Here is a 108,744-nt window from a genome sequence, read left to right as displayed (position 1 = left end):
CGCCTCGTCGGTTTCTGCGCGCGTGCTTTCATGGACGAGGCGGCCGCCTTCGATGACGAAGAGGCGGTCGGCCACGTCCATGGCGAAGGACAGCACCTGCTCCGAGACCACGATGGTGATCTGGCGCAGCTTGCGGATTTCGTTCAGGGCCCTGGCGATGTCCTTGATGATCGAGGGCTGGATGCCTTCGGTGGGCTCGTCGAGCAGCAGCACCTTGGGCTCGGTGACCAGCGCCCGGGCGATGGCGAGCTGCTGCTGCTGGCCGCCGGAGAGGTTGCCGCCCTTCCTGCGGCGCATGTCCCACAGCACCGGGAAGAGGGCGAAGATTTCCTCCGGGATGCGCTTCTGCTTCGCGTTCTCCAGGCCGGTCTGGATGTTTTCCTCCACCGTCAGGGTGGGGAAGATCATCCGGCCCTGGGGCACGTAGGCGATGCCCTTGGCCACGCGACGGTAGCTTTCGTCGCCGCCCACTTCCTGGCCGTCCACCTGCACGCTGCCCGCGCGCAGCGGCAGCACGCCGATGAGCGACTTGAACAGCGTGGTCTTGCCCATGCCGTTGCGCCCCATGATGGCGACGGCCTCGTTGCGCCGGGCGGAGAACGAGACGCCGTGCAGGGCCTCGCTCTGGCCGTAGTTCACGACCACATTCGATACGTTCAGCATGATTTCCCCCTGTCGGCGCGTTAGTGGCCCAGATAGACGTCGATGACCTTCGGGTCGGCCTGCACCTTTTCCATGGGGCCTTCCGCGAGGATCTTTCCCTGGTGCATCACGGTGACCTTGTGGGCGATGCGCGAGACGAACTCCATGTCGTGCTCGATGACGATCACGGAGCGGTTCCGGCAGATGCGCAGCAGCAGTTCGGCGGTCAGTTCGCGCTCCTTCGCGCTCATGCCGGCGATGGGTTCGTCCAGCATCAGCAGCTCCGGGTCCTGCATCAGCAGCATGCCGATCTCCAGCCACTGCTTCTGGCCGTGGGAGAGCAGCCCGGCCTCCATGTCCAGGCGGTCGGCCAGGCCGATCATGCCGGCCACCTCGTCCACCTTGGCGCGCACCTCGTCGTCGCAGCGAAAGCCCAGCGCGCCGAACACGCCGCGCCCGCGGGGGAAGGAGACTTCCAGGTTCTTGAACACGGAGAGGTTTTCGTAGATGGACGGGGTCTGGAACTTGCGCCCGATGCCGGCGCGCACCCGGATGTGCTCGGGCAGGCGCGTCATCTCCTCGTTCTTGAACTTGATGCTGCCGGCCGAGGCGCGCGTCTTGCCGCAGATGAGGTCCAGCAGGGTGGTCTTGCCGGCGCCGTTGGGGCCGATCACCACGCGCAGCTCGCCGCGGTCCAGGTAGAGGTTGAGGTTGTCGATGGCCTTGAAGCCGTCGAAGGACACGGTCAGATCCTCGATGGCGAGGACGAAGTCGGTATTGCTCATGGTCTCGGCTCCTCGGAATCAGGCGGTCTGGCCGCTGACGCGGGCGGACAGGGCCGGCTCGGCTTTCACCGGCGCGGCATGGCCGGCGGGCGCGGGCGGCACCGGCAGCGTGGCTGGCGCGCCGGCCGACCTGCGGCGCGCCAGCCAGGGCTTGACGTGGCTCTCGTAGAGGCCGGCGAGGCCGTTGGGGAAGGCCATCACCACGCCGATGAAGAGCGCGGCCATCAGGAACAGCCACAGGTCGGGGAAGCTTTCGGAGAAGTAGGTCTTGCCGAAATTGACCAGCAGCGTCCCGTACACCGCGCCCACCAGGCTCATGCGCCCGCCGATGGCGGCGAAGATCACCATCTCGATGGAGGGCACGATGCCGACGAAGGACGGCGACATGAAGCCCACCTGCAGCGTGAACATGGCGCCGCCGATCGCCGACAGGCCGGCGGCCAGGCAGAAGGCGAAGACCTTGAACATGGACACGTCGTAGCCGGAGAAGCGCACCCGGTCTTCCTTGTCGCGCATGGCCAGCAGCAGGGTGCCGAGCTTGGAGAGCTGGATCCAGCGGCACAGCAGGATGGCGCCCAGCAGCAGGCCCGCATTGACGAAGTAGAGGACGTACTTGGCGCCGTCGGTGCGGATGTCCCAGCCCAGCAGGGTCTTCAGGTCGGTCATGCCGTTGACGCCGCCGGTGTAGCCCTGCTGGCCGATGATGAGCACGGTGAGGATCAGCGCCACCGCCTGGGTGATGATGGCGAAATACACCCCGCCCACGCGGCGCTTGAACATGGCGAAGCTGACGACGAAGGCGAGCAGCACCGGCACCGCGACCACGGCGAACAGGGCGAAGGGCAGGGACTTGAACGGCTCCCACCACAGCGGCAGCGCGGTGAGCTGGTTCCAGTCCATGAAGTCCGGGATGCCCGGCGTGCTCTGGATCTTGGTGCTCTCCGGGTCGGACGCCTCCAGCTTCAGGAACATCGCCATGGCGTAGCCGCCGAGGCCGAAGAACACCCCCTGGCCCAGGCTCAGCACACCGCCGTAGCCCCACAGCATCACCAGGCCGATGGCGACGAAGCCGTAGGTGAGGTACTTGCCGACCAGGTTGAGGCGGAAGATGTCCATGGCGAGGGGGAACACCACCACCAGGATCAGGGCCAGGATCACGAAGCTGCCGTAGCCGCCGCGCATCAGCCAGTTCTTGATTGCGTTCATGTCGGATTCTCCGTTGGGGCCGGGGGGCTTCAGCGGCGCACCTTGGCCGCGAACAGGCCTTGCGGGCGCATCATCAGGATGGTCACGATGAGCAGCAGGGTCAGCACCTTGGCCATCGAGCCGGACAGGAAGAACTCCGAGATGGACTGGGTCTGGGCGATGCCGAAGGCCGACACCACCGTGCCCCACAGGCTCGCGGCGCCGCCGAAGGTGACCACCAGGAAGGCGTCCACGATGTAGAGCGAACCGCTGGTGGGGCCGGTGGAGCCGATGGTGGTGAAGGCCGCGCCCGCCACCCCGGCGATGCCGCAGCCGATGGCGAAGGTGAGCCGGTCCGTGCGCCGGGTGTTGATGCCGGTGGCGTTGGCCATGGCCCGGTTGGACACCGTGGCGCGCACCCGCAGGCCCCAGCGCGAGCGGTAGAGGGCGATGAGCACGCTGCCGGTCACGACCACCGTGAGGGCGAGCACGAACATGCCGTTGATGGGGATGTCCAGCCCTTCGGCCGGCGACCAGGAGCCCATCAGCCAGTCCGGCAGCGTGGGGCTCACTTCCTTGGGGCCGAAGGTGGAGCGGAACACCTGCTGCATGCCCAGGGACAGGCCCCAGGTGGCCAGCAGGGTGTCCAGCGGGCGCTTGTAGAGATGGCGGATCAGCGCCCATTCGGTCAGCCAGCCGATGCCGAAGGCGACCAGGAAGGCACACACGATGGCGAAGGGGAAATAGGCCTGCACCAGGCCGGGGGCGAGGGATTCGGTGAGGCTGGAGAACAGGAAGATGGTGTACGCACCGATCGTCATGAACTCGCCGTGGGCCATGTTGATGACGCCCATCTGGCCGAAGATGATCGCCAGCCCGAGGCCCATCAGCAGCAGCACCGCGAACAGGCTCAGGCCGGCGAAACCCTGCATGAGGGTGATGTTGTAGATTTCGTCGAACGACATGACGGACCTCCGGATCGGAACGCGGGGCGCGGCCGCGCACCGGCGCGGCCACGGCACGCCGCCACGGCCGAAGCCGCGACGGACAGCGAAGCGGTTACTGGTAGCCCTTGGGGAAGGGGTCCGGCACGATCAGGTCGCTGGATTCGGCGACCACGGTGAAGGTGCCGTCGGCCTGGCCCTGGGCGATGCGCGCCTTGCTGTAGAGGTGGTGGTTGTCGTGGACCTTCACGTAGCCTTCCGGCGCGGTCTTGAGCTCGATGCCCGGGGAGGCCGCGACCACCTTGTCCACGTCGAAGCTGCCGGCCTTCTCCACCGCCGCCTTCCACAGCCACGGCCCGAGGTAGGCCGCCTGGGTCACGTCGCCGATGACCGCCTTGGGTCCGTAGGCCTTCTTGAACGATTCCACGAAGACCTTGTTGTTCTCGTTGTCCAGGGACTGGAAGTACTTCATCGAGGAATAGAAGCCGGCGAAGTTCTCGCCGCCGATGCCCAGCATCTCGTCCTCGGTGACCGACAGGGTGAGCAGGAACTGCTTGGCGCCGGTGATGCCCGCGGCCTTGAGCTGCTTGTAGAAGGCCACGTTGGAGCCGCCCACCACCGCGGCGAAGATGCAGTCCGGCTTGGCGACCTTGATCTTGTTGATCAGGGAGTTGAAGTTGGTGTTGCCGAGCGGGTAGTACTCCTCGCCGACGACGCGGCCCTTCTGGAAGTTCTCGATGTGCTTGCGGGCGATCTTCATGGAGGTGCGCGGCCAGATGTAGTCCGAGCCCACCAGGAAGAACTTCTTCGCACCCTTTTCCTTCTGCGCCCAGTCCAGGCCCCAGATGATCTGCTGGGTGGCTTCCTGGCCCGTGTAGATGACGTTCTTGGACTGCTCCAGGCCTTCGTAGAAGGTGGGGTAGTAGAGCAGGCCGTTCTCCTTTTCGAAGATGGGCAGCACCGCCTTGCGCGAGGCCGAAGTCCAGCAGCCGAACACGGTGGCGACCTTGTCGTTGACCAGCAGCTTGCGGGACTTCTCGGCGAAGGTCGGCCAGTCGGAGGCGCCGTCTTCCTTGATCACCTTGATCTTGCGGCCGAGGATGCCGCCCAGGGCGTTGATCTGGTCGATGGCGAGCTGCTCGGCCTGGATCGAACCGGTTTCCGAGATCGCCATGGTGCCGGTGGCCGAGTGCAACTGGCCGACGGTGACTTCGGTATCGGTGATGGCGAGGCCGGTGGTGTTGACCTGCGCGGTCGGGAGCGAAGCCCCGAAGCCCAGTTTCGAGACACCGAACAGCGGCAGCGCCGCGAGGCCCTGCAGCAGGCGGCGGCGTTCGGGGGAAAGGGGAACGTTGTCGTACTTCGAAGACATGGCGCGACTCCTTGCTCTGCGGATGGGGTTGGCATGCGAGCCACCGGGGGGCGGCGTCTTTTGCGGTGCACAAGCTACCGAGCAGGGCGGAATCGGCGAATACGTCGTTTAACGTAGTCCCCTGCGGGTTCTCTTGGTGCAGGATGCGCACCATTGCGGTGCACCATTCGTCCGTCCACAGGCAAGGGCTGCGCGCGCGGGTCGACCCTGGACGACGTCGCGGCGCGGCCTGCGGGCGCTGCGCGGACCAATGGATCGCTCCTTGCTTGCCCCGACCCGTCGTTCCCGAGCAGCCCGACCACCATGACCACGTCCACGCAGCGCATCTTCCGGGTCCGCCGCGACTACAACACCTGGGTCGCCAACGAGACGCTGGAGGACTACTCCCTGCGCTACACGCCGCGCGCGTTCCGCAAGTGGTCCGAGTTCCGCGTCGCCAACACCGCCTTCGGCGCCGTCTCCTTCCTCGCCATGGAAGCCATCGGCGGCACCATGGTGGTGAACTACGGCTTCGCCAACGCGCTGCTCGCCATCCTCGTGGTGGGCCTGCTGACCTTCCTCACCGGCCTGCCCATCAGCTACTACGCCGCGCGCTACGGCGTGGACATGGATCTGCTCACCCGCGGCGCGGGTTTCGGCTACCTGGGCTCCACGATCACCTCGCTGATCTACGCCAGCTTCACCTTCATCTTCTTCGCCCTCGAAGCCGCGATCATGGCGCTGGCGCTGCAGCTCGCCTTCGGCTGGCCCATCGAGTGGTGCTACATCTTCTCGGCACTGGTGATCCTGCCCCTGGTCACCTACGGCATCACGCTGATCTCGCACCTGCAGTGGTGGACCCAGCCCCTGTGGCTGGTGCTGTGGCTGTGCCCCTTCGCGTTCATCCTGTTCGAGAACCCGGGTGCGTTCCGCGATTTCGTCGGCATGGCCGGGCAGGTGTCGGGCGACAGCGGCTTCGATTGGAAGATGTTCGGGCTGGCCGCGGCGGTGGCCTTCTCGCTGATCGTGCAGGTCGGCGAGCAGGTGGACTTCCTGCGCTTCCTGCCCGAGCGCACCGCGCGCAACCGCAAGCGCTGGTGGGCCGCGGTGCTGATCGCCGGGCCGGGCTGGATCGTGCCCGGCATGCTGAAGATGCTCGGCGGCGCCTTCCTCGCCTTCCTCGCGCTGCAGCACGAGATCCGGCCGGCCAACGCCACCGAGCCCACGCAGATGTATCTGGCGGGCTTCGGCTACGTGTTCTCCGATCCGGCCTGGGTGATGCTCGCGACCACCGTGTTCGTCATCGTCTCCCAGGTCAAGATCAACGTCACCAACGCCTACGCCGGGTCGCTGGCCTGGTCCAACTTCTTCGCCCGCGCCACCCACAGCCATCCGGGCCGGGTCGTGTGGCTGGTGTTCAACGTGCTGATCGCCACGCTGCTGATGCTGTTCGGCGTGTTCCACGCCCTCGAACCGGTGCTCGGGCTGTACGCCAACGTGGCGGTGGCCTGGGTCGGCGCGCTGGTGGCGGACCTGGTGATCAACAAGCCCCTGGGCCTGTCGCCGCCCCACATCGAGTTCAAGCGCGCCCACCTGTACGACATCAACCCGGTCGGGCCGGGGGCGATGCTGGTCGCCGCGGTGATCGCCATCGTCGCCTATTCCGGCCACCTGGGCGAAACCGCCCGCGCCTACTCGCCCTTCATCGCGCTCTTCGTCGCCTTCGTCACCGCGCCCCTGATCGCGTGGGCGACGAAGGGGCGCTTCTACCTGGCGCGCTCCGGCACTCCCCTGGGGAAACCGGGCGAGATGGTGGAATGCGTGGTCTGCGAGAACCACTTCGAAGCGGACGACATGGCCCGCTGTCCCGCCTATGCCGCGCCCATCTGTTCCCTGTGCTGCACGCTCGAATCGCGCTGCCACGACCGCTGCAAGACCGGCGCGCGCGCCGCCGAGCAGGCAGGTCGCGCGCTGGCCCGCGTCCTGCCCCGGGCGATCTCGCGGCGGATCAACTTCCGCGTGGGCCACTACGCGCTGCTGCTGGCCGGCCTGAGCCTGGTGATCGGCACCGTGCTCGGCCTCAATTACTACCAGGCGAGCGTCTCGGCCGGTTTCAACGCCGAGGTGGACGGCTTCCTGCGCGACGGTTTCGGCAGGAGCTTCGCCATGCTGGCGCTGCTGTGCGCGGTCGGTGCCTGGTGGATGGTGCTCGCCAGCGAAAGCCGGCGGCTCGCCGAGGACGAATCCAACCGCCAGAACCAGTTGCTGTCGCGGGAGATCGAGGCCCACCTGCTCACCGACGCCCAGTTGCAGCTCGCCAAGGAAGCCGCCGAATCGGCCAACCGCGCCAAGACCCGCTACGTGAGCGGCGTGAGCCACGAACTGCGCACGCCGCTCAACAGCATCCTCGGCTACGCCCAGGTGCTGCTGCACGACGACCGGCTGGACCCGGAGCAGCGCCGCGCCATCTCCACCATCCACCGCAGCGGCGAACACCTCACCAGCCTCATCGACGGCCTGCTCGACCTCGCCCGCATCGAGGCCGGCCGGCTCAGGCTCGATCCGTCGGTGATCGACCTGCCCGAGTTCATCGACGATCTGCAGCGCATGGTCGCCCCCCTCGCCATCGCCAAGCAGCTCGAATTCCGCGTCGAGGTGGAAGGTTCCCTCCCCGGCCTGGTGCGCGCGGACCTCAAGCGCCTGCGCCAGATCCTGATCAACCTGCTGATCAACGCGGTGAAGTTCACCGCGGAAGGCAGCGTCGTGCTGCGCGTGGACTACCGCATGGACGTCGCCCGCTTCGAGGTCATCGACACCGGCGTCGGCATCGAGAAGGAAGACCTGGAACGCATCTTCCTGCCCTTCGAGCGCGCCGGCAGCGGGCGGCGCGGCGTCGAGCCCGGCACCGGCCTGGGGCTCACCATCACGCAACTGCTCACCGAACTGATGGGCGGCGAGATCCGCGTCGACAGCACGCCGGGCACCGGCAGCCGCTTCACGGTGCGGCTCTACCTGCCGGCGCAGACCGTGGACGAGGCCGGCACCGAGGTGGCGACGATGATCACCGGCTACGCCGGCGGCCCCTACCGGGTGCTGATCGTGGACGACCAGGTGGTGCACCGCCAGCTGATCGCCGGCATGCTGTCGCGCCTGGGCTTCGTCTGCGCCGAGGCCGCGAGCGGGCGCGAATGCCTTGCCGCGATGGCGGTGGAAGCCCCCCATGCGGTGCTGCTCGACATCAGCATGGACGACCTGGACGGCTGGGAGACCGCGCGCCGGCTGCGCGCCGCCGGCCACACGCAGCCCATCGTGATGGTGTCCGCCAACGTGTTCGACAACCGCGGCGAACTGCTCGAAGCCTGCGGCTGCCAGGGCTTCGTCAGCAAGCCGGTGCTCGAATCCGAGCTGCTCGCGCTGCTCGGCCGCCATCTGCAGATCCACTGGATCCGCGCCAGGCTGCCGCCGCGCCTGCCGCTGCCCGCGGCGCCGCCGCCCAACGCCTTCGACGAGGAACAGCGCCTCGCCCTGAACCGCCTGCTGCGCCTCGGCCACGTCCAGGGCCTGCGGCGCGAGATTCAGCTTCTCGCCGCGGACCACCCCCCGCTCGCGGCGGCCTGCCGCCACCTCGCCGAACTGGTGGACCGCTACGACCTGCAGGCCTGCCAGCTTTATCTCGAGGGCGCCACCCCATGAATCTCTCCGCCCCTTCCGACCAGGAACGCGTCGTCCTGCTGGTGGACGACATGCCCGCCAGCCTCGACTTTCTCGTCCAGGCGCTGGACCGGGCCGGCTACACCGTGCTCGTCGCCGACAGCGGCGAACGGGCCCTGCGCCTGCTCGAACTCGGCGTGCCCGACGCCATCCTGCTCGACGCCGCGATGCCCGGCATGGACGGCTTCGCCACCTGCCGGCGGATCAAGGCGGTGGACGCCTATGCCCACGTGCCGGTGATCTTCATGACCGGGCTGGCCGAGACCGAGCACGTGCTCGCCGGCTTCGACGCGGGCGGCGTGGACTACGTCGTCAAGCCGGTGCGCATCCCCGAAGTGCTTGCGCGCCTCGCCACCCACGCGCGCAATGCCCGCATCGCCCGCCTCGCGCGCGAGGCGGTGGACATCGGCGGCCACGGCGTCGTGCTGGTGGATAGCCACGGCCGCATCGCCTGGCAGTCGCCCCAGGCCGCGCGCTGGCTCGGCGAAGCCTTCGCCGAACAGAACGGCCATCCGCCCGCGGACTGGCTGCTCGCCCTGTGCACTGCCTCCCTGCCGGGCGGCGGCGAGACGCTGGCCCTGCGCGACGGCCGCAGCCTGAACCTCAGCCCCCTCGGCCCGGCCGGCCTCGGCGAGTCCCTGCTGCTGCTGTCGCCCCGCCAGCCCGGCGGTTCGCCGAGCGGCCGGCTCGCGCTGGCGACCCTGACCCGGCGCGAAACCGAGGTGCTGTCGTGGATCGCCAAGGGCAAGACCAATCGCGACATCGGCGAAATCCTCGGCATGAGCCCGCGCACCGTGAACAAGCATCTGGAGCACGTGTTCGAGAAGCTGGGTGTCGAAACCCGCGCCGCGGCGGCGGCACTGGCGACGCGCGGACTCGATCCGGCGGAATGATCCGCCGGCCGCTCAGTCCTCCGCCGGCTCCGCCGGATGCAGGCGGTGCCACAGGGCGGTCAGCGCATCGGCCGCGCCCAGGCGCAGGCGGTGGGTCACGAGCTGGCTGACTTCCGTTTCGCCGGGGTTGATCTCGACGGTGGGGATGTTCTGCTGGCTTGCCCACCACACCGGGCCGGCGATGTAGGGGAAGACGCTGGTGGTGCCGATGGACACCACCAGGTCGACGCCTGTGTACAGCACTGCTTCCAGGCGGTCGATGCCGGCTTGCGGCAGCATCTCGCCGAACAGCACCACGTCCGGGCGCAGCAGCCCGCCGCATACCGGGCAGGGCGGCGGGATCTGCAGGCCGGTGAAGTCGGGCACGTCGCGCTCGTGGGGGCATTCGGTGCAGCGCAGGTGGTGCACGGTGCCGTGGATTTCGATCAGCTTGCGCGAACCGGCGGTGCGGTGCAGGCCGTCCACGTTCTGGGTGAGCACCCACACCGCCGGTTTCTCGCGCTCCAGCGCGGCGATCAGGCGGTGGGCGGCGTTGGGCTGGGCGCCGCGGCAGTTGGCTTCGATTTCGGCGATGTAGCGCCAGCAAATGTCGGGGCGCTGGGTCATCATCGCGCCCGACAGGGCTTCCTCGATGGTGAGGCCCTCGGTGGTCAGGCGCTCGTGGTAGAGGCCGCCGATACCGCGGTAGGTGGGCAGGCCGGAATCGGCCGAGATGCCGGCGCCGGTGATGAACAGGATGCGCTGCGCGTGGCCGACCAGCGCGGCGACCGCATCGAGCGTCTGTTCCGTATTCATGGGCGGGCCACCTCCACCAGGCAGTCGTAGAAACAGGCGCCGCCCCCGAGGTCCGTGAGCGCGTCGCTGGTCACCGCGTTGGCGTTCTGCCCGTCCGGGGAGAGCTTGCGCCACCAGATGGACGGGCTGACGACGACGCCCGGGCGCACCCGGTCGGTGACCACCGCGGTGGCGCGGAACTCGCCGCGGGCGTTGTGGATGCGTACCTCGTCGCCGTCGGCCAGGGCGCGTGGAGCGGCGTCCTGCGGATGAATCTCCAGCTTGGGGCTGCCTTCCCCGGCGAGGAAGCGTGGCAGGTTGGCGAAGCTGGTGTTGAGGAAGTGGCGCGCCGGCGGCGTGATCAGCGCGAGCGGGTAGCGGGCGGCCAGTGCGGGGTTGGTGGGGGCGGATTCCCGCGGCGGATGCCAGGCCGGCAGCGGGTCGAGGTCCGCATCGGCGAGGCGCCGGGAATGGAACTCGCACTTGCCCGACGGGGTGCGGAAGCCGCCCTCGGCGAAAGGGGCGAAGGGGCGCGGCAGGTTCAGGCGCGCCCAGCCGCGTTCGGCCAGCGCCGGGGCGAGGCCGTGGGCACGCGGGTCGTTCCCGCGGAAGGCTGCGGCGGCCATCGCCTCGTCGCTGTCGAACAGGGACTCGTCGGCGAAACCCAGCCGCCGGGCGAGCAGGCGGAACACCTCGCTGTTGGGCTTGGCTTCGCCCAGGGGGGTGATCGCCGGACGGTTGGCGACAGCGTACACGTGGCCGTAGGTGGTGTGGACGTCGTGGTGTTCGAGCTGGCTGGTGGCTGGCAGCAGGATGTCGGCGTAGTCGGCGGTGTCGGTCTGGAACAGCTCGTGCACCACGCAGAACAGGTCCTCGCGCGCGAAGCCGTCGCGTACGCGGTTGCCGTCCGGCGCCACGGCGACCGGGTTGGAGTTGTACACGTAGATCGCGCGGATGGGCGGATCGGCCGCTTCCAGCAGGTCCCGGCCGATGGTGCTCATGTTGATGGTGCGGGGCGGAAAGCGCACCGGATCGGGGTAGAGGTCCGGGCGTTCGAGGGTGTGCGCGTCCACCGGAAAGTTGCCCGAGGTGGACAGCAGCGCGCCGCAGCCGGGCTTGCGCCAGGCGCCGGTGAGCGCCGGCAGGCAGGCGATGTTGCGCACGGCCATGCCGCCGCCGGCGTGGCGGTTGAGGCCGTAGTTGAGGCGGATCAGGCTGTCCTGGCCGGCCGTGCCGTAGTCGCGTGCGAGCTGGCGGATGGCGTCGGCGGGGAGGCCGGTGAGGGGCGCTGCCCACTCCGGCGTGAATGCGCCCACGCGCTCGCGCAGTTCGGAAAAACCCACGGTGTGGCGGGCGATGTAGTCGTGGTCGAGGAGGTTCTCGGCGACCAGCACCTGCATCATGGCCAGCGCCAGCGCGCCGTCGCTGCTGGGCAGGGGCGCCAGGTGCAGGTCGCATTTCTCCGCGGTCTGCGTGCGCCAGGGGTCGATGCACACCAGGCGGGCCCCGCGCCGCTTCGCTTCCATCAGGTGGCGCCAGCCGTGCAGGTTGGAGACCACCGGGTTGGCGCCCCAGATGAGGATCAGGCGGGCGTTGGCGGCGCTTTCCGGGTCCGCGCCCACGGTGGTGCCGACGGTGACTTTCCAGCCGTAGCCGCCGGCCGAGGAGCAGATCGTGCGGTCCAGCAAGGAGGCGCCCAGGCGGTGGAAGAAGCGCCGGTCCATGCCGGAACTCTGCACTAGGCCCATGGTGCCGGCATAGGAGTAGGGCAGGATGGCGCGGGGGTCGTCGGCGGCGATGGCGCGGAATTTCTCCGCGATGGTGTCCAGCGCCTCGTCCCAGGTGATGCGCGCGAAGCGGCCTTCGCCCTTGCGCCCGACGCGCTTCATGGGATGGAGCAGGCGCTGGTCGGAATACACGCGCTCCAGGTAGTGCGCCACCTTGGTGCACAGGGCGCCGTTGGTGAAGGGCATGTCGGCCGCGCCGCGCACCTTCACCGCGCGGCCGCCTTCCACGGTGATTTCCATGGCGCAGGTGTCGGGGCAGTCGTGCGGGCAGGCAGCGCGCACGATGCGGCGCTCCTCGCCGGCCATCAGCGTCTCTGCTGGCCGTCGACGGTCAGTTCGAGGTAGCGCCGCCGGTCTTCGTCGAAGCGGGCCTGCACGGCGTTCATCTCCCGCGTCTTGGCGTCGATCACCATGCGCTGCGCGGAGATTTCGGCTTCGGTGACGCGCAGGTTGTTGATCAGGTCGCGCGGCGCCTCGCCGTCGCGGTAGAACTCCCGTTCTTCCTCGAAGCGCTTGCGCTGGGCTTCCAGTTCGGCCAGGCGCAGGTTCAGCGTGTCCAGGCTGTTCTGCAGATCGCCCACCGCGCGGTCGCGCCGGGTGTCGAGGTCTTCCAGGTTGGCGTAGGTTTCCAGCAGCGCCTGGTCGAGCCGGTGCTGGCGCAGGGAGCGTGCCTTTTCGGCCTCGCGCCGGCGTTCCTCGGCCTTCTGGCGCGCGAGTTCCTCGGGAGAGGCGACGTGGCGCCGTATCGTGCCTTGCGGGGTGATCTCGCGGTAGGCCTTGCCGTAGCAGATGGCGGGCAGCGTGTCGCCGCACACCGGCCGCCCGCTGTCGTCGTCGCAGCAATAGAAGGTGTTGCTGCGCCCGCCGCTTTGCGCCTGGACGGCGAGCGGCAGGGCGAGCACGGCGGCCAGCAGCAGTTCAGCGCGGCGTGGAAGTCCCATAGCGTTCACGATAAGCCATCACGGCATCGAGGTTGGCGGCGAGTTGCGGGCTGTCCGCAAGATAAGCGATGAGATCTTCCAGCGTGGCCACGGCGACCACCGGAATGCCAAAGTTGTTGCGCACTTCCTGGACCGCGGACAACTCGCCCTTGCCGCGTTCCATGCGGTCCAGCGCGATCACCACGCCGGCCGGCTCGGCGCCGGCGGCGCGGATGATGTCCACCGATTCGCGCACCGAGGTGCCGGCGGAAATCACGTCGTCCAGGATCAGCACGCGGCCGGCCAGCGGCGCGCCGATCAGCGTGCCGCCTTCTCCGTGGTCCTTGGCTTCCTTGCGGTTGAAGGCGAAGGGCAGGTTGCGGCCGTCCTCGGCGAGGCGGATCGCGGTGCCGGCCACCAGCGGGATGCCCTTGTAGGCCGGGCCGAAAAGCATGTCGAAACTGACGCTCGACGCCTGGATGGCACGCGCGTAGAAGCCGCACAGTTCACGGAAGGAGGCGCCGTCGTCGAACAGGCCGGCATTGAAGAAGTAGGGCGAATTGCGTCCCGCCTTGGTGACGAAGGACCCGAAGCGGAGCACGCCCTTGCCGCAGGCCAGCGCGATGAATTCACGGCTAAAATCCACTGATTCCCTTTCGCAGTGCTGATTTTCGAAGAGTTCGCCCATGTTACGCATCATCTCCGCCAACCTCAACGGCATCCGTTCCGCCTCCAGCAAGGGTTTTCTCGACTGGCTCACGCAGCAGGAAGCCGACTTCGTCTGCGTGCAGGAACTCAAGGCGCAGGCCGACGACCTTTCCGCGGCGATGCGCGCCCCGGCGGGCCATGCGGGGCATTTCCACTACGCGGAAAAGAAGGGCTACAGCGGCGTGGGCATCTACACCCGCCATGCCCCCGAACGCGTGGTCGAAGGGCTGGGCATCGCCGACATCGATGCCGAAGGCCGCTACCTGCAGCTCGACTATCCCGGCCTGTCGGTGATCTCGCTCTACCTGCCCTCCGGATCGAGTTCCGAGGAGCGCCAGCAGGCCAAGTTCAGCTTCATGGAGCGTTTCTTCCCCCATCTGGCCGCGCTGCGCGCCGCCGGGCGGGAAGTGGTGATCTGCGGCGACTGGAACATCGCCCACCGGGAAATCGACCTGAAGAACTGGAAGAGCAACCAGAAGAATTCCGGCTTCCTGCCCGAGGAGCGCGCCTGGCTCACCCGCGTGCTGGACGAGCAGGACTGGGTGGACGTCTACCGCCGCCTGCATCCCGAAGCCACCGGCGAGAGCTACACCTGGTGGTCCAACCGCGGCCAGGCGTGGGCGAAGAACGTCGGCTGGCGCATCGACTACCACCTCGCCACGCCGGGCATCGCCACGCGGGCGGCCACGGCCGCCGTCTACAAGGAACAGCGCTTCAGCGACCACGCGCCGCTCACGGTGGATTACGACTGGCAGGTGGACGGCCGCTGAAGCGGCTGCGAATCCGCTTCCCCATGCATACGGGTTGGCGATTTGCCTTCCCGGGAGAAGGGGTATAGCCTTTCGATGAGCTTCCCAGAAGGCACGCAGGACGGGCGACGCACTCGCGTTCCCGCTTCGTGCCGCCGTCTCCAGAGCCCGGTCTCCGGGCATCATCATCGAAGGGAGTCCATCATGCCGTTCGCAGCCGAACAGAATCATGCTTCCCGGGAAAAACTCGTCGCCGACCTGAAGTCGGTCGTTGCCGACGCCGACGAACTGCTCAAGCTCACCGCCGGCCAGGCGGGTGAAAAGCTGACCGACGTGCGGGCGCGCCTCGCCGACCGCCTCGCCGTGGCCAAGGAGCGCATCGAGGACGCCGAGGCGGCCGTGCGCGAACGCACCCGCCAGGTGGCCCATGCCACCGACGACTACGTGCACTCGCATCCCTGGCAGTCGGTGGGCGTTGCCGCCGGCGTCGCCTTCCTGCTCGGCCTGCTCGCCGGCCGGCGCTGACGCGCAGCAATGTCCGAGACGCGGAAACCGCGCCTGGCCGACAGCCTGCGCGGCTTCCTCGACAGCGGGCTGGCCACTGCCCAGACCCGGCTGGAGTTGCTCGCGGTCGAGGTGCAGGAGGAAAAGCTGCGCCTCTCCGCACTGCTCCTGAACGTGGTGCTGTGCGCGCTGATGCTGGGCTTCGGCGTCGTGTTCCTGGTGCTCTTCCTCACCGTGCTGTACTGGGAGGAGCATCGCCTGCTCGCGCTGGGCCTGGCCACGGCGGTCTTCATCGGCGCCGGCCTGCTCACCGCCAGCAATGCGGCCCGGGAACTGAAGCGCGGCAGCCGCCTGTTCGGTGCCAGCCTGGCCGAACTCGCGCGTGACCGCGACGCGCTGCGGCGCGGGGAATGATCGTCCGGCGATGAATCCACGCCTGGTGGAATTCGCGCTGCGCAAGCAGCGCCTGCAGATCCGCGCCGAAGGCCAGCGCGAGGACATGCTGCACCGGCTCGAAGGCTTCGAATCCGTACTCCACGTCGCCGACGGCGTGCGCGACAACCTGCGCTGGGCGCGCGAGCACGCTCCCATCCTGTCCGGCGCGGCGCTGCTGGTGGTGGCGTGGAAGCCGCGCCTCGTGCTGCGCCTGGCGCGGCGTGCCTGGCTGGGCTGGGTGCTCTACCGGCGGCTGGCACGTCCTGCCGCGCCGGTGGCCGGGGTGCTGGGGCTGCTGATCGACCGTCTGCGCCCCCGCCGGTAGCGGGCGGCGCTAGAATCGGCGCACTTCGAAGGACGAGGACAGGCTGATGGCCGTCGATCTGCAGGAAATCATCCGTGCCCGCGAGGAGGCCGACTGCCTCGCCGACGAGGCCGCGGTGGAGGCCGCGCTGGCGCGCCTCGCGGTGGACGTCACGGCGCGGCTGCAGCACAGCAACCCACTGGTGTACGTGGTGATGAACGGTGGGCTGATCTTCGCCGGGCGCCTCCTGCCCCGCCTGCCGTTTCCGCTGGAAGTGGCCTACCTGCATGCCACCCGCTACGGCCTGGCGACCCACGGCACCCTGCTCGACTGGCGCGTGCGCCCCACCCAGGACCTGCGCGGGCGCAGCGTGCTGGTGCTCGACGACATCCTCGACGAGGGCTATACGCTGGCGGCCATCGTCGAGCACCTGCGCGCCGAGGGCGCGCGGGAGGTGCTGACCGCGGTGCTGGTGCACAAGGAGCACGAGCGCAAGGCCTATCCGGGCATGCGCGCCGACTTCACCGGGCTCGACATCGCCGACCGCTTCCTGTTCGGCTGCGGCATGGACTACCAGGGCTACTGGCGCAACGCGCCCGCCATCTACGCGGTGAAGGGCCTGTAGGCCGATAGGGAGAAAGGCATGCTGATCGTTTTCAAGTCCGACGCCGCCGCCGACGTGATCATGTTCGGCGACGTGGCGAAGAAGCTGATCGCGGCCATGGGCAAGGACCCGGCCGACGCCAAGGGCATCGTCACCGTGGAACAGCTTCCGGCTGCCGTCGCCAGCCTGCGTGCGCTGATCGAGCAGGAGAAGGCGCGCGCCGCCGCCCAGGGTGAGGAGGACGAGGAGGAGGCGCGCGAAGCCGGGCGCGCCGGCATGGCCGCGCCGGTCAACCTCGCCCAGCGCGCCTGGCCGCTGCTGGAGATGCTGGAATACTCGATCAAGGAAGGCGCGCCGGTGGTGTGGGGCGTTTGAGCGCCCGCCGGGAGATCAGCCCGCCTTGGCGAGCGCCGGCCGGATCCACACTATTAACCCGGCAATGAAATAAGTAACACCGTTCGCCCTGAGCTTGTCGAAGGGCGTTGGTCTCAACCGGGCTTCGACAAGCTCAGCCCGAACGGTATTTGATTGCCGGGTTAATAGGTGGGCGGCCAGCACCCCCGTGCTGCACGCGGCAACCGCCAGCGCCATGGGCAGGGCCGAATCGCCCAGCGCATGGCCCACCGCGGCGCCTACCGCCGCGGCGATGGCCGGCAGCGCCGGCAGGTAGAAGTCGGTGGACAGGGGGCCGAGCGCGACCAGCGTGGTGATCAGCGCCGCGACGGCGAGGCCGGGCGCGGACTTATTCGGCATCCGGCTGGCGGGTCGGAGCGGCCAGGCGGAAGGCTTCCAGCGTCTCGCAGGCTCCGGCGATGCGCATCACGGTGGGGATGTGGTCGGTACGGCACTCGAAGCGGCGCGCGTTGAACACCTGGGGCACCAGGCACACGTCGGCCAGCGTGGGCGTGTCGCCGACGCAGAAGCGTCCGTCGCGCGGCGCCTGGGCGAGCATGGCTTCCACGGTGGCGAGGCCCCGTTCCACCCAGTGGCGGTACCAGGTGTTCTTCTGCTCCTCGCTCGCGCCCAGCTCGCGGGTCAGGTACTGCAGCACGCGCAGGTTGTTGATGGGATGGATGTCGCAGGCGATGGCCTGGGCCAGCGCGCGGATGCGTGCGCGGGTCAGGGCGTCCCCGGGCAGCAGCGCGGGCTGGGGGTGGGTTTCTTCCAGGTACTCGATGATGGCCAGGGACTGGGTCAGCACCGCGCCGCCGTCCTCCAGCGCGGGCACCAGCCCGGCCGGGTTGATGGCGAGGTATTCCGGCCGGCGCTGCTCGCCGCCGCCGCGCGCGAGATGCACCGGCACGCTGTCGTAGGGCAGGCCCTTGAGATTGAGCGCGATGCGCACGCGGTAGGCGGCGGAACTGCGGAAGTAGGTGTAGAGCTTCATGGGGCAGTCGGGCACGGCGGTTCAAGGCAGGAGTTGTACCACCTTCTGCTCGATGGTGCCGAAGATGCTGTGGCCCGCCTCGTCGCGCATGTCGATCCTCACCCGGTCGCCGAAGCGCATGAAAGGCGTGGCCGGTTTGCCCGTTTCGATGGTCTCGTACATGCGCACCTCGGCGAGGCAGCAGTAGCCCACGCCGCCGTTGGCGATACTGGAACCGTACAGCCCGCCCTGCTTGTTGGAGACCGTGCCGGAGCCGACGATGGAGCCGGCTTCCAGCTCCCGCGTCTTCGCCGCATGGGCGATCAGTCGGGGGAAGGAGAAGGTCATGTCCGTGCCCGCGTCCGGGCGGCCGAAGGGCTGGCCGTTGAGTTCCACTTCCAGCGGGCGGTGCAGCTTGCCGTCGCGCCAGGCCGCGCCCAGTTCGTCGGGCGTGACCGCCACCGGGCTGAAGGCGGAGGCCGGCTTGGACTGGAAGAAGCCGAAGCCCTTGGCGAGCTCGGCCGGGATCAGGTTGCGCAGGCTGACGTCGTTCACCAGCATCAGCAGGCGGACGGCGGCGGCGCATTCGTCCACGCCCGCGCCCATCCCCACGTCGCCGGTGACCGCCGCCACCTCGGCCTCGAAGTCGATGCCCCAGTCCTCGCTGGCGGCGACGATGTCGTCGCGGGGGCCGACGAAGCTGTCGGAGCCGCCCTGGTACATCAGCGGGTCGGTGTGGAATTCCGGCGGCAGCTCGGCACCCCGGGCGCGGCGCACCAGCTCCACGTGGTTGATGTAGGCCGAGCCGTCCGCCCACTGGTAGGCGCGGGGCAGCGGCGAATGGCAGCGCGTGGGGTCGAAGGGCATGGCGTGCCGCGTAGCCAACGCAGATGAGCCGCCATTGAGCATGTCGTAGACCAGTTCCAACTCCGGCGCCGTGCTGTCCCAGTCATCCAGCGCGGCCTGCAGCGTGCGGGCGATGCCGCTCACGGCCTGGCAGCGCGTGAGGTCGCGGCTGACCACGACCAGGGTGCCGTCGCGGCCGCCGTGCTTGATGGTGGCGAGCTTCAATTGAACATCTCCTTGTAGCGTCCGTCATGCATCCAGGCGGCATGCTTCGGCGCCTTCTTCGTCTGCGACCATTCTTCCAGCATCTCCCACTTGACCTGATCCAGCGCCTCCAGCATGCCCGGGCGCAGCGTGTTGGCGGCGAGTTCCAGGCGGTGGCCGCTGGGGTCGAAGAAGTAGATGGACTGGAACAGGGCGTGGTCCGTGGGGCCGACCACGTCGATGCCCGCGGCTTCCAGGCGCGCCTTGGTGTCGAGCAACTCCTGCATGGAGCCGACTTCCAGCGCCAGATGCTGGGTCCACGCCGGGGTGTTGGGGTCGCGCCCCATGGGCGTGCGGGTGGGCAGTTCGAAGAAGGCGAGGATGTTGCCGCCGCCGGCGTCGAGGAAGATGTGCATGTAGGGGTCGGGTTCCTTGGTGGACGGCACGGCGTCTTCCGCGATGGACAGCACCAGCTTCATGCCCAGGTGCTTCTCGTACCAGCGCGCGGTCTCCAGCGCGTCCTTGCAGCGGTAGGCGACGTGGTGGATTTTCTTGACCAGCATGAGGTTACCTCCGGGTCGATGGGGGCATCCGTTCGGGCTGAGCCTGTCGAAGCCCGGTTTCGGGCGCCCTTCGACAGGCTCAGGGCGAACGGACTTTGGTCTACACGCCCTCGCGGGCGATCGTCAGTGCCTCGCGCAGCACCGCGATGTCGCCGATGTGGTTGGCGAGCAGCAGGATCAGGCGGGCGTTCACCTGGGCGCTCCGTTCGTCGGAGAGGTCCCGGTGGGTGTCGATGAGCAGTTCGTAGAAATCGTCGCCGGGGCTGAAGCTGCGGAAGTAGTGCTTGCCCGGCTCGAAGAAGTTGGGTTGGGTGTTCAGTGCCATGGGTCGGGCTCCTTCAGGCGTTGCAGGTGGCGCGGGCGACGGCCGCACGAACCCGGGTGGCGTCCAGCGTGCGCCAGCGTGCGGCCACGTGTTGGTCGGGGCGGGCGAGGTAGCAGGTGCCCGGCTGCAGGTCGTAGCGTTCGCGGATGCGGCCCTTGCCGTCGATGACCGTTCTCAGTCCCATGGGCGCGTTGCCGCGGGCGGCCACCACCAGGGCCTGCACGGGGATGGCGCCATCGGCGAGCCCCGTCAGCGCGCCGGCGGTGGCGGCGTCCAGCGCGGCGGCGTCTTCCACGTAGTAGAGCAACTGGAAGCGGTTGCCCAGCACCTGCAGCAGCCAGTCGGCGCCGTCGGTGTGCACCGGGGCGCCTTCCATGGGCGCGCCGGGCACCATGTGGCCGGCGAAGGTGTCGGCATCCGGCGTGTTCAGGCGCGATTCGGTGAGGAAGCAGGGCACCGACAGCCGCCCTGAGTTCACCAGGGCGCGGGCGAACGGGTACCGCTGCGCCAGATCCAGCACCGCGTTGCGGAAGGTCTTGCTGACCGCGCTCTTGGGGGTGATGAAGTCCGTGGAGCGGGTCGAGTTCATGATGTTCTCGTCCGCGCCGAAGGTGCGCTCCGCCGAATAGGTGTCGAGCAGCGCGGACGGCGCCTTGCCGTCCATCACCAGCCGGAGCTTCCACACCAGGTTGTCCGTGTCCTGGATGCCGGAATTCGCTCCCCGCGCGCCGAAGGGCGAGACCTGGTGCGCGGCGTCGCCGACGAAGAGCACGCGGCCGTGGCGGAAGTCGTTCATGCGGCGGCACTGGAAGGTGTAGATGCTCACCCATTCCAGCTCGAACTCCCGTTCGTCCCCCAGCATGGCGCGGATGCGCGGGATCACCTTCTCCGGCCTCTTCTCCTCTTCCGGGTCCACGTTCCAGCCGAGCTGGAAGTCGATGCGCCACACGTTGTCCGCCTGCTTGTGCAGCAGCACGGACTGGCCGGGGTGGAAGGGCGGGTCGAACCAGAACCAGCGCTCGGCGGGGTAGTCCGCCTTCATCACCACGTCGGCGATCAGGAAGCGGTCCATGAAGATCTTGCCTTCCACCTCCAGGCCCAGCATGTGGCGGATGGGCGAGCGCGCGCCGTCGCCCACGATGAGCCAGTCGCAGGTCAAGGTGTAGGCGCCGTCCGGCGTTTCCACCCGCAGGCCGACCTTGTCCGCGCCGGGCGTGACCGCGATGACCTCGTTCTTCCAGCGCAGGTCGACGTTGCCCAGCTCCTCAGCGCGGCGCACCAGGTACTCTTCCAGGTAGTACTGCTGCAGGTTGATCATGCCCGGGCGGTGGTGGTCCGGCTCCGGGCACAGGTTGAAGTTGAACACCTCGCGCTCGCGGAAGAAGGTGCGGCCCACGTTCCAGGACACGCCCTTGGCCACCATTTCCTCGCCGCAGCCCAGGCGGTCCAGCACTTCCAGCGCACGCTTGGCGTAACACACGCCGCGGGAGCCGATGGACACGGTGTCGTCGTTGTCCAGCACCAGCACCGGCGTGCCCTGCATGGCCAGATCGATGGCCGCCGCCAGCCCCACCGGGCCGGCGCCCACCACCACCACCGGGTAATGCCCGTCGCGGGCTTCCGCCACTTCCAGCGGGCGCCGGTAGGCGTACTTCGGGTATTGATACGTGCTCAGCACGGTGTCTCCTCCTTTTGCTCGTCTCGCCGGGCGGCCTTCTATGGGCCGTCACCGGTTCCGTCTATAAACCCTGTTGGGCAAATACCGTTCGGGCTGAGCCTGTCGAAGCCCGATTGCCGGCACCGCCCTTCGACAAAGCCTGTCCTGAGCTTGCCGAAGGGCTCAGGGCGAGCGGTGTCGCTATTCCTACTCCTGCAGCGCGTGCCACATCTGCTGGTCCCGTTCCGCGGTCCAGATGCGCGGGTCGCGGATGCCGCTCGCCTCGTCGAAGGCGCGCGTCACGTCGAAGGGCAGGCAGTGTTCGTAGATGAAGACCTGGCCGAACTTCGGGTCCATGTTCTTGCGGGCGTGGGCCATCGCGGCTTTCAGGTCACAGCCCTGCGCCACCGCTTCCTGGGCGCTGCGGTACAGCGTGGACACGAAGTCGCGCGTGTAGGCTAGCCCCGCCTTCACCGCCTCGGGCGTGGTCAGGGCCGGGCCGCGGCCGGGCACCAGCTTCTGGAAGTCCAGCGCCGCCAGGTTGTCCAGGGTCTGCGGCCAGTCGGCCAGATAGGCGTCGCCGGTGTAACAGGCCGCGTCCGCCTCCACCAGGTCGCCGGAGAAGCAGATGGACTGGGAAGGCAGATACACGATGGTGTCGCCTTTGGTATGGCCGCGGCCCAGTTGCTTGATCTTCACTTCCAGCTTGCCCAGCCACAGGGTCATCTCGCCTTGGAAGGTGAGCGTCGGCCAGGTCAGCCCCGGCACGCTTTCCACGGCGTTGAAGAGGCGCGGGAAGCGGCCGATCTCGGAATCCATGTCCTGCTGGCCGCGCTCCACGATCAGGTCCCGGGTGTCCTGGCTGGCGATGACCTGCTGCAGGCCTTCGTCCTTGTAGCCGGAAGCGCCCAGCACGCGCACCGCGTGGTAGTGGGTCAGCACCACGTACTTGATCGGCTTGTCGGTGATTTCGCGCACCTTGGCGATCACCGCCTGCGCCATCACCGGCGTGGCGGTGGCGTCCACGATCATCACCGCGTCGTCGCCGACGATGATGCCGGTGTTGGGGTCGCCTTCCGCCGTGTAGGCCCAGGCGTTGTCCGACAGCTTGTCGAAGCTGATCTTCTTCTCTTCCAGGTCCGCCTGCGAGGCAAAGGCCTTGGTGTTCATCGGGTGTCTCCTCTCTGGTGATGCGGGGTATGGCCGAATCCTAGTCGACGGTTTGTTAATGGTCAATACGTTCGCTATTGTCAAATTACGGCGGCGCGAATAGTATGCTCCCCAACTGCTAAGATGCCGCCCACCAAGGGCACGAGGGGGAAGGCTTGGAAGAAGAACGGGAAGAAGGCAGGGGCAGCCGCGGCACGGACCGGCGCGGCATCCAGTCCATCGAGGTGGGCGGCGCGCTGCTGCAGGCCCTGGTGCGCACCGGCGCGCCGATGATGCTCAAGGACCTCGCCCGCGAAGCCGGCATGCCGCCGGCCAAGGCCCATCCCTACCTGGTGAGCTTCGGCAAGCTCGGCCTCATCGAGCAGGACCCCCTCACCGGCCGCTACGGCCTGGGGCCGTTCTCGCTGCAGATGGGCCTCTCCGCACTGCACGGCCTGGATCCGCTGCGGGCGGCCACCATCGAGGCCGCGCGGCTCGCCGACGACATCGAGCTCAACGTCGCCATCGCCGTGTGGGGCAACCACGGCCCCACCATCGTGCGCATCGAGGAAAGCAGCAAGCAGATCCACGTGAACATGCGTCCCGGCACGGTCATGACGCCGCTGCTGCTGTCCGCCACCGGCCGCGTCTTCGCCGCCCTGCTGCCGGCGCGCATCACCCGCCCCATCCTGGAGAAAGAACTGGCCCAGTTCGCCGCCTCGCCCCAATCCGCCCTGCGCCTGTCCCGCCGCCACGTGGACGAGATCGTCGCCGAAGTCCGCCAGCACGGCATGGCCCGCGCCGTCGGCAACCCCATCCCCGGCATCAACGCTTTCTCCGCCCCGGTCTTTGACAGCAGCGGCAACCTGGCCCTGGCCATCACCGCCATGGGTCCGGCGGATGCCTTCGACCCGGACTGGGAGGGAGTGACGGCGCAGAAGGTGCGGGCGTGCGCGGAGGCGGTCTCCACACGGCTGGGGAGTCGAGGAGGTTAAGGGTGTTTTCGCCGCCGATGCCGCAAGGATCGGCGTAATCCGCGAGCGAGCGCACAGGAGGCCAGCTTCGCCGGGTTCGTGATGCGGGCCTATCGCTGTGGAATAATGCCGTGTCACCTCAAGGGGAGTCGAACGGCATGGACGTGCTCACGCCAACGGATCTGAAGACGATCCTCCACTCCAAGCGTGCCAACCTCTACTACCTCGAACACTGCCGGGTACTGGTGAATGGGGGGCGTGTCGAGTACGTCACCGACGAGGGCAAGCACTCCCTGTACTGGAACATCCCGATCGCCAACACCACCACCATCCTGTTGGGTACGGGCACGTCGATCACCCAGGCGGCGATGCGCGAACTGGCGAAGGCCGGTGTGCTGGTGGGATTCTGCGGCGGCGGGGGAACGCCTCTGTTCACCGCCAACGAGGTCGACTTCGAGGTCGCCTGGTTCTCGCCGCAAAGCGAGTACCGTCCCACCGAATACCTGCAGTCCTGGGTGCGTTTCTGGTTCGACGACTCCCTGCGGCTGAATGCGGCCAAGGCGATCCAGCAAGCCCGCCTCACGCGCATCGCGGCACACTGGATCGGCAACCGGGCACTTGCCGAAGCGGACTTCATCGTTCCTCGCGAACGCCTGGAAGCCGCGCTTGAGGCCTCGCGGCGGGCGATCCTCGCGGTACCCGACAACACCGCCCTGCTCACCGAAGAGGCGCGCCTCACCAAGACACTGTTCAAGCTCGCCTGCGACGCCACCGACTACGGCGAGTTCACGCGCGCCAAGGGCGGCACCGGCAGCGACCCGGCCAACCGCTTTCTCGACCACGGCAACTATCTCGCCTACGGTCTGGGGGCGACGGCCACCTGGGTGCTGGGCCTGCCCCACGGCCTGGCGGTGCTGCACGGCAAGACGCGGCGCGGCGGACTGGTGTTCGACGCCGCCGACCTGGTCAAGGATGCGGTGATCCTGCCGCAAGCCTTCATCTCCGCCATGCGCGGCGACAGCGAACAGGCATTCCGCGAAAGCTGCATCGAGGCGCTGGTGCAGACCGAATCGCTGGACTTCATGATCGACACGCTCAAAGCCATCGCCGCGGAGACCGGGAAGCGCACCGCATGAACGTGCTGCTCATCTCCCAGTGCACCAAGAACGCCCTCACCGAGACCCGGCGCATCCTCGACCAGTTCGCCGAACGGCGCGGCGACCGCACTTGGCAGACGCCGATCACCCAGGCCGGTCTGGACACCCTGCGCCGCCTGCTGCGCAAGACCGCGCGCAAGAATACCGCCGTGGCCTGCCACTGGATACGCGGCAAGGACCACAGCGAATTGCTGTGGATCGTGGGCGATGCACGGCAGTTCAACGGCCAGGGCGCCACGCCGACCAACTCCACCCGCCGCAACGTGCTGCGCGCCGAATCGGAGAACGACTGGCATACGGGGGAAGACATCCGCCTGCTCGCGCAACTGGCGGCGCTGCTGCACGATCTGGGCAAGGCCGGCATTGCGTTCCAGAACCGCCTGCGCGGCCGCTTGGTAGAGAGGAACCTGTACCGCCATGAATGGGTGTCGCTGCGGCTGTTCCTGGCCTTCGTCGGCGAAGGTGACGACGAAGACTGGCTGCAGCGCTTGGCCAATCCGGAGGACTGCGACGAACAGGTCTGGCTCGCCGCCGGACGCTACCAGCGTGATGGACTGGACGCCACGACACCCTATCCATTCCGCAACCTGCCGCCTTTGGCCGCCGCGGTGGCGTGGTTGGTAGTCACCCATCACCGCCTGCCACTGGTTCCGGTGGACAAGGGGGACGGCAGCCAGGACTGGCTCGGCAAGCGTGCCGGGCGCTTCAGCCTGGACTGGCTGGAAACGCCCTTGGCCCAGGTCGCGCACGACTGGAACGAAATCCGCCAGCCGGCCGAACCGCCACGGATAGCGCCGTACTGGCAATCCGCCGGCCCGCTGCCGGTGGCCGAGCCGAAATGGCGCGCGCAGGCCGCACGCCTCGCAAGACGCCTGCTGGAACTGCGCCGGCGCCGCGATGGCGACTGGCTCGGCAACCCCTACGTGATGCACTTGGCCCGATTGAGCCTGATGCTGGCCGATCACCATTACTCCAGCCTCGGTCTGGATAAAGAGGATCGTCCGGCGCAGGCACGGAAGCCCTTCTTGCAGGAAGGGCAAACCGTTTTCGCCAACACCACGAAGAATCGTCGGGGCCAAACGGTTACGAATCAATCCCTGCTGGAACATCTGCTTGGCGTGGAACATACGGCCGGCCTGATCGCCCACGCCCTGCCCGCCTTCGAGCGCCACCTGCCGCGGCTGGCCCACCATCGCGGCCTGCGCAAGCGCAGCGCCGACCCGCGCTTCGCCTGGCAGGACAAGGCCGCCGATGCCGCCACGGCGCTGCGCGAAGCGGCGCGCGAGCATGGTGCCTTCATCGTCAACATGGCCTCCACCGGCTGCGGCAAGACGCTCGCCAACGCCCGCATCCTCTACGCCCTGGCCGACTCCCGGCAGGGCCTGCGCGCCACCTACGCCCTGGGCCTGCGCACGCTGACCTTGCAGACCGGCCGCAGCTACCGCACCGACCTGCATCTGGGCGAGGACGAGCTGGCCATCCGCGTCGGCGGCTCGGCCAGCCGCGCCCTGTTCGAGTATTACGAGCAGGAGGCCGAGGCGCACGGCTCGGCCTCGGTACAGGAGCTGATCGAGGAAGACAGCCACGTCCTCTACGAAGGCGTGGTCGCCGACCACCCGCTGCTGTCGCGGGCGATGCACGACGCCGACATCCGCAAGCTGTTGTCGGCGCCGATGCTGGTCTGCACCGTGGACCACATGGTCCCCGCCACCGAGGCGCTGCGCGCCGGCCGCCAGATCGCGCCGATGCTGCGGCTGATGAGCGCCGACCTGGTGCTGGACGAACTGGACGACTACGACCTCGAAGACCTGCCCGCGCTGACCCGCCTGGTGCACTGGGCAGGGATGCTGGGCACGCGCGTGGTGCTGTCCTCCGCGACCCTGCCGCCGGCGCTGGTCGAAGGCATGTTCATGGCCTACCGCGCCGGCCGCGTCCAGTACCGGCGCAACCGCGGCATCGGCGGCGGGCAAGCTGCCGAACAGGTCGAGATCCCCTGCCTGTGGACCGACGAGTTCGGCGCGCAGGCCGCGACCTGCGCCGATGCGCCGGCCTTCGCCGCCCAGCACGCGCAGTTCGTCGGCAAGCGCGCGGCGAAGCTGGAAAAGGCCGAGCCGCTGCGGCGGGCCGAACTGGTGCCGCTGGACATCGCCAAGGGGCTTGCCAAGGAGCAGCTTCGCGCCGCATTCGCCCGGTACGTGCGCGATGCCTGCCTGCGCCTGCACGGCGACCATGCCGAAACCGATCCCGTCAGCGGCAAGCGCGCGAGCTTCGGCATCGTGCGCATGGCCAACATCGACCCGCTGTTCGACGTGGCGCGCGAACTGTTCGCGCTCGGCGCGCCGGAAGACGTCCGCATCCATCTGTGCGTCTACCACGCCCGCTTCCCACTCGTGCAGCGCTCGGCCATCGAGCATCAACTCGACAGCGCGTTCAACCGGCGCGGCGACGGGCAGGGCGTCTACCGCCTGCCAAGCATTCGCGCCGCGCTCGACGCCCATCCGGAACGCAACCACCTGTTCGTCGTGCTCGCGTCTCCTGTTTGCGAAGTCGGCCGCGACTGGGATGCCGACTGGGCGGTGGCGGAGCCTTCGTCGATGCGCTCGCTGATCCAGCTCGCCGGGCGCGTGCAGCGGCATCGGCGCAAGCCGCCAGCGCGCGCCAACGTGCTGGTATTCGACACCAATCTGAAGGCGCTGGAAGCCGGCGACGGCCAGCGCCCAGCCTTCGTTCGTCCGGGTTTCGAGGACGAGGACCGTTTCCTGCTCGCCTCGCACCGGCTGCGAGCGATCTGGCCGGAATCCGGCGAGCGGTGCATCGACGCCCGGCCGCGCATCCAGCCACGACCTGCCGGTGAAATGGACCCGCGCCACAACTGGATAGACCTGGAACAGGTACGCCTGCACGTCGCGATGCTGCCGCAAACCGAATCCGCATCGACCCCCAGCCGCCGCCGCGGATCTTCCACGCCCAGGCTGGAACGCGACCAGGCCGCGCCTTCATGGCAACATCGGCAGGCGCTGCTGACCGGCATGCTGCCGCAACAGCAGCCCTTTCGCGCGGATGACCGCCCCGATGCCACGCTGGTGTTCCTGCCCGACGAAGAGGAAGAACACCTGCTCCCGCACCGGATCGAAGATGATCCGCATCATCGCGGCAAGCCGCTCTACATCTCGGCCCCGGAAATGCTGCATCCGGTCGAACTGCAACCCGCATCCGGCATCGTGCCGTGGGACGCTTTCGACCTGGCGCGACTGCGGGCGGGCCTGGGCGATCTGGCCGAGGCCGAGGACATCCCGCTGGACATGGCCGCGCGCAAGTTCACCGTGGTCGAAGTGCCACGCAGCGAGCATGGCCAGGGCTGGCGCTGGCATCCGTGGCTGGGCTTCAGCCCCGCACGCTGAGAAGGCGCCTCAATGCCAGGGATCGACCACCTCGATGCCGCAGTCCTCGAAATCCCGTACGTTGCGGGTCGCCAGCCTGGCCCCATGCGAATGCACGATGCCGGCGATCATCATGTCCGACTGGCTGGCCGGCCGCCCCTGCGCACGCCGCGCGGCGGCGATCCGCGCATACGCGTCGGCTGCGGCTTCGTCGTAGGGCAGCACGCGGCCAGCCATGTCCGTGGAGAAGATCGCTCCCACTTCCTGCAACAGATCCTCCCGGCGCTTGCCTCCCGGCAGGATGCGGCCACCGTAGAGCATCTCGCCACGGGAAATCGCCGTCGTGAACAGCGCATCCAACGCCTGCGCCTCCAGCCATGCCAGCACCTTCGGTTCCGGCACCGGGCGGATCAATTCGGACAGCACATTGGTATCGAGGACGATCATGCGCCGGATTCACCCTCGCCGAAGTCGGGCGGCTCCGGCACCGGCGTGCGCGGCGGCAGTTCCAGTTCGACGCCGCCGAACCGTTCCACCCGCGCCCGGACGGCCTTGACCAGCGCGGCCCCGGTATGGGCTTCCGGGCTGGTATTGAGCGCCGCCCGCAAGATGCTGCGGGCCTCCTCTTCCATCGAGCGCCCATGCTGCGCCGCCCGCACGCGCAGGCGCGCCTTCACGTCGTCATCGAGATTGCGGATGGTCATGGTGGCCATGGGGAAGCCCTCCGGGAGTGACTGCAATGATTGCATTGTAGTCACTCCCGGAGGGGGAGCAATCTGCCTGTTCGGCAGTAATGTGGCTCCGAAAGGGGGAGCACAGTTTTCTGAGCTGCTTTTCCAGCAGTTGTAGGCATCTCCGCCACAGTTGCGGAAGATAGCAAGAGAGAGAACAGTGGTCAAGAAAGAGAGAGTACAGTGGTATTGACCGGAAGAAAAAACGGTGTAACCATAAAAACGCCCAAGTCCGGTGCGAACGGCTTGGGCGTCAGTGCAACTTGCCGGTTGGCCCCGGCCCAACGCACGAACGGTAGTCGTGCAGGAGGATATTGGTGTGTGGAAAAACCCGCACATGACATCATCAGTCGTCTGAGCGGACCATCCGCGCCCCACGGTAGCGGCTAGCTGCCGTGGGGATTCTACATGCACGCCTCGTGAGAGGCACATGAAAGGACGCCCATGAACGAAGAAACAGAATCCGGGGCTCGTTCCAATCGCTTCCGTACCACCATCGCCGCCTTCATCGAAGCCCGGCGCGAAGCCAAGCTGAAGGGCAAGGACGACGATGCCGGGGCCGCCTCGAAATACGAGTACGCCACCTGGCTGGCCGATGCTGCGCGCCGCGTGGGACAGATTCAGGCGGTCACGCACGTGCTCAAGGCCACGCATCCGGACGCCCGCGGCAGCAGCCTGCACGTTGATCCGGCCACGCTGCCCCGGCATCGCGAAATCGGCAGCCACTTGCTCGGCGAGGACTACGCCGAGGATGTGGTTGGCAATGCCGCGGCGCTGGACGTGTTCAAGTTCCTCAAGCTCGACGTGGACGGCAAGCGCCTGCTCGACTGGATGCAGGCCGGCGATGCGGATCTGATGGCCGCCTTGTCGCCGGATTCAAAGCTGGCGAAGGCGTGGATGGAGGCGTTCGCCTCGCTGGTGCGCGAAGGCGCCAAGCCTGCCACGCATCCGATGGCCAAGCAGGTCTACTGGCTGGTCGGCGAAGAGCCCCAGGACGACAGCCAATACCACCTGTTGCAACCAATGTTCTCCAGTTCGCTGGCCCATGCCGTGCATGCGGACATCCAGGATGCACGCTTCGGCGATGCCAACAAGGAAGCGCGGCAGGCGTTCAGGGACAAGCGGCCTTCCGATGCTCCGTACCGCGATTACCGCAACCTGGTTGCCCGCAAGCTGGGCGGTACCAAGCCGCAGAACATCAGCCAGTTGAACAGCGAACGCGGCGGCATCAACTACCTGCTGCCTTCCCTGCCGCCGCCGGCATGGCAAGCAGACGGACGCTCCAGCGTATCGAAACGGGAATCGGTGCTTGAAGTGTTCCTGTGGTTTGAAGATGTGCGCAGGCTCACTCGCGCACTATCGGACTATCTGCTGTCGGTGCAGGACAAGACGGGCAACAAGGACATCCGCGATGCGCGCGATGATCTGATCAAAAAAATAGCGGAACAACTGGCATTGTTTGGTGTAGCTATCCGCGGCCGCTATCCGGCCGGCTGGACGCGTGACGGTGATTGCCGCCTGACACGCTGCGAACGGCTCTGGCTGGATCCCGAGCGAACGGAACTGCCGCTGCGCGACGACCCGGAGCATCCGGAATGGAAGGCTGGCGACGAAGCCTTCAATGCGGAGTACGACCACGGCGACTGGGCTGACGAAGTCGCTACGCGCTTTGGCCTGTGGCTCAACGCACAAATACGCAAGGCCGGCCTGGTGACGATGGCGCTGCCCGAACTCAACCATTGGGTGAGCCACGCCATTGTCGACGTGGCCTGGCCCACGCCGCTGCGACGCCGCGCCAAGGTGGAGGAGATCGCATGAACGACGACTTCCCGCGCTTCACGCACCTGCTGGTGCTGCCGCACCTGCGCATTCAGAACGCCAATGCTGTTTCCAGCCCCTTGACCCACGGCTTTCCGTCCATGACGGCATTCCTGGGCCTGATCTGGGCACTGGAACGCAAGGCACGCCGGGCCGGTCTCGTGCTGGAGTTCAACGCGGTCGGCGTGGTCAGCCACGACTGGCAGGAACAGGTGAACGATGGTGGTTTCGTCAAATCGTTCCGCCTGACCCGCAATCCCGTGGACAAGGATGGCAGTACCGCCGCCATCGTCGAGGAAGGCCGCATCCATCTCGACCTAAGCCTGGTCATTGCCGTGCATGCCGAGCGCTGGGATGCGGAGGCACAGGCCGCCGACCTTGCAGCCATTGCTGACCTGCTGGCGGGCATGCGCGTGGCCGGCGGCACCGTGCTGCCGGCCACACGCCCGTGGTCGCGGCGCCACCAGCCGTGGCTGGCCGATTTCACCGGTGACAGCAGTGACAGGCGGAAAGCCTTCCGTGAAGTCTGCGTGCGTCTGCTGCCCGGTTCGGCTTTGGTGGCGCGCGACGACCTGATCGACCAGCGGCTGGCACAGATGCAGACCGAAATCCCGCAGGCCACCCGGCTTGATGCCTGGCTGTCGCTGTCGCGCATCAACTGGCGCTACCAGCCGGGCGAGAAGGACGGCAAGGGCGAGTGGCTCAACGACCGCAAGGGCCAGGGCTGGATCGTGCCCATCCCAGTCGGGTATGGCGCGCTCGGCGAAGTGCACGCGCCGGGCAGCGTCGCCAACGCGCGCGATGCGACCACGCCGTTCCGCTTCGTCGAGAGCCTCTACTCGGTCGGCGAATGGGTCAGTCCGCACCGTCTGCAATCGCCCCAGCAACTGCTTTGGTACGCCGACAGCCGGCCCGACGACGGCCTCTACCGCTGCCGCAACGACTACCGCCCCGCTGCCGACGCGTTCGAGCAGCTCTACGACTTCGACTGACCGTCCACCACGACAAGGAATCCCATCATGTCCAAAGACCTCAAGACCGCCTCCGTCCTCGCCTTCGAGCGCAAGCTCGATCCTTCCGATGCGCTGTTCTTCGCCGGCGACTGGACCGCACGCGGCGATTCGGCGAACTGGCAGCCGGTGAAGCTCCGCGCGAAATCGGTACGCGGCACCATTTCCAACCGGCTCAAGACCAAGGACCAGGACCCGGCCAAGCTCGACGCCGCCATCGAGAACCCCAACCTGCAGACCGTGGACGTGGCCGCCCTGCCACTGGAGGCCGACACGCTGAAAGTCCGATTCACCCTGCGCGTGCTCGGCGGCACCGGCGAGCCGTCGGCCTGCAACGATGCGGACTACCGCAAGAAGCTGGTCGCCACCGTCGGCGGCTACGTGCAGCAGCATGGCTTCGGCGAACTGGCGCGCCGCTACGCCGCAAATCTCGCCAACGGCCGCTTCCTGTGGCGCAACCGCATCGGCGCCGAGCAGGTGGAAGTGCAGGTCGCACACCTGAAGGACGGCAAGCCGGCCACGCAGTGGACGTTCCAGGCGCATGACCACTCTCTGCGCGAACTCTCCGCGCCGACCACCGAAGCGGCCGACGTATCGGCACTGGCCGCGCTGATCGAATCCGGCCTGGCCGGGGCTTCGCATGTCCTGCTGCAAGTCACTGCATTCGTGCGCGTGGGTGCCGGGCAGGAAGTGTTCCCCTCGCAGGAACTGATCCTCGACCGCGGCCGCAGCGACAAGAGCAAGACGCTCTACGAGGTGGGTGAAGGCGACAAGGCCGTGGCCGCCATCCACTCGCAGAAGATCGGCAACGCCCTGCGCACCATCGACACCTGGTATCCCGGCGCCGACGACAACGGCCCCATCGCGGTGGAGCCCTACGGCTCGGTGACCACCCAGGGCAAGGCGTACCGCCAGCCCAAGGACAAGCTGGACTTCTACAACCTGCTCGACCACTGGATCATCAAGGATCAAGCCCCGCCCTTGGAACAGCAGCACTTCGTCATCGCCACCTTGGTGCGGGGTGGCGTCTTCGGTGAGGCGGGCTGAGCATGGACTACTACATCGACATCAAACTGCTGCCAGACCCAGAGTTTCCGGCACCGACGCTGATGAGTGCGCTATTTGCAAAGCTCCATCGGGGGTTGGTCGACTACGGCGGGCGTGATATCGGCGTGAGCTTTCCGGAAGTCGATCAGGACAGGCGGACGCTCGGCAGGCGGCTTCGCCTGCATGGGACAGCGGAGAGCCTGGAGCGCCTGATGCGGATTGCCTGGCTGCAAGGCATGCGGGATCACATCGCAGTCACGACACTTGCCCCGGTGCCCGAAGAGGTTGCACATCGTATCGTGCGTAGGGTCCAAGCAAAGAGCAACCCTGAACGCATACGGCGTCGGTTGATGGCACGCAAGCATATGGGGGCCGATGAAGCGCGAGCGACGATCCCCGACTGCGCCGCACAACGGCTTGATCTTCCATACGTCGAAATTGCCAGCCGCACGACCGGCCAGCGCTTCAAGCTTTTCATAGAGCATCAGGCACTGCGACAGACTGCCGTACGCGGTCCGTTCGGAACGTATGGCCTTAGTGCCATTGCCACCGTACCGTGGTTTTGACCCTTTTTTCGGTGGGTTCTTTAAGTACTAAAAAAACAAAGGGTTATGAGAATGGTGGTTAGTTGGGGCAGCGGGCGCATTTGCGCCCGTTTTCCTTAGCAATTAAGGTATTAGCGGCTCGAATGTCTAGATCACTGCCGTACAGGCAGCTCAGAAAATTCGGGCAGGCGCCCGACGTAGCCGATGAACGATCACTGCCGTACAGGCAGCTCAGAAATGACTATCGGCCCGCCCCGTCTGTCCCTGTCGGATCACTGCCGTACAGGCAGCTCAGAAAACCCGGGAAACGAGGAAGAACGCGGCCAGCCAGATCACTGCCGTACAGGCAGCTCAGAAAGCCCGCAAGGTGTTCGCCACCAAGGGCGACCCGATCACTGCCGTACAGGCAGCTCAGAAATCCGACAGCAGGTAGTGGACGCGAGTTTCGTCGATCACTGCCGTACAGGCAGCTCAGAAATGAGCGAGGTCTTCGCATGATCGAGACCACCCGATCACTGCCGTACAGGCAGCTCAGAAAGAGTGCAGCGCCGGTCCGGGATCATGGGGATTGATCACTGCCGTACAGGCAGCTCAGAAAATCCCGGTGCGTCGCGGTGGCGGACTCCAGATGATCACTGCCGTACAGGCAGCTCAGAAACGGAGAAAGATTGCATCTGTTACTACGGCTTCGATCACTGCCGTACAGGCAGCTCAGAAAAAGAAGGCTGCTTCGGCCCCGTCCTCGTAGCCGATCACTGCCGTACAGGCAGCTCAGAAAATTAGCGGATTAACGCTGTTGCCGCACATCCGCGATCACTGCCGTACAGGCAGCTCAGAAAAAGCCAGAAGAGTGACCGCCAGAGTGAAGAACTGATCACTGCCGTACAGGCAGCTCAGAAAGCCGTCCGCGTCCAGATCGGAGACGCCCTCGAGATCACTGCCGTACAGGCAGCTCAGAAATCGCCACTGGCGGCATCGTCATCGCCCCCAAGGATCACTGCCGTACAGGCAGCTCAGAAATCTACCTGGGCGACTGCATCGAGGGTATGCAGCGATCACTGCCGTACAGGCAGCTCAGAAATCGATCCTGGCCAGCGGGGGCCCCTGTCATAAGATCACTGCCGTACAGGCAGCTCAGAAAATGACGATAGCGGCCCGGTATATCTAGAAGACGATCACTGCCGTACAGGCAGCTCAGAAAACCAGGTGCTCGGTCTCAATGAGCGCCGGCAGGATCACTGCCGTACAGGCAGCTCAGAAACGTCGGCCAGGCCCTGCGCAAGAAGTACAGGCGATCACTGCCGTACAGGCAGCTCAGAAAACTAGCCGCCGCCAGTACCCGGCATCTCCGCAGATCACTGCCGTACAGGCAGCTCAGAAATCGCCGGTGGCCCGGCTGTTGCGCACCACGCCCGATCACTGCCGTACAGGCAGCTCAGAAAAGAACGAGACCGGTTCGGCATCGTTGATCGCGGATCACTGCCGTACAGGCAGCTCAGAAATTGCCCGTGTTGTGCGCGTAGCCAGCGGCGATGATCACTGCCGTACAGGCAGCTCAGAAAACTCAGTTTGATCTGGGCGGTGGGGCGAAACTGATCACTGCCGTACAGGCAGCTCAGAAAACATCCTGACGCTTGCGGCCGGCGGGGAAAGCGATCACTGCCGTACAGGCAGCTCAGAAAGGGGCGCCACAAGCGGGGTGATGTCCTTGCCGGATCACTGCCGTACAGGCAGCTCAGAAACGCCGGACACCCAAGCCGCATCGCTGTGGTTGGATCACTGCCGTACAGGCAGCTCAGAAACGGTGGAGAAGGCCCGCCGCACCGCCGTGCGCGATCACTGCCGTACAGGCAGCTCAGAAAATCCCCGGCCGGCGCATCCGCGGCTACCACATGATCACTGCCGTACAGGCAGTTCAGAAAGAGAAGGTCGGCAAGAGCCGCGCCTACATCTAGATCACTGCCGTACAGGCAGCTCAGAAAGCCGAAGTCATCGGCCGGCGGCGCGTTGAAGCGATCACTGCCGTACAGGCAGCTCAGAAATCTCGAACACCTGCCGCTTCGGCGGCCAGACGGATCACTGCCTGTACGGCAGTGATCAATGCCAGCTTCAGCGCCACCGTGCGCTGACATTTCTGAGCTGCCTGTACGGTAGTGATCCCGGTCGTGCTCGATGCTGGCCGGCGTGATGCTTTCTGAGCTGCCTGTACGGCAGCTCAGAAATGCCTAACTGCCTGGATACCTTGATTTGCTCCGATCACTGCCGTACAGGCAGCTCAGAAAGTAGAGCCAGCCCTGCCACATGGGGCCCCTGTGATCACTGCCGTACAGGCAGCTCAGAAAGGCCTGCTGCAGCAGCTCGCGCTGATCACCTCCGATCACTGCCGTACAGGCAGCTCAAAAAATCAGCGTGACCACATCGGCGAGCAAGATGGAAGCACTCACCGCCAGTCAAATGGAACTGATAACGTGTTGGCGACTTGGTCTTCCCGGCAGCCTGTTGCACGTCTCGTGTGCTGGAACTGTCTATCCAGACCAGAGTCTTTCAGCTTTGTGGGACTTGTTCTTCCTGTTGATCGATGTGCCACCCAGGAGCCTGTAATGAAGAAGTCAAAACTCAAACCCCGCAACCCCCTCGTGGCGCAGGTGCGTCGGCGTGGCGGTGGCGGGGTGCATGAAGAATCGTTCAAGGCGCGGCGCAGCCGCGAGAAGGCGGCGCTGCGGCGCGAGGTGATGGGTGGGCGCGGCGGGGAAGGGCGGGAGGCCGGACGAAAGCGGATCGCGGTGGTGGCGGTGGGCTTTCGTCCGGTTTTCCGTTCTGCGGTTCAGGAGCCGTACTTGACGGTGCAGCCGTAGGCGCGGGTGACCGGGTTGGGGACGGGCTGGCCGGCCTGCAGGGCGGTGAGGGTGGCGCGGACGTAGTTGGTGGCGTTGGCCAGGTCGCCGTCGTTCGCGGAGGGGATGCTGTCGATGCCGCCCATGTAGACCAGGGTGCCTGCGGCGTCGATGACGTACATGTGCGGCGTGACCTGGGCGCCGTAGAGGCGGCCGACCTTGCCGTCCGGGTCGAGGACGACATGGCTGATCCTGTCGGCCCGGCGTTCGCTGTTCAGGCGCAGCGCGGTGGCGCCGTCCACGTGGCCCTGGGTGCCGGGCGCGGAGGAAATGATCTGCAGCCATACCGCGCCCTGGCTGGTCGCTGCGAGCTGGGTGGCCTGCATGTTGCCCGTGCGGTAGTGTTTGCGCACGAAGGGGCAGTCGTGGTTGGTCCATTCCAGCACCACGGTGCGGCCGCGCAGGGACTGCAGGTCCAGCGTGTTGCCGTCGGCGGTGGTGGCGCTGAAGGTGGGGGCGGGCTGGCCGACTTGCGGGGCGGCCAAGGCGGCGCCGGTGAGAAGGCCGGCGGCCAGGATGGCCGCGGTGGTGAGTCGGGACACGAACGGGGACGGTTTCATCGATGGCTCCTCTGGTGTTGGCGGCGCGCGGCGGCGGGCAGGGTTTCGCCGCCGGCGGGGATGATGGTCCCGACCCTATCCGGGCGGCGGGGCGATGGCCTGCAGCACGATGTCCGCGGTGAGCAGTTGCGGCAGCACCACGGGTGTGGCGCCTGCCCCGGCCGGGTAGTACAGGTAGAGCGGCACGCCGCTGCGTCCGTGGGCGTTGAGCACGGCGGTGATCCCGGCGTCCTGGTTGGTCCAGTCGCCCTTCAGGTAGGCGACTTCCCGTGCCGCGAAGGCGGCGGCCACTTCCGGGCGTTCCAGCGCGACGCGTTCGTTGACCAGGCAGGTGATGCACCACGCGGCGGTGAAGTTCACGAATACCGGCCGCCCTTCGGCGCGCAGCGCGGCCAGGCGAGTACCGGAATAGGTTTCCAGCGGCAGCAGCGAGGCGGGCGCGGCCGTTGCGCTGTGCGTCTGCGGCACGGCGGCCGGTTGCAGGCTGCTGGCCGCAACCAGGGTGGCGGCCAGCAGTGCCGTGCCGCCCAGGCGGGCAGTGCGGCGGATGCGGGGGGCGGCATGGCGGGCGGCCTCGTGGAGCCAGGCGGCCAGTGCGATGGCGACCATGCCGCCGAGGGCCAGCGGCAGGCCGTCGGCGCCGGTCTGCAGCGCCAGCACCCATACCAGCCATGCCGCGGCGGCGTACATGGGGAAGGCCAGCGCCTGCTTGAGGCGCAGCATCCACAGCCCCGGCTTGGGCAGGCGGCCGAGCAGGGCCGGCTGCAGCGTCAGCACGACGAAGGGCAGGGCCAGACCCAGGCCCAGGGCGAGGAACACCGATAGTAGCGAGGCCGGCGGCTGGGTCATGGCGAAGCCGATGGCCACCCCCATGAAGGGCGCGGTGCAGGGCGTGGCGACCAGCGCGGCGAGCACGCCGGTGAAGAAGCTGCCGGCGTAGCCGCCCCGTTCGGTAAGCGACTGCCCGACGCCGGCCAGGCTGCCGCCCACCATGAACACGCCGGACAGGTTGAGCCCCACCGCGAACAGCAGCCAGGCTGCGAACAGCACGAAGAGCGGCGACTGGAACTGGAAGCCCCAGCCCAGCCGGGCACCGCCGGCCTGCAGTGCGAGCACGACCGCGGCCAGGGCGGCGAAGCTCGCCAGCACGCCGCCCAGATAGGCCAGGCCGTGGCGCGCCGCGTGGTCCCGGCCGCCGTGGCCGTGGCGCACCAGGGCGATGACCTTCATCGCCAGCACCGGGAAGACGCAGGGCATCAGGTTGAGGATCAGGCCGCCGAGCAGGGCGAAACCCAGCGCAGTGGCGAGGCCGACGGCCGGCGGCGCGGGGGTGGCGGCGGAGGCGGCGGTGCCCAGCGGCGCATGGAGTTCGTAGGCCCGCGTCGCGCCGCTGCCGTCGCCGATCACCAGCACGCCTTCCAGCACCGCCGGCCCGGCGTCGCCGCCAAGCGGCCCGGGCGCCAGCGTGAGCCGCAGGCCGTCGCTGCCGGTTTGCGCGGGCTGCGCCGCGGCGTGGTCGATGACGCCCCATTCGTAGGGGAAGAACCATGCCTCGCCCCTGCCGGCGGGCAAAGCGCCGCTATCCACCGCGAGCTGCAGGCCGTGCGCGTCCCGGCTGTAGCGTGCCGGCCACGGTGCGGGCTGCGGCAGGCGGGCGCGCGCCGCGGTAATGGCCGAGTGGGCGGTGGTGCGGGTGGTTTCGGCCACCGGCAGGCTCAGGTTCAGGTCGAGCTGTTCGGGGATGCAGACCTCGCTGCACACCAGCCATTCGGCACGGGCCGCGATGTCGAGCACGTCGCCGGGGCGGGCGTCGGCCGGCGCGGTGAATTCCGCCAGCAGGGTCACTTCGCCAGCGTAGCCGTAATTGACCACCGGGCCCAGTGCCTGGCGCTCGGGGGCCGGCCATTGCAGCGGGCCGGCTGCGGCGCCGGCGGGCAGTTGCCAGTGCACCTGGGTAGCGAGGCCGGAGTCGCCGGGGTTGCGCCAGTAGGTGTGCCAGCCGGGTGTGATGCGCTTGGCCAGTCCCACGGTGACCCGTTCGCCCGGCGCTACGGCGTCGGCCGCCGCGACCAGGCGTGCGGATACGTGCGGGGTGCGTCCTTCCGTGCCTTCGGCGGCGCCGTGGGCGTTGCCGCCCAGCAGTGCGCCACCGGCCAGCAGCGCGAGGCCGGCCAGGTGCCGGAGCGGGAAGAGCACGGAGGAGGAAGTGCGGGAGCGCGCCATGCGGGACCTGTCGCGGTAAAGGACCAACATCCGATGGAGTGTTGCTGCGGGGCGCAGGTTCCGGCAGATGCGGGCGGCGCCTACTGCAGGTCGAAGAACACCAGGTCGCGTTCGATGTCGCCGGCGGAAAAGCCGCAGCCCAGGCGGCCCGGGCCGTTGAGCAGGATTTCGGCCTGCTTGATCATCCTCTCGCCGTGGCCGTCGATGGCGACGAAGCTGCCGTTGCTGCTCTGGTCCACCAGGAAGAAGCCGCCGTTGCGCCGCTCGATGCGGGCGTGCTGGCGCGAGGCGCGCGGGTCGATGATGACCACGTCGTTGCCCTGCTCGCGTCCGATCAGCAGCACCGGGTGCTGCTCGTCCACCACCAGGTCGTCCTGCTGGTGGCGGATGCGCAACTGCTGCGACAGCTTGCTGGTCGGCGGCAGCGGCGTGATGCCGCTGATGCGGTGGCCGATCTCGTATACCGGCCAGTCCATGCCTTCCACGGTCAGGCTGCGCGTGCCTTCGGTGCCGGCGAAGTGGCGCGCGGGGGTGGACAGCAGCATCACCGCAGCGCCGCTGGCCAGCGCCTGGCCGGGCTGGGCGTTGGCCGCCAGATGCCGGGCTACCGTCAGGCCTTCGCCATGGGGTGGGCGGGTCGGTTCGATGGCGCCGTAGTGCACCCCGATGCGGGCGGACAACTGCACGCCGCTGGTCGGCGGCAGGCTCACGACCCGTTCCAGCATTTCGCAGGCCGCCAGCACGGCGGCGTCGCAGCGTTCGAAGCTCGCTGCCAGGCCCTGCGGCTCGCGGGTGAGCCGTTCGCCGCCGTTCGATTCCACGACGCGATCGATGCGGTTGAGGCAGCGGTCCACCGAATGCTGGGCTTCTTCCGCCGTCAGGCGGCCGATGAGCCGGTCGCCGCCGGTGACTTCGGCTACCAAGATGCAGAGATTCTTGCGTTCGGTCATGTCACGTGGATAGAAGGCTCGCTGCCGGTGCAACGGTTCGGGGGCTCATGATGGGGAAATGCCTTGGGCGACGCAAGTGCCCGTATTGGCGGTGGGGGTTTCTCAGTCCAGTGGCGTGATGCGGATCACGTCGCCGCCGCTGCGCGGCAGTTCGGGCGGATCGAAGGCGGTGTCGCCCTCGGCCACCACGGTGTGGCGGTCGAGGCCCTGGAAGTCGAACAGGCGCTGGTCCGCCAGGTGGGAGGGCACCACGTTTTGCAGCGCGGTAGCCAGCGATTCGATGCGCCCCGGGTAGTCCCGCGCCCAGCCGGCCAGCATGGCCTTGATCTGCTTGCGCTGGGCGTTCTCCTGCGAGCCGCACAGGTTGCACGGGATGATGGGGAAGTCCATTGCGCGGGCGAAGCGCGCGATGTCGTTCTCGGTGCAGTAGGCGAGCGGGCGGATCACCACGTGCTGGCCGTCGTCGCTGACCAGCTTGGGCGGCATGGCCTTGATCTTGCCGCCGAAGAACATGTTGAGGAAGAGCGTTTCCAGCATGTCGTCCCGGTGGTGGCCCAGGGCGATCTTGGTGGCACCGATCTCCCGCGCCACGCGGTAGATGATGCCGCGGCGCAGGCGCGAGCACAGGGAACAGGTGGTCTTGCCCTCGGGGATCTTGTCCTTGACGATGGAGTAGGTGTCCTCGGTGACGATGCGGTACTCCACGCCGATGGATTCGAAGTAGGCCGGCAGCACCTCGGCCGGGAAGCCCGGCTGCTTCTGGTCCAGGTTCATCGCCACGATGCGGAAATCCACCGGGGCGCGCTCCCGCAGCGCGAGCAGGATGGACAGTAGCGAGTACGAATCCTTGCCGCCCGACACGCACACCATCACCGTGTCGCCGTCCTCGATCATGTTGAAGTCGGCGATGGCCTCGCCCACGCCGCGCTCGAGCTTCTTCTTGAGGCGCAGGAAGGTGTTGGAAAAGCGGGTTTCGGCGGATTGGGGGGAAGGCGTGCTCACGGCGGCGGCCCGGACGGTGGAAACCTGCCGATTTTACCTGTCACCGGCCTCCCGCAGGTCGCGCTCGATGATCTTGGCCGCCCGGGCGCCGCCCGCCAGGGCGCTGACCACGCAGGGGAAATCCACCTCGCACACGTCGCCGGCCGCGTATACGCCCGCGATGCCGGTGCGCCCCCAGGCGTCTACGCGCACGTAGCCGGCATCGTCGGTCTGCAGCCGCTCGCCGGTGCCCGCCAGCAGCAGGGCGGCCGGTTCGGTGCTGTTGGGCTGGTAGCCGGCCAGCACGTGGATGCGATCGACGACGACCTCGCGCTCACCGCCGGGTGTGGCCAGCCGGGCCGCGATGCGTTCACCGGCCGCCGCCAGGCGCAGCGGACGGCTGTCTGCGAGCACCTCGGCCTGCCCGTGGGCGAGCACCGGCCCCATGAACGCGGCCTGGGCGCGCGGCTGCGAGCGTGTCGCGACGATCACCGTGGCGCCAACTGCGAGCAGCAGGCTGGCGTTCTCGAACGCGTTGTCGCCGCCGCCGACGATGAGTACCGACTTGCCGCGCAGTGCTTCCAGCCCGACGAAGGCGAACGGCCCGCAGGCCACCCGTTCCGCGGCCAGTTCCGCGAAACCCGGAACCCCGGCCAGCACCTCGGTGCCGCGGTAGGCCGTACCGGTGGCGATCACCAGCGCTGCGCAGGGCATGGCCGCATCCGCCCCGCCGTGGGCCGGGTACAGCACGAAGCCGCCGCCCCCCTCGCCGCGGGCGATGCGTTCGAGGTGCACGCCGGTGCGGATGTCGACGCCGCTCGCGCGGGCATGGGCATGGAAGCGCCGGGCGAGTTCCGGGCCGGTGGGGCCGTCCTGGCCGAGTACCGACTTGTTGGGCAGGAAGTTCAGGTTCTGGTTGCCGCCCGTGCGCTCCGTGCGCTCCAGCACCAGCGGGAGCAGACCCAGGTTGTGGGCCCACAGCGCGGCCGACAGGCCGGCCGGACCCGCCCCCAGGATGGCGACGCGCGCTTTCATGGCTGCGCCTGCGGCGGCGCGGGCGGGGGGCGGAGCAGTTCCCACCCCTCGCCGGCGAGCGAGAACAGGAAGTAGCGCAGATCCTGCGCGAAATAGAGCTTGGCGGCCGGGTCCCAGAGAAAGTCCGCGGCCAGGCGGCGGCGCGCGCAAACGGTCACGAAGCGCCGTTCGGCGTCGTCGATGAGGCCGATGCTGCTGTCCACCGTGTAGCCCTCGTGCCGTGCGCCCTCGAAGCTGACCGGAAAAAACCGCTCCAGCCATTCGCGCGCCTCCTGCGCCGGGCGGGGCGCCTCCCACGGGATGAAGACGGTGACGTTCACCTTGGAGACGTTCAGATCCACCTGGAACCACAGTTCCGCCGCCGAATCCGCGCGTGCCAGTTCCAGGCGGTAGCGTGCGCTCGGCACGCCGTCGTTGTGGAAGGTCTGTACCGTGCTGCGCAGGATGTCGTGGCGCGACCCGATCGCGGCGGCGTCGCCGCCCCGCGCGGCCAGCACCGTGGGAATGGTTTCGGCCAGCAGGGCGCGGCTCTTGCGGGCCAGCGCCGCCACGCCGGTCTGGGCGAAGGCGAGATAGATCAGCACGAGCACGGGCAGGAAGGCGACGGCGACGATGCGCGAGCCCGTTTCGAGCAGACGCTCGTCGCACTCGGCGGTGTGGCAGGCGATGATGCCCGCGCCCAGCAGCCACAGCCCCACGGCGAAGGTGGCCAGCGCCAGGGCCAGCGCGCCGTACCGCACCCACGCCGGAATGGACAACTGGCGGACCTGCTGCAGCAGGCCCAGCGGCGTAGCCTGGCTCAACGGCGAATTGTCGTGGGCATCCATGCGTCGATCCCTGCTGCGGGGGGCGTGGCAGCGATTATGTCATAGGCGCCGGCGGTGGCGCCCTTGCGCGGGGCGGCCGCTCGCCCCATCATCGCGCGTTGTTCCGCATCTCCCGGCCCGCCATGAACCTGCCCCGACCTTCCGCCGACGCGCTCGCCCAGAGCGCGCGCCTGCTCGACCTGCTGCGCGCCGAGATTCATGCCGGCGGCGGCTGGATCGACTTCGCGCGCTACATGGAGCTCGCCCTGTACGCCCCGGGCCTGGGCTACTACAGCGGCGGTGCGAGGAAGTTCGGTCCGGGCGGAGACTTCATCACCGCGCCGGAACTCACGCCGCTCTTCGGCCAGGCGCTGGCGGCCCAGGTGGAGCAGGTGATGCGCGCCTCCGCGCCCCACGTGATCGAGGCCGGCGCCGGCACCGGCCTGCTGGCCGCCGACCTGCTGCTGGAACTGGAACGCCGCGGCTGCCTGCCCGAGCGCTACGACATCCTGGAACTCTCCGGCGAACTGCGGGAGCGCCAGTTCGACACTCTGGCGGAGAAGGCGTCCCACCTCGCTTCGCGCGTGCGCTGGCTGGACACGCTGCCGGACACCTTCTCCGGCGCGCTGGTGGCCAACGAGGTGCTGGACGTGATGCCGGTGCATCTGGTGGCGCTGCGGGCCGAGGGCGTCTTCGAGCGCGGCGTGGCCCTGGACGACGCCGGCACGCTGCGCTGGGCCGACCGCCCCGCCGCCGGCGCGGCGCTGGCCGCCGCCCGGGCGCTGGACCTGCCCCACCCGGCGGAAGGCGAATACGTCACCGAGATCTGCCTGGCCGCGCGCGCCTGGGTGGCCGAATGGGCGCCCCGCCTGCAGGCCGGCGCGCTGCTGCTGGTGGATTACGGCTATCCGCGCCCGGAGTACTACCTGCCGTCGCGTTCTTCCGGCACGCTGCTGTGCTACTACCGCCACCACGCCCACGGCGACCCCTTCCTGTGGCCGGGCCTGAACGACATCACCAGCTTCGTGGATTTCACCGTCGCGGCCGAGGCGGCCTTCGACGCCGGGCTGGAGGTGTACGGCTACACCACCCAGGCCCAGTTCCTGTTCAACTGCGGCGTGCTGGACTGCCTGGCGCGGCGCGGGCCGCAGGAAAGCGCGGACTACATCCGCGCGGCGCGGGCGGTGCAGCGCCTCACCGCACCGCAGGAGATGGGGGAGCTGTTCAAGGTGCTGGCGGTGGGGCGGGGCATGATGGGGCCGCTGCTGGGCTTCGTGCGCGGCGACCGGCTGCACGCGCTGTAGCCGGCACCCCGTTCAGGCCGCGGCCACCTCGCGCAGGCTGCACTTGGCCAGGCCGAAGCGCGTGTCCACCAGCAGCGGGTAGCGCGCGCCGCCGTAGCGGCCGTAGGCGCCGATGTTGTAGCCGACGATGCGCCCGGCGACGCGGCCGATGCGCACCCGCAGGCCCACGTGGAAACCCGCGCGGATGGCCTTGTTCACTGCCTGTTGGATGCCTCCGTGCCGGGCGTGGCCGGCGCCGGGGGTGCGGAGGTCGCCCTCCACGAGATCCAGACTTATCCTGTCCATGATGCTGCTCTCCGTCCGGTGCGGGCGGCGCGCATCCCGTGCTGCCTGGATGGGGCCGCCGGCGCCCGGAACCCTTGATCGCGCCGGCCGTGGAGATGCGGAAAACCCTGCAGGCGCCGAAAACACCCGCACTTCCCGCCCGCGCCGGCCGCGGCGCGGCGCGGCCTATTCCTGGTAGCGGTACACCGCCTTCAGGAAGGCCTCGACGTCCTCCGGCGGCGGCATGCGCCTCACCTCCGCCGTCGGATGCTCCTGCAGTTGCGGCGCCACTTCGGGCTGCGGCAGCCAACTCGCGTTGAGCACTTCGTCGTCGTAGGCCGGCGCTTCGATGGCAGCCGGCTTGCCCGAGCTCATGTCCATGACGATCACCATGATGACCTCCGCAATGCTTGCCGAAACGAGTGCTTCCTGAGTCCTTTTACGGCCGCGACGGGCCGGACTTGAGCGGCAGGCACTGGCGGTGAAGCACCCGCAGCGGGTGCCCCTGATTCGATCATGGGGCCGCGGCGCGCCATCTTCCAGTAGGGGGGAACCCTGATGCGGCAGTATTTCACGCCGCTGCCGCGGCCTGTGCGCTCAGAGTTCGCGTTCGATCAGCCACTCGGCGACGTGCCGGGCCGCCCGCTCCCAGTCGCGCTCCAGCATCATGCCGTGGCCCAGGCCCGGAAGGATCTCCGCGCGCCGGCCATAGGTGGCGGCGGTCATCTCCACCTGGTCGGGCGGGATCAACTGGTCGTGCTCGGCTCCCAGCACCAGCATGGGCGGACGGTGCATCAGCGCAGGGCGCGGCAGGTTGAACAGCGTCATGTCCCAGATCGCGCGGTGGGATTCGGGCTGGCACAAATGGTAGTAGCGCAGCAGGGTGTCGTCGTCCACGGGCTGGTGGAACAGCGCTTCCAGCAGGCTTTCGAGCTGCGGCTGGCCGCCGCCCATGATGCGGTTCAGATCCACCAGCAGGTTGGGCTTCTTGAACATCAGTCCCACGGCCGAGCTCATCAGGCCCTGGGGCGGCACCGCGGACATCAGCACCACGCCCGGCGCGTCGCCTTGTTCCAGGTATTTCTGCACCACCATGCCGCCCATGGAATGCCCGACCAGCACCGGCATTTCGGGCAGCTTGGCGACCACCTCGGCCAGATCGGCCACGTAGTCGTCCAGGGAAAAGGAATCCAGCGGCGCGCGGCGCCGGCTGGCGCCGTGGCCGGACAGCGACACCGCGTAGCTGGTCCACCCTTGCGCGGCGAACCAGGGCAGGAAGTGCTCGTCCCAGCACCAGGCGCCGGTGTAGGCGCCGTGCACGAAGAGCAGCGGCGTGGGGCGGATGTGCCGGCCGGCCGGCGCGCGACAGAGGACTTCGAGGTCGCCGAAGCGGTTGGTGTTCATCGTGGGATCTCCATGCCGCGCTGGACGGCGGGGCGCGTGGCGATCGTGTCGAACCAGCGCCTCAGGTTGGGGAAGTCGACCAGGTCCATGCCCTGCCACTCGTGCCGCGCGATCCACGGCCAGGTGGCGATGTCGGCAATCGAATACTGTTCGCCGGCCAGCCATTCGCGGCCGGCCAGGTGCTTGTCCAGCACGCCGTAGATGCGTGCCGTCTCCTTCGTGTAGCGCTCGATGGCGTAGGGAATCTTCTCCGGCGCGAAGCGGCGGAAGTGGTGGGCCTGGCCCAGCATCGGCCCCACGCTGCCCATCTGCATCATCAGCCACTGCAGCGTCTCGTAGCGCGACCGCGGTCCGGCCGGCAGCAGGCGGCCGGCCTTTTCGGCCAGGTAGATCAGGATGGCGCCGGATTCGAACAGGGCGATGGGTTCGCCGCCCGGGCCGTCGCTGTCCACGATGGCCGGAATCTTGTTGTTGGGGCTGATGGCGAGGAAGGCCGGGTCGAACTGCTCGCCGCGGGTGATATCCACCGGGCGGACTTCGTAGGGCAATTGCAGTTCTTCGAGGGCGATGGAGATCTTCTGGCCGTTGGGGGTGCCCCAGGTGTACAGGGTGATCATGCGTCGGTCGTTCTCTCTGCCGGCGGTGGCCGGTGGCGGTGCCTGGCACGTGGTCTAATGCCGGTTTTGCCGGCAAAAGACAACGCAATGCTCAAGTGGTTGGTGGTGATCCTGGTCGTCGTGTTGCTGGCCGGCCTGATGGGCCCGCGCAGCGCCGGCGGCCTGCGCCTGGGGCGCCTGCCCGGCGACCTGGCTTTCCGTTTCCGGGGCAGAGCCTACCATTTTCCGTTCGCCAGCACCGTGCTGCTTTCCCTGCTGGCGTGGCTGTTGTTGCGCATGCTGTGACCGGCGACTACGCGCCCTGCCAATATCCGGCCAGTTCGGCGTCGCGGATGTCGTTCTCCCGCTCGGTGAATTGCGCCGCATCGGCGTCGAACAGCAGCCAGCAGAAGAAGCGCGCCACCGTGTCCGGCGTGGCGAGTTGGCCGTTCTCCTTGAGCTGGCGGAAGGCTTCCACGTCCGGGAAGCTCGCCTCGTCCAGGGCGCGGATCTGGGCCTGCATGGGCGTATCCACCACGCCGGGGCGGGCGCTGCCCACCAGGATGCCGCGCTCGCGCACTTCCTCGCGCCAGCACTGGTAGAGCATGTGCAGCGCGCTCTTGGAGATGCAGTACGGCCCCCAGCCCGCCAGCGCACGGTGGGCCGTGCCCGAGGACACGTGCAGGATGCGTGCGCCCCTGGCCAGCACGGGCAGCAGCGCCTGGGTGAGGAAAAGGGGAGCGAGCAGGTTGGTCTGCAGGTGGGCGGAGAACGCTTCCCGCCGCAGATCGGCCAGCGGACCGGCGGGGGCGAGCACGGCGGCGTTGTGGACGACGTAGCCGGGCGCCCGCCCGCCGAGGGCGGCGACGAGCCGTGCCGGGGCATCCTCCGTGCCCACGTCCAGCGCCAGCGGCTCCACTTTGCCCGCATGGCGTTCGGCCAGCGCTTCCAGCAGGGCCGCGCGCCGGCCGACGGCGAGTACCGCGCAGCCGCGTTCGACCAGGCGGCCGGTCAGCGCGGCACCGATGCCGCTGCCGGCGCCGGTGACGATGGCGAGTTTCGTGCCGGTGCTCATGCCCGTCCTCCTTCGCCCAGGGACTGCAGGATGGCCGCGCCCAGCACGGCGGCGGACTGGGCGCCGGAAATGCCCAGGCTGCGGTTGAGGATGAAGAAGGGCACGCTGTGCACGCCCTGCTGCTGGATGCCGGCGGCCATGCGGCGCACCGCGGCGGCGTCCTCGTGGCCGTTGAGGTAATCCAGCACCTCGTCGCGGCGCTCGCCACCCGCGGCCACCGCCAGGTCGGCCAGCACCGCGCTGCTGCCGATGTCCAGGCCCTGCTGGAAGTGGGCGGCGAAGAGCGCGTCGGTGAGGGCCTTGACGTGGGCCGGGCTGTTGCCCAGGCGCTGGGCGCGGTAGCACAGGCGGTGCGCCTTGAGGGTGTTCGGGCGCACCGCGATGCGGTCGAAGGCGAACACCAGGCCGTCCTCCGCGGCGGCCTCGGCCACCTGGCGCTGCACCGCGTCCGCGCCTTGCGGGCCGCCGAACTTGGTTTCCAGGAAGGGCCGGTAGGGCTCGCCGGCAGCCGGGGCGTCCGGGTCGAGGAAGAAGGGCAGCCAGTTGATCTGCACCTCCAGCCCCGGGCGTTCGGCGCGCAGTTCGGCCAGGGCCCTGTCCAGGCGCACCTTACCCAGGAAGCACCAGGGGCAGACGAAGTCGGAAACGAGATCGATGGTCAGGGGCATGCGAAGGACCGCAGGTAAGGGGGTGGGGGGACGTCAGTCCGGGTTGCGCAGCCAGTCCAGCAGGCGCCGTCCGGCGCGGCCGTCGGGTTCCTGGCCGAGTTGGCGCTGCAGGTCGGCGATGGCGCGCCGGGTCCTGGCTCCGAGCACGCCGTCGGGCTCGCCGATGTCGTGGCCGCGCGCGATGAGCAACTGCTGCACCTCGCGCCGCTCGGCGCGGGACAGGCCGGGGTCGTCGGTGGGCCACGGGGTGTGGAAGCCGGCGGGCGCCCCGCGCAAGCGGTCGGCGAGGTGGGCGATGGCCAGCGCGTAGCTTTCCGCCGCGTTGTAGCCGAACAGGGCGTCGAAGTTCTTCAGGGTCAGGAAGGCCGGGCCCGCGGGGCCGGCGGGCAGGATCAGGCCGGCCGTCTCCTCTCCGCCCGGCAAGGGGCTGCCGTCGGCGCGGGCCAGTCCCGCAGCCTGCCACTCGTCCAGCGTGCGGCGCTTGCGCCGACCGGCCTGGGCAGGGTCGAAGCCTTCCGGCAGGCGCACCTCGATGCCCCACGGCCGGCCGGCTTGCCAGCCGGCATCGGCGAGGAAGTTGGCGGTGGAGGCCAGCGCGTCCGGCACACTGTCCACCAGGTCGCGGCGGCCGTCGCCGTCGAAGTCCACCGCCAGGCGCATGAAGGTAGAGGGCATGAACTGGGTGTGGCCGAAGGCGCCCGCCCAGGAGCCGGTAAGGCGGTCCGGGGCCACGTGGCCCAGTTTCAGGATCTGCAGTGTGGTGAAGAACTCGCCGCGGAAGAAGGGCTGGCGCCGCCCGAAGCAGGACAGGGTGGCCAGCGACTGCAGCAGCGGGCGCTTGCCGAAGTTGCGCCCGTAGTTGCTCTCGACGCCCCACACCGCCACCACGGTGGCCGCATCCACGCCGTAGCGCGCCTCGACGGCGGCCAGCACCTCAGCCCATTTCCGCAGCATCGCCTGGCCGTCCGCCACGCGCTCCTCGTCCACCAGGCCGGCCATGTAGTCCCAGATCGCGGTGGTGAATTCCGGCTGGGCATCGAGGAAGCCGACCACGGCCATGTCCGGCGCGAGCCCCTGGGTGAGGGTGTCGAAGGCGGCGGTGTTCACGCCGCGGGACGGTGCCTCGCCGCGCAGTTCGGTCAGGCAGGCGGCAAAGACCGCGTCGTCGGCGACGGCGGGCGCAGCAGCGGCTGCGCTGGCGGCGAGGAGGAGGCGGAGCGGTCGTTTCATGGGGGGCATTCTAAGCCGAACCCGCTACCGGCCGGACGACCGGCACAGTTTTCCGGATTGTGTGCGCAACTGTACCGGTACGCATGGGTTTGTTCGTCCTAGGCTCGGGGCTTCCCTGTCCAGAACGGTATCGCAGCCATGAACATCGCCTTCTCGCGCCGCGCCGAGGCGCTGACCAGTTCCGCCATCCGCGAGATTCTCAAGGTCACCGAGCGGCCGGAGGTCATCTCCTTCGCCGGCGGCCTGCCCTCGCCGGCGAGCTTTCCGGTGGAGGCGCTGGCGCGCGCGGGCGAGCGCCTGTTTGCGCAGCACGCGCACACGGCGCTGCAGTACGGCCCCACCGAAGGCTACGCGCCGCTGCGTGAATGGGTGGCGGCGCGCCAGGGCGTGGACCCGGCGCGGGTCGTCATGACCACGGGCTCGCAGCAGGCGCTGGATCTGCTGGGCAAGGTGCTCATCGACCCCGGCAGCGCGGTGCTGGTGGAGACGCCCACCTATCTCGGCGCGCTGCAGGCCTTCTCGCTCTACGAGCCGGTGTTCCGCGCCCTGTCCTCGGACGACGACGGCCCGCTGCCCGCGGCGCTGGACGCCGCCGCCGTGGGCGATGCGCGCTTCCTCTACGCCCAGCCCAACTTCCAGAACCCCACCGGGCGGCGCATGCCGGTCGCGCGCCGGGCAGCACTGGTGGAGCGTGCGCGGGAGCTGGGCCTGCTGCTGGTGGAGGACGACCCCTACGGCGAACTCGCTTACGACGGCACCCGCCTGCCCTCGCTGCTGTCCCTGAACCCGGACGGCGTGGCCCATCTGGGCAGCTTCTCCAAGGTGCTCTCCCCCGGCCTGCGCCTGGGCTACCTGATCGCGCCGCCCGCGCTGGTCCGCAAGGTGGTTCAGGCCAAGCAGGCCGCGGATCTGCACACCCCCAGTCTGGTGCAGGTGCTGGCTCATGAGGCCGTGCGCGACGGCCTGCTCGACCGCCACCTGGAGGGCGTGCGCGCCCTCTATGCGGCCCAGTGCCGGGCCATGCTCGACGCGCTGGCGCGCCACATGCCGGCCGGCGTGCGCTGGAACCGGCCCCAGGGCGGCATGTTCGTCTGGCTGACCCTGCCGCAGGCGCTGGACGCGGGCGAACTGCTGCAGCGCGCGGTGGCGCGCAACGTGGCCTTCGTGCCCGGCGCCGCCTTCCATGCCGGCGAGCCGGGCGCCAACACCTTGCGCCTGGCCTTCGTCACCGTGCCGGCCGAGCGCATCGAGCGCGGCGTGGCGATCCTCGGCGAGGTCCTGGCCGAAGCCCTCAACGCAGTCCCGAGCGGTGCCGTGGCCGCCTGAAGCGGCAGGGTCGGGCGGGAGGCCCCCGGAGTTCATCGCTGCCGTTACAATGCCGGGACGGGGCGATACGTACGCAAGCCTTTTGCTATGCTGCCGGCCTTGCGTAGAACAACTCACGGAAATACGAAGGGAGCCAGGATGAACGCCATCGCCAACACCCTGCCGACCGAGCAGGAACTGCTCGCGGCCTCGCCCGACGACTACATGTCGCCGGAACAGCTCGCCTTCTTCCGCCACCGGCTGGAAGAGGAGATGCGCCAATTGCTGGACAACGCGCAGGAAACCACTTCGCACCTGCAGGAGAACGAGGCCACGCCCGACCCCTCCGACCGCGCCAGCGTGGAAGAGGAGCACACCCTGGAACTGCGCGTGCGCGACCGGGAACGCAAGCTGCTGAAGAAGATCGAGGAAGCCATCGCCCGCATCGATACCGGCGACTACGGCTGGTGCGAGGAAACCGGCGAGCCCATCGGCATCGGCCGCCTGCTCGCCCGTCCCACCGCCACCCTCAGCCTGGAAGCCCAGGAGCGGCGCGAGAAGCTGAAGAAGATGCATGGCGGCTGAGGGTCCCGCCGGGGGCGCGCCGGAACGGCGCATCCCCGTCACCGTCCTGACCGGCTTTCTCGGCGCCGGCAAGACCACGCTGCTGAACTGGCTGCTCGCGCAGCCCGGCGCGGACGGCGCCGCAGTGCTGATCAACGAGTTCGGCGAAGTCGGCGTCGACCACCTGCTGGTCGAGAAGGTCGACGAAACCCTGGTGCTGCTCGATTCCGGCTGCCTGTGCTGCAGCGTGCAGGGCGATCTGGTGCGCGCGCTGAAGGACCTCTTCATGCGCGCGCTGCGCCGCGAGATCCGCCCGTTCTCCCGCGTGCTGATCGAAACCACCGGCCTGGCCGACCCGGCCCCGGTGATCCACACGCTGATGGAAGAGCCCTTCATCGCCGAACGCTACCGCTGCGACGGCGTGGTCACGGCGGTGGACGCCACCCACGCCCTCGACCAGCTCGGCGCCCAGCGCGAGGCGGTGCGCCAGGTGGCCATGGCCGACCGCCTGCTGCTCACCAAGTGCGACCTGGCCGATGCGGACGCGCGCGCCGCGCTGGCTGCGCGGCTCGCCGAACTCAACCCGGCCGCGCCGCAGATCGAGGTGCATGGGGGCGTGCCGGCCGCGGGCGGCGTGGATGCCCTGTTCGGCTGCGGGCTGTACGACGCCGCCGGCAAGCTGCCGGATGTGGCGGCCTGGCTGGGCGAGGAGAAGGTGCGCCGGCAGGAGGCCGAGCGCGCGGCCCGTGCGGCGCCCATGGCGTGGCGCAAGGGTGGCGCCGTGGTGCGTCCGGCGGCCCCGCCTTCGCGCCACGACGACAGCGTGACGAGCTACGTGATCCGCTTCGACGAGCCGCTGCAATGGTACGGCTTCGCCGATGCGCTGGGGCTCATCCTGCAGGTCTATGGCGAACGCATCCTGCGCGTGAAGGGCCTGCTCGACGTGGCCGGCGATCCGCTGCCGCGCGTCGTGCAGTGCGTGCAGCACGTGGCCTATCCGCCTTCCAGCCTGCCCGCCTGGCCCCGCAGCGGCCCGTGTAGCGATCGCAGGAGCCGGCTGGTGTTCATCGTGCGCGAGCTGCCGAAGAGCGAGGTGGAAGTCATCCTCGCCAGCCTCACCGGCCAGGCCCCCGCGGCCGAGGCCGCCTGATGAACCCGGTGCGCACCCTGCTGCGCGGGCTGATCCGCGCCTACCAGCTCTTCATCAGCCCGCTGCTGGGGCCGCGCTGCCGCTTCTACCCCACCTGCTCGCACTATGCGCTGGAAGCGCTGGACACCCACGGCGTGCTCAAGGGCTCCTGGCTCGCCCTGCGCCGCATCCTGCGCTGCCACCCGTGGAACCCGGGCGGCTTCGACCCGGTGCCGCCGCGGGCGGACGGTGGCGGCCACGGCTGTGATTGCGGCCATGACCACGGGCCGCGCTAGTTTCAGTCGGCGTACATGGGCTTGTTGTCGTTGAGGCGCAGGAAGCCCTTGACGATGCGGTAGATGAACCACACCAGGTTGGCGATCAGCACGATGGCGCCGAGGCCCCACAGGGGAAGCGTGATCGCGCCCAGGACCCCCCACAGCAGGCCGAACCAGAAGGTGCGAATCTGCCAGCGGAAGTGGCTTTCCAGCCAGGTGCCGGCCACGTCGCCGCGCTTCACGTAGTTCATGATGATCGCCACCAGCCACGTGATGCCGATGATCAGCGAGGCAGCATACAGCGCGTAGATGATGGTGGTGATGGTCTTGTTGGCCTTCTCGCGTTCGTCGACGACGGTGATTTCGGTCATGCGTGTTCTCCTTTTGCGGATGGATTCTTATTGCCGAAGTGCTGCATAGCGCCACGGCATTCAACCCCATCCTCCCGCAGCGCACAAGGGGCGCTTCACAGCAGCGCGCCCATCGGGGATCATCCCCCCCATGTTCGCCGTCGCCTTCTCCAACCGCCTCGAGGCCCTGCTCGACCTGCTGCTCGAACGCCTCGCCGGCGAGCGCCCCGGCCCCTTCGGCCGGCGCGAGCTGGTGGTGCCCAGCAGCGCCATCGGCCGCCGCATCGAACTGGCGGTGGCGGAGCGCGAAGGCGTGGCCGCGGATCTCCACTTCGACTACCTCGCCCAGTGGCTGTGGCGGCAGATCGGCCGCGTGGTGCCGCAGATCGAGGAACGTTCGCCCTATGCGCCGGCCCTGCTCGCGTGGCGCATCTACGGCCTGCTGGAGGCAGGCGGCGGCGGCTGGACGGCGGCGCATCCGCGCCTGGCGGGCTATCTGGCCGCAGCCGATGCGCCCATGCGCTTCGAACTGGCGACGCGCGTTGCGCGGGTGTTCGACCACTACCTCACCTACCGCCCGCGCTGGCTGGCGGCCTGGTCCGAAGGGCGCAGCGCCTTCGGCGGGCGTGAGGCGAACGACGCGCAGCGCGCCGACGAGGCCTGGCAGGCCGAGCTGTGGCGCCGGCTGCAGGCGGGCATGCCGCGGCGCCGCGAACATCCGGCGGCGGCCTTCCTGCGCGCGCTGGACGGAATGGACGCGGAACGGCTCGCCGGCCTCGGCCTGCCGCAGCGGGTGCACGTGTTCGGCCTGCCGGCGTTGCCGCCGCTCTACCTCGAACTGCTGCGCGGGCTGGGCCGCGTCGTGGACGTGCAGCTCTATACGCTCAACCCCTGCCGCGAATACTGGTTCGACGTGGTGGACGCGCGCCGCCTGTCCTGGCTCGCCGCGCGCCAGGCGGACCTGTTCCTGGACACCGGCAACCGTCTGCTGGCCGCCTGGGGGCGGCAGACCCAGGCCCACATCGACCTGTTGTTCGAGGGCGAGCACGAGGTGGCCGAAGAGGCGGCCTTCGTCGAGCACCCCGGCGGCCATCTGCTCGCCCGCCTGCACAACGCCATCCTCGATCTCGCCGAGCTGGAGCCGGGCAGCATCGAATTGGCCGGAACCGACCGCAGCATCGAGGTGCACGTCTGCCATTCCCGCACCCGCGAGCTGGAGGTGCTGCACGACCGCCTGCTGGGGCTGTTCGATGCGGACCCGGCGCTGCGCCCCGCGGACGTGCTGGTGCTCACGCCGGACCTGGAAGGCACGGCGCCGCTGATCGAGGCGGTGTTCGGCACCGCGCCCGCGACCCGCCGCATTCCGTGGCGCGTCACCGGCCTGGGCGGCACGCGGGAGAACGCCGTGGCGCAGGCGCTGGACGGGTTGCTGGCCCTGGCGATGGGTGGGCGCTTTGCCGCCAGCGAGGTGTTCGACCTGCTGCAGCAGCCGGCGGTGGCGGCGCGCTTCGGACTCGACGTGGATGGGCTGGAGACCGTGCATGAATGGATGCGCGGGGCCGGCATGCACTGGGGGCTGCGTGCCGGGGAAGCCGGCCATGCCGCCGCCTGGACGCTGGAAGAGGGCCTGCACCGCCTCTACCTGGGGTGGGCCGCGGGTGAGGCCGCGGTGGCCGCGCCCTTCGCCGGCCGGATCGGCGCCGGCCTGCCGGAAGGCAACGAGGCCCTCGCCCTGGGCCGCCTGTGGCGCTATGTGGACACCCTGCGCAGCCTGCGCGACGCGCTGCTGCGCCCGCAGGACGCCGGCGCCTGGCGGCGCAGCCTCAACGACGCGCTGGACCGCCTGGTCAGCGACGACATGCGCTGGGCCGACGAACTGCGCGAGGTGCGTGCCGCCATTGCCGCGCTGACGGCCGACATGGTTGCCGCCGGCCTGGGCGAGGCGCTGCCGCCGGAGGTGGTGCGCGCCGCGCTCGCCGCCCGCCTGGACGACCCCGCCCGCGGCGGCGTGCCGGGCGGCTCCGTCACCTTCTCCGCCATGCCGGCGCTGCGCGGCCTGCCCTACGAGGTGGTGGCCATCGTCGGCCTGGACCAGGGCGCCTTCCCCGGCAGCGACCGCGCCGACGAATTCGACCTGATGGCGGCCTTCCCCCACAAGGGCGACCGCCAGCGCCGCCTCGACGACCGCAACCTCTTCCTCGACCTGCTGCTCGCCGCACGCGAGGTGCTGCACCTGTCCTACACCGGGCGCAGCGTGCGCGACGGCGCCGAACTGCCGCCTGCGGTGCTGGTGGACGAACTGCTGGACGTGCTCGCCGCCGCCTGCGCCGCCGATCCCGCCGAGCCGGCCGTGCTCGCCGCCGCGCGCCGCCGGCTGACGGTGGAACACCCGCTGCAGCCCTTCTCGGTGGATTACTTCGTGCCCGGCGCGGCGGGTGATCCCCGCCTGGCGAGCTACCACGACGAGTACGCCGCCGCGCTCGCCGCCCGCCTGAGCGCGGTGAATGCGGCGCCGCCCGCGGCCGCCCCCGAAAGCGGCGAAGGCGGCGAGGACGGCGACGAAGAGCACGACGAAGGCGGCGCGGACGCATCCGCCGCCGTCCCCTTCTTCACCGCCCCGCTGCCGCCGCCGGAGGCGGCCTGGCGCAGCGTGTCGCTGGCGCAGCTCGGGCGCTTCTACCGCCATCCCTGCCGCTACCTGCTGCGGGAGCGCCTGGGCCTGGAACTGCCGGAAGGGGAGGAGGAACTGGCCGACGTGGAACCCTTCCTGCCCGACTGGTCCGCCCTCCGCGTGCTGGCCGCACGTCTGGTGCCGGTGCTGGTGCAGGACGGGCCGCCGGACGCGGACGCCCTGTTCGCCCTCGCCCGCGCCGGTGCGGAATACCCTGCCGGTGCCATCGGCGAGGAGGCGCTGCGCGCCGAGATCGCCGCGCTGCAGGACTACGCGGCCCGGCTGCGGGCGGCGGGCATGGGCGAACCCCTGCCGGCACACGAACTGCGGCTGGCGCTGGAACTGGACGGCGAAGCCTGGGAATTCGCCGCCACCTTCGCCGACCTGCGCACGGGCGGGCGCGTACACGCGCGCTACGACGACAGCCGCGCCGGCGATTACCTCGCCGCCTGGCTGGCGCATCTGGCCTTGTGCGCGGGGCCGCCGTCCGGGGCCGAGTGCGTGACCCGCGGCGTGGCGCGGGACGGCGACTTCGTGCTGCGCCCCGTGGCGCCGCAGGAAGCACGCGCGCGGCTGGCGGAACTGGTCGCCCGCTACCGCGCCGGGCTGGTCCGGCCCCTGCACTTCTATCCGAAATCGGCGTGGGCCTACGTGAGCGAGGGGGCAAGCATCAAGGCCGCGCTGCGGAAATGGAGCGGCGGACAGCGCGCGGAGTTCGGCGAGGCGCACGACCCGGCCTACCGCCTCGCGCTGCGCGGCGAGGCGCAGCCGCTGGACGAGGCGTTCTTCGCACTGGCGGAAACGGTGTTCGGGCCGCTGAGGGAATACCTGGAAGACGGGCGCGAGGTCTCATCGACCCGGCAGGCGGATGAATAGAAATGTCATGGCGGTATAATGCCGATCGGTACTTCGATAATCATGCAGTACCCATACAAGGCGCAATGCCATATTTGGAGACGCAACTGATGAAAATCCTACGCCACCTGCTGTCCGGCCTCGCTCTGGCAGCCCTCGCCTGTAGCCCTGCGTTCGCCCAGGGCATCACCGCCACCACCGTCACCGTCGGCCAGTCCGCCGCATTGAGCGGCCCGGCGAGCGAACTGGGCATCGAAATGCGCCAGGGCCTGCTCGCCTACTTCGCCACGGTGAACGCCGGCGGCGGCATTCATGGACGCCAGATCGAGCTGGTGTCGCTGGACGACGGCTACGAGCCGGAGCGGGCCGCCGCCAACACCCGCGAGCTGATCGAGCGGCGCAACGTCTTCGCCCTGATCGGTTATGTGGGCACCCCCACCAGCCAGGCGGCGGTCCCGATCTTCACCGACGCGAAAGTCCCCTTCATCGGTCCCTTCACCGGCGCCGAACTGCTGCGCGAGCCGTTCAACCGCTACGTCTTCAACGTGCGCGCGAGCTACTTCCAGGAGACCGAGCGCATCGTCGACCACCTGGTCGCCGCCGGCACCACCAGGATCGCGGTTTTCCACCAGAACGACGCCTACGGCCGCGCCGGCCTGGCCGGCGTCGAGCGCGCCATGGCCAAGCGCGGGCTGCCGATCGCCGCCATCGCCACGGTGGAGCGCAACAGCACCGACGTGGCCGGGGCCGCCCGCGCCCTCGCCGCCGCCAAGCCCGCGGCGGTCATCCAGATCAGCGCCTATGCCTCCTGTGCCGCGCTGGTCAAGGCGATGAAGAACGACGACGCCCCCGTCCAGTTCTTCAACGTGTCCTTCGTCGGCAGCCGTCCGCTGGCGGCCGCGCTGGGCGAAGACGGCCACGGGGTGATGGTGTCCCAGGTCGTGCCCTATCCCTTCTCCGGCGTGGAACCGGTGGTGCGCGAATACCGCAGCGCGATGACGGCGGCCGGCCACGAAGCGCTCTCCTTCACCAGCATGGAGGGTTTCCTGGCCGCCAAGGTGTTCGTGGAGGGCCTGCGCCGCGCCGGCCCCAACCTGAGCCGCAAGGCGCTGATCGACGCGCTCGAATCGATCCGCCGCCACGACTTCGGCGGCTTCGTGGTGAACTTCACCGACAGCGACCACAACGGCTCGGACTTCGTCGAACTGACCATCGTCGGCCGCGGGGGCCGCTTCATGCGCTGATTCAGCTCGTTGCCGCGCCCGCCATCAACTGCTGCAGCCAGGCCTTGGTTTCCTTGCGCGCCCGCTCCTCGGTGAGGCGGGTGCGCAGGGTGTCGGCCACTTCCGTCCAGGGCACGGTGCGTTCGGGGCGGACCTTTTCGCACAGCAGCAGGTGGAAGCCCAGTTCGGATTCCACCGGCGCGCCGATCCCGCCCTCCGGCAGCGCGAACAGGGCGGCTTCCAGTTCCGGGTAGAGCTGGCCGCGCGGCACGTCGCCGAGCAGGCCGCCGTTGAGCGCGGTGGGGCATTCGGAGTGCTTCATGGCCTGCTCGGCGAAGCGTTCCGGCTTGGCGGCGAGGCGGCGGGCGATCTCGCCGATGCGGCGGGTGGCGGCTTCCCGGCCGCTGTCCGGCAGGTCGTCGTTGATGGTGATCAGGATGTGGCGCGCGGTGCGCGTCTCGGGACTGCGGAAGCGCTCCAGGTGGGTGTAGTAGAAGATTTCCGCCTCGGTCTCGCCCACCGGCTCCACGCGCGCGCCGACGCGGGCCATCACCGCCTCCACCAGCAGGCTGCGCTGCAGCGCGGCGTGCAGGCTTCCCCGGTTCAGGCCGGCGTCGTCCAGCGCGCCGTCGAAGGCGGTGTCGTCCGCGTAGCGGGCGTGGATCTCGGCTTCCGCGTCGGCCACCGCTTCGGGCTGCAGACAGACGCCGCGCGCTTCCTCGCTGGCCAGCACGGCGGCCTCGATCTCGGCATAGCGTTCGGCCACCGCGCGCACCTTGCGTGTCTCGCGCTCGTCCAGCGCGCCGGCCGGCTTGCCGAACAGGCTGTGGGCGGCCTGCAGCTCGTAGTAGGCCAGGGCGTTCATGCGGGGGATTCCTCGTCCTCGGCCGGAGTGAGGGAGGACAGGGAGGCTTCCGGCACGCACAGCACGCGGCCGCCGAAGATGACGTGGTAGTGCACGCCGCCCGGCAGGTCGCGCATGACCTTGAGCACTTCGCCCACGGTGCCGCGCGGGGTGACCACCTCGCCCTGGATGGCGAAGTCGCGTTCGGCGCGCACCCTCTCGCGGGATTCGAAACGGCTCGGGTTCCACGGCTCGTCGGCGCCGATCAGCTCTTCCTCGCGGCAGCCGACGATGCGTCCGGCGTCGAGGAAGTGCACGGTGTAGATGATCTGGTCCTGCAGGAAGGTGCCGATCTCGATCACCGTGCCGATGCTGCCGCGGCGCATCAGCAGCTCGCCGATCTCCAGGCCGGGGAAGGTGCCGTCGTTGCGCACGTTGCGGGTCACCCGCACGGCGTCGCCGTAGTCGAACTGGTGGATCATGGCCGCGTCTTCCGTCGCCGGTGCCCTAGCGCTGGATGGAATCGATGGACACGAAGGCGGTGCCGCTGGCCTTGCGGAACACCGCGAAGACCTTCTCGGTGACCGCGTCCGAGACCGTGAAGTCGCTGTAGGCGCGTTCCAGGAAGGCGCGGTAGTGGGCGCGGGCGGCGTCCTCGTCGCCCTCCGGGGCCGGGTTGTGGGCGAGGTAGTCGTGGTAGCGCTGCAGGATGTGCAGGCGGTTCACATGCACCACCTTGGGGTCGTACTCCACGCCGAAGAAGTCGAGGAAGTCCTCGGCGGAGGAGAGTTCTTCCAGGGCTTCGTCCAGGGTCAGCTCGTCCATGATGCTTGGCTCCGTAAGGGGGTTCAGTGGTCCAGTTCGGCCAGCTCGCCGGCCTCTTCCGACTGGCGGTTGTGGGCGATGTGGAGCAGGGCCTGGCCGCCGAGGCGGTCGGCCTGGTCCACCCGCACCAGGGTTTCCAGCAGGCGCACCGCGCCGGCGGTCTCGCCGCGGCGCAGGCGCACGTAGGCGGCGGCCTTGAGCGCGGAGAGGTAGAAGCGGGTGAGCGTCATCGAGCGTTGCGCGGCGGCGGCGATGCGCTCCTCGTCCAGCCCGCGGCCATCCGCCGGCAGGCCGAGGCGGGCGGCGACGACGGCCACCGCCTGCCACACCACCGCGTCGGCTTCGGCCAGGCGGTGGCGGTAGAAGAAGTAGCGGTAGCGCGCCACCAGCACCATCAGATGGTCCGGCGCGGCGGCGTGGGCCTGCTCCAGCAGGGTTTCGGCTTCCGCTTCGCCGTAACGCTCGCCGGCCGCTTCCAGCAGCGCCAGCACGCCTTCGGGCAGCGGATCGTCGAAGTACAGCGGCTCCGGATCGAAGTGCAGCAGGTCCATCAGTGCGCCTCGCTCGTCTCGGGCTGGCAGGCGCATTGGGGACAGGCGTCGTCGGTGTGGGCCTGGCAGTCCGGTGCGGCGATGGGGATCGCCGTGCGCGCGGCCGGGGCGGTGCCCTGGCGCAGTTGCGCGAGTTCGTTTTCCAGCATGGCGATGCGGTCCACCAGGCAGTTCAGCGTGTGGCCCACCGGGTCGGGCAGCAGGTGGTGGTCCAGGTTGAGCTCCTCGCCCGCGGTGAGGATGGGCGCCTCGCGCCGCACCACGCGGGCCGGGATGCCGACCACGGTGCGGTCGGCGGGCACGTTCTTGACCACCACCGAGTTGGCGCCCACCCGCACCCGCGCGCCGATGGTGATGGCGCCCAGGATCTTGGCGCCGGCGCCCACCACCACGTGGTCGCCCAGGGTGGGGTGGCGCTTGCCGGGGTTCCAGGTGGTGCCGCCCAGGGTGACGCCGTGGTAGAGGGTGACGTCGTTGCCCACCTCGGCGGTCTCGCCGATCACCACGCCGGCGCCGTGGTCGATGAAGAAACGCCGGCCGATGCGCGCGCCGGGGTGGATGTCCACGTTGCTCGCGACGCGGGCGAGGAAGCCCAGCAGGCGCGCCGGGTAGCGCCAGCCGCGGCGCCACAGGGCGTGGGCGAGGCGGTGGGCCATGACCGCATGCACGCCGGGGTAGGTGGTGAGCACTTCCCAGGCGGTGCGCGCGGCCGGGTCGCGGCCGAACACGCAGCGCACGTCCTCGCGCAGCAGGGCCAGCAGGCCGGGGGTGGCGGCGGCGTCGGTCATGGGCAGGGCGTCGCTCTTCATGGCGGGATCAGGCGTGGTCAGGCATACGTGGGGGCGAAGGCCTTGTCCGGGTCGGTGACCGGGCCGTTTTCGCCCCAGTAGGGCGAGAGCTTGCGCAACTGGGCGATGATGAGCGGCACCGCGGCGATGACGCGGTCGATCTCGGCCTCGGTGTTCTCCCGCGACAGGGAGAAGCGGATGGTGCCGTGGGCGGCGGTGTAGGGGATGCCCATGGCGCGCATCACGTGGGAGGGCTCCAGGGAGCCGGAGGTGCAGGCCGAGCCGGAGGAGGCGGCGATGCCCTGCTTGTTGAGCAGCATCAGGATGGCCTCGCCCTCCACGTACTCGAAGGCGATGTTGAGCGTGTTGGGCAGGCGGTTGTCCAGGTCGCCGGTGGCGAAGGCATTGGGCACCGCGGCCAGGATGCCGGCCTGCAGCTTGTCGCGCAGCGCGCGCACCTGGGTGTTCTCGTAGGCCATGTGCTCGCGGGCAAGGCGGGCGGCGACGCCGAGGCCGATGATGCCGGGCACGTTCTCGGTGCCGGCGCGGCGTCCGCGTTCCTGGCCGCCGCCGCGCAGCAGCGGGCGGAAGCGCGAGCCGCGGCGCAGGTAGAGGGCGCCGATGCCCTTGGGGCCGTGCAGCTTGTGGCCGGAGAGCGAAAGCATGTCGATGGCCGAGTCGGCCATGTTGAGCTCCACCTTGCCCACGGCCTGGACCGCATCGGTGTGGAACAGGATGTTGGCGTCGTGGGCCAGGCGCGCCATCTCCTCCACCGGGAACAGGGTGCCGGTCTCGTTGTTGGCCCACATCACCGAGACGATGGCGACCTTGTCGGTGAGCAGCTTGCGGTATTCGTCCAGGTCCAGGCGGCCCTTGCCGTCCACCTTGAGGCGGTGGATGGTGTAGCCGTCCTTCTCGAGCTGGTCACAGAGGTGCAGCACGGCGTGGTGCTCCACGGAGGTGGTGATGATTTCCTTGCGGTCCGGCGAGGCCTTGAGCGCCGACAGGATGGCGGTGTTGTCCGCTTCCGTGCCGCCCGCGGTATAGACGATTTCGGAGTCGTACTCGGCGCCGAGCAGCTTCTGCAGGGCCGCCCGCGCCGCCTTGACCTCGTGCCCGACCTTGGAGCCGAAGCTGTGCATCGACGAGGGGTTGCCGAACTGCTCGGTGAAGTAGGGCAGCATGGCGGCCACGGCTTCGGGCGCGCAGCGCGTGGTGGCGTTGTTGTCGAGGTAGATCGGGGGCAGGGAATTCGGGATGCTCATGGTGCTCTCCGCGGGAGCGCCGGCCGGATCGGTCGGGCGGTTTTCGGGCGGCCCGCCGGGGTGGGGCGGGCCGCGTGGCGAGTGAGATCGGTTCGGGGGTCAGCTCGGGTTCACCAGCGGCGGCGGGGTCTTGAGCTTCACCGGCACCACCTTCACCAGTTCGCCCAGGGCCTCGATCATCTGCTGCTGCACGCCGCCCAGGGTCAGGGCTTCCATCTGGCAGCCGGAGCAGGCGCCCTTCATGGCCACGTAGATGGTCTTGCCTTCCACGTCCACCAGCTCGATGTCGCCGTGGTCGCGCTGCAGGTTGGGGCGGGCCTTCTCGATGACCTGTTCGATGCGGCGGATGCGTTCCAGCGTGGACAGCTTGCCCGGCCGGGTCTTCTCCGGCGGGGGCGCGGGCTGGAAGGTCTCGCCGCGTTCGGCCATGACCTTGGCGAGGATTTCCTCGATGCCCTCGTGGCAGGACGAGCAGCCGCCGCCGGCCTTGGTGTAGTTGGTGACCTGCTCCACGCTGCACAGGTTGTTGGCGCGGATGGTCTCCTCGATCATCACCGAGTCCACGGCGAAGCACTTGCAGATCAGTGCGCCTTCCTCGTGGTCGTCGGCCCATTCCTCGCCGCGGTAGTTGGCGATGGCGCTCTGCAGCGCCTCGCGGCCCATCACCGAGCAGTGCATCTTTTCCGGCGGCAGGCCGCCGAGGAAGTCGGCGATGTCCTGGTTGCTGACCTTGAGCGCCTCATCCAGGGTCTTGCCCTTGATCATCTCGGTGAGCGCCGAGCTGGAGGCGATGGCCGAGCCGCAGCCGAAGGTCTGGAAGCTGGCGTCGAGGATCTTTTCGCTGTCCGGCTCCACCTTGAGCATCAGGCGCAGCGCGTCGCCACAGGAGATGGAACCCACCTCGCCGATGGCGTTGGCGTCGGCCATGGGGCCGGCGTTGCGCGGGTTGTAGAAGTGTTCCTTGACGGTTTCGGAGTAGTCCCACATGGCGGCGTCTCCCTTGTCAGGCGGAGAAGGACTGCCCACAGGCGCAGCCGCCCGTGGCATTGGGGTTTTCGAACTTGAAGCCGGAACCGGTGAGCGATTCGACGTAGTCCACGGTCACGCCCGAGAGCAGCGGGGCGGAAAACGGATCGACCAGGATGGTCACGCCGTCCAGTTCGAGCGTGACGTCGTCGTCGGCCTTCTCGGCTTCCAGCTTCATGCCGTACTGCAGCCCGGAACATCCGCCGCCCTGCACGTGGATGCGCAGCCCGGCCACGGGGTCGGCGGAACCGGTGATGAAGCGGCTGACGGCCTTCAGCGCGGTGGGGGTCAGGGTGATCATGATCTTGTCTCTCCAGGGGGAAGGGGGTCTCGCCTGATCCGCTGCAAATGGTGTGCCACCGTGATGAATGACACAACATCTTGAATTTGATGCATTATTCCGTCCGGTGCGTTGTCGTGTCCGGGACGAGACGGGATGGTTGTAGGATTTGCGACAACGCGCTCGCGGCCGGGACGCAGGATGGCCGCGAGGGAGCGAACGGGAGCGGGCCCATGCCCGCCGCATTCGTGGCTTGCTTCGAGTGGAACAAGCACTGGGCGCCGCCGGATCACGACCTCGTCATCCGGGGCGGCCCCGAAAGTGCGGAACGAGAAAAGGGGAAATGCATGACTGCATGGCTGGTTCGCATGACCATGGCCGTTTGTACGGTCCTTCTGCCCGCCGTCGCCGCGGCGGACTTCGTGGTGGCCCAGATTGCGCCGCTCAGCGGGCCGCTGGCGCCCACCGGCGAGCACATGCGCGCGGGCGCGCAGCTCTATTTCGACCGCGTCAACGCGGCCGGCGGCGTACACGGCCAGAAGATACGCATGGTGGTGCGCGACGACGGCTACCGCATCGAGGACACGGTGAAGCTGGCCCGCGAGGCCATCGCCAAGGACGATCCCATCGTGCTGTACGGCATCGTCGGCACCGGCAACATCGCGGCGCTGGTCAAGGAAGGCGTGCTCGACAAGGCCGGCATCGCCGCGGTGGGCTTGCGCACCGGCGCCGCTTCGCTGCTGAACCCCCCGCATCCCTACCTGTTCACCGCGCGGGCGAGCTATGCCACCGAGGTCGAGCGCATGATCGAACAGATGACGACCATGGGCATGAACCGCATCGGCGTGTTCTTCCAGGACGACGCCTTCGGCCGCGACGGTCTGGTCGCAGCCGAGGCCGCGCTGCGCGGCAAGGGCCTGGAGATCGCCGCGCAGGGCGCCTACGAACGCAACACCACCAAGGTCGAGGCGGCGGCCGCGGCGATCGCCGCGGTCAATCCCCAGGGGGTGGTGATGGTGTCCAATACCGCCGCCAGCACCGCCTTCGTCACCGAATACCGCAAGCGCGGAGGGGACGGCATGCTGCTGGTGCTGTCCACCACCGACGGCCCGCAGGTGGTGGAGCGCCTCGGCCGCGAAGCCGCGCATGGCCTCGCCATCGCCCAGATCGTGCCGCACCCGCAAAGCCGCACCATGCCGCTGGTGCGCGAGTTCCAGGAAACCTACGCGCGCGGCGTGCCGGCGGGCATCGAGATGAACCACACCCTGCTGCAGGGCTACGTGGGCGGCAAGATCATCGTCGAGGCCCTGCGCCGCGCCGGCCCGAACGCCACCCGGGCGACGCTGCGCGATGCCCTGGAGGGCATCCGCAACTACGATCTGGGCGGCATCCGCGCCGACTTCTCGCCCACGCGCCACACCGGGGTCGATTTCGTGGACATCACCATCATCGGCCGCGACGGCCGCCTGCTGCAGTAGCCGGGCGACACGGGCGCGTCACGCCGGCGGCGTGTCGCGCCAGCAGCGGATCGCGCGCTGGAAGAACAGGCTGTTGGGCAGCCGCAGCACGGTGTTCGAACCGTCCGGCAGGCGTTCCTGCAGCGTGGTGTAGACCAGGTTGATGTCGATCACCTCGCCCTTGAGGCCGGGCTTCTCGCCGTTCTCCAGCAGTTCCACCTGGTCGTGCAGGCGGAACGGGCGGGTGGTGAAGATCAGCAGCGCGCAGAAGATGTTGGAGAGCACGCTCCAGGCGGCGAAGAAGGCCACCGCCGCTACGGTGGCGAAGCCCGTGAACGCGGTCCATAGCACCGTGCCGGAGACGCCGAAGCGGTCCAGCAGCAGCACCAGCGCACCGCTGTAGATCACGATCCCGCTCAGGCGGCGGGCGATGGCCGCCATGCCCGGCGGCAGGCCGTAGTGCTCCGCGAGGCGGCGCACCAGACGCCGCAGCAGGCCGTGCAGCAGCCCCGCGCAGAGCAGGATCAGCGCCACCTGCGCGCCGAGGGTGATGAGGTCCAGCCAGGGGTGGGCCCATTCGGGCAGCAGTGACTTCATGGGGTGCGCGGGCAGATGCGCTGCCGTGTCCAGCGGGAGAGGACGGCATTGTAAGCCACGCCGCGGACGCCCGCCGCTTGCGCGGCCGGCCCGGGGGCGCGTCAGCCCAGCACGTGTTCGTACACCAGCCGCAGCACGTCCCGCTCGGTGTCCGGGATGCCGCGGATTTCGGTGAGGGTGACGAAGCGGCCCTCGGCCGCGGTGACGGCGTCGAAGGGCGGGTCGATGGTGGTGAATTCGCCCAGGCGCACGTCCAGCGTGCCGCCGGGGGCGAGCATGTCTGCGCGGAATTCGCCGTCCACGCGCACGGCGCCGGCGGGCAGGCCGAGGCGGTCGGCGGCGCGGGAGAGCAGCGGGCCGGGATGGGGCAGCACGTCGGTGCCGATGGACTCCAGGCGGGCGGCGAGCACCGTGTCGCCGAAGCGGGCGAAGCGCACCATGCCGCTGGTGGATTGCTTGTGGTAGAGGATCAGGGCCATGGAGTTCATGGGGCGGGTGTCCTGGATGTGAGGCGGCCCGGCGGGTTGGCACCCCGCCGGGCCGGCCCTGCGACCTGCGGTGCGGTCAGGCTTCTTCGGCGACGGGCAGGTGCTCTTCCAGCGCCGCCAGCCAGACGTCGATGCGCCCGTCGGTCTTGTCGGCTTCATTCACGTCGTCGAAGCCCAGGCCGATGAACTTGCCGTCGCGCTCGGCGAAGGAGTACTTGTACGTATAGCCGTCGGTGGGGATGCTGCCCACCAGCGTGGCGCCGCGCGCCTTGAACTTGTCGTGCAGGATGCCCAGCGCGCTGATGAACTGTTCGCCGTGGGAGACGTAGTCGCCGGCGCCGAACACCGCGATGGTCTTGCCGGAGAAGTCGGGCTTGTCGTTGTCCAGATCCAGCAGCGGGTCGCGCCAGTCGTTCTGCACCTCGCCGGAACCCCAGGTGGAGCAGCCCAGCAGCAGGTAATCGTAGTCCAGCATCTCGTCGAAATCGACGAAATCCTCTTCCATGCTGAAGAGGTCGCAACGATCCTCGCCGAGCCGTTGCGCGATTTTTTCGGCCACGGCCTTGGTGACCCCGGAGCTGCTGCCGTAGAAGATGCCGATGCGTGACATGGATGAATGTTCCTCGTGTGTCGGTGGAAACTCGCCGGGCAGGATCAGCCGGCCGAGCTCAGTTCGTTGAAACGCTTGTTGGCGTCCGCCCACGCCTTGCAGGCGTCGTAGGTGGACTGGGCGATGGTGGGGATTTCCTCGTAGCCCGCGGGCAGGCGGTCTTCCACCAGGTCGTGCAGTTGGGAGGCCCATTCGCTGGAAATGCGCTTGAGCTTCTTGACCTCCTTCTCCAGCGCCTTGAGTTCTTCCTCGGTCATGATCGTCCTCCTTACAGGCCGGCGACTTCCGGGTACTTGCCGATGACTTCCAGTGCGACGGCCAGGTGCTTGTCGCAGTCGTCCTTCATTTTCGAATAGCTGTCGAAGCCGAAGCGGTGCACGTCGCGCAGGGTGCGGTCCAGCACCACCAGCTTGCCCACGGTGATCAGTGCGCGGCCGAAGCCTTCGTGGGTGATGTTGATCAGCGGCACGGCCATCAGCCCGCATTCCTTCTCGATCAGCGCGGCGATGGCGTTGTGGTAGGCCTTGACGCGGGCCAGCACCACGTCGTCGGGGTCGCCGATGACGGGGATCTCGCGGCGCTGTTCCTTGGTGACGATGTAGGGGGCGAGCAGGCGGTCGACGGGCCAGCCGTCGTAGCTGCCGTAGCTGTCCACGGCGCGGGTCTGGCGCGACATTTCCTTGATGAAGTCGGTGCCGGCCAGATCGGGGCTGATTTCGGGAACGACGGTTGCGGTGCTCATGGGTGGATCTCCTCGTGAAGGTGGGGTTCGCCTGCGTCGAGCAGGGCGGGCTGAAGCTGGAGTGCGGGGCGGCGGGCGATGCGGCGCAGCGCGAGCAGGCCGGCACCGAGGCCGGCGAGGCTGGCGGCGAGCACCGCCCCGTCCGGCAGGCCGAAGGCGGCGGCGGCCAGCATGGCGAGCACGAAGCCGGCCAGCGGCACCAGGTAGGCGGCGGCCGTGGCGCGCAGCGCGGCGTCCTCGGCCACGCCTACCTGCACCGTGTCGCCGGTGCGGTAGTCGCGGCCGGGCGGGCGCGCCAGCACCAGTTCGTTGGCCGGGGTGTTGCCGGCACAGACGTTGGCGGAACGGCAGGAGCCGCAGGCGGACGGGCGCTCGAAGCGCACGGTGAGGCGGTCCTCGCCCACCTGCACGATGCGCCCGCTGCGCGCGATCATGGGTGCGGCGCTCATTCCTGCCAGCCCTCCGCTTCCATCTCGTCGAAGCGGGCGTCGTCCACCGGCGCCCTGCTCTTCAAGGCCTTGGCGAGCCAGCCGGAGGGGCCGGAAACGAGTTCGGCCTGGATGTCGGCGATCAGCGCGTCGATGGAGGAGCCTTCCTCCACCCGGATCGGCTGCACGCCGGCGGCGAGCAACTGCTTGACCGCCGAGGCCCCTGCCGCCAGGCAGTACACCGCGGCGCAGCCGGCCAGCGTGGCGATCTTGCCGGGCAGCTTGTTGTCGTTGCCGTCCTGGGAGGCGGTGTCGATGAACTCGCACACCTCCACCAGTTGGGAGGATTCCGCGCCGACCTCGAAGATGGCGAAGGCCTCGGCCGCGCCGAAGTGCTGGTTCACCGTGCTGCGGTCGGTGCTGGCGAAGGCGATGCGTACGCTGTCCATGGCGCGGTCCGTGCCGTCAGTGCCGGCCACCAGCCGCAGCCTGCGGCTGCGAGGCTTCGCGGTCGTCACGCACGAGAAGGCGCGCGCGGTATGGGGCGATGTGCTCATGGTTGTGCACCACCAGATTGGCCAGATCGAACAGGGCCTGCCGGGTGCCCCGGTAGCCCACCCAGGTCTTACAGTGGCCGCCGATGTAGTCGTATTGCGGCATGCCGGCGCGCAGCAGGGGCACGCCCAGGCGCTCGGCGGTGGCGGCGGCGTGGGAACTGCCCAGCACCAGCTCGGCGGCGCCGGCGCGGGCCAGGTCTTCCAGGTCTTCCAGGTCGCCCACATGCACGCTGGCAGCGGGCACGTCGGCCAGCACCGCGCTCTTGGCGGGGGCCACGGCGGCGACGATTTCGCTGCCCATGCCCGCGAGCCAGGTCGCGAGCTGGTGCAGCAGGTCGGGATCGGCGGCGATGCCCACCCGGCGCAGGCCGGTCATGAAGTGGGTATCCACCATGGTGTCCTGCAACTGGGCGCGCTGGCGCTCGATCTTTTCGGGCACCTTCTGCCCGGACAATTCGGCCAGCAGCGCGGTGAAGCGGTCGCAGGCGTCCAGGCCCATGAGGCCGTCGAAGCGCCAGTCGGGTACGCCGGTGCGCTCGGCGAGCAGGTCGGCGGCGGGGTGCAGCGAGCGCCCCAAGACGATGGTGGCGGCCGCTTCGCCCAGGGTGGCGAGTTCGCCCACCGGGGTGCCGCCCAGGGTCACGGGCAGGAAATCTTCGGAAATCAGGTGGCCGTCCAGGGAATCGGCCAGGTCCGGCACCGCCAGCGGGCGCAGGCCGAAGGCTTCCACCCAGTCCTTGATCGCTTCCACGTCGCCGGAGGTGAGGTGGCTGCCCAGCAGCAGGTTCACCTGCTTCTTGCGCTTGCCCGCGTGGCGGGTCTCCGGCACGGCGGCGTCCAGGATGCCCTTCACTGCGGCGGCATAGCCGCTTTCCAGACAGCCGGTGAAGTCCGGCGTATTCACCGCGGCCACGGGGATGTGGTCGAACTCCGGGTGCTGGGCGCGGAATTCCTTGAGCAGGCGGGCGATGTCCGTGCCCTGGGTCTCGGCCAGGGCGGTGGTGGCCAGGGTCACCAGGGCCGGCTTGCTCTTGCCGCACACGGTGGCGAGCGCCTGGACCACGTTCTCGTCCGCGCTCATGACCGTGGCCACCTGGTCCATGGCCGTGGTCTGCAGCGGGATGGGCTCGCGGAAGTGGCGCACGAAGAACACCTTGGCGAAGGCCGTGCAGCCCTGCGAGCCGTGGAACAGCGGCATGCCCCGGTTGATGCCCAGGCAGGCCAGCGCCGCGCCCGCGGGTGCGGAGGACTTGAGCGGGTTGACCGCGAGGGCCTTGGGGTGGCGGACGATCTCGGCCATGGCGGGTTCCTCAGGCGGCGGCAAGGGGGTCGAAGCCGGCGTCGCCGACGGCGGGCGCGGCCGGTTCGTCGTCTTCCGCATCCGGGCTGTCGCCCATTTCCGGGCCGGCCACCACCATGGCCTTGGCCGACCAGGGCGCGGGGCGGCGCACGGCTTCCCAGACCGGGGATTCCAGGGTCAGGGCGAGCTGGCGCACCAGCTCCTTCATGCCGTCGTAGCCGGCGTAGGCGAATTCGCGCTCCTGGTTGATGTCCAGGAAGGGCAGGCGGGCCTTGAGCGCCGTGTAGAGGTTGCGCCCGCCGGCGATGAGGATGTCGGCCTTCAGTTCATAGACCGCGTTGAGGAGGTCGCGGGCGCCTTCGCTCTTCAGCATCACGGCCTTGTCGCCCATCAGCTCCAGGATGCGCGCCTTGTCTTCCTCGGTGGATTTCTTGGTGCCGCTGGCCACCACGTTCATGCCCAGATCCTGCAGCGCCGAGACCACGGACCAGCTCTTGACGCCGCCGGTGAAGAGCAGCACGCGCTTGCCTTCCAGGCGCGGGCGCCACACTTCCAGCTCGGCGCGCACGCGGGCTTCCTCGCGGACTATCACCGCCTCGGTGCGGGCGATGAGGTCCGGGTCGTTGATGATGCGGGCGATGTCGCGCAGGGCCTGGCTGGTGTCGGTGATGCCGTAGAAGCTGCCTTCGAACCAGGGTACGCCCCAGTTCTCCTCGATCTTGCGCGCCACGTTCACCATGGCCTTGGCGCACACCAGCATGCTCACCTCGGCCCGGTGCATGGTCTGCACCTCGTGGAAGCGGGCGTCGCCGGACAGGGTACAGAGCACGCGGATGCCCAGCTCGTCGAACAGGGGCAGCACGTGCCACAGCTCGCCGGCGATGTTGTATTCGCCAATCAGGTTGATGCTGTGCACGGCGATGCCGGGGGGCACGGCGTCAGCCGGCAGCGGGTCCGGCTCGCGGGTGCCGATGACGTGCTTGAACATGGCCTCGCCGGCGATGCGGTTGCCCAGGTTCTTGGTGCCGTAGAAGCCGGCCGAATCCACCGGCACCACCGGCACGCCCCAGCGCTCCGCGGCGGCCTTGCACACGGATTCGATGTCGTCGCCGATCAGCGCCGGCACGCAGGTGTTGTAGACGAACACGGCCGCCGGGCTGTAACGGTCGATGGCCTGCTTGATGCCGTGGAAGAGGCGTTTTTCGCCGCGGCCCATGATGATGTCCTGCTCGGACAGGTCCGTGGTCATGCCGATCCTGTACAGCGTGGGGCCGGAGGAGCGGGTGCCGCGGTTGTCCCAGGAGTTGCCGGCGCAGGCGATGGGGCCGTGCACCACGTGGGCCACGTCGGCGATGGGCAGCAGGGCGATCTGCGCCCCGTCGAAGGCACAGCCGCCGGCCGAGGCGCCGGGCTTCGGGCGTGCACAGCCGGACTTTTCCTTCTTGTTGTGGGCGCAGGCCGGCTCGTCCAGCAGGGCGGCGATGTCGGAGGCTTTCACGGGAGTGCTCCAGGGACGGTTCGCTGGTGCTGCTGCAAGGGATGTGCCAGCGCGGCGGGATGGCGCGGGAGCGCCGTTAACCGTGGATTCGGCGGTGCGGGGCTGTGTATGGAATCCGACAATGTGAGGGCGCGGTGTGGGGTTTGTCGCTCCGGGCGAGGATGCCGAGCCCGTTCCTAGGGCATCGCCCGCCGCATCAGCACCGCGGCGTGTACCGCGCGCCGGGCAGCCCCGTCATGGATCTGCTGGCGACAGGAGAAGCCGTCGGCCACCACGGTGGCGTCCGGGGCGGCGCGCAGCGCGGGCAGCAGCTCGGCTTCGGCCATCTGCAGGGACAGGGCGTGGTGCTCGGCCTCGTGGCCGAAGCTGCCGGCCATGCCGCAGCAGCCGGCTTCGACGATCTCCAGGTCCAGTTGCGGGATCAGCGCCAGCGCCTTCTTCAGCGGCTTCATGCCGCCGTAGGCCTTCTGGTGGCAGTGGCCGTGCACCAGCACCTTTTCGCCTTCCAGCGGGCCGAAGGCGAGCCTGAAGCGGCCGGCGGCGTGTTCCCTGGCGACGAATTCCTCGAACAGGAAGGCCAGCCGGGCGAGCTTGTCCACGTCCGCGCCCAGCCCCAGGCTGTGGTACTCGTCCCTGAGCATGTAGAGACAGGAGGGCTCCAGACCGACCACCGGCGTGCCGGCGGCGATGGCCGGGGCCAGCGCGGCGACGAGGCGCCGGGCCTCGGCGCGGGCTTCCTCCACCAGCCCGGCGGAGAGCAGGCTGCGCCCGCAGCACAGGGACCGCTGCGGGGTGGCGTCGCCGGTGGCCGGTTCGAGCACCTGCACCGCGTAGCCGGCGGCGCTCAGCACCTCGATGGCGGCGCGGGCGTTGTCCGGTTCGAAATGGCGCGTGAAGCTGTCCACCAGCAGCGCGACCGGCGGGCGTTCTGCCGTGGCCTCGGCGGGCAGCGGCGCGGCGAAGGGGATGCGGGCCGGTTCCGGCAGCGCGCGGGCGCGGGCCACGCCCAGCCAGCGTTCCCCCAGCGCGGCGGCGAGCGGCAGGCGGTTGCGCAGGCGGATCAGCGTACCCAGCCAGGGCCAGCGCTCCAGCCAGCGCGTGCCGTGGGCGAACAGGCGCTCGCGGGGCGCGAGGCCGTGCTTCTTCGCGCGCTGGGCGAGGTATTCGGTGCGCAGCAGGGCCATGTCCACGCCGTTGGGGCATTCCTTCTTGCAGCCCTTGCAGCCCAGGCACAGGTCCATGGCGGCGGCCAGTTGCGGGTCGTCGAAGTCGATGTCGGCGCCTTCCCCGTTGAGCACGGCCTTGAGCGCCTCCACGCGCCCGCGGGTGGAATGCTGCGCCTCGCCGGTGAGGCGGAAGCTGGGGCACATGACGCCCTTGCCGGCGCTGCGCTGGCACTGGCGGTTGCCGATGCACACCGCCACCGCGCGCGCGTAGTGGCCGCCACGGGCCGGGATGCCGGCGTAGGCGTCGCCCTGGCCGTAGTTGGCGTAGGCCGACCAGTCCAGGGCGGGCGCCATGCCGTCGGCGGCGGGGTCGGGGGTGGCCGGCGCTGCGCTGGCGGCGGGGCCGAAGCCGAAGGCGTCGGTGGAGAAGTCCTGCATGGGGTCGCGGTTCTGCATGGTCGGGGTGGGTGCCTGGATACGGTGGCGGCGTAGCAAATTTGGCGCCAGCGGCCTGGCATCGGGTTTGCTAGGCAAGGGGGGAACAGCAACGGAAACGGAGAACGACCATGCCCAAGCCGAAGAAACACGTCCTCGTCTGCGTCCAGGGCCGCCCGCCCGGCCATCCCCGCGGCTCCTGTCAGCAGAAGGGCTGCAGCGAGGTCTACCAGGCCTTCCTGGAGACCTTCCAGGCGCGCAACCTGTGGAACGAGTACGCGGTGACCAACACCGGCTGCCTGGGTCCCTGTGGCACCGGCCCCAGCGTGCTGGTGTACCCGGAGGGCGTCATGTACGCCGGGGTCACGGCCGGCGACGTGGGGGCCATCATCGACGAGCACCTGATCGGGGGCTCCCCGGTGGCGCGCCTGCAGGCGCCCGCGGAAGTGTGGTGAGCGCCATGGACGGCGCAAGCTACGGCCTGGGCGAGATCGTCTTCGCCCGCGAGGCCCTGTACAACGACGGCAGCCTGCCGGACGCCCCCGACGGTGCCCTGCTGGCGGCGGCCGGCGCGCGCGGGGTGGTGGTCAAGGCCGGCCACGTGGAAGGCCAGCCGGGTCTCGAGATCTTCGCGGTGCGTTTCGAGGATGCGGACCAGGTGCTGGGACCGCCGGTGGGCTGCTTCGTGCATGAGTTGACCCAGGACTGCGAACCGGCGGTGGGCGCATGAAGATCGCCGTGGCCACGCGCGATTTCGCGCGCATCGCCGGCCATGCCGGCAAGGCCGCGGAGTGGCTGGTGTTCGAGTGGGAAGCAGGCCATCCCTTGGTCGAGCCGCAGCGCGTGCATCTGGAGAAGGCGCAGCTCTTCCACTACTTCGACGACGCCGGCCCCCATCCGCTGGACGGCGTGGAGCTGGTGATCGCCGGCAGCGCGGGCGACGGCTTCCGCCGCCACTTGGCCAAGCGCGGCGCCGAGGTGCTGCTCACCGGCGAGGACGATCCGCGCACGGCGGTGGAGAAGCTGGTGGCGGGCGAGGAGCTGGACGGGGTGCGCTTCGACCCCACCCGCCTGCTGTGCAGCGTGCGCGACCTGTTCGCGCGGCATTGAGCGGTCCGGCGGCGTCGCGGCCGAGACCGCGGTGCCGCCGCCTCAGATGCTGTACGGCGCCTCCACCCACTCCTTGACCAGCGCGATGTCGCGCTGGGGCAGGTAGGCCAGGTCTTCCTGCAGGTCGGCATACACCTTGGGCGGCAGGCTGCGCGGCACGCGCCGTCCGCTGACCATGTGGAAGTACCAGGCGAAGCTGTAGCCGGCGGCGCGGTCGAAGTCGTGCAACTGCTGCGCGAGTTCGGTGCCGCGCGCCTCCTCGGTGCCCTGCCAGCTCGGCGCGTGGGCGGCCACCGGCACCGCGCTGAAGCGGGTCTGGCGGTAGCGGTCCAGGTGCTCCGAGAGCGCCAGCACCCAGTGATCGCTGAAGTGGCGCTGCTGGCCGGCGCTGGAACGTGCCCATTCGTCCAGGAAGCGCATCACCGGCGCCGGCTTGCCTGCCTGCGCGCCGATGAGGACGAGGTGGGTGGCGATGTCGGTCAGGCGGCGGAAGCTGTAGCGCCGGCGGCCCAAGGGCGCCGGCGGCGGCAGGCCCTCGGGGCGTACGACCAGGGCTTCCACCGAATCGGCGCCTTCGCAGGCGTCCAGCGGATGGCTGTTCACCTCCTGCAGCTCCTCCACTTCCAGTTGCAGGTAGTCGGTGGGGCCGGTGCCGCGGATGGACACCAGGTAATGGGTGATGCCCTGGTCGCGGGTGAGCTGGTAGCCGGGGTAGCGCTCGGCGAGCGCATCGGCATCCTCGCCCACCTCCGACCAGGCCTGTTCCAGCCAGCCCAGCGCGTCTTCGGCCACGCTGTTGCCGTCCGCGTCCAGGATGCGCCCGGGGCGGAACCACCCGCCGCGCGACAGGCGCGGGGTGAATTGCGGCCCGCCTTCGCGGCGCAGGGCGTCGACCAGGGTGGCATGGCCGGGTACCGGGCGGATGGCGGCGCACAGGCGGGAGGCCAGTTCGTCCAGGTGGTCGGGTACGGCCGCGGTGGCGGCGGGGGAAGGTGCGTTCATGGCGCGGTTCTCGGTCTTCAGGATTCGGGCGGGCGGGCGCAGCGTTCGGCCGCGAGCAGGCGGATGTCGGGTTCCGGGTCGTCGAGCAGGGCGCGCACGGCATCGAGCGGGGCCTGGGCGATGGCGGCGGCGCGCACCGTGAATGCCGGGTCGGCGAGCATGCCCGCGGCGTCGTCGGGCAGCATGCGCGCGGCGGCGATGGCGCGGATTTCGGGGTCCGGATCGTGCGCCATGCGGCTCAGCGCGAAAGGCGGCAGGCGGCGGGCCACTTCCTTGCGCACCACCAGGTCCGGGTCCTTCGCCATGCGCGGCAGACGCCCGTGCGGCAGGCGGCGCGCGACCTGCAGGCGCACCGCGTAGTCGGCGTCGCCCATGAGGCGGTCGAGCAGTTCCGGCGGCAGCCGGCTGGCGACGGTGACGCGCACCTCCCGGTCGGGGTCGCGTGCCAGGCGCAGCAGCGCGTCGCCGGTGACCCGCGTGGCGACCGCGCGGCGCACAGTTTCGTCGGGGTCGTCGATCAGGCGCACTGCGGCCTCGGCCGGCGCCCAGCGCACGGCGATGGCGCGGCGCTCCCAGAACGGATCGTCCAGACAGGCTTCGGCGTATTCGCGGTTGCGCGACAGGAAGCGGTCGATCTGGCGGCCGCTGTTGACCACCAGACAGGCGTCGCCGGGCGCACAGGCGCCGCGCACCAGCGTGTCTTCACGCAGCCTGCAGCGGGTACAGGGGTTCTGCGGCGGCTGGTAGTCGTGGCTGGAGGAGGGCGCGGTGGTGTTCAAGGGCGGGCTACCGTCAGGATCGTGGATCAGTCGGGCGGGTACGCAAGTCGCGTGCCCGCAGGCGGGCGGCACGGCGGCGCAACCCGGGCGTGATCCGCGCCGGAGGTTTGTCGCAAAGCCGACAATGGGTGGGGCCGGCAGTCGGGAAGGCAACATCCGCGGCGACCGAGAAATATTCGATTGCCCAAAACGGGCAGTCGAGTTAAGTTTGCCGGAAATTTTGCGACAACCGATCGGGCATCCGCGCGTTTCACCCATCGCGGTGCGGACAGCCGGACGACGACGACCCCCAGCGATACCCTGTGGCCGGCATCGGGCGATGACCGGGCCGGCCTGGAGGCCGGACGCGGCAGGAGGAGTTATGGCAGGACCCGCCCAGTTGGGTCTGCGGGCCAAGTTGTCGGTCATCGTGGCGATCGTCGTCGTGCTGGTGATGCTGCCCTTCGCGCTCGCCGGCGTGGCCTATCTCGACCGCCAGGGACGCGGTGAGGCGGAGCGCGAACTGCGCGCCATCAACGAACTGGTGCGCGACCTGGTGGACGCCCACCACGGCGGAGGCGGCAGCCTGGACGCGCTGCGCCGCCGCCTGGGCGAGGTCGTCATCGGCGAAAGCGGCTACATCTTCATCATCGACGCCAGGCCGGGGGCGGATTACGGGCGCTTCGTCGTGCATCCGGCGCGCGGCGGGGCGGCACTCGGCGAGGGCGACGAGCGCAGCCGTACGGTGATCCGGCGCCTGCTGGAACAGCGCGAAGGCGCGCTCAGCTATGCGTGGCGCAACCCGGAACGGGGCGAGGAGGCGCCGCGGCGCAAGCTGGCGGTGATCTCCATGCACGAGCGGCTGGGCTGGCTGATCGGCGCGAGCGGCTACGAGGACGAGTTCAACCGTACCTCGATCACCTCGCGCAACTACATGATCGCGGCCGTGCTGGGCATGGCGGCCCTGCTGGTCGCCGTGCTCAACTTCGCCGTCGGCGGGCTGGTGGTCGCGCCCATGCTGCGCCTGCAGCGCCTGCTGCGTACCCTCAGCCGCGGCAACGAAACCCTGGTCCATGCCGAGAACGAGGCCGGCCTGCTGGACGGTATCTGCCGGGTACTGGTGGATTCCGGCGGCTTTCGCTTCGCCCGCATCTCCCTGTGCAACGACGAGGGCCGAGCGGCCGAGGCGGCGTGGGCCGGGCGTGCCGAGGCCTTCGCCGCGGCGCTGGCCGAGCAGGACGCAGGGGGCGAGGACCCGGCCTTGGACGCGGTGGCCACGCGCCGCGTCGTGCATCTCGTCGATCCGACCGATGCCGGCCCGGGCCTGTGGCGGGCCGCGCAGGCGGCGGGCTGCGGCGCGCTGATCGGTTTCCCGCTGCGCCACGGCGAACGGGTGCTGGGCGCACTGACCATAGGCGCGGCCGTGCCGGTGGACCTCGACACGGCCGGCGTCGCCCTGCTGCGCGAACTGGCGGAGGACCTCGCCTTCGGCATCGCCAGCCAGCGCACCGCCTGTGCCCGGCAGGCGGCCGAAGCTGCGCTGCTGCTGCGCGAGCGCGCCATCGAGGCTTCCAGCGACGGCGTCTTCATCGCCGACGTCACGGCCGCTGAGCCGCGCCTGCTGTACGCCAACCCCGCGGTGCAGCGGCTCACCGGCCTGCCGCGCGAAGTGCTGATCGGCGCGCCCACCGGAGCCCTGTCCAGCTTCGACGCCGGGAGCCTGGCCGATCTGCGCGCCGCGCTGGCCACGCGGCGCGACATCGGGCTCGAACTGGCCGGGCAGCGCGCCGACGGCACGCCGTTCTGGTGCGAATGCTCGCTCACCCGCGTGGGCGGGGACGACCCGGCTGCCGCGCCGCACGTGGTCGGCGTGCTGAAGGACGTCACCGAGCGCACCCTCTACCTGCGCCAGATCGAACACCAGGCCAAGTACGATGCCCTCACCGGGCTGCCCAACCGCAGCCTGATGGGCGACCGCCTGGAGCAGGCGCTGCACGTCGCCCACCGCCACCGCAACGGGCTGGCGGTGGCCTTCATCGACCTGGACCATTTCAAGCTGGTCAATGACAACCTGGGCCACGGCCGGGGCGACGTGCTGCTGCGGGAAGTTTCGCTGCGCCTGGCGCGGGCGCTGCGCGAAGGCGACACCGCCGCACGCCAGGGCGGTGACGAATTCGTGCTGCTGTTGCCCGATCTCGCGGGCGAGCAGGACGGCTACGCGGTGCTGCGCCGCGTGCAGCAGTCGCTGGCCGACCCCATCGACGTGGACGGGCGCAGCTTCTTCGTCACCTGCAGCATCGGCGTGAGCCTGTATCCGCGCGACGGCAACGATGCGGAAACCCTGCTGCGCAACGCGGACATGGCCATGTATCGCGCCAAGGAGGCCGGGCGCAACGCGATCCGCTTCTTCACCGTCGAGATGGACCGCCAGGTGCAGGACCGCCTGGAAATCGAACAGGAACTGCGCCAGGTGCTGGAGCGCGGTGAGCTGTCTCTGGCCTACCAGCCCCAGGTGGACGCCGGCAGCGGCCGCGTGGTGGGCGCCGAGGCGCTGCTGCGCTGGCAGCATCCGCGCCTGGGCAATGTGCCGCCCATGCGCTTCATCCCGCTGGCCGAGGAGATCGGCCTGATCGGCCCCATCGGCGAATGGGTGCTGCGCGAGGCCTGCACCCAGGCGCGGCGTTGGCTGGAAGGCGGCCTGGGCGAACTGCGTATCGCGGTGAACGTGTCCGCCCGCCAGTTCCACGAGCTCGACCTGGCCGAGCGCATCGCCGCCATCCTGGAACAGACCGGCCTGCCCGCCCACCTGCTGGAGCTCGAACTGACCGAAAGCATGCTGATGGGCGACGCCGAGCGCACCGAGGACATGCTGCACCGGCTCAAGCGCCTCGGCATCGGACTGGCGCTCGACGACTTCGGCACCGGCTACTCCAGCTTCGCCTACCTGCGCCGCTTCCCCATCGACACGCTGAAGATCGACCAGTCCTTCGTCGGCGCCATGGTCGCCGGGGCGAACGCCGAATCCATCGTCGCCGCCATCATTGCCATGGCCCACAGCCTGCAGATGCGCGTGGTCGCCGAAGGCGTGGAAACCGCCCAGCAGCAGCGCCAGTTGTTCCAGCACGGCTGTGATTCCATGCAGGGCTACCTGTTCGGCCGCCCCCTGCCGCCGGAGGAATTCTCCGCCTTGCCCCTGCTGCGCGGCCAGGCCGGGTGACTGTCCCTGGCGGCGGCCACCGCGTGCCGGGATAATGCGGCTCTCCCCTTCCACCGCCGTGCCGGCCCCGCGGCACGCCCGCCCATGTCAGCCGCACGTCCGGATACGCCCGCCACCGTCCTGCCCGCCGCCGTGCTGTTCGCCACGGTGTTCGTCGAGGGCTTCTCCTCCCTCGGCGCGGAAATCCTCGCCCTGCGCCGCCTGGTGCCGCACATGGGCAGCGCGATCACCGTCACCGCGCCCACCATCGGCTTCTTCCTGCTCGCGCTGGCGCTCGGCTACCAGGCCGGCGGGCGGGTGGAGCGCGGCTATCTCGTCCGCGTGCGGCGCAACTTCCTGCGCGCCGCCGCGCTGATCGCCATCGGCCTGGCCGGGCCGGTGGTCGATGCGCTGTTCGCTCACCTGCAGCCGACGCCGCTCGCCTACCTGTTGCTGGTCGGCGGCGTGCTGTGCCCGGTGGCCTGGCTGCTCGGCCAGACCGTCCCGGTGCTCACCAACCTGCTGCGCCACGAGCGTGCCGGCGCGCGCAGCGGCGCGGCGCTGTACTGGTCCACGCTGGGGTCCTTCCTCGGCTCGCTGGTGCTGTCGGTCGTGGTCATGCAGTGGCTGGGGGTGGGCGCCGCGGTGCTGATCAGCGCGGGCCTGCTGGTGCTGGTGGCGCCCTTTCTCCGCGATCCGGGGGCGCCGCGCTGGACGGGCGTGCTGGCCGGCGCCGCGATCGCCGCCGGCGCGGTGGCCGTCAACGTGGTGCTGCCGCAGCAGATCGAGACCGCCTACGCCACCTACCGCGTGGAAGCGGCACCGGTCGCCCTGCCCGGCATGCGCGACCCGCAGGTGTTCTGGATCAACAACTCGCCGGCCTCGCTGATCGACCGCAGCGAGCCGCCGCGCTACACCCGCTACATCGAGCACCTGCGCACGCGCTTCGAGGACATGGGCCTCACCGGCAGACGCATCCTGGTGCTGGGCGCGGGCGGGTTCACGCTGTCCCACCGCACGACGGAAAACGACTACCTGTACGTGGACATCGACCCCGCGGTGCGCGAACTGGCCGAACGCGACTTCCTCGGCGAGCCGATCCGCGGCGAGTTCATCGTCGCCGACGCGCGCCGCTTCGTCGCCCGCAGCGCGGAGCGCTTCGACGTGGTGGTGGTAGACGCCTATAGCGCCCTCACCAACATCCCCGCCCACCTGGTCACGCGGGAATTCTGGCGCGACACCCGCCGCGTACTCACGCCTGACGGCACGATGTTCGCCAACCTGATCGTCGATACGCGCCTGGCCACGCCCTACGCGCGCAACCTGCTGGCCACCATCGAGGCGGAATTCGGCCGCTGCGGGGTGGAAATCCTGTTCCACGACCGCCCGCTGGGCAACGTGCTGGTGCAGTGCTTCGCCGGGCCGCCGCCGGAAGCGGCGGTGCCGTACACCGACGAGCGCAACCGCGCCGACGTGGATATCCTGCGTTCGCGCTGAGCCGGCCGCCGCGGCATGCCGACGGCGTTCAGCCGGGCAGCCGCGTCCGCTCCCGCGAGGGCCTGTCGAGCACGCAGGTAGGTATGGACGTACATGCGGCGCGCGAGGGCGGATAGGAAGCGCACCGCCTGATGATGGTTTGAACTGTTCCAGTGGATTACACTCTGAACCATGCAAACCGTTGCCGAACTGCCCGAGTACATCCGCGCCGCCGACAAGTTGCTGAGCGAGGAGGAGCGGCAGGACATCATCCGCTACCTGGCGGAACACCCGAAGGACGGGGATCTGATGGTTGGCACGGGAGGCCTGCGCAAGCTGCGCTGGCGGCGCGGTTCGCAGGGCAAGAGCGGGGGCGTCCGCGTCATCTATTACTTTCACGATGACGCCATGCCGCTGTACCTGCTGACTCTGTTCACCAAGGGTGAGCGTGCCAACTTGAGCCACGCGGAGCGCAACGAGCTGGCAACGCTGACAGCGTTACTCGTCAAGGCATGGAAAGGGAAACGAAAATGAGCACTGCATTCGACAGCATCAAGCGCGGGCTACTGGAAGCCATCGAGCACGCCGAAGGCCGCGCACCCGAAACCCGCATTCACCGGCCGCGTCCTGTGGATGTAAGGGCGTTGCGCAGCAGGGTGGGGATGACGCAGGAACAGTTCGCCGCCCGCTTCGGCTTTTCCACCGCCACCCTGCGCCATTGGGAGCGGGGCGACCGCACACCACACGGCCCGGCGTTGGTCCTGCTGAACGTGATCGAGCGCAACCCTGCGGCCGTCATCGAAGCGTTGACGGCCTGACCGAGCAGGCCGCGCCTGGTTGTGCGGCGGCTACATAGTGGCTACATGCCACCCAAAAAGCACTTAGGCCAACCCCGGAGAGTTGGCCTAAGTGCTTGATTATTTGGTGGGGGCACAAGGACTCGAACCTTGGACCAATTGATTAAGAGTCAACTGCTCTACCAACTGAGCTATACCCCCGGGTTCTTCGCAGCGCGGATTCTAACTCAATCGTAGCGCGGCTGGTAGGCCGTGCTGGGCTCGAACCAGCGACCAACGGATTAAAAGTCCGCTGCTCTACCAACTGAGCTAACGACCCGCCGAAGAGGGGCGCATTCTAGAAGAAGGGTGAAACTCCGTCAAGCGCGCGCCCTTCAGCCTTCGCGCATCAGCAGCCAGTACTGCACCTTCATCGTGATCGCCGCGCCGGCGACGATGGCCAGCGTGGTGAGGATGGAGCCCAGTGCCAGCGTGGAGAAGCCGGTGATGCCCTGGCCGATGGTGCAGCCCAGCGCGGTCACGCCGCCGAAGCCCATCAGCACGGCGCCGACGATGTGGCGCACGAGGTCGCCGGGATCGCGGAAGCTCTCCAGCCGGAAGCGGCCGCTGGCGACCGCGTACAGGGCCGAGCCGGTGATCACGCCCAGGGCGCTGGCGATGCCGAAGGTGACGATGCGGCTGGTGTCGGTCCACAGCATCAGCAGTTCCAGCGTGAAGGCGAAGGGGGCGACGAAGGTAAAGGATTCCGCACGTCCGCTGTTGGTGCCGACGAAGGCCTCTTCCAGCGTTTCGGGGTGTTCCGCGACGTAGCCGATGTGGCCGGAGACGTACCAGCCGGCGACCACCACCAGGCCGACGACGATGCCGCCCAGCAGGATGTCGGCGCGCCAGGCTTCGCGGCTGGCGAGCGCGCCGACGGCGAGCAGGCCGCCCACGACGCCGGCAGCAGCGAGCAGCGCGTTGTCCGGGGCCATGCCCGTGGCGGCTAGCAGGGCGGGAAGGTCCTGCCGGGAGCCGAGTTCGATGGACACGCTGTCCAGCCACTGCATGCGCCACGCGCCGAACAGGCCGCGCATGGTCATGTAGGCGGCGATGCCGAGGAAGACGAACACCACCAGCGACTTCAGGTTGCCGCCGCCGATGCGGATCAGCGTCTTGCTGCCGCAGCCCGAGGCGAGCGTCATGCCGACGCCGAAGGCCAGCCCGCCGAGGAGGTGGGACAGCCAGGCCAACCGGCTGCCGGTGTAGATGGACTTGGAGACGTCGAGGAGGCCGGTGAGCTGCAGCGCGGCGGTGCCGAAGATGGCCACGGCGATGGCGAGCATCCACATCCGCACACGGTTCCAGTCGCCCATGTTCAGGGCATCGGACACCGCACCCATGGTGCAGAAGCTGGTCTTGTGGGCGACCAGGCCGAACACCGCGCCCAGGCCGAAGGCGAGCCAGGCAATGGTGGAGGGGGCGACGACGGATTCTTCCATGGCGGAGCGGGCGGTAGGGAAACGGTCCCGAATTCTAGGGGAAAACGGCGACCGGCCGGCTTCCCGCGCCGATGGGGGACACGAGGTGGTCAGTTCCCGCGCTGCTGGTAGGGCGTGGGGTCCGCGATGCCGGCGGCCTCGAAGCCGGCGCGGCGCAGGCGGCAGGCCTCGCAGCGGCCGCAGGCGCGGCCCTGGTCGTCGGCCTGGTAGCAGGTCACGGTGAGGCCGTAGTCCACGCCCAGTCGCGTGCCGAGCGTGATGATCTCCGCCTTGGACAGTTCGATCAGCGGCGCGTGAATGGTCATCCGCGCATCGTCCTCCACGCCGGCCTTGGTGGCCAGGTTGGCCATGGTCTCGAAGGCGCGGATGAACTCCGGGCGGCAGTCCGGATAGCCGGAGTAGTCCACCGCATTCACCCCGACGAAGATGTCGTGGGCGCCGAGCACCTCGGCCCAGGCCAGGGCGATGGACAGCATCACCGTGTTGCGCGCCGGCACGTAGGTGACCGGAATGCCGCCGCTGCCGGCTTCCTCGGGCACCGGGATGGTGGGGTCGGTGAGCGCGGAGCCGCCGAACTGGCCCAGGTTGACCATCGCCAGGCGATGCTCGCGCGCGCCCAGCGCCTCGGCGACGCGCTTGGAGGCGGTCAGCTCGGCGGCGTGGCGCTGGCCGTAGGCCACGGACAGGGCGTAGCACTCGAAGCCCATGTCGCGGGCGATGGCGAGGCAGGTGGCCGAATCGAGGCCGCCGGAGAGCAGGACGATGGCGCGGCGGGTCTGTGTCATGTTGCGGTCGGTGTCGTCAATGCCGGCCGATCTGCCGGCAGCGGGCCTTGGCCCTATCTGCCCCGGGCGTCGGCCCAGAGCACCTTGTGCAGTTGTAGCTGGAAGCGCACCGGCAGGCGGTCGCGCACGATCCATTCGGCCAGTTCCGCCGGGACCAGCCTGCCCGCCACCGGCGACAGCAGCACCTCGCAGCGTTCGGCCAGGCGGTGGGCGGCGATCTGCGTGCGTGCCCAGAGATAGTCGGCCTCGTCGGCGAGCACGATCTTGATCTCGTCGCCGGCGCGCAGGTGGCCGATGTTCTCCCCGCGGTTTCTGCCTTCCTCCCCCGAGCCGGGGGCCTTCAGGTCCACGATGCGTGCCACGCGCGGGTCCACCGGGGCGATGTCGAGGGCGCCGCTGGTTTCCAGCGATACCGAGTAGCCGGCATCGCACAGCGCCTCCAGCAGTGCGAGACAGCCCTTCTGCGCCAGCGGTTCCCCGCCGGTGACGCACACGTGGCGCAGGCCGAAGCTGGCGACCATGCCCAGGATGTCGTCGAGCGCGCGGGTCTCGCCGCCGCTGAAGGCGTATTCGGTGTCGCACCACACGCAGCGCAGCGGACAGCCGGTGAGGCGGACGAAGACGGTGGGCAGGCCGACGCGGGTCGACTCGCCCTGGATGGAGGCGAAAATCTCGCTCAGGCGCAGCCGGGTGCCGCGCCCGCTGGCAACGCTCATGCGGACCTCAGCGGCCGCCGAGGCGTTGGCGGGCGGCCTTGGCGGCGTTGCTCTCGGGATAGCGTTCGACCACCGACTGCAGCGTGCGTTGCGCGGCCTTGGCGTCGCCCAGGGCCTGCTGGCTGTTGGCCAGGCCCAGCATGGCGTCGGGCGCGACCGGATCGGCGGGCCAGCGTGCCAGGACGGTGTTGAAGTGGTTGGCCGCCACGGCGACTTCCTTGGCCTGCAGCGCGGCGTTGCCGGCCCAGAAATGGGCGCCGGGCAGGAAGCCGCTGTTCGCGTACTTGCCGATGAAGGTCTGGAAGGCGGTCAGCGCGTCGCGGTGCTTGCCGTCCTTGAGCAGGTTGAGCGCGGTTTCGTATTCGGCCGATTCGGCGGCCGGGTCGGAAGCCGTGGCCGGTTGGGCGGACGCCGGGGATTCGATGCGGCGCAGGCGGTCGTCCAGGTCTACGTAGAAGTCGCGCTGGCGCTGCTTGAGCGCTTCCAGCTCGTAGGTCAGGACTTCGATCTGGCCGCGCAGGCGCGCGACCTCGGTGCGCAGCAACTCGTTCTGGCTGGCCAGCTCGAGCTGCGCGCGGTTGTTTGCCTCGAACCGCTGGTTGACGCTGTCGCGCAGCTCGCTGATCTGGCGCTGGGTCTCACCGCCACCGAACAACTGGGCGGATGCCATGGACGGCAGCACGAGCAGCGCTGCCAGCGGTACGAGGCGCTTCATCAGTATTCGCCCGTGTAGAGGATGTCGCTGCGGCGATTCTGCGCGAAGCCCTCTTCGGTGCGATCGGTGCTGCGCGGCTTCTCTTCACCCAGGCTCACCGATTCGATCTGCGATTCGGCGGCGCCCAGCAGGGTCAGCGCCTGACGCACGGCATCCGCCCGCTTCTGGCCCAGGGCCAGGTTGTACTCGCGGCTGCCGCGTTCGTCGGTATTGCCCTGGATCAGGATCTTGAGCTGCGGGTTCTGCACCAGGAAGCGGGCGTGGGCTTCGATCAGCGGGCGGAACTCGGGCTTGATCACGAACTGATCGAAGTCGAAGAACACGCTGCGCTTGGACAGGATGTTGTTGGGGTCGGTCAGCGCGGACAGGCCGGTGCCGGACACGGCCGGGGTGGTCACGGTGGTGACGCCGGCGCCGCCGCGGTCTTCGACCGAGGCGCCGGTTTGGTCCGTGGTGCCGGTGGTGCCGCAGGCGGCCAGCATGGCAGCCAGGAGCGCGGGCAGAAGCAGTTTTTTCATGAAGTTATCTCCGGTTCTCGTTTGCAGGACAGCAGTCTGGTTACAGCGGTGTTATCGCCGCGGCAGCGGACCCCAGGCGGGTTCGCGGACGTCGGCGGCCTCTATCGACAGGCGTTGGCGTACCCGCCCGTCCGCCGACACCGCCGCCAGTACTCCCCGCCCACCACTTTCGGAGGCGTAGAGGATCATGCGGCCGTTGGGAGCGAAGCTGGGCGATTCGTCACGCGCCGAATCGGTGAGGATCATGGTCTGCCGGGAGGCGAGGTCGAGCACGGCGACCCGGAAGCCACCCTCCTGGCGGGTGATGAAGGCCAGCGTGCGGCCGTCCGGCGCGGGGCGCGGGGTCACGTTGTAGCTGCCTTCGAAGGTTACCCGCTGGGCGGTGCCGCCCGAGACCGGAATGCGGTAGATCTGCGGACTGCCGCCGCGATCGGATGTGAAGTAGATCCACTGGCCGTCCGGCGAGAACGCCGGTTCGGTGTCGATGCCGGCCGAAGTGGCGGTGCGGCGCACGCCCGAGCCGTCGGCATTGATCAGATAGAGCTGGGACAGGCCGTCCTTGGTCAGCACCACGGCGAGCTGGCGGCCGTCCGGCGACCACGCGGGGGCCGAGTTGGAGCCCTTGAAGTTGGCCACCACCTGGCGCTGGCCGGTGACCAGGGTGTGGATGTAGACCACGGGCTTCTTGGCCTCGAAGGACACGTAGGCCAGGCGCTGGCCGTCCGGCGACCAGGCCGGCGAGATGATGGGTTCGCGCGATACCAGCGCGGCCTGGGCGTTGGCGCCGTCGGCGTCGGCGATCTGCAGCTCGTAGCGCGGCCCGCTCTTGACCACGTAAGCGATGCGGGTGGAGAAGTAGCCCGGCTGGCCGGTGAGCTTCTCGTACACGAAATCCGCGATGCGGTGCGCGGTGGCGCGGTTCTGCTGCGGCGCCATGCGCAGCGCCTGGGCGCCCAGTTCCACCTGCTTCTGGGTGTCGAAGAGGCGGAAGCGCACCTCGAAACGCCCGTCGGACAGGGGCACCACGCTGCCGGTGAGGATGGCGTCGGCACCGCGGCTGCGGTAGCCGGCGAGATCCGGCACCACGGATTCGGGCAGGGCCACCGGGCCGATGTCCACCAGACTGAACAGGCCGCTGCGTTCCAGGTCGGCGCGCACCACGTCGGTGATGCCGCGCGGCAGCGCGCTTTCGCTCTCGAAGATGGGGATCGCCACCGGGAAGCGGGTGGCGCCCGCGCCGGTGATCTCGATCGAGAGCTGGGCGTGCGCGGCCAGGGCGCACGCGGCCAGCAGGCCGGCGATGGCCAGGCGCAGGAAACGGAGCGAGGAGAGGCGAAGTGTCGTGATCATGGCGGCAATGGCGTCGAATTCTAAACCAATGTGTGAACTATTCCTCAAGCGGACGGAATTTCAGTTCGAGCGTGCGCTGGAACAGCGAACGGTTTTCCGGTAGCGGCAGGGGGCTGGAACGCCGGATTGCGCGCTCGATGGCGTCGTCCAGCGCCGGGATGCCGGACGAGCGCACCAGGCGCACGTTGATGACCTCGCCGCCGGGCAACTGGTCGACGACGAACACGGCTTCCGGGTTGCCCTGCAGGCCGGGCGGACGCAGCAGATTGCCGCGCACCTTGGTGGCGATGGCATTGCGGTAGGCGTCGGCCGCCGCGGCGTTGCGCGAGGCCGCCAGGCGTGCGGTGTCCTCGCGCAGCAGGCGGTCGATCTGGGCGTTCTGGGCTTCCTGCTCCAGCATTTCCTGCAAGTAATCCGGTTGGGCCGGCTCCACCGGTTTGGGTGTGGGTTTCGGTTCGGGCCTGGGAGCCGGTTTCGGCTCGGGTTTCGGTTCCGGCTTGGGTTCCGGTTTGGGCTTCGGCGGTTCCGGCGCCTTGGTGGCGATCTCCGGCTCGGGCTGCGGCTTGGGCGCCGGCTCCACCACCGGCTTGGGTTCCGGCTTCGGCTCGGGCTTGGGTTCCGGCTGGGGCTGGGGCTTCGGCTCGGGTTTGGGTTCCGGTTTGGGCTGCGGCCTGGGAGCCGGTGCCGGCGGGGCGCTGACGAGGTTCACTTCCAGGCTGCCGGGCTGCCGGCTCTGCCAGGAGAGGCCGAAGAACAGGAAGAGGGCGAGCAACAGATGCACCGCCACCGTCAGGACGAGCGATGACCATTTGCCGGGCGGCGGATCGCGCCGGAAAAAGTGCTGCGCGTTCATCGCCCACTGCCGCTTGCCGTCTGCAGGCTGACCTTGCTCACCCCGGCCCGGCGCACGGATTCGAGCACGTCGATGACCGTCTGGTAGGGCAGGGTCTTGTCGGCCGCGACCAGGAAGGGCTGTTCCCGGTTGGCAGCCAGCGCCTCGGCGAGGAAGCGCTGGAACTCCAGGTCGGTGACCTTGAGCGCGGTGCTGTTGGCCGTGCGCTTCACGGACAGTTTGCGGTCGGCCCCGACCTCGATGATCATCGCCTCGGCCGGCGGGCTGGAGATGGCTCCGGCGGTGGGCACGTCGATGCTGCCGGTCTGGATCATGGGCGCGGTGACCATGAAGATCACCAGCAGCACCAGCATCACGTCGATGTAGGGCACGACGTTGATCTGGTTCATCAGGCGGCGCTGGCGCATGGCTGTGCTCCCGCGTCCTCAGCGCAACTGGCGCTGCAGGATGTTGGAGAACTCTTCCATGAAGCTCTCGAAGCGGATGCCGATCCGGTCGATGTCATGGGCGAAGCGGTTGTAGGCCACCACCGCGGGGATCGCCGCGAACAGGCCGATGGCGGTCGCCACCAGGGCCTCGGCGATGCCGGGGGCGACGTGGGCCAGGGTGGCGGAGCTCACGTTGGACAGGCCGCGGAAGGCGTTCATGATGCCCCACACGGTGCCGAGCAGGCCGATGTAGGGCGATACCGAACCCACCGAGGCGAGGAAGGCCAGGTGGGCCTCCAGGTCGTCCACCTCGCGCTGGTAGGTGGCGCGCATGGCGCGGCGCGAGCCTTCGATGATGGCGTCGTGGTCGTGGCTCTTGGCGCGCAGCTTGGTGTATTCCCGGTAGCCCGCTTCGAAGATGCGTTCCATGCCGCCGGTGCGGTGGCGCGAGGCGGAGGCGGACTGGAACAGGGCGTTGAGGTCGCCGCCGCTCCAGAAGTCGCGCTCGAACTCGCCGGTCTTGCCGCGCGCCGAACGGATCTGGAAGGATTTGCGGAAGATCCAGTACCAGGACATCAGCGACAGGCTGGCGAGCAGGGCCATGACGAGCTGGACGAGGACGCTGGCCTCGGTGATCAGGCTGAGGATGGAGAGGTCTTGGGTGACGGTCATGCGGCGGCGAGGGGGGCGGCGAAGGGGGAAAGGCGGGCCCTGACGTCGGTCGGCAGGGCGACGGGTTTGCGGCGCGCCAGATCGACGCAGGCCACGGTGACGCGGGCATCGAACAGGAGTTCGTCGCCGCGCACGATACGTTGCACGAATTCGATGCTGGCCCGGCCGAGCCGGGCGATGTGCGACACCACCCGCAGCGCGTCGTCGAGCACCGCGGGCTGGCGGTAGTCGGCGCTGAACGAACGCACGACGAAGCCGAGGCCGCGCTCGGCCATCATGCGCTGCTGGCCGAAGCCGGCCTCGCGCAGCCACTCGGTGCGCGCGCGTTCGCAGTAGCGCAGGTAGTTGGCGTAGTAAACCACTCCGGCGGCGTCGGTATCCTCGTAGTACACGCGCACCGGCCAGGAAAAGAATGTCGGTCCGGCGGGGGCGGCAGGGGTGGTTTGCATCGCAGCATTCTAGCCGAGACGGCCGCCGCGCAAGCAGCTTCGTGCGCATCGGGCGAGTGGAAATCCTCTCAAAAGGTAATATCGCGTTCCAGGACGTTAAGAAGGCATCTTCCGCCGCCGGTACGGTTGTGGCCCGCGCCCGGCGATGGGTAAGCTGCGGGTCCAACGCATGTGGCGATGGTGCTATCCTTGCCCCCGGACCGCCGGGGACGTTCCTGCCCGGCGGGCAAGTCGCAACCATCTAGAAACATACAGGTCAGGGCGTGGCTCTTCCTTTTTTCGGCAAGAAACCTTCTTCCGGGTCCGGTGACGCAGGCGAGCGCGGTGCCGCTGCGGCGCCGGGCGGCGACCGCAAGCCGCCGCCGACCGAGCTGTCGACGCTCGATTTCACCGGCGGTGACGCTTCCCATGCGCTCGCGCGCTGCGCGGGCCAGGTCGAGGTCCAGGAACTCGACGCCGGCGGCGGCGCGGCCTATGAGGAAGCCGCAGTGCTGTATGCCAACGGCAATGTCGCCGACGCCGAGAAGGTGCTCGTGGCGGTGCTCGAGGACCCGGCCGGCAGTGCCAGCGAGGGGCTGTGGATGATGCTGCTCGATCTCTACAAGCTCACCGGGCAGCGCCAGAGCTTCGAGTCGCACGTGCTCGACTACGCCACGCGCTTCGAGCGCTCCCCCCCGCCGTGGGAAGACCTCTCCAGCCCGCGCGCGCGGGCGCGCGGCGACGCGACGCCGCTGATCAACCTGTCGGGCAACCTCAACGGCCAGGCGGCGCCGCAGTTTCAGCAGATTTCCGTCATCGGCCGCAAGGGCGGCGCGATCCGCATCGACCTCACCCGCCTGCGCTCGGTGGATGACGAGGGCTGCAGGCTGTTCCTGGAACTGCTGCGGCAGCTTGCCGCGGAGCGGGTCAAGGTGTCGGTGCTCAAGGGCAGCCAGCTCGCCAACATGCTCGCCGGGCAGATCGCTCCCGGGCGGGCGGAAAACCGCGAGGCCTGGCTGCTGATGCTGGAGATGCTGCAATACACCGGCGAACAGGAGCGCTTCGAGGAAGTGGCGGTGGATTACGCCATCACCTTCGAGGAATCGCCGCCGTCCTGGATGGGCAAGTCGGAGGCGGGCCTGACCGCCACTTCCGTGGAGACGGTCACCGACAAGCTCGACACCGGCTTCAGCCTCGAAGGCGAGATCATCGGCACGCAGACCGAGGGCATCCGCAAGCTGGCGGCCTACGCGGCCGAACTGCAGAACGTGGATGTGGACTGTGCGCAACTGCGCCGCATGGACTTCGTCAGCGCCGGCACGCTGTTCAACATCCTCGCCACGCTGCAGGCCCAGGGCAAACTGGTGGTCCTGCACAAGGTCAACGCCATGGTCGCCGCCCTGCTGCGCGTGATGGGCGTGGATCAGGTCGCCCAGGTGATGCTGCGCAGTTGAGCCGGCCTGCCCGGTTCATCCCCGAGCCGGCGAAGGACACGACCCCCCGGGAGCCGCAGTGCTCCCGTCAAGGAACGAACACATGGAACAGTACCGCGGCACCACCATCCTGTCCGTGCGGCGTGGCAACCGCGTCGCCCTCGGCGGCGACGGCCAGGTCACGCTGGGCAACATCGTCATCAAGGCCACCGCACGCAAGGTGCGCAGGCTCTACCAGGACCGCATCCTGGCCGGCTTCGCGGGCGGCACGGCGGATGCCTTCACCCTCTTCGAACGCTTCGAGGCCAAGCTGGAAAAGCACCAGGGCAACCTGCTCAGGAGCGCCGTGGAACTGGCCAAGGACTGGCGCACCGACCGCATGCTGCGCCGCCTGGAGGCCATGCTGGCCGTGGCCGACCGGGACAACTCCCTGGTGATCACCGGCAACGGCGACGTGCTGGAGCCGGAGTACGGCATCGTCGCCATCGGCAGCGGCGGCGCCTATGCCCAATCCGCTGCGCGCGCGCTGCTGGAGAACACCGAGCTCGGCCCGGAAGAGATCGTCAGGAAGTCGCTCGCGATTGCCGGCGACCTGTGCATCTACACCAACCAGAGCCACGTCGTCGAAACGCTGGACTGAACGCCATGACCCAGATGACCCCGCCGGAGATCGTCTCCGAGCTCGACAAGCACATCGTCGGCCAGGCCCGCGCCAAGCGCGCCGTGGCCATCGCCCTGCGCAACCGCTGGCGGCGCGCCCAGGTGGCCGAGCCGCTGCGCACCGAGATCACGCCCAAGAACATCCTCATGATCGGCCCCACCGGCGTGGGCAAGACCGAGATCGCGCGGCGCCTGGCGCGCCTGGCCAACGCGCCCTTCGTCAAGATCGAGGCGACCAAGTTCACCGAGGTGGGCTACGTGGGGCGGGATGTGGACACCATCATCCGCGACCTGGTGGAGATCGCTGTCAAGGACGGGCGCGAGCGCGCCATGCGCACGGTGCGCGACCGCGCCCTGGACGCCGCCGAGGACCGGGTGCTCGACGCCCTGCTGCCGGCCGCGCGCCCGGTGGGCTTCAACGCCGAGCCGGAAGCCGTGCCGGATACGGCCACGCGGCAGAAATTCCGCAAGAAGCTGCGGGAAGGCGAACTGGACGGCAAGGAGATCGAGCTGGAGGTCGCCGCCCCGTCCATGCAGGCGGAAATCTTCGCCCCGCCGGGCATGGAGGAGCTGACCCAGCAGATCCAGGGCATGTTCCAGAATCTGGGCGGCGGCCGCAAGAAGCTGCGCAAGCTCAAGATCGCCGAGGCGCTGAAGCTGCTGGCCGACGAGGAGGCCGCGCGCCTGATCAACGACGAGGAAGTGAAGGCCGCCGCGGTGCGCGCGGTGGAGCAGAACGGCATCGTGTTCCTGGACGAGATCGACAAGATCGCCGCGCGCAGCGACGTGCACGGCGCCGACGTGTCGCGCCAGGGCGTGCAGCGAGACCTGCTGCCGCTGGTGGAGGGCACCACGGTGTCCACCAAGTACGGCATGATCCGCACCGACCACATCCTGTTCATCGCCAGCGGTGCCTTCCACCTCTCCAAGCCTTCCGACCTGATTCCCGAGCTGCAGGGCCGCTTCCCCATCCGCGTGGAGCTGGAATCCCTGTCGGTGGAGGACTTCGAGCGCATCCTCACGCAGACCGACGCCTGCCTCGTGCGCCAGTACCAGGCCCTGCTGGAGACCGACGGGGTGAAGCTGGAATTCACCGCGGAAGGCATCCGCCGCCTGGCCGAGATCGCCTTCCAGGTGAACGAACGCACCGAGAACATCGGCGCGCGCCGCCTGTACACGGTGATGGAAAAGCTGCTGGAGGAGATCTCCTTCGACGCCGGCAAGATCGGCCTGGACCGCGTCATGGTCGACGCGCCCTACGTGGACGCCCGCCTGGAAGTGCTGGCCCAGCGCGAGGACCTCGCCCGCTACGTGTTGTAAGGGCCGTACCGGTCGGTACGCGGGAAACTGTGCAGGGGGCGTGCGGCGGATGCGCGGCTACACTTGAGCGCTTCGTCTGCCGCCGTGCCGCCTGCCCATGCTGATCCGCATCGTCTCCATCCTGTTCCCGCTGTTCGCCATCACGGCGTTGGGCTATTTCGTCGGCCGGCGCATGAAGCCGGATCTCTCCCACGCGAACAAGCTCAACATGGACGTGTTCGTGCCCGCGCTGGTGTTCGCCGCGCTGGCCAACAAGGATTTCCGCATCGCCGAGTTCGTCCCGCTCACCTTCGCCACGCTGGCGGTAGTGCTCGGCTCCGGGCTGGCGGGCTGGCTGCTCGCCCGCGCCGCGGGCGTGGCGCCCAGGACCCTGGTGCCGCCGCTGATGTTCAACAACTGCGGCAACCTGGGCCTGCCGCTGGCGGTGCTGGCCTTCGGCGACGCCGCGCTGGCGCCGGCGGTGGTGATGTTCATGGTCTCCAACCTGCTGCACTTTTCCTTCGGCGCCTGGCTGCTGGACCACCGCATCCGCATCTGGACGGTGTGGAAGGTGCCTTCGGTGCTGGCCACGCTGGCCGGGCTGGCGGTGGGCATCGCCGGCATCGAGGTGTGGCCGCCGCTGATGACCGCCATCCGGATGCTGGGCGACATCTCCATTCCGCTGATGCTGTTCGCCCTCGGCGTACGCCTGACGGATTCGCGCATCACCTCCGTCGGGCTGGGCGTGTTCGCCGCCGTCGCGCGCCCCGTGGCGGGCATGCTGCTGGCCCTCGGGGCGATGGCGCTGATTCCGCTGCCGCCGCGGGAACAGGCCCTGCTGCTGGTGTTCGGCGCGTTGCCGCCGGCGGTGCTGAACTACATCTTCGCCGAGCGCTACCACCAGGAGCCGGAGAAGGTCGCCTCCATGGTGCTGATCGGCAACCTGGCCGCCCTGCTGTTCCTGCCGCTGGCCCTGGCACTCAGCCTGCCCTGAGCGCCGGCCGCGCGCCTCACGGCGGGGGGACCTCGTCTGCCACGGCATAGCCGTCGCGGCTGCCGTGCTTGATGCGGTACATGGCTGCGTCGGCCGCGCGCAGCAACTCGTCCAGGGTGGTGCCTGCGGTCGGGTAGAGGGCGATGCCGATGCTCGCGGTCATCCGCCAACTGCGGCCGCCGGCCGTGATCGGCTCGGTCAGCGCGGCGACGATGCGGCGCGCCGCGGCGCAGGCCTCTTCCTCCCCGTCCGGGGCGCTCAGCAGCACCACGAACTCGTCCCCGCCCAGGCGCGCGGCGGTGTCGTTCTCGCGGATGGATGCGGACAGGCGGGTGGCGACCGTGCTCAGCACGGCGTCGCCCACCGCATGTCCGGCTTGGTCGTTGACCTCCTTGAAGCCGTCCAGGTCCAGCACCAGCACGGCAGCCGGATGGCCGCTGCGGTGGGCGTGGCCGAGGGTGAAGCGGGCGCGTTCGTCGAGCAGGCGGCGGTTGGGCAGGTTGGTCAGGGCGTCGAAGTAGGCCATGCGGGCGATGATTTCCTCGCCCCGCTTGCGGGCGTCGATGTCCGCGACCTGTACCAGGATGCGGCCGATCTTCGGATCCGCCAGATGGTTGCCGACGCGCGCGGCGATCCAGCGGCTGCCCGCTCCGCCGTCGCGGGTGCGGAATTCCACGCTCGCCGGCCTGCCCTGCTCGCAGGCTGTGCGCAGGGCCGCGCCTACGCGCTCGCCGTCCTCCTCGCGCACCCCGTCGCACAGTTGCCGTCCCAGCCAGGCCTCGCGCGGCACGCCGGTGATGCGCAGGGCGGTGGAACTCGCCTCGTGCACGACGCCGTGCCGGTCGAGGCCGAACACGCAGTCGCTGGCCAGATGCGCCAGCGCGGCCATGCGCGCGGCACGCTGGCGGCGCTGCATCACCAGCCAGGCCACCGCGCCGCTCAGCGAGGCGAGCGATCCGACCAGGAGCAGGGCGGTGAGCGGCTCCACGACGGCGGGCGGCGTGCGCGCCGGGGTGAACAGCAACCGCCATTGGCGGCCGCCGAAGGCGAGTTCGCGCTGCAGCGCGGCGCCGGCCTCGCCGCCGGGCACCGCATCCTGGAACAGCAGCCCGGCATCGCCCGCGACGCCGGCGTCGACGATGCGCAGCGCGAACTGGCGGCGCAGAGGCTCGGACAGCGCCGCATCGACCATGTCGGCGACGCGGAAGGAGGCCGCCACGGTGTCGCGCGGCTCGCCGGTCAGCAGGCCGCGCGCATTGACCGGGGCGAGCATCAGCACCGCCAGCGAACTCGGTTCCTGGCGCAGGCGGATCGGCGGCGTGGCGGCGAAGCCGGTGGCCCGTGCGCGTTCGATGGTCTCGCGGCGCGCCGCGTCGTGCCACAGGTCGAAGCCCAGGGAGCGGTTGTTGCCGACGGCCGGGTGGATGAGCTCCACCAGGTGGTAGTGCGGGCGCTCGCCGGGCGGATGGACCGCGTAGGTGCGATAGGCCTCGTCGAGCGCGGGCAGATGCTGGCGGACCTCGGCGAGGAAGGCCGGCAGTTCCGTTTGGCCGATGTCGCGGTTCAGCGCGAAGGCGCGCAGACCGTTCAGGTTGCGCCGGATGTACAGGGCTTCGACGTAGCGCGTGAACTCGTGCGCGTCCAGTTCGTTCGAAGCGTGATAGGCGGCGCTCAGGCCGAGCAGGGCGTTGCGGTACAGCGCGGTCTGCTGGCCGAGGGAGAGCACCGCCTGGTCGACCGCGCGTTCGAACTGGGCGTGCTGCTGCGCATCGCCCCGGCGGGCGAACTGATGCCAGCCCGCCGCGCCGAGCAGCGCCACGGCCAGGGCCACGGCATAGGCCACGCGGCGTGCGCGCGCCGCGGGTGGAGCGCGGGACTTCCTGCGGACCATGGGTGGCGCGGGGCGTTCAGTCCTGGTTGGCGGCCGGCGGGATCGGGCCGCGGTGGCCAAGGCTGCCCGTCAGCGCGCCGAGCAGTTCCACGGGCACGGGGAAGACGATCGTGGACGCCTTGTCGCCGCCGACCTGGGTGAGGGTCTGCAGGTAGCGCAACTGCATCGCGGCGGGCTGGCGCGACAGCATCTCGGCGGCTTCCATCAGCGTTTCGGCGGCCTGCTTCTCGCCTTCGGCGTGGATCACCTTGGCGCGCCGCTCGCGCTCGGCCTCGGCCTGGCGGGCGATGGCGCGCACCATGCTGTCGTTGAGGTCCACGTGCTTGATCTCCACGTTGGCCACCTTGATGCCCCAGGCATCGGTCTGCGCGTCGAGGATCTGCTGCACGTCCACGTTGAGCCGCTCGCGCTCGGACAGCATCTCGTCCAGTTCGTGCTTGCCGAGCACCGCGCGCAGCGTGGTCTGGGCGAACTGGCTGGTGGCCATCAGGTAGTCCTCGACCTGGATGATGGCCTTTTCCGGGTCCACGACGCGGAAATACACCACCGCGCTGACCTTGACGGACACGTTGTCGCGGGAGATCACGTCCTGGCTGGGCACGTCCATGGTGACCACGCGCAGGTCCACGCGCACCATCTGCTGCAGGCCGGGGATGACGATGATCAGGCCCGGCCCCTTCACCTTCCAGAAGCGGCCGAGCATGAAGATCACGCCGCGCTCGTACTCGCGCAGGATGCGCAGCGAGGAGATCACCAGCGCGATCAGCAGGATGATGAGCGGGCCGAGGCCCAGTTGGAGGTTCAGCATGGTCTTAGCTCCCGTGGTCGGTTGCGGATGCGGTGTGGCGCACGACCTGCAGCGTCAGGCCGTCGAGCGCGGTGACCTGCACCGTGTCGCCGGGCGCCAGCGCCTCGGCGGCGCGGGCGCGCCAGTTCTCGCCGTGGATGTGAATCCAGTAGGTGCCGTCGTCCAGCGCCGTGGTGACTTTGCCCAAACTGCCGGTCATCTCTTCGCGCCCGCTCACCACGCGCCGGCTGCGGCTCTTCAGCGCGAAGCCGCCGAAGGCCATGATGACGGCCGCGCTCGCCAGCGCGAGGCCGATCAGGAAGGGCAGCGGGATGCCGAAGCCGGGTACCTCGGTATCCATCAGGAACAGCCCGCCGACCACGAAGGCGATGATGCCGCCCACACCGAACACGCCGAAGCTGGGGGAGAACACCTCGGCCAGCATCAGCGCGGCACCGATGGCCACCAGCGCCACGCCGGCCCAGTTCACCGGCAGCATCTGGAAGGCATAGAGCGCGATCAGCAGGCAGATGGCGCCGGCCACGCCGGGCACGCCGAAGCCGGGGCTGGTGAATTCGAAGAACAGCCCGTAGATGCCGATCATCATCAGGATCAGCGCCAGTTGCGGGTTGGCGAGCGCGGCCAGGATGCGGTTGCGCAGGTCGGGCTCCAGGTGCTCCACCACCGCGGCGGCGGCGGACAGGGTGACCTTGCCCTCGGCGAGCGCCACTTCGCGCCCGTCAAGCTGGCGCAGCAGGGCCGGCAGGTCCGCGGCGACCACGTCGATGACGCCCTGGGCCAGCGCCTCTTCGGCGGACAGGCTGAGGGCCTCGCGCACCGCGCGCTCGGCGAAATCCGCGTTGCGCCCGCGCAGTTGCGCGAGGCTGCGGATGTAGGCCGCCGCGTCGTTGACCGCCTTGGCGGCCATGGCGTCGGTGCCGGCCGGGGTGCGCGTGGGCGTTGTGTCCTTGTCGCCGTTCTTGTCCTCGTTCTTGTCCGTCTCGCCGGCCGGTTCGGCGGGTTTGTCCGTTCCGCCCGGCTGGGGACCGCCGATGCCGATCGCCACCGGGGTGGCGGCGCCCAGATTGGTGGCCGGCGCCATGGCGGCGATGTGGCTGGCATAGAGGATGTAGGTGCCGGCGCTGGCCGCGCGGGCGCCGCCCGGCGTGACGTAGGTGGCCACCGGCACCGGCGAGGCGAGGATGTCCTTGATGATCAGGCGCATGGAGGTGTCCAGCCCGCCCGGGGTGTCGAGCTCGATCACCACCAGCATGGCGTTGGCTTCCGCGGCGCGCCGGAGGCCGCGCTGGATGAAATCCGCGCTCGCCGGGCCGATGACGCCTTCCACCCGCAACGTGAGCACCTTGCCCTGGGTTGCGGGCTGCTGGGCGGGGGCCGGTCCCCAGGACAGCAGCAGGGCGCCGCCGAGCAGGAATAGCCAAGCCAGCAGGCGACGTGGGTGCAGCAGCGGCATGCTCCGCATCGAGACCACCTCCACCGGGAGACCACCGGCACGCGGATGCGCCGGGTATTCGATGGGTATGAGTGTAGCGTGCGCTGGGCGTTCCTGCCCCGCACGGGGCGGCGCCCGGCGTGCGCTATTGCGCGCCGGGCGGCTCAGCCGTCGCGGAAGCGGTCGATGCGGCGGCGGTCGCGCTTGGTGGGGCGGCCGTGCAGGTCTGCCCCCGGCGGCGGGGCCACGCGCCGCTGCTCGCGCACGAGCTCGCGCCGGGCGCGGCTGTCCGCGGTTTCCTCGTACAGGGTCTGGGCCACGCTGGCCGGGCCGCGCTTGTCGGCGATGGCGCGCACGAGCACGGTGAAGTGCTGTTCGCCCACGGTGACGTCCACCGTGTCGCCCGCCCTGACCTCCCGCGCCGGTTTCACCGCCTGGCCGTTGAGCCGCACCTTGCCGCCCTCCACCGCCTCGGTGGCGCCGCTGCGGTGCTTGAAGAAGCGCGCGGCCCACAGCCATTTGTCGATGCGGGTGCGGGGGGTGGCGGGGTCGGTCATGAAGGGGCGGCGCCGGTGCGATGGGGGATCACCCTATCATGCCGGCGCCGACGGTGTTGTTGGTGCTCTCGTCGATGACGATGAAGGCGCCGGTGGCGCGGTTGGCCGCATAGTCGTCGGCGACGATGGGCTGGGCGAGCTTGAGGGTGATGCGGGCGATGTCGTTCATCGCGAGCTGGCTCGCCTCTTCGTGGGCCAGCGTATTCACGTCCACGCGATGGGCGATCCGCGCCACCTTGGCCTTGACCTCGCGGGTGGTGTGGCGCACGAGGTAGGTGCGCGCGGGGCTGAGCGGGGTCTCGGACAGCCAGCACAGGGTGGCGTCGATTTCCTTGACCGGCGCCGGCGCTTCCGCCGACTTGACGATCAGGTCGCCGCGGGAGATGTCGATCTCGTCTTCCAGCAGCAGGGTCACGGACTGTTCGTGGATGGCGCGTTCCCGGCGCACGCCGCCGATCTCGATGGCCTTGACGCGGCTCGCGGCGCCGGAGGGCAGCACGGTGACCGCGTCGCCCACGCCGACTTCGCCCGATTCGACCCGGCCCATGAAGCCGCGGTAGTCGTGCAGCTCGGGGTTGGCGGAGTCCTGCGGGCGGCATACGTACTGCACCGGGAAGCGGAAGTCCTCGGCCCGTTCGGTGTGGGCGGCGGGGGCGGCTTCCAGGATCTCCAGCAGGGTGGGGCCGTCGTACCAGGCGAGGCGCTCGCCGCGGTCCACGATCATGTCGCCGTTGAGCGCGGAGATGGGGATGAAACGCACGTCGCCGATGCCCAGTTTGGCGGCGAAGGCGAGGTAGTCGGCCTTGATGCGCTCGAAGACGGCCTGGTCGTAGTCCACCAGGTCCATCTTGTTCACCGCCACCAGCAGGTGGGGGATGCCCACCAGGCTGGCCAGGTAGGAGTGGCGGCGGGTCTGGGTCAGCACGCCCTTGCGCGCGTCCACCAGGATGATGGCCAGGTTGGCGGTGGAGGCCGCGGTGACCATGTTGCGGGTGTACTGCTCGTGGCCGGGCGCGTCGGCGATGATGTACTTGCGCGTGCCGGTGGAGAAGTAGCGGTAGGCCACGTCGATGGTGATGCCCTGCTCCCGCTCGGCCTGCAGGCCGTCGGTGAGCAGCGACAGATCCACCGCGCTCGTGCCGCGCCGGGCGGAGGTCTTCTCGATGGCGCTCAGCGTGTCGGCGAGGATGGTCTTGGTGTCGAACAGCAGGCGGCCGATCAGCGTGCTCTTGCCGTCGTCCACGCTGCCGCAGGTGAGGAAGCGCAGCAGGCCGTTGTCGATTTCCGGCAGGTGTTCGGGGGCGGACATGGTCATGGTTCCTGTGATGCTTTGAATGCGGTGCGGTGCGGGGAGCTTTTCTCCTCCCCCTTCAAGGGGGAGGCCGGGAGGGGGATGGGTTTCGGTTCAGTGCCGGGGAAAACCCATCCCCACCCCAACCCTCCCCTTGAAGGGGAGGGGGTTGTCAGAAATACCCCTCCTTCTTGCGCTGTTCCATGGACGCTTCCGAGGTCTGATCGTCCATACGCGTGGCGCCGCGCTCGGTGATCGTGGTGGTGGCGGTCTCCAGCAGGATCTTGTCCACCGTGTCGGCGTCGGATTCCACCGGCGCCGTGCAGGTGATGTCGCCCACGGTGCGGAAGCGCACGAGGACGTCCTCGACCTTGTCCTCGGCTTTCGCCGGCGTCAGCGGGGTGACCGGCTGCAGCAGGCCGTTCTTCCTCACCACCGGGCGCACGTGGGCGAAGTAGATGCTCGGCAGTTCGAGCTGCTCGCGCTGGATGTACTGCCACACGTCCAGTTCGGTCCAGTTGCTGATGGGGAAGGCGCGGATGTTCTCGCCCTTGTGGGAGCGGGCGTTGTACAGGTTCCACAGCTCGGGGCGCTGGTTCTTCGGGTCCCATTGGCCGAACTCGTCGCGGAAACTCATGATGCGTTCCTTGGCGCGCGCCTTCTCCTCGTCGCGCCGTGCGCCGCCGATACACGCATCGAACGAAAACTCCTCGATGGCTTCCAGCAGGGTCACCGACTGGTGCTTGTTGCGCGATTCGCCCGGATGCTTGAGCACCACCGTGCCGCGGGCCATGGAATCCTCCACCGAGCGCACGATCAGGCGCTCGCCCAGCTCGGCGGCGCGGCGGTCGCGGAACTCGGTCACTTCCGGGTAGTTGTGGCCGGTGTCGATGTGCATCAGCGGGAAGGGGAAGCGCCCCGGGCGGAAGGCCTTCTCCGCCAGGCGCAGCAGGCAGATGGAATCCTTGCCGCCGGAGAACAGCAGCACCGGGTTGGCGCACTGGCCCGCCACCTCGCGCAGGATGTGGATGGCCTCGGCTTCGAGCCAGTCCAGGTGGGACAGGGTCTGTTTGGTCAGCGTGGACATGATCTTCTCAACGGCTCGGTTGCTGGGCGGAGCGCGCGCGCAGGCCGCGCAGCGCGGCACGAAGACCCGCGCGCAGCGCACTCAGACGGTGTTGCAGGCCGCGCCGGGTGGCACCGACCGGGGTGGTGTGCGGGGCGCTGGCCGGATGAGTATGGCGGTTGCTCATGGTTCAGTTCTTCTTGACGTGCAGGCCGCATTCCTTGCTGGCGGGGTCTTCCCACCACCAGCGCCCGGCGCGGATGTCCTCGCCGACGGCGATGGCGCGGGTACAGGGCGCACAGCCGATGCTGGGGTAGAACTGGTCGTGGAGCGCGTTGTAGGGCAGGTCGTGCAGGCGGATGTAGGCCCACACTTCCGCCTCGCTCCAGTCGGCGAGCGGGTTGAGTTTTTCCAGCTTGTTGCCGGCATCGAACTCGCGCACGGCCACGCCGGCGCGGGTCACGGACTGGGCGGCACGCAGGCCGGTGATCCAGGCCTTTTTTCCGGCGAGCGCCCGGGCCAGCGGCGCCATCTTGCGCACGCCGCAACAGCCCTTGCGCAGCTCCACGGAGTCGTAGAAGGCGTTGATGCCGTGGGTGCGCACGTAGCCTTCCACCGCCGCGGCGTCCGGGAAGTACACCTTCAGCTTGGTGCCGTAGCGCTGTTCGACTTCGCCCATCAGGGCGTAGGTCTCGGCCGGCAGGCGGCCCGTGTCCAGCGAGAAGATCTCGACGGCCAGGCGGTTGGCGAGGATCAGGTCGGTGAGCACCATGTCCTCGGCGCCGAAGCTGTTGGCAAAGGTGAGTTCGCCCCGGGCGCCGAACTCGGCCACAGCGTCCCGCAGCAGGGCGAGGGCGGTGGCGGCCTTGGCCTCGACCGCAGCGCGCAGCGCGGCGGTGAGTTCCGGGCGCGTGGCGGGGTTGCCCGCCGCCGGGCGCAGCAGGGAGACGGCGGCGGTGCTCACGGGCGCGCCTCGCGGCTCACGCGGCGGAACAGCGGGTCCCGGTCCACCGCGCCCTGGTAGGGCTCGGAGAAGTCCTTCAGGCTGGCGAGCGCCGCCTGCAACTGTTCCGTGCTGTACTTGCCGGGCTGGGGCTGGATGGCGTCGAAGCCACAGCGCAGGTAGAAGAAGAACTGGTCGCGGAGCACGTTGCCGATGGCGCGCAGTTCGCCGCCGTAACCCAGGCGGGTGCGCAGCAGGGTGGCGATGGAATAGCCGCGGCCGTCGGCGAACTTGGGGAAGTCCACGGCGATCAGCGCAACGCGCGCCAGATCGTCGGCGAGCAGAGCGGGATCGTCGTCGCCCGCCAGCCACACGGCCAACACGCCGGCATCCAGGCGGGCGCCGAGCCGGTCGCGCTGGGCCTGCCACACCGGCAGCGGCACGATGCGGCGCCCGGGCGGCACTCCCACGGTGGCCGGGTCCTGGCCTTCGGCGAGGCGCAGCACCTCCCAGTCGTCGGCGTGAAGCGCGCCGTGCTTGATGATCTCAGACATTGGCCACCTTCCTCTCCTGCTTGCGGGTGGCGTGCTCGGCATACACCCGGGTCTTGAACGGTACGGCGCCCACGCGGCGCACGGTGTCGATGAAGCGCTCGTCGGCGTGGCGCAGGTCGAGGTAGGTGGCGATCAGGGTCTCGACCACGTCGGGCATCTCGGCGGCGGCGAAGGACGGGCCGATGACCTTGCCCAGCTCGGTGTCGTTGCCCTGGTCGCCGCCGATGGTGACCTGGTACCACTCCTCGCCGTTCTTATCCACGCCCAGTACGCCGATGTGGCCGACGTGGTGGTGGCCACAGGCGTTCATGCAGCCGGAGATGTTGAGTTCCAGTTCGCCGATGTCGAAGAGGTAGTCCAGGTCGTCGAAGCGGGCCTGGATGGCATTGGCGATGGGGATGGACTTGGCGTTGGCGAGGTTGCAGAAGTCGCCGCCGGGGCAGCAGATGAGGTCGGTGAGCAGGCCGAAGTTGGGGGTGGCCAGGCCGGCGTCGCGCGCCTCCTGCCACAGCTCGAAGAGCGCGCGCTGTTCCACGTCGGCGAGCACCAGGTTCTGCTCGTGGGTGGTGCGCACCTCGCCGAAGCTGTAGCGCTCCGCCAGGTCGGCCACGCGGTCGAGCTGGTCGGCGGTGATGTCGCCGGGGGCGATGCCGGTGGGCTTGAGGGACAGCACCACGCTGGCGTAGCCGGGGCGCTTGTGGCTGCGCACGTTGCGCTTCGCCCACGCGGCGAAGGGCTTGTTCGCGGCTTTCTTCGCTTCAATAACGGCGTCCGTCGCGGGCAGGTCCAGATAGGCAGGGTCGTGGAAGTGCTGCGCCACGCGGGCCACTTCGGCCTCGGTCAAGGTAGCGGGGCCGCCTTTCAGGTAGGCGAACTCCGCCTCCACCTGGCGGCGGAATTCGGCGATGCCCAGCGCCTTGACCAGGATCTTGATGCGCGCCTTGTACAGGTTGTCGCGCCGCCCGTGCAGGTTGTAGACGCGCAGGATGGCTTCGCAGTAGGACAGGATGTGCTGCCAGGGCACGAAGGCGGCGATCTCCTCGCCGATGATGGGCGTGCGCCCCAGGCCGCCGCCCACCAGCACGCGGAAGCCCGCGTTGCCGCCGGCGTCGCGCTGCAGGTCGAGGCCGATGTCGTGGGCCTGGATCACCGCACGGTCCTCGGCCGCGCCGTTCACGGCGATCTTGAACTTGCGCGGCAGGAAGGCGAATTCCGGATGGAAGGTGCTCCACTGGCGCACCAGCTCGGCCCAGGGGCGCGGGTCGATGTGCTCGTCGCCGGCCACGCCGGCGAAGGGGTCGGAAGTCACGTTGCGGATGCAGGCGCCCGAAGTCTGGATGGCGTGCATCTGCACGGTGGCCAGCTCGGCGAGGATTTCCGGCACCACTTCCAGCGCCGGCCAGTTGAACTGCACGTTCTGGCGCGTGGTGAAGTGGGCGTAGCCCCGGTCGTAGGTGCGCGCGATGTGGGCCAGCTTGCGCACCTGGACGGCGCGCAGGTTGCCGTAGGGAATCGCGATGCGCAGCATGGGCGCGTGGCGCTGGATGTAGAGGCCGTTCTGCAGGCGCAGCGGGCGGAACTCGTCCTCGCTGAGTTCGCCGGCCAGGTAGCGCCGGGTCTGGTCGCGGAACTGCGCGACCCGCTCGTCCACGATGCGCTGGTCGTATTCGTCGTAGTGGTACATCGCTGCTCTCTGCGTACCGGCGGGCCCGCCGGGTCTTCGGGGATGGTGCAGCGCATCGTAAGGGTGCGTAATAGGTGCAGGAAGCCGTTCTGCGTTAGACTCAAAGAACTTCTGGTTATTTGCGCGGTGCGCCCGCGCGGAGGAACGCCATGAACCTTCAGCAACTGCGCTACGTGCATGAAGTGGCCCGCCACGGGCTCAACGTTTCCGAGGCCGCCGAGGCCCTGTTCACCTCCCAGCCCGGCGTGTCCAAGCAGATCCGCCAGCTCGAAGCCGAACTCGGCGTGGAGATTTTCGTGCGCCACGGCAAGCGCCTGGTGGAGGTCACCGAGCCGGGGCGCGCGGTGCTGGAGATCGTCGGCCGCATGCTGCGCGACATGGAGAACCTGCGCCAGGTCGGCGAAGAGTTCAGCAACGAATCCGCCGGCAGCCTCTCCATCGCCACCACCCACACTCAGGCGCGCTACGCGCTGCCCGGCGTGATCCGCGATTTCATGCAGCGCTACCCGCAGGTCAAGCTCTCCCTGCACCAGGGCAGCCCGCGCCAGGTGTGCGAGATGGTGCTCTCCGGCGAGGCCGACATCGCCATCGCCACCGAGGCCATCGCCGACTACGACGAACTGGTCATGCTGCCCTGCCAGCAGTGGAACCGCTGCATCGTCGCCCCCCTGCGCCACCCCATCCTGCAGGCCAGCCCGCTCACGCTGGAAGAGATCGCGCGCTGGCCCATCGTCACCTACGATTTCGCCTTCACCGGCCGCAACCAGATCAACAAGGCCTTCCTCGGCCGCGGCCTGAAACCCAACGTGGTGCTCACCGCCATCGACTCGGACGTGATCAAGACCTACGTGGGCATGGGCCTGGGCGTCGGCATCCTGGCGCGCATGGCCTACGACCCGGTGGTGGACAAGAACCTGGGCATGCTGGATGCGAGCCACCTCTTCGAGTCCAGCACGACGCGCATCGGCATCCCGCGCAAGGCCTGGCTGCGCGGCTATGTGTACGCCTTCATCGAGCTGTTCGCGCCGCACTTGTCGCGGCGGGTGGTGGAGGCGGCGCTGGCGGGGGGTGGGACGGACCCGGGGTTGTAGGGGCGGCCGGCAGCCGTGCATGTCGACCGACGAGGTGGGATCTTCTAATATTCATCCGTGCTGATGCCAGGATGTTGGGTGCCGGACCTTGCTGCACTCAATGCACCGAATCCATCCCGCATCAAGTACTTCCCGGAATCTTCAAGAGACCTTGGCATGGCGTTTCAATCCCCAACGTTCATCGCAAGCATCGCACTGGTCCTGGCCTCCACGGCCGGCTGGGCGCAGACCACTCCGCCTGTCGCCTCGCGCCTGACCCAGGTAAAGCTCTACCCCGGCGTCGCAGCCGTGGAGCGCACGGCCCGTGTGGCTGCCGGAGCACGCCAGTTCATCTTCGATTGCCTGCCTGCGCGGCTGGATGTGAACAGCCTGTTGATCGATGCGGACGCAGGCGTCCGGCTGGGCGAGACGGCAGTGCGCACGCGACCGCGCGAACTGGCGACGGAATGCCGTAGTCCGCTGGAGGACCGCATCCGCTCGCTGGAGCGGCAGATCGACGACTTGGGGGCCGAGCTGGCAGGGCTGGCCCACGCCGACGGCTACCTGGGCAGCTTCAAGACGCCCGCCGCCGACGGGGCGAGCGGGCGCGGGGCGGCGCAGATCGGCCCCACGGCGGAGGCGCTGCAGCGCGCCGGGAAGTCGGTGCAGGCGCGCCGGACGCAGATCGAGCGCCAGCAGCAGGAACTGACGGAGGCGCTCAAGCCGCTGGTGGCGGAGCGCGACCGTATCCACGGAGCGGACAGCCGGGTTGCCAGCGTGCAGGTGACGCTGGCGGCGGCGCAGGCCGGCGACGTGCGGCTGACCTACCAGGTGCGCGGCGTGGGCTGGGAGCCCAGCTACCGGGCGCAACTGGATACGGGCGCGCGCAGCCTGACGCTGCTGCGTTTGGCGCAGGTGGCGCAGAACACGGGCGAGGATTGGACGGACGTGCCCATCGTGCTGTCCACCGGCCAGCCCGGCGCGGCGACCAGCGGCCCGCTGCCACGCCCGTGGCGTCTGGCCGAGCAGCCGCCAGTGACGCTGGAGTCGTCCGCCGAACTGCGGTCCGCGCCCGCCCGGGCCCTGGCAGCGCCCGCTCCGTCCGCCAAGATGGACGTGGAGGCGGACAGCCTGCCCAGCTTCGACGCCAGCGTTTTCAACAAGGGCTTCGCTACCGAGTTCGTCGTGCCTCAGCGTATCACCGTGCCCAGCAACGGCGAGCGCGTGACGCTGACGCTGGGCGAGCAGCGCCTGCCCGCGCGGCTGGCAGCGCAGACCACGCCCGCGCTGCAGGCGGCCGCGTACCTGGTGGCCCGCGTGGATGCGCCGCAGGGCGTCTGGCCGCCGGGCGCGCTGGCGTTGTACCGGGATGGCGCCTACGTGGGGGCGGGGCGGCTGGATACCGCCGCGCTGGCGCGCGACGGCCTCGCCTTCGGCCGCGACGAGTTGGTGACGGTGCGTATGGAGCCGGTGGCCGAGGTCGCAGGCTCCGGCGGCTTCATCGGCGGGCGCACCGAACGCCGCCTGACAACCGCCTTCGAGATCCAGAACCGCCACGACAAGGACATCACGCTGCAGGTGCTGGATGCCGCGCCGGTGAGCGGGCACGAGAAGATCACGGTGGAATCGCGCTACGAGCCCGCGCCCCAAGACACGGCCTGGAACGGCCAGCCGGGTACCGTGCAATGGGAACTGCCGCTGGCGGCGGGCGCGACGCAGCGCATCGCGGTGGAACACCTCATCAGCCATCCGGCGGACATGCGGGTGCGGGAGTTGCGGTGATGTGTCCGGTTGCCGGGGCGCTCTTCATTCCGGCGTCCACCCGGTTCCGCCCCTTCACCGCCACCCTTCCCGCCATGCCCGGTATTCCCCCGGCCGTAGCCGGTAGCGGGCGATGTTGCCCTCGTGCAGGCTCAGCAGTTCGGTTTCGGCGATCTCGATGAAGCGCGGGCGATCCGGTTCCGGAATATCGTTTGCGGCCCGCTGGCGGATGCGCGCGACGGCGGCCGCCTTGTCGAAACGGGCACGCACCACCTCGGCGACCGTCTCGCCGAGCAGTTGGCGGTAATGCAGGCGGAAAGGATCGGGCTCGCCCAGGGACTGGCGTACTGCGGAATAGCGCGCGCAGGAGCGCTTGTACGCCCAGGCGAAAACGTCGCGCAACAGTTCGATGCGGTTCAGCTCGTAGATGCCGAGCGTGGCATTCACGTAGGTGTGCTGCGGCACATCGACGAAGGAGAGCGGGCACAGGTTGTGCCGGATCAGCGGGATGTTGGCCGCGAGACGCGAGACGCGCTTGTTCACGTCTTCGAAAGGCTGCAGATAAGGCAGATGCACCATGACGAAGAAGGCCTGCTCGAAGGGCTCGGCGATGGCAGCAGCGGTGTCCAGCACCTGGCCGAAGCACTCTTCGATGCGCTGCGGGCCTTCCAGTGGGTGAAACACGGTGCCGCCGATGCCGACCGCGATCGTGCGCAGACGGCCGCTGGCGGTGGGGTCGGCGAGCAGGTTGTCCGACAGCAGGGCATGCAGGTTCAGCAGGGTGTAGCGGTCGAAGCCGATGTCTGCGGCGCCGTCCACCAGGAACTCGATGGCGCCCTTGTGGTTGAGGATCATCTGCGCTTCGAGGGTGTCCTTGCCGCTGGCCGTCTGGCCGGCCGCGAGCAGGCGTTCGGTCTCCAGCAGGGAGTACGTGTTGCCTTCGAGGCGGCTGGAGTTCCACGAAAGGTCGATCAGCAGGCGGTCGTAGATCTGGCGGGCATAGGTCCCGGCGGGCGTCTCGGCCACGCTGGCCTGACCGGCTGCGCGTAGTTCGTCGCACAACGCGGGCGGCAGGTAGCGGGTGCGATTGGGTTGGTAGGCATCGAGGAAATCGCGCCGATAGCCAACCGGCCGGCGCCGGGCGAGCGGCTGGCGGATTGCGGCTTCCACCTCGCGTGCGGCCAGCGAAAGCGGAATGACGGTCTCGGCGACGCCGACGGCGCGGGCCGGTAGCGTGGCATCGGCAGGGGGATAGACCAACGCCGGCTCTTGCTGGATGGCCGCAAGATAGCGCCGGCCCCGCCTTTCGCCCCGGGCGCGCAGGCGGCCTTCTTCGACGAGTTGAGCCAGCCGCCGCTGCAGGGTGCGGCGCGGCGGTGCATCGGGCAGGGCGGCGGTGATGGCTTCGATGCTCGCGCCCGCGGGAAAGCGGCTGACGGCTTCGACGATGGCGGCGAGTTCGGCAGAGGCGGGGATGGAGGGCATGGGACACACTAGCGCAAAAAGTTATGCGCCATTTTTGCGCCAAAATGGCGCAAATTGCAATAATGCGCCGAGTATGCGCCGCGCAGCTGGAATCGAAGGGGCCGGCGGCAAGGGGCCGGAGCCATCCTGAGCGTGCCGCAATGATTGTGATCACGCGCGCTACGGGATAGCTTGTGCGCGAGTACTGCACCGGAGCGCCAAGGATGTCACCTCCGCCCGATTCACCGTCCGCCGACTTCTCCGCCCTCGACCGCCTCGGCCTGAACCTTCACGCCGTTTTCGACGTCGCCGTCTTGCCTGCCCAGTTGGCCGACGATCTTCGGCGTGACTTTGCCCCTGCCCACGATGCCCGCCAGCTCATTCTCATCGGCAACGCCGGCCGCGCGCTGTGGGCCTCGGTGAAGGCTGCCGGCATCGCGTCCGACGACCCCATCGACGATTTCAGTGTGTGTGCCGTCGTCCGGTGGTTCGCCGAGCAGTTGCCCGGTCATCGCTACACCTTGCTCTACCCAGGCGACAAACCCGTCGGCCTACAGGCGCTGGGGCGGCTGGCGGGCTGGCATCACGCCACGCCCTTCATGGTGGGCATCCTGCCGCAATGGGGGAGCTGGTTCGGCTATCGGGTGGCCTTGCTGGCCGACACGGAGCTGCCGGTGACGGCACCCTTGCAGGTGGAATCGCCCTGTCTCTCCTGTGCCGCGCGGCCCTGCGTTGCCGCCTGTCCGGCGCAGGCGATGGCGGGGGGCGCGTTTGCGCTGGATAAGTGCCTCGCCTGGCGGCGGCTGCCGGATTTGTCCTGCCGGGGGCGCTGCCTCGCGCGCGATGCTTGTCCGGTGGGGCGGGAGCATCGCTACGACGAGGATCACATGCGCCACACCTACGAGCAGTCGCTGCGCAGGATCGAGCGTTACCTTTGACCCGGTTCCTCAGCCGGGCGCGTGCGCAGCGCTTCCGAACAGCGTCTCGTCGCTACTGGCGATGGCCAGCATCAGCAATACGCGCGCCTGCAGCGCGGAGCACCAGCCGGCGGGAATCAGTTCGGGGTGTGGCCGGCGAGCCGTGACCGGGCCGGTTGCAACGCGGCTGGCGCGCACCAGGCGCAGGCCGGCGGCTGCGGCGCGGTCGATGGCCGGCGCCCAGGCGTCCGGCAGGCTGCCGTTGCCGGGCAGGGCCAGCACCGCGCCGGCGGCGCCGGCTTCGCGCAGGGCGTCGAGCAGGCGCGGGTCGGCGCCGGCGGCGAC

The 108,744-nt window shown here is 69.2% G+C and carries 112 protein-coding genes, 2 tRNA genes, 1 pseudogene and 1 CRISPR repeat array (1 of these 116 only partly in view); of the genes and pseudogenes, 39 read left to right on the top strand and 76 right to left on the bottom strand.

Features of this window, described 5'->3' with window-relative positions; all coding sequences use genetic code 11:
* From urtE to urtA, 5 genes are all read right to left on the bottom strand, one after another.
* On the bottom strand, window positions 1-663 hold the 5' portion of the coding sequence (gene urtE / locus E6O51_RS15680) for an urea ABC transporter ATP-binding subunit UrtE (RefSeq protein ID WP_136385946.1). The gene continues 27 nt to the left of window position 1, outside the view; the window shows 663 of its 690 coding nt (coding positions 1-663); it begins with the start codon at window positions 661-663; the stop codon falls past the left edge of the window.
* A 20-nt stretch (window positions 664-683) separates the two neighbouring features.
* Window positions 684-1,427, bottom strand: coding sequence for an urea ABC transporter ATP-binding protein UrtD (gene urtD, locus E6O51_RS15675; RefSeq protein ID WP_136385945.1), 744 nt, complete (start codon window positions 1,425-1,427; stop codon window positions 684-686).
* An 18-nt stretch (window positions 1,428-1,445) separates the two neighbouring features.
* Entirely contained in the window at window positions 1,446-2,633 is a 1,188-nt protein-coding gene (gene urtC / locus E6O51_RS15670; RefSeq protein WP_136385944.1) for an urea ABC transporter permease subunit UrtC, read from the bottom strand.
* Between the two features lie 29 nt (window positions 2,634-2,662).
* Entirely contained in the window at window positions 2,663-3,577 is a 915-nt protein-coding gene (gene urtB, locus E6O51_RS15665) for an urea ABC transporter permease subunit UrtB (protein ID WP_136385943.1), read from the bottom strand.
* 94 nt (window positions 3,578-3,671) lie between these two features.
* Window positions 3,672-4,928: an urea ABC transporter substrate-binding protein gene (urtA, locus tag E6O51_RS15660; RefSeq protein WP_136385942.1), complete on the bottom strand. Its 1,257-nt coding sequence runs from the start codon at window positions 4,926-4,928 to the stop codon at window positions 3,672-3,674.
* Window positions 4,929-5,231: 303 nt separating this feature from the next.
* Here urtA and E6O51_RS15655 point away from each other — a divergent pair, with 303 nt between their 5' ends.
* Both E6O51_RS15655 and E6O51_RS15650 read left to right on the top strand, forming a co-directional pair.
* Window positions 5,232-8,600 carry an ATP-binding protein gene (locus tag E6O51_RS15655; RefSeq protein ID WP_136385941.1) on the top strand — a complete coding sequence of 1,123 codons (3,369 nt, stop codon included), beginning with the start codon at window positions 5,232-5,234 and terminating at the stop codon, window positions 8,598-8,600.
* Window positions 8,597-9,511: a response regulator transcription factor gene (locus E6O51_RS15650; protein WP_136385940.1), complete on the top strand. Its 915-nt coding sequence runs from the start codon at window positions 8,597-8,599 to the stop codon at window positions 9,509-9,511. Before E6O51_RS15655 ends, E6O51_RS15650 begins: the two co-directional genes overlap by 4 nt.
* Before the next feature lie 12 nt (window positions 9,512-9,523).
* Here E6O51_RS15650 and E6O51_RS15645 read toward each other — a convergent pair whose 3' ends face one another.
* Genes E6O51_RS15645 through pyrE form a run of 4 tightly spaced genes read right to left on the bottom strand, consistent with a single transcriptional unit; the run spans window position 9,524 to window position 13,638 of the window.
* Window positions 9,524-10,306 carry an NAD-dependent deacylase gene (locus E6O51_RS15645; RefSeq protein WP_136385939.1) on the bottom strand — a complete coding sequence of 261 codons (783 nt, stop codon included), beginning with the start codon at window positions 10,304-10,306 and terminating at the stop codon, window positions 9,524-9,526.
* Window positions 10,303-12,378, bottom strand: a complete 2,076-nt coding sequence (locus E6O51_RS15640; protein WP_136385938.1) for a molybdopterin-containing oxidoreductase family protein — start codon at window positions 12,376-12,378, stop codon at window positions 10,303-10,305. Before E6O51_RS15640 ends, E6O51_RS15645 begins: the two co-directional genes overlap by 4 nt.
* The gene (locus E6O51_RS15635) at window positions 12,378-13,013 is read right to left on the bottom strand and encodes a hypothetical protein (protein ID WP_136385937.1); all 636 of its coding nucleotides are present in this window, start codon (window positions 13,011-13,013) and stop codon (window positions 12,378-12,380) included. Before E6O51_RS15635 ends, E6O51_RS15640 begins: the two co-directional genes overlap by 1 nt.
* Complete coding sequence (gene pyrE / locus E6O51_RS15630) at window positions 12,991-13,638, bottom strand: orotate phosphoribosyltransferase (RefSeq protein ID WP_136385983.1); 648 nt, start codon at window positions 13,636-13,638, stop codon at window positions 12,991-12,993. Before pyrE ends, E6O51_RS15635 begins: the two co-directional genes overlap by 23 nt.
* Window positions 13,639-13,678: 40 nt before the next feature.
* On the opposite strand from pyrE, the gene E6O51_RS15625 reads away from it, so the two are divergent.
* The 6 genes from E6O51_RS15625 to E6O51_RS15600 all read left to right on the top strand — a co-directional run bounded on the left by E6O51_RS15625 (window position 13,679) and on the right by E6O51_RS15600 (window position 16,671).
* Complete coding sequence (locus E6O51_RS15625; protein WP_136385936.1) at window positions 13,679-14,470, top strand: exodeoxyribonuclease III; 792 nt, start codon at window positions 13,679-13,681, stop codon at window positions 14,468-14,470.
* A gap of 183 nt (window positions 14,471-14,653) precedes the next feature.
* Complete coding sequence (locus tag E6O51_RS15620; RefSeq protein WP_136385935.1) at window positions 14,654-14,974, top strand: DUF883 family protein; 321 nt, start codon at window positions 14,654-14,656, stop codon at window positions 14,972-14,974.
* A 9-nt stretch (window positions 14,975-14,983) separates the two neighbouring features.
* The gene (locus E6O51_RS15615; RefSeq protein ID WP_136385934.1) at window positions 14,984-15,367 is read left to right on the top strand and encodes a phage holin family protein; all 384 of its coding nucleotides are present in this window, start codon (window positions 14,984-14,986) and stop codon (window positions 15,365-15,367) included.
* A 10-nt stretch (window positions 15,368-15,377) separates the two neighbouring features.
* Window positions 15,378-15,713, top strand: a complete 336-nt coding sequence (locus E6O51_RS15610) for a YqjK-like family protein (RefSeq protein WP_136385933.1) — start codon at window positions 15,378-15,380, stop codon at window positions 15,711-15,713.
* A gap of 46 nt (window positions 15,714-15,759) precedes the next feature.
* Window positions 15,760-16,317: a hypoxanthine-guanine phosphoribosyltransferase gene (locus E6O51_RS15605; RefSeq protein ID WP_136385932.1), complete on the top strand. Its 558-nt coding sequence runs from the start codon at window positions 15,760-15,762 to the stop codon at window positions 16,315-16,317.
* Between the two features lie 18 nt (window positions 16,318-16,335).
* A complete protein-coding gene (locus E6O51_RS15600) occupies window positions 16,336-16,671 on the top strand; it encodes a DUF1840 domain-containing protein (protein ID WP_136385931.1) in 336 nt (111 codons plus the stop codon).
* 15 nt (window positions 16,672-16,686) lie between these two features.
* Here the strand turns inward: E6O51_RS15600 and E6O51_RS15595 are convergent, their stop codons facing one another.
* From E6O51_RS15595 to E6O51_RS15565, 7 genes are all read right to left on the bottom strand, one after another.
* Window positions 16,687-17,049: a hypothetical protein gene (locus tag E6O51_RS15595; RefSeq protein ID WP_136385930.1), complete on the bottom strand. Its 363-nt coding sequence runs from the start codon at window positions 17,047-17,049 to the stop codon at window positions 16,687-16,689.
* The gene (gene maiA, locus E6O51_RS15590; protein ID WP_136385929.1) at window positions 17,039-17,683 is read right to left on the bottom strand and encodes a maleylacetoacetate isomerase; all 645 of its coding nucleotides are present in this window, start codon (window positions 17,681-17,683) and stop codon (window positions 17,039-17,041) included. Before maiA ends, E6O51_RS15595 begins: the two co-directional genes overlap by 11 nt.
* A 21-nt stretch (window positions 17,684-17,704) precedes the next feature.
* Window positions 17,705-18,733, bottom strand: a complete 1,029-nt coding sequence (locus E6O51_RS15585; RefSeq protein ID WP_136385928.1) for a fumarylacetoacetate hydrolase family protein — start codon at window positions 18,731-18,733, stop codon at window positions 17,705-17,707.
* Window positions 18,730-19,275 (bottom strand): VOC family protein, encoded by a 546-nt coding sequence (locus tag E6O51_RS15580; protein ID WP_136385927.1) that lies wholly within the window; start codon window positions 19,273-19,275, stop codon window positions 18,730-18,732. The genes E6O51_RS15585 and E6O51_RS15580 overlap by 4 nt, the downstream gene beginning before the upstream one ends.
* Window positions 19,276-19,375: 100 nt before the next feature.
* Window positions 19,376-19,600 (bottom strand): DUF2783 domain-containing protein, encoded by a 225-nt coding sequence (locus E6O51_RS15575; RefSeq protein WP_136385926.1) that lies wholly within the window; start codon window positions 19,598-19,600, stop codon window positions 19,376-19,378.
* Window positions 19,601-19,613: 13 nt separating this feature from the next.
* The gene (locus E6O51_RS15570) at window positions 19,614-21,278 is read right to left on the bottom strand and encodes an FAD-dependent oxidoreductase (RefSeq protein ID WP_136385925.1); all 1,665 of its coding nucleotides are present in this window, start codon (window positions 21,276-21,278) and stop codon (window positions 19,614-19,616) included.
* A gap of 186 nt (window positions 21,279-21,464) precedes the next feature.
* Complete coding sequence (locus E6O51_RS15565; RefSeq protein ID WP_136385924.1) at window positions 21,465-22,427, bottom strand: MBL fold metallo-hydrolase; 963 nt, start codon at window positions 22,425-22,427, stop codon at window positions 21,465-21,467.
* 155 nt (window positions 22,428-22,582) lie between these two features.
* On the opposite strand from E6O51_RS15565, the gene E6O51_RS15560 reads away from it, so the two are divergent.
* The 3 genes from E6O51_RS15560 to cas3f all read left to right on the top strand — a co-directional run bounded on the left by E6O51_RS15560 (window position 22,583) and on the right by cas3f (window position 27,938).
* Window positions 22,583-23,401 carry an IclR family transcriptional regulator gene (locus E6O51_RS15560; RefSeq protein ID WP_136385923.1) on the top strand — a complete coding sequence of 273 codons (819 nt, stop codon included), beginning with the start codon at window positions 22,583-22,585 and terminating at the stop codon, window positions 23,399-23,401.
* Between the two features lie 137 nt (window positions 23,402-23,538).
* Complete coding sequence (gene cas1f / locus E6O51_RS15555) at window positions 23,539-24,516, top strand: type I-F CRISPR-associated endonuclease Cas1f (protein ID WP_136385922.1); 978 nt, start codon at window positions 23,539-23,541, stop codon at window positions 24,514-24,516.
* Window positions 24,513-27,938 carry a type I-F CRISPR-associated helicase Cas3f gene (gene cas3f / locus E6O51_RS15550; RefSeq protein WP_136385921.1) on the top strand — a complete coding sequence of 1,142 codons (3,426 nt, stop codon included), beginning with the start codon at window positions 24,513-24,515 and terminating at the stop codon, window positions 27,936-27,938. Before cas1f ends, cas3f begins: the two co-directional genes overlap by 4 nt.
* Window positions 27,939-27,947: 9 nt before the next feature.
* On the opposite strand, the gene E6O51_RS15545 is transcribed toward cas3f, so the two are convergent.
* Window positions 27,948-28,364, bottom strand: a complete 417-nt coding sequence (locus E6O51_RS15545) for a type II toxin-antitoxin system VapC family toxin (RefSeq protein ID WP_136385920.1) — start codon at window positions 28,362-28,364, stop codon at window positions 27,948-27,950.
* A complete protein-coding gene (locus E6O51_RS15540) occupies window positions 28,361-28,630 on the bottom strand; it encodes a FitA-like ribbon-helix-helix domain-containing protein (protein ID WP_136385919.1) in 270 nt (89 codons plus the stop codon). Before E6O51_RS15540 ends, E6O51_RS15545 begins: the two co-directional genes overlap by 4 nt.
* A gap of 462 nt (window positions 28,631-29,092) precedes the next feature.
* Here E6O51_RS15540 and csy1 point away from each other — a divergent pair, with 462 nt between their 5' ends.
* The 5 genes from csy1 to E6O51_RS15515 all read left to right on the top strand — a co-directional run bounded on the left by csy1 (window position 29,093) and on the right by E6O51_RS15515 (window position 35,923).
* Window positions 29,093-30,466: a type I-F CRISPR-associated protein Csy1 gene (gene csy1 / locus E6O51_RS15535; protein ID WP_136385918.1), complete on the top strand. Its 1,374-nt coding sequence runs from the start codon at window positions 29,093-29,095 to the stop codon at window positions 30,464-30,466.
* Entirely contained in the window at window positions 30,463-31,458 is a 996-nt protein-coding gene (csy2, locus tag E6O51_RS15530; RefSeq protein WP_136385917.1) for a type I-F CRISPR-associated protein Csy2, read from the top strand. The genes csy1 and csy2 overlap by 4 nt, the downstream gene beginning before the upstream one ends.
* A 27-nt stretch (window positions 31,459-31,485) precedes the next feature.
* Window positions 31,486-32,523 carry a type I-F CRISPR-associated protein Csy3 gene (gene csy3, locus E6O51_RS15525; protein WP_136385916.1) on the top strand — a complete coding sequence of 346 codons (1,038 nt, stop codon included), beginning with the start codon at window positions 31,486-31,488 and terminating at the stop codon, window positions 32,521-32,523.
* Between the two features lie 2 nt (window positions 32,524-32,525).
* Window positions 32,526-33,089 carry a type I-F CRISPR-associated endoribonuclease Cas6/Csy4 gene (gene cas6f / locus E6O51_RS15520; protein ID WP_136385915.1) on the top strand — a complete coding sequence of 188 codons (564 nt, stop codon included), beginning with the start codon at window positions 32,526-32,528 and terminating at the stop codon, window positions 33,087-33,089.
* 129 nt (window positions 33,090-33,218) lie between these two features.
* Window positions 33,219-35,110: a CRISPR direct-repeat array (repeat unit 28 nt; unit sequence GATCACTGCCGTACAGGCAGCTCAGAAA).
* 558 nt (window positions 35,111-35,668) lie between these two features.
* The gene (locus tag E6O51_RS15515) at window positions 35,669-35,923 is read left to right on the top strand and encodes a hypothetical protein (protein WP_136385914.1); all 255 of its coding nucleotides are present in this window, start codon (window positions 35,669-35,671) and stop codon (window positions 35,921-35,923) included.
* Here E6O51_RS15515 and E6O51_RS15510 read toward each other — a convergent pair.
* The 6 genes from E6O51_RS15510 to E6O51_RS21915 all read right to left on the bottom strand — a co-directional run bounded on the left by E6O51_RS15510 (window position 35,893) and on the right by E6O51_RS21915 (window position 42,538).
* Window positions 35,893-36,522, bottom strand: coding sequence for a redoxin domain-containing protein (locus E6O51_RS15510; RefSeq protein ID WP_136385913.1), 630 nt, complete (start codon window positions 36,520-36,522; stop codon window positions 35,893-35,895). The two genes, E6O51_RS15515 and E6O51_RS15510, sit on opposite strands and share 31 nt — an antisense overlap.
* A 75-nt stretch (window positions 36,523-36,597) precedes the next feature.
* On the bottom strand, window positions 36,598-38,745 hold the full coding sequence (locus tag E6O51_RS15505) for a protein-disulfide reductase DsbD family protein (RefSeq protein WP_136385912.1): 2,148 nt from the start codon (window positions 38,743-38,745) through the stop codon (window positions 36,598-36,600).
* Between the two features lie 80 nt (window positions 38,746-38,825).
* On the bottom strand, window positions 38,826-39,695 hold the full coding sequence (locus E6O51_RS15500; RefSeq protein WP_136385911.1) for an FHA domain-containing protein: 870 nt from the start codon (window positions 39,693-39,695) through the stop codon (window positions 38,826-38,828).
* Window positions 39,696-39,797: 102 nt separating this feature from the next.
* Window positions 39,798-40,697, bottom strand: a complete 900-nt coding sequence (gene ttcA, locus E6O51_RS15495) for a tRNA 2-thiocytidine(32) synthetase TtcA (RefSeq protein WP_136385910.1) — start codon at window positions 40,695-40,697, stop codon at window positions 39,798-39,800.
* A 33-nt stretch (window positions 40,698-40,730) separates the two neighbouring features.
* A complete protein-coding gene (locus E6O51_RS15490; RefSeq protein ID WP_168735298.1) occupies window positions 40,731-41,711 on the bottom strand; it encodes an NAD(P)/FAD-dependent oxidoreductase in 981 nt (326 codons plus the stop codon).
* Window positions 41,708-42,538: a hypothetical protein gene (locus E6O51_RS21915; protein WP_168735297.1), complete on the bottom strand. Its 831-nt coding sequence runs from the start codon at window positions 42,536-42,538 to the stop codon at window positions 41,708-41,710. The genes E6O51_RS15490 and E6O51_RS21915 overlap by 4 nt, the downstream gene beginning before the upstream one ends.
* A 122-nt stretch (window positions 42,539-42,660) precedes the next feature.
* Here E6O51_RS21915 and E6O51_RS15485 point away from each other — a divergent pair, with 122 nt between their 5' ends.
* On the top strand, window positions 42,661-43,821 hold the full coding sequence (locus E6O51_RS15485) for a class I SAM-dependent methyltransferase (RefSeq protein WP_136385908.1): 1,161 nt from the start codon (window positions 42,661-42,663) through the stop codon (window positions 43,819-43,821).
* A gap of 12 nt (window positions 43,822-43,833) precedes the next feature.
* Here E6O51_RS15485 and E6O51_RS15480 read toward each other — a convergent pair whose 3' ends face one another.
* The 4 genes from E6O51_RS15480 to E6O51_RS15465 form a co-directional block, all read right to left on the bottom strand.
* Window positions 43,834-44,106 carry a hypothetical protein gene (locus E6O51_RS15480; RefSeq protein WP_136385907.1) on the bottom strand — a complete coding sequence of 91 codons (273 nt, stop codon included), beginning with the start codon at window positions 44,104-44,106 and terminating at the stop codon, window positions 43,834-43,836.
* Between the two features lie 165 nt (window positions 44,107-44,271).
* Entirely contained in the window at window positions 44,272-44,478 is a 207-nt protein-coding gene (locus E6O51_RS15475; protein WP_136385906.1) for a hypothetical protein, read from the bottom strand.
* 204 nt (window positions 44,479-44,682) lie between these two features.
* Window positions 44,683-45,489: an alpha/beta hydrolase gene (locus E6O51_RS15470; protein WP_136385905.1), complete on the bottom strand. Its 807-nt coding sequence runs from the start codon at window positions 45,487-45,489 to the stop codon at window positions 44,683-44,685.
* Window positions 45,486-46,106, bottom strand: coding sequence for a glutathione S-transferase family protein (locus E6O51_RS15465; RefSeq protein ID WP_136385904.1), 621 nt, complete (start codon window positions 46,104-46,106; stop codon window positions 45,486-45,488). The genes E6O51_RS15470 and E6O51_RS15465 overlap by 4 nt, the downstream gene beginning before the upstream one ends.
* 87 nt (window positions 46,107-46,193) lie before the next feature.
* On the opposite strand from E6O51_RS15465, the gene E6O51_RS15460 reads away from it, so the two are divergent.
* Window positions 46,194-46,391 (top strand): DUF2905 domain-containing protein, encoded by a 198-nt coding sequence (locus E6O51_RS15460; protein ID WP_136385903.1) that lies wholly within the window; start codon window positions 46,194-46,196, stop codon window positions 46,389-46,391.
* 7 nt (window positions 46,392-46,398) lie between these two features.
* Here E6O51_RS15460 and E6O51_RS15455 read toward each other — a convergent pair whose 3' ends face one another.
* From E6O51_RS15455 to E6O51_RS15445, 3 genes are read right to left on the bottom strand one after another with little or no spacing between them, the layout of a single operon-like run.
* A complete protein-coding gene (locus E6O51_RS15455; protein WP_136385902.1) occupies window positions 46,399-47,160 on the bottom strand; it encodes an SDR family oxidoreductase in 762 nt (253 codons plus the stop codon).
* Window positions 47,157-47,828, bottom strand: a complete 672-nt coding sequence (locus tag E6O51_RS15450) for a DsbA family oxidoreductase (RefSeq protein ID WP_136385901.1) — start codon at window positions 47,826-47,828, stop codon at window positions 47,157-47,159. The genes E6O51_RS15455 and E6O51_RS15450 overlap by 4 nt, the downstream gene beginning before the upstream one ends.
* A 33-nt stretch (window positions 47,829-47,861) precedes the next feature.
* Window positions 47,862-49,058 carry a lytic murein transglycosylase gene (locus E6O51_RS15445; RefSeq protein WP_211091431.1) on the bottom strand — a complete coding sequence of 399 codons (1,197 nt, stop codon included), beginning with the start codon at window positions 49,056-49,058 and terminating at the stop codon, window positions 47,862-47,864.
* A 138-nt stretch (window positions 49,059-49,196) separates the two neighbouring features.
* On the opposite strand from E6O51_RS15445, the gene E6O51_RS15440 reads away from it, so the two are divergent.
* The 4 genes from E6O51_RS15440 to yidD all read left to right on the top strand — a co-directional run bounded on the left by E6O51_RS15440 (window position 49,197) and on the right by yidD (window position 52,352).
* Entirely contained in the window at window positions 49,197-50,384 is a 1,188-nt protein-coding gene (locus tag E6O51_RS15440) for an aminotransferase-like domain-containing protein (protein ID WP_136385899.1), read from the top strand.
* 138 nt (window positions 50,385-50,522) lie between these two features.
* The gene (gene dksA / locus E6O51_RS15435; RefSeq protein WP_136385898.1) at window positions 50,523-50,948 is read left to right on the top strand and encodes an RNA polymerase-binding protein DksA; all 426 of its coding nucleotides are present in this window, start codon (window positions 50,523-50,525) and stop codon (window positions 50,946-50,948) included.
* Complete coding sequence (locus E6O51_RS15430; protein WP_136385897.1) at window positions 50,938-52,077, top strand: CobW family GTP-binding protein; 1,140 nt, start codon at window positions 50,938-50,940, stop codon at window positions 52,075-52,077. The genes dksA and E6O51_RS15430 overlap by 11 nt, the downstream gene beginning before the upstream one ends.
* Window positions 52,077-52,352, top strand: coding sequence for a membrane protein insertion efficiency factor YidD (gene yidD, locus E6O51_RS15425; protein ID WP_136385896.1), 276 nt, complete (start codon window positions 52,077-52,079; stop codon window positions 52,350-52,352). The genes E6O51_RS15430 and yidD overlap by 1 nt, the downstream gene beginning before the upstream one ends.
* A 2-nt stretch (window positions 52,353-52,354) precedes the next feature.
* Here the strand turns inward: yidD and E6O51_RS15420 are convergent, their stop codons facing one another.
* On the bottom strand, window positions 52,355-52,705 hold the full coding sequence (locus E6O51_RS15420) for a DUF4870 family protein (RefSeq protein WP_136385895.1): 351 nt from the start codon (window positions 52,703-52,705) through the stop codon (window positions 52,355-52,357).
* A gap of 130 nt (window positions 52,706-52,835) precedes the next feature.
* On the opposite strand from E6O51_RS15420, the gene recC reads away from it, so the two are divergent.
* Together recC and E6O51_RS15410 are read left to right on the top strand one after the other, a co-directional pair.
* Window positions 52,836-56,231, top strand: coding sequence for an exodeoxyribonuclease V subunit gamma (gene recC, locus E6O51_RS15415; RefSeq protein WP_136385894.1), 3,396 nt, complete (start codon window positions 52,836-52,838; stop codon window positions 56,229-56,231).
* Between the two features lie 89 nt (window positions 56,232-56,320).
* Complete coding sequence (locus E6O51_RS15410; RefSeq protein WP_136385893.1) at window positions 56,321-57,454, top strand: ABC transporter substrate-binding protein; 1,134 nt, start codon at window positions 56,321-56,323, stop codon at window positions 57,452-57,454.
* A gap of 1 nt (window position 57,455) precedes the next feature.
* On the opposite strand, the gene nifM is transcribed toward E6O51_RS15410, so the two are convergent.
* The 8 genes from nifM to E6O51_RS15370 all read right to left on the bottom strand — a co-directional run bounded on the left by nifM (window position 57,456) and on the right by E6O51_RS15370 (window position 63,033).
* Window positions 57,456-58,298, bottom strand: coding sequence for a nitrogen fixation protein NifM (gene nifM, locus E6O51_RS15405; RefSeq protein ID WP_136385892.1), 843 nt, complete (start codon window positions 58,296-58,298; stop codon window positions 57,456-57,458).
* Window positions 58,295-58,759: a nitrogen fixation protein NifZ gene (locus E6O51_RS15400; protein WP_136385891.1), complete on the bottom strand. Its 465-nt coding sequence runs from the start codon at window positions 58,757-58,759 to the stop codon at window positions 58,295-58,297. Before E6O51_RS15400 ends, nifM begins: the two co-directional genes overlap by 4 nt.
* A gap of 25 nt (window positions 58,760-58,784) precedes the next feature.
* Complete coding sequence (gene nifW, locus E6O51_RS15395; RefSeq protein WP_136385890.1) at window positions 58,785-59,102, bottom strand: nitrogenase-stabilizing/protective protein NifW; 318 nt, start codon at window positions 59,100-59,102, stop codon at window positions 58,785-58,787.
* Between the two features lie 23 nt (window positions 59,103-59,125).
* The gene (locus tag E6O51_RS15390) at window positions 59,126-59,653 is read right to left on the bottom strand and encodes a hypothetical protein (RefSeq protein ID WP_136385889.1); all 528 of its coding nucleotides are present in this window, start codon (window positions 59,651-59,653) and stop codon (window positions 59,126-59,128) included.
* Window positions 59,653-60,462: a serine O-acetyltransferase gene (cysE, locus tag E6O51_RS15385; protein ID WP_136385888.1), complete on the bottom strand. Its 810-nt coding sequence runs from the start codon at window positions 60,460-60,462 to the stop codon at window positions 59,653-59,655. Before cysE ends, E6O51_RS15390 begins: the two co-directional genes overlap by 1 nt.
* Window positions 60,463-60,479: 17 nt before the next feature.
* Complete coding sequence (gene nifS / locus E6O51_RS15380; RefSeq protein WP_211091430.1) at window positions 60,480-61,706, bottom strand: cysteine desulfurase NifS; 1,227 nt, start codon at window positions 61,704-61,706, stop codon at window positions 60,480-60,482.
* A 99-nt stretch (window positions 61,707-61,805) separates the two neighbouring features.
* Window positions 61,806-62,693, bottom strand: a complete 888-nt coding sequence (gene nifU, locus E6O51_RS15375) for a Fe-S cluster assembly protein NifU (protein WP_136385887.1) — start codon at window positions 62,691-62,693, stop codon at window positions 61,806-61,808.
* Between the two features lie 16 nt (window positions 62,694-62,709).
* On the bottom strand, window positions 62,710-63,033 hold the full coding sequence (locus tag E6O51_RS15370; RefSeq protein WP_136385886.1) for a HesB/IscA family protein: 324 nt from the start codon (window positions 63,031-63,033) through the stop codon (window positions 62,710-62,712).
* Between the two features lie 326 nt (window positions 63,034-63,359).
* Between E6O51_RS15370 and E6O51_RS15365 the strand changes: the two genes are divergently transcribed.
* Window positions 63,360-64,490, top strand: a complete 1,131-nt coding sequence (locus E6O51_RS15365) for an ABC transporter substrate-binding protein (RefSeq protein WP_168735296.1) — start codon at window positions 63,360-63,362, stop codon at window positions 64,488-64,490.
* A gap of 18 nt (window positions 64,491-64,508) precedes the next feature.
* Here the strand turns inward: E6O51_RS15365 and E6O51_RS15360 are convergent, their stop codons facing one another.
* From E6O51_RS15360 to E6O51_RS15315, 10 genes are all read right to left on the bottom strand, one after another.
* Entirely contained in the window at window positions 64,509-65,066 is a 558-nt protein-coding gene (locus E6O51_RS15360; protein ID WP_136385884.1) for a mechanosensitive ion channel domain-containing protein, read from the bottom strand.
* A 101-nt stretch (window positions 65,067-65,167) separates the two neighbouring features.
* The gene (locus E6O51_RS15355; protein ID WP_136385883.1) at window positions 65,168-65,554 is read right to left on the bottom strand and encodes a hypothetical protein; all 387 of its coding nucleotides are present in this window, start codon (window positions 65,552-65,554) and stop codon (window positions 65,168-65,170) included.
* 76 nt (window positions 65,555-65,630) lie between these two features.
* Complete coding sequence (locus E6O51_RS15350; RefSeq protein ID WP_136385882.1) at window positions 65,631-66,164, bottom strand: flavodoxin; 534 nt, start codon at window positions 66,162-66,164, stop codon at window positions 65,631-65,633.
* A gap of 44 nt (window positions 66,165-66,208) precedes the next feature.
* Window positions 66,209-66,421: a CCE_0567 family metalloprotein gene (locus E6O51_RS15345; protein WP_136385881.1), complete on the bottom strand. Its 213-nt coding sequence runs from the start codon at window positions 66,419-66,421 to the stop codon at window positions 66,209-66,211.
* A gap of 11 nt (window positions 66,422-66,432) precedes the next feature.
* Window positions 66,433-66,906 (bottom strand): NifX-associated nitrogen fixation protein, encoded by a 474-nt coding sequence (locus E6O51_RS15340; RefSeq protein WP_136385880.1) that lies wholly within the window; start codon window positions 66,904-66,906, stop codon window positions 66,433-66,435.
* On the bottom strand, window positions 66,903-67,355 hold the full coding sequence (locus E6O51_RS15335) for a SoxR reducing system RseC family protein (protein WP_136385879.1): 453 nt from the start codon (window positions 67,353-67,355) through the stop codon (window positions 66,903-66,905). Before E6O51_RS15335 ends, E6O51_RS15340 begins: the two co-directional genes overlap by 4 nt.
* On the bottom strand, window positions 67,352-67,783 hold the full coding sequence (locus tag E6O51_RS15330) for a NifB/NifX family molybdenum-iron cluster-binding protein (RefSeq protein ID WP_230976808.1): 432 nt from the start codon (window positions 67,781-67,783) through the stop codon (window positions 67,352-67,354). The genes E6O51_RS15335 and E6O51_RS15330 overlap by 4 nt, the downstream gene beginning before the upstream one ends.
* Window positions 67,784-67,799: 16 nt before the next feature.
* Window positions 67,800-69,191, bottom strand: a complete 1,392-nt coding sequence (gene nifN / locus E6O51_RS15325) for a nitrogenase iron-molybdenum cofactor biosynthesis protein NifN (protein WP_136385877.1) — start codon at window positions 69,189-69,191, stop codon at window positions 67,800-67,802.
* A 10-nt stretch (window positions 69,192-69,201) separates the two neighbouring features.
* The gene (nifE, locus tag E6O51_RS15320; protein ID WP_136385876.1) at window positions 69,202-70,689 is read right to left on the bottom strand and encodes a nitrogenase iron-molybdenum cofactor biosynthesis protein NifE; all 1,488 of its coding nucleotides are present in this window, start codon (window positions 70,687-70,689) and stop codon (window positions 69,202-69,204) included.
* Window positions 70,690-70,865: 176 nt separating this feature from the next.
* Window positions 70,866-72,311 carry a (Fe-S)-binding protein gene (locus E6O51_RS15315; protein ID WP_230976807.1) on the bottom strand — a complete coding sequence of 482 codons (1,446 nt, stop codon included), beginning with the start codon at window positions 72,309-72,311 and terminating at the stop codon, window positions 70,866-70,868.
* Between the two features lie 110 nt (window positions 72,312-72,421).
* On the opposite strand from E6O51_RS15315, the gene E6O51_RS15310 reads away from it, so the two are divergent.
* The 3 genes from E6O51_RS15310 to E6O51_RS15300 are packed head-to-tail and all read left to right on the top strand — an operon-like array spanning window position 72,422 to window position 73,400.
* A complete protein-coding gene (locus E6O51_RS15310; protein ID WP_136385875.1) occupies window positions 72,422-72,745 on the top strand; it encodes a (2Fe-2S) ferredoxin domain-containing protein in 324 nt (107 codons plus the stop codon).
* A 5-nt stretch (window positions 72,746-72,750) separates the two neighbouring features.
* Window positions 72,751-73,020, top strand: a complete 270-nt coding sequence (locus tag E6O51_RS15305; RefSeq protein WP_136385980.1) for a nitrogen fixation protein NifZ — start codon at window positions 72,751-72,753, stop codon at window positions 73,018-73,020.
* Window positions 73,017-73,400: a NifB/NifX family molybdenum-iron cluster-binding protein gene (locus E6O51_RS15300; RefSeq protein ID WP_136385874.1), complete on the top strand. Its 384-nt coding sequence runs from the start codon at window positions 73,017-73,019 to the stop codon at window positions 73,398-73,400. The genes E6O51_RS15305 and E6O51_RS15300 overlap by 4 nt, the downstream gene beginning before the upstream one ends.
* A gap of 42 nt (window positions 73,401-73,442) precedes the next feature.
* Here E6O51_RS15300 and E6O51_RS15295 read toward each other — a convergent pair whose 3' ends face one another.
* Window positions 73,443-74,402: a hypothetical protein gene (locus E6O51_RS15295; protein ID WP_136385873.1), complete on the bottom strand. Its 960-nt coding sequence runs from the start codon at window positions 74,400-74,402 to the stop codon at window positions 73,443-73,445.
* 17 nt (window positions 74,403-74,419) lie between these two features.
* Window positions 74,420-75,181 carry a 4Fe4S-binding leucine-rich repeat protein gene (locus E6O51_RS15290; RefSeq protein WP_168735295.1) on the bottom strand — a complete coding sequence of 254 codons (762 nt, stop codon included), beginning with the start codon at window positions 75,179-75,181 and terminating at the stop codon, window positions 74,420-74,422.
* A gap of 361 nt (window positions 75,182-75,542) precedes the next feature.
* On the opposite strand from E6O51_RS15290, the gene E6O51_RS15285 reads away from it, so the two are divergent.
* From E6O51_RS15285 to E6O51_RS15270, 4 genes are all read left to right on the top strand, one after another.
* Complete coding sequence (locus tag E6O51_RS15285; protein ID WP_168735294.1) at window positions 75,543-78,377, top strand: EAL domain-containing protein; 2,835 nt, start codon at window positions 75,543-75,545, stop codon at window positions 78,375-78,377.
* A gap of 84 nt (window positions 78,378-78,461) precedes the next feature.
* Window positions 78,462-79,853: a fused MFS/spermidine synthase gene (locus E6O51_RS15280; RefSeq protein WP_136385870.1), complete on the top strand. Its 1,392-nt coding sequence runs from the start codon at window positions 78,462-78,464 to the stop codon at window positions 79,851-79,853.
* Window positions 79,854-80,024: 171 nt separating this feature from the next.
* Entirely contained in the window at window positions 80,025-80,366 is a 342-nt protein-coding gene (locus tag E6O51_RS15275; protein ID WP_136385869.1) for a type II toxin-antitoxin system RelE/ParE family toxin, read from the top strand.
* Window positions 80,363-80,650 (top strand): helix-turn-helix domain-containing protein, encoded by a 288-nt coding sequence (locus E6O51_RS15270; protein WP_136385868.1) that lies wholly within the window; start codon window positions 80,363-80,365, stop codon window positions 80,648-80,650. The genes E6O51_RS15275 and E6O51_RS15270 overlap by 4 nt, the downstream gene beginning before the upstream one ends.
* A 104-nt stretch (window positions 80,651-80,754) precedes the next feature.
* On the opposite strand, the gene E6O51_RS15265 is transcribed toward E6O51_RS15270, so the two are convergent.
* The 12 genes from E6O51_RS15265 to ybgC all read right to left on the bottom strand — a co-directional run bounded on the left by E6O51_RS15265 (window position 80,755) and on the right by ybgC (window position 88,596).
* Window positions 80,755-80,830 (bottom strand) — tRNA-Lys (locus E6O51_RS15265).
* Between the two features lie 42 nt (window positions 80,831-80,872).
* Window positions 80,873-80,948 (bottom strand) — tRNA-Lys (locus tag E6O51_RS15260).
* A 55-nt stretch (window positions 80,949-81,003) separates the two neighbouring features.
* Window positions 81,004-82,110: a YeeE/YedE family protein gene (locus tag E6O51_RS15255; RefSeq protein WP_136385867.1), complete on the bottom strand. Its 1,107-nt coding sequence runs from the start codon at window positions 82,108-82,110 to the stop codon at window positions 81,004-81,006.
* A gap of 89 nt (window positions 82,111-82,199) precedes the next feature.
* Window positions 82,200-82,895, bottom strand: a complete 696-nt coding sequence (gene queC / locus E6O51_RS15250) for a 7-cyano-7-deazaguanine synthase QueC (RefSeq protein ID WP_136385866.1) — start codon at window positions 82,893-82,895, stop codon at window positions 82,200-82,202.
* A gap of 53 nt (window positions 82,896-82,948) precedes the next feature.
* Window positions 82,949-83,611, bottom strand: coding sequence for a 7-carboxy-7-deazaguanine synthase QueE (gene queE, locus E6O51_RS15245; protein ID WP_136385865.1), 663 nt, complete (start codon window positions 83,609-83,611; stop codon window positions 82,949-82,951).
* 7 nt (window positions 83,612-83,618) lie between these two features.
* A complete protein-coding gene (gene ybgF / locus E6O51_RS15240) occupies window positions 83,619-84,326 on the bottom strand; it encodes a tol-pal system protein YbgF (RefSeq protein WP_136385864.1) in 708 nt (235 codons plus the stop codon).
* Window positions 84,326-84,844 carry a peptidoglycan-associated lipoprotein Pal gene (pal, locus tag E6O51_RS15235; protein ID WP_136385863.1) on the bottom strand — a complete coding sequence of 173 codons (519 nt, stop codon included), beginning with the start codon at window positions 84,842-84,844 and terminating at the stop codon, window positions 84,326-84,328. Before pal ends, ybgF begins: the two co-directional genes overlap by 1 nt.
* Window positions 84,845-84,895: 51 nt before the next feature.
* Entirely contained in the window at window positions 84,896-86,194 is a 1,299-nt protein-coding gene (gene tolB, locus E6O51_RS15230; protein WP_136385862.1) for a Tol-Pal system beta propeller repeat protein TolB, read from the bottom strand.
* Window positions 86,195-86,231: 37 nt separating this feature from the next.
* Window positions 86,232-87,047 carry an energy transducer TonB gene (locus E6O51_RS15225; protein WP_136385861.1) on the bottom strand — a complete coding sequence of 272 codons (816 nt, stop codon included), beginning with the start codon at window positions 87,045-87,047 and terminating at the stop codon, window positions 86,232-86,234.
* Window positions 87,044-87,454, bottom strand: a complete 411-nt coding sequence (locus E6O51_RS15220) for an ExbD/TolR family protein (protein WP_136385860.1) — start codon at window positions 87,452-87,454, stop codon at window positions 87,044-87,046. The genes E6O51_RS15225 and E6O51_RS15220 overlap by 4 nt, the downstream gene beginning before the upstream one ends.
* A gap of 18 nt (window positions 87,455-87,472) precedes the next feature.
* Window positions 87,473-88,147, bottom strand: a complete 675-nt coding sequence (gene tolQ / locus E6O51_RS15215; RefSeq protein ID WP_136385859.1) for a protein TolQ — start codon at window positions 88,145-88,147, stop codon at window positions 87,473-87,475.
* Window positions 88,144-88,596, bottom strand: a complete 453-nt coding sequence (gene ybgC, locus E6O51_RS15210; protein WP_136385858.1) for a tol-pal system-associated acyl-CoA thioesterase — start codon at window positions 88,594-88,596, stop codon at window positions 88,144-88,146. Before ybgC ends, tolQ begins: the two co-directional genes overlap by 4 nt.
* 263 nt (window positions 88,597-88,859) lie before the next feature.
* On the opposite strand from ybgC, the gene E6O51_RS15205 reads away from it, so the two are divergent.
* The 4 genes from E6O51_RS15205 to E6O51_RS15190 all read left to right on the top strand — a co-directional run bounded on the left by E6O51_RS15205 (window position 88,860) and on the right by E6O51_RS15190 (window position 92,961).
* On the top strand, window positions 88,860-90,029 hold the full coding sequence (locus E6O51_RS15205; RefSeq protein ID WP_136385857.1) for an STAS domain-containing protein: 1,170 nt from the start codon (window positions 88,860-88,862) through the stop codon (window positions 90,027-90,029).
* Between the two features lie 82 nt (window positions 90,030-90,111).
* Complete coding sequence (gene hslV / locus E6O51_RS15200; protein WP_136385856.1) at window positions 90,112-90,648, top strand: ATP-dependent protease subunit HslV; 537 nt, start codon at window positions 90,112-90,114, stop codon at window positions 90,646-90,648.
* Window positions 90,649-90,653: 5 nt separating this feature from the next.
* Complete coding sequence (gene hslU / locus E6O51_RS15195; protein ID WP_136385855.1) at window positions 90,654-91,988, top strand: ATP-dependent protease ATPase subunit HslU; 1,335 nt, start codon at window positions 90,654-90,656, stop codon at window positions 91,986-91,988.
* A gap of 97 nt (window positions 91,989-92,085) precedes the next feature.
* Window positions 92,086-92,961: an AEC family transporter gene (locus tag E6O51_RS15190; RefSeq protein WP_136385854.1), complete on the top strand. Its 876-nt coding sequence runs from the start codon at window positions 92,086-92,088 to the stop codon at window positions 92,959-92,961.
* Window positions 92,962-92,977: 16 nt separating this feature from the next.
* Here E6O51_RS15190 and E6O51_RS15185 read toward each other — a convergent pair whose 3' ends face one another.
* From E6O51_RS15185 to E6O51_RS15145, 10 genes are all read right to left on the bottom strand, one after another.
* Window positions 92,978-94,852: a sensor domain-containing diguanylate cyclase gene (locus E6O51_RS15185; RefSeq protein WP_136385853.1), complete on the bottom strand. Its 1,875-nt coding sequence runs from the start codon at window positions 94,850-94,852 to the stop codon at window positions 92,978-92,980.
* Between the two features lie 16 nt (window positions 94,853-94,868).
* On the bottom strand, window positions 94,869-95,660 hold the full coding sequence (locus tag E6O51_RS15180; RefSeq protein WP_168735293.1) for a slipin family protein: 792 nt from the start codon (window positions 95,658-95,660) through the stop codon (window positions 94,869-94,871).
* 4 nt (window positions 95,661-95,664) lie between these two features.
* Window positions 95,665-97,113, bottom strand: coding sequence for an NfeD family protein (locus E6O51_RS15175; protein ID WP_136385852.1), 1,449 nt, complete (start codon window positions 97,111-97,113; stop codon window positions 95,665-95,667).
* Between the two features lie 143 nt (window positions 97,114-97,256).
* Window positions 97,257-97,649 carry an RNA-binding S4 domain-containing protein gene (locus E6O51_RS15170; RefSeq protein ID WP_136385851.1) on the bottom strand — a complete coding sequence of 131 codons (393 nt, stop codon included), beginning with the start codon at window positions 97,647-97,649 and terminating at the stop codon, window positions 97,257-97,259.
* A 28-nt stretch (window positions 97,650-97,677) separates the two neighbouring features.
* Complete coding sequence (gene cysN / locus E6O51_RS15165) at window positions 97,678-98,958, bottom strand: sulfate adenylyltransferase subunit CysN (protein ID WP_136385850.1); 1,281 nt, start codon at window positions 98,956-98,958, stop codon at window positions 97,678-97,680.
* A gap of 154 nt (window positions 98,959-99,112) precedes the next feature.
* Window positions 99,113-100,027, bottom strand: coding sequence for a sulfate adenylyltransferase subunit CysD (gene cysD / locus E6O51_RS15160; protein WP_136385849.1), 915 nt, complete (start codon window positions 100,025-100,027; stop codon window positions 99,113-99,115).
* A gap of 7 nt (window positions 100,028-100,034) precedes the next feature.
* Window positions 100,035-100,193: a hypothetical protein gene (locus tag E6O51_RS21910; protein WP_168735292.1), complete on the bottom strand. Its 159-nt coding sequence runs from the start codon at window positions 100,191-100,193 to the stop codon at window positions 100,035-100,037.
* A gap of 3 nt (window positions 100,194-100,196) precedes the next feature.
* Window positions 100,197-100,970: a phosphoadenylyl-sulfate reductase gene (locus E6O51_RS15155; RefSeq protein ID WP_136385848.1), complete on the bottom strand. Its 774-nt coding sequence runs from the start codon at window positions 100,968-100,970 to the stop codon at window positions 100,197-100,199.
* Window positions 100,967-101,503, bottom strand: a complete 537-nt coding sequence (locus tag E6O51_RS15150) for a DUF934 domain-containing protein (protein ID WP_136385847.1) — start codon at window positions 101,501-101,503, stop codon at window positions 100,967-100,969. Before E6O51_RS15150 ends, E6O51_RS15155 begins: the two co-directional genes overlap by 4 nt.
* Window positions 101,496-103,187 carry a nitrite/sulfite reductase gene (locus tag E6O51_RS15145; protein ID WP_136385846.1) on the bottom strand — a complete coding sequence of 564 codons (1,692 nt, stop codon included), beginning with the start codon at window positions 103,185-103,187 and terminating at the stop codon, window positions 101,496-101,498. Before E6O51_RS15145 ends, E6O51_RS15150 begins: the two co-directional genes overlap by 8 nt.
* A gap of 149 nt (window positions 103,188-103,336) precedes the next feature.
* On the opposite strand from E6O51_RS15145, the gene cysB reads away from it, so the two are divergent.
* On the top strand, window positions 103,337-104,278 hold the full coding sequence (gene cysB / locus E6O51_RS15140; RefSeq protein ID WP_136385845.1) for an HTH-type transcriptional regulator CysB: 942 nt from the start codon (window positions 103,337-103,339) through the stop codon (window positions 104,276-104,278).
* A gap of 156 nt (window positions 104,279-104,434) precedes the next feature.
* Entirely contained in the window at window positions 104,435-106,039 is a 1,605-nt protein-coding gene (locus E6O51_RS15135; protein ID WP_211091429.1) for a DUF4139 domain-containing protein, read from the top strand.
* 54 nt (window positions 106,040-106,093) lie between these two features.
* On the opposite strand, the gene E6O51_RS15130 is transcribed toward E6O51_RS15135, so the two are convergent.
* Complete coding sequence (locus tag E6O51_RS15130) at window positions 106,094-107,503, bottom strand: Fic family protein (RefSeq protein ID WP_136385844.1); 1,410 nt, start codon at window positions 107,501-107,503, stop codon at window positions 106,094-106,096.
* A 203-nt stretch (window positions 107,504-107,706) separates the two neighbouring features.
* On the opposite strand from E6O51_RS15130, the gene E6O51_RS15125 reads away from it, so the two are divergent.
* A complete protein-coding gene (locus E6O51_RS15125; protein WP_136385843.1) occupies window positions 107,707-108,420 on the top strand; it encodes a hypothetical protein in 714 nt (237 codons plus the stop codon).
* Between the two features lie 9 nt (window positions 108,421-108,429).
* On the opposite strand, the pseudogene E6O51_RS21905 reads toward E6O51_RS15125, so the two are convergent.
* A pseudogene (locus tag E6O51_RS21905) lies at window positions 108,430-108,744 on the bottom strand (asparaginase); the annotation flags it as partial.

It is taken from the genome of Pseudothauera rhizosphaerae, assembly GCF_004801305.1.
Taxonomy (GTDB): Bacteria; Pseudomonadota; Gammaproteobacteria; order Burkholderiales; family Rhodocyclaceae; genus Pseudothauera; species Pseudothauera rhizosphaerae.
The sequence above is the reverse complement of the archived record's forward strand: the minus strand, read 5'-3'. Positions and strand labels throughout refer to the sequence as shown.

Coding starts and splice junctions, on each gene's coding strand:
- nifW (WP_136385890.1), bottom strand. CDS start 59,102: ATGGACGAGCTGACCCTGGACGAAGCCCTGGAAGAACTCTCCTCCGCC.
- E6O51_RS15565 (WP_136385924.1), bottom strand. CDS start 22,427: ATGAACACCAAGGCCTTTGCCTCGCAGGCGGACCTGGAAGAGAAGAAG.
- E6O51_RS15370 (WP_136385886.1), bottom strand. CDS start 63,033: ATGATCACCCTGACCCCCACCGCGCTGAAGGCCGTCAGCCGCTTCATC.
- E6O51_RS15430 (WP_136385897.1), top strand. CDS start 50,938: ATGGCGGCTGAGGGTCCCGCCGGGGGCGCGCCGGAACGGCGCATCCCC.
- csy3 (WP_136385916.1), top strand. CDS start 31,486: ATGTCCAAAGACCTCAAGACCGCCTCCGTCCTCGCCTTCGAGCGCAAG.
- yidD (WP_136385896.1), top strand. CDS start 52,077: ATGAACCCGGTGCGCACCCTGCTGCGCGGGCTGATCCGCGCCTACCAG.
- cysN (WP_136385850.1), bottom strand. CDS start 98,958: ATGTCCGCCCCCGAACACCTGCCGGAAATCGACAACGGCCTGCTGCGC.
- E6O51_RS15645 (WP_136385939.1), bottom strand. CDS start 10,306: ATGAATACGGAACAGACGCTCGATGCGGTCGCCGCGCTGGTCGGCCAC.
- E6O51_RS15305 (WP_136385980.1), top strand. CDS start 72,751: ATGGACGGCGCAAGCTACGGCCTGGGCGAGATCGTCTTCGCCCGCGAG.
- urtC (WP_136385944.1), bottom strand. CDS start 2,633: ATGAACGCAATCAAGAACTGGCTGATGCGCGGCGGCTACGGCAGCTTC.
- E6O51_RS15480 (WP_136385907.1), bottom strand. CDS start 44,106: ATGGACAGGATAAGTCTGGATCTCGTGGAGGGCGACCTCCGCACCCCC.
- recC (WP_136385894.1), top strand. CDS start 52,836: ATGTTCGCCGTCGCCTTCTCCAACCGCCTCGAGGCCCTGCTCGACCTG.
- E6O51_RS15295 (WP_136385873.1), bottom strand. CDS start 74,402: ATGAACGCACCTTCCCCCGCCGCCACCGCGGCCGTACCCGACCACCTG.
- dksA (WP_136385898.1), top strand. CDS start 50,523: ATGAACGCCATCGCCAACACCCTGCCGACCGAGCAGGAACTGCTCGCG.
- maiA (WP_136385929.1), bottom strand. CDS start 17,683: ATGAAGCTCTACACCTACTTCCGCAGTTCCGCCGCCTACCGCGTGCGC.
- pal (WP_136385863.1), bottom strand. CDS start 84,844: ATGAAAAAACTGCTTCTGCCCGCGCTCCTGGCTGCCATGCTGGCCGCC.
- cas1f (WP_136385922.1), top strand. CDS start 23,539: ATGGACGTGCTCACGCCAACGGATCTGAAGACGATCCTCCACTCCAAG.
- E6O51_RS15125 (WP_136385843.1), top strand. CDS start 107,707: ATGTCACCTCCGCCCGATTCACCGTCCGCCGACTTCTCCGCCCTCGAC.
- ybgF (WP_136385864.1), bottom strand. CDS start 84,326: ATGAAGCGCCTCGTACCGCTGGCAGCGCTGCTCGTGCTGCCGTCCATG.
- E6O51_RS15280 (WP_136385870.1), top strand. CDS start 78,462: ATGTCAGCCGCACGTCCGGATACGCCCGCCACCGTCCTGCCCGCCGCC.
- E6O51_RS15185 (WP_136385853.1), bottom strand. CDS start 94,852: ATGGTCCGCAGGAAGTCCCGCGCTCCACCCGCGGCGCGCGCACGCCGC.
- E6O51_RS15625 (WP_136385936.1), top strand. CDS start 13,679: ATGTTACGCATCATCTCCGCCAACCTCAACGGCATCCGTTCCGCCTCC.
- E6O51_RS15615 (WP_136385934.1), top strand. CDS start 14,984: ATGTCCGAGACGCGGAAACCGCGCCTGGCCGACAGCCTGCGCGGCTTC.
- E6O51_RS15440 (WP_136385899.1), top strand. CDS start 49,197: ATGAACATCGCCTTCTCGCGCCGCGCCGAGGCGCTGACCAGTTCCGCC.
- E6O51_RS15285 (WP_168735294.1), top strand. CDS start 75,543: ATGGCAGGACCCGCCCAGTTGGGTCTGCGGGCCAAGTTGTCGGTCATC.
- queE (WP_136385865.1), bottom strand. CDS start 83,611: ATGAGCGTTGCCAGCGGGCGCGGCACCCGGCTGCGCCTGAGCGAGATT.
- E6O51_RS15275 (WP_136385869.1), top strand. CDS start 80,025: ATGCAAACCGTTGCCGAACTGCCCGAGTACATCCGCGCCGCCGACAAG.
- E6O51_RS15355 (WP_136385883.1), bottom strand. CDS start 65,554: ATGAACTCCATGGCCCTGATCCTCTACCACAAGCAATCCACCAGCGGC.
- E6O51_RS15360 (WP_136385884.1), bottom strand. CDS start 65,066: ATGAAGTCACTGCTGCCCGAATGGGCCCACCCCTGGCTGGACCTCATC.
- E6O51_RS15595 (WP_136385930.1), bottom strand. CDS start 17,049: ATGCCGAATAAGTCCGCGCCCGGCCTCGCCGTCGCGGCGCTGATCACC.
- E6O51_RS15315 (WP_230976807.1), bottom strand. CDS start 72,311: ATGCAGAACCGCGACCCCATGCAGGACTTCTCCACCGACGCCTTCGGC.
- E6O51_RS15220 (WP_136385860.1), bottom strand. CDS start 87,454: ATGCGCCAGCGCCGCCTGATGAACCAGATCAACGTCGTGCCCTACATC.
- E6O51_RS15580 (WP_136385927.1), bottom strand. CDS start 19,275: ATGCTGGTCAAGAAAATCCACCACGTCGCCTACCGCTGCAAGGACGCG.
- E6O51_RS15635 (WP_136385937.1), bottom strand. CDS start 13,013: ATGGGACTTCCACGCCGCGCTGAACTGCTGCTGGCCGCCGTGCTCGCC.
- E6O51_RS15575 (WP_136385926.1), bottom strand. CDS start 19,600: ATGGCACTGAACACCCAACCCAACTTCTTCGAGCCGGGCAAGCACTAC.
- E6O51_RS15620 (WP_136385935.1), top strand. CDS start 14,654: ATGCCGTTCGCAGCCGAACAGAATCATGCTTCCCGGGAAAAACTCGTC.
- E6O51_RS15640 (WP_136385938.1), bottom strand. CDS start 12,378: ATGGCCGGCGAGGAGCGCCGCATCGTGCGCGCTGCCTGCCCGCACGAC.
- urtA (WP_136385942.1), bottom strand. CDS start 4,928: ATGTCTTCGAAGTACGACAACGTTCCCCTTTCCCCCGAACGCCGCCGC.
- E6O51_RS15465 (WP_136385904.1), bottom strand. CDS start 46,106: ATGATCACCCTGTACACCTGGGGCACCCCCAACGGCCAGAAGATCTCC.
- csy2 (WP_136385917.1), top strand. CDS start 30,463: ATGAACGACGACTTCCCGCGCTTCACGCACCTGCTGGTGCTGCCGCAC.
- ybgC (WP_136385858.1), bottom strand. CDS start 88,596: ATGCAAACCACCCCTGCCGCCCCCGCCGGACCGACATTCTTTTCCTGG.
- nifS (WP_211091430.1), bottom strand. CDS start 61,706: ATGAGCATCCCGAATTCCCTGCCCCCGATCTACCTCGACAACAACGCC.
- E6O51_RS15605 (WP_136385932.1), top strand. CDS start 15,760: ATGGCCGTCGATCTGCAGGAAATCATCCGTGCCCGCGAGGAGGCCGAC.
- E6O51_RS15310 (WP_136385875.1), top strand. CDS start 72,422: ATGCCCAAGCCGAAGAAACACGTCCTCGTCTGCGTCCAGGGCCGCCCG.
- E6O51_RS15445 (WP_211091431.1), bottom strand. CDS start 49,058: ATGAAACGACCGCTCCGCCTCCTCCTCGCCGCCAGCGCAGCCGCTGCT.
- nifM (WP_136385892.1), bottom strand. CDS start 58,298: ATGAACGCCCTGGCCTACTACGAGCTGCAGGCCGCCCACAGCCTGTTC.
- E6O51_RS15500 (WP_136385911.1), bottom strand. CDS start 39,695: ATGACCGAACGCAAGAATCTCTGCATCTTGGTAGCCGAAGTCACCGGC.
- E6O51_RS15150 (WP_136385847.1), bottom strand. CDS start 101,503: ATGTCTGAGATCATCAAGCACGGCGCGCTTCACGCCGACGACTGGGAG.
- E6O51_RS15180 (WP_168735293.1), bottom strand. CDS start 95,660: ATGCTGAACCTCCAACTGGGCCTCGGCCCGCTCATCATCCTGCTGATC.
- E6O51_RS15450 (WP_136385901.1), bottom strand. CDS start 47,828: ATGCCCCTGACCATCGATCTCGTTTCCGACTTCGTCTGCCCCTGGTGC.
- queC (WP_136385866.1), bottom strand. CDS start 82,895: ATGACACAGACCCGCCGCGCCATCGTCCTGCTCTCCGGCGGCCTCGAT.
- E6O51_RS15650 (WP_136385940.1), top strand. CDS start 8,597: ATGAATCTCTCCGCCCCTTCCGACCAGGAACGCGTCGTCCTGCTGGTG.
- E6O51_RS15130 (WP_136385844.1), bottom strand. CDS start 107,503: ATGCCCTCCATCCCCGCCTCTGCCGAACTCGCCGCCATCGTCGAAGCC.
- tolB (WP_136385862.1), bottom strand. CDS start 86,194: ATGATCACGACACTTCGCCTCTCCTCGCTCCGTTTCCTGCGCCTGGCC.
- hslU (WP_136385855.1), top strand. CDS start 90,654: ATGACCCAGATGACCCCGCCGGAGATCGTCTCCGAGCTCGACAAGCAC.
- E6O51_RS15300 (WP_136385874.1), top strand. CDS start 73,017: ATGAAGATCGCCGTGGCCACGCGCGATTTCGCGCGCATCGCCGGCCAT.
- E6O51_RS15600 (WP_136385931.1), top strand. CDS start 16,336: ATGCTGATCGTTTTCAAGTCCGACGCCGCCGCCGACGTGATCATGTTC.
- E6O51_RS15270 (WP_136385868.1), top strand. CDS start 80,363: ATGAGCACTGCATTCGACAGCATCAAGCGCGGGCTACTGGAAGCCATC.
- E6O51_RS15505 (WP_136385912.1), bottom strand. CDS start 38,745: ATGGCGCGCTCCCGCACTTCCTCCTCCGTGCTCTTCCCGCTCCGGCAC.
- cysE (WP_136385888.1), bottom strand. CDS start 60,462: ATGAAGAGCGACGCCCTGCCCATGACCGACGCCGCCGCCACCCCCGGC.
- E6O51_RS21915 (WP_168735297.1), bottom strand. CDS start 42,538: ATGGATGCCCACGACAATTCGCCGTTGAGCCAGGCTACGCCGCTGGGC.
- nifN (WP_136385877.1), bottom strand. CDS start 69,191: ATGGCCGAGATCGTCCGCCACCCCAAGGCCCTCGCGGTCAACCCGCTC.
- tolQ (WP_136385859.1), bottom strand. CDS start 88,147: ATGACCGTCACCCAAGACCTCTCCATCCTCAGCCTGATCACCGAGGCC.
- E6O51_RS15335 (WP_136385879.1), bottom strand. CDS start 67,355: ATGAGCGCCGCACCCATGATCGCGCGCAGCGGGCGCATCGTGCAGGTG.
- E6O51_RS21910 (WP_168735292.1), bottom strand. CDS start 100,193: ATGAGCAACCGCCATACTCATCCGGCCAGCGCCCCGCACACCACCCCG.
- urtD (WP_136385945.1), bottom strand. CDS start 1,427: ATGAGCAATACCGACTTCGTCCTCGCCATCGAGGATCTGACCGTGTCC.
- cysB (WP_136385845.1), top strand. CDS start 103,337: ATGAACCTTCAGCAACTGCGCTACGTGCATGAAGTGGCCCGCCACGGG.
- E6O51_RS15350 (WP_136385882.1), bottom strand. CDS start 66,164: ATGTCACGCATCGGCATCTTCTACGGCAGCAGCTCCGGGGTCACCAAG.
- E6O51_RS15175 (WP_136385852.1), bottom strand. CDS start 97,113: ATGCCGCTGCTGCACCCACGTCGCCTGCTGGCTTGGCTATTCCTGCTC.
- E6O51_RS15655 (WP_136385941.1), top strand. CDS start 5,232: ATGACCACGTCCACGCAGCGCATCTTCCGGGTCCGCCGCGACTACAAC.
- E6O51_RS15190 (WP_136385854.1), top strand. CDS start 92,086: ATGCTGATCCGCATCGTCTCCATCCTGTTCCCGCTGTTCGCCATCACG.
- E6O51_RS15460 (WP_136385903.1), top strand. CDS start 46,194: ATGCTCAAGTGGTTGGTGGTGATCCTGGTCGTCGTGTTGCTGGCCGGC.
- E6O51_RS15390 (WP_136385889.1), bottom strand. CDS start 59,653: ATGGACCTGCTGCACTTCGATCCGGAGCCGCTGTACTTCGACGATCCG.
- E6O51_RS15455 (WP_136385902.1), bottom strand. CDS start 47,160: ATGAGCACCGGCACGAAACTCGCCATCGTCACCGGCGCCGGCAGCGGC.
- E6O51_RS15545 (WP_136385920.1), bottom strand. CDS start 28,364: ATGATCGTCCTCGATACCAATGTGCTGTCCGAATTGATCCGCCCGGTG.
- E6O51_RS15330 (WP_230976808.1), bottom strand. CDS start 67,783: ATGGACAGCGTACGCATCGCCTTCGCCAGCACCGACCGCAGCACGGTG.
- E6O51_RS15345 (WP_136385881.1), bottom strand. CDS start 66,421: ATGACCGAGGAAGAACTCAAGGCGCTGGAGAAGGAGGTCAAGAAGCTC.
- cas6f (WP_136385915.1), top strand. CDS start 32,526: ATGGACTACTACATCGACATCAAACTGCTGCCAGACCCAGAGTTTCCG.
- hslV (WP_136385856.1), top strand. CDS start 90,112: ATGGAACAGTACCGCGGCACCACCATCCTGTCCGTGCGGCGTGGCAAC.
- E6O51_RS15470 (WP_136385905.1), bottom strand. CDS start 45,489: ATGAACACCAACCGCTTCGGCGACCTCGAAGTCCTCTGTCGCGCGCCG.
- E6O51_RS15540 (WP_136385919.1), bottom strand. CDS start 28,630: ATGGCCACCATGACCATCCGCAATCTCGATGACGACGTGAAGGCGCGC.
- E6O51_RS15510 (WP_136385913.1), bottom strand. CDS start 36,522: ATGAAACCGTCCCCGTTCGTGTCCCGACTCACCACCGCGGCCATCCTG.
- E6O51_RS15420 (WP_136385895.1), bottom strand. CDS start 52,705: ATGACCGAAATCACCGTCGTCGACGAACGCGAGAAGGCCAACAAGACC.
- E6O51_RS15170 (WP_136385851.1), bottom strand. CDS start 97,649: ATGACCGACCCCGCCACCCCCCGCACCCGCATCGACAAATGGCTGTGG.
- E6O51_RS15145 (WP_136385846.1), bottom strand. CDS start 103,187: ATGTACCACTACGACGAATACGACCAGCGCATCGTGGACGAGCGGGTC.
- E6O51_RS15515 (WP_136385914.1), top strand. CDS start 35,669: ATGAAGAAGTCAAAACTCAAACCCCGCAACCCCCTCGTGGCGCAGGTG.
- E6O51_RS15225 (WP_136385861.1), bottom strand. CDS start 87,047: ATGAACGCGCAGCACTTTTTCCGGCGCGATCCGCCGCCCGGCAAATGG.
- cas3f (WP_136385921.1), top strand. CDS start 24,513: ATGAACGTGCTGCTCATCTCCCAGTGCACCAAGAACGCCCTCACCGAG.
- urtB (WP_136385943.1), bottom strand. CDS start 3,577: ATGTCGTTCGACGAAATCTACAACATCACCCTCATGCAGGGTTTCGCC.
- E6O51_RS15135 (WP_211091429.1), top strand. CDS start 104,435: ATGGCGTTTCAATCCCCAACGTTCATCGCAAGCATCGCACTGGTCCTG.
- E6O51_RS15255 (WP_136385867.1), bottom strand. CDS start 82,110: ATGGAAGAATCCGTCGTCGCCCCCTCCACCATTGCCTGGCTCGCCTTC.
- E6O51_RS15340 (WP_136385880.1), bottom strand. CDS start 66,906: ATGAGCACCGCAACCGTCGTTCCCGAAATCAGCCCCGATCTGGCCGGC.
- E6O51_RS15485 (WP_136385908.1), top strand. CDS start 42,661: ATGAACCTGCCCCGACCTTCCGCCGACGCGCTCGCCCAGAGCGCGCGC.
- E6O51_RS15410 (WP_136385893.1), top strand. CDS start 56,321: ATGAAAATCCTACGCCACCTGCTGTCCGGCCTCGCTCTGGCAGCCCTC.
- E6O51_RS15400 (WP_136385891.1), bottom strand. CDS start 58,759: ATGATCCACCAGTTCGACTACGGCGACGCCGTGCGGGTGACCCGCAAC.
- csy1 (WP_136385918.1), top strand. CDS start 29,093: ATGAACGAAGAAACAGAATCCGGGGCTCGTTCCAATCGCTTCCGTACC.
- cysD (WP_136385849.1), bottom strand. CDS start 100,027: ATGTCCACGCTGACCAAACAGACCCTGTCCCACCTGGACTGGCTCGAA.
- E6O51_RS15365 (WP_168735296.1), top strand. CDS start 63,360: ATGACTGCATGGCTGGTTCGCATGACCATGGCCGTTTGTACGGTCCTT.
- E6O51_RS15610 (WP_136385933.1), top strand. CDS start 15,378: ATGAATCCACGCCTGGTGGAATTCGCGCTGCGCAAGCAGCGCCTGCAG.
- E6O51_RS15475 (WP_136385906.1), bottom strand. CDS start 44,478: ATGGTGATCGTCATGGACATGAGCTCGGGCAAGCCGGCTGCCATCGAA.
- nifU (WP_136385887.1), bottom strand. CDS start 62,693: ATGTGGGACTACTCCGAAACCGTCAAGGAACACTTCTACAACCCGCGC.
- E6O51_RS15490 (WP_168735298.1), bottom strand. CDS start 41,711: ATGAAAGCGCGCGTCGCCATCCTGGGGGCGGGTCCGGCCGGCCTGTCG.